This is a genomic window from Paractinoplanes deccanensis, assembly GCF_016862115.1.
Classification (GTDB): domain Bacteria; phylum Actinomycetota; class Actinomycetes; order Mycobacteriales; family Micromonosporaceae; genus Actinoplanes; species Actinoplanes deccanensis.
In genome coordinates this window covers 55,375-138,651 of sequence record NZ_BOMI01000084.1, presented here as the reverse complement: position 1 = coordinate 138,651, position 83,277 = coordinate 55,375, and the positions used below count along the sequence as shown (strand labels likewise).

79 protein-coding genes and 2 pseudogenes (1 of these 81 only partly in view) are annotated in these 83,277 nt (G+C 72.3%); 52 read left to right on the top strand and 29 right to left on the bottom strand.

The window, feature by feature from the left end; translation table 11 throughout:
• Nucleotides 1-516 precede the first annotated feature (516 nt).
• Nucleotides 517-1,758, bottom strand: a complete 1,242-nt coding sequence (locus tag Ade02nite_RS22550; protein WP_203766971.1) for a glycosyltransferase family 4 protein — start codon at nt 1,756-1,758, stop codon at nt 517-519.
• Complete coding sequence (locus tag Ade02nite_RS22545; protein WP_203766969.1) at nt 1,755-3,659, bottom strand: amylo-alpha-1,6-glucosidase; 1,905 nt, start codon at nt 3,657-3,659, stop codon at nt 1,755-1,757. The genes Ade02nite_RS22550 and Ade02nite_RS22545 overlap by 4 nt, the downstream gene beginning before the upstream one ends.
• 221 nt (nt 3,660-3,880) lie before the next feature.
• Between Ade02nite_RS22545 and glgX the strand changes: the two genes are divergently transcribed.
• From glgX to treZ, 3 genes are read left to right on the top strand one after another with little or no spacing between them, the layout of a single operon-like run.
• Complete coding sequence (gene glgX, locus Ade02nite_RS22540) at nt 3,881-5,992, top strand: glycogen debranching protein GlgX (RefSeq protein WP_203766967.1); 2,112 nt, start codon at nt 3,881-3,883, stop codon at nt 5,990-5,992.
• Nucleotide 5,993: 1 nt separating this feature from the next.
• The gene (gene treY, locus Ade02nite_RS22535; RefSeq protein ID WP_203766959.1) at nt 5,994-8,264 is read left to right on the top strand and encodes a malto-oligosyltrehalose synthase; all 2,271 of its coding nucleotides are present in this window, start codon (nt 5,994-5,996) and stop codon (nt 8,262-8,264) included.
• Complete coding sequence (treZ, locus tag Ade02nite_RS22530) at nt 8,261-9,994, top strand: malto-oligosyltrehalose trehalohydrolase (protein ID WP_203766951.1); 1,734 nt, start codon at nt 8,261-8,263, stop codon at nt 9,992-9,994. The genes treY and treZ overlap by 4 nt, the downstream gene beginning before the upstream one ends.
• 234 nt (nt 9,995-10,228) lie before the next feature.
• On the opposite strand, the gene Ade02nite_RS22525 is transcribed toward treZ, so the two are convergent.
• Nucleotides 10,229-10,876 (bottom strand): hypothetical protein, encoded by a 648-nt coding sequence (locus Ade02nite_RS22525; protein ID WP_203766944.1) that lies wholly within the window; start codon nt 10,874-10,876, stop codon nt 10,229-10,231.
• Nucleotides 10,877-10,981: 105 nt separating this feature from the next.
• On the opposite strand from Ade02nite_RS22525, the gene Ade02nite_RS22520 reads away from it, so the two are divergent.
• From Ade02nite_RS22520 to Ade02nite_RS22505, 4 genes are all read left to right on the top strand, one after another.
• Nucleotides 10,982-12,094 (top strand): transporter substrate-binding domain-containing protein, encoded by a 1,113-nt coding sequence (locus tag Ade02nite_RS22520; protein WP_203766936.1) that lies wholly within the window; start codon nt 10,982-10,984, stop codon nt 12,092-12,094.
• On the top strand, nt 12,091-13,095 hold the full coding sequence (locus Ade02nite_RS22515; RefSeq protein ID WP_203766929.1) for a hypothetical protein: 1,005 nt from the start codon (nt 12,091-12,093) through the stop codon (nt 13,093-13,095). The genes Ade02nite_RS22520 and Ade02nite_RS22515 overlap by 4 nt, the downstream gene beginning before the upstream one ends.
• Nucleotides 13,096-13,165: 70 nt before the next feature.
• The gene (locus Ade02nite_RS22510) at nt 13,166-13,888 is read left to right on the top strand and encodes a PP2C family protein-serine/threonine phosphatase (RefSeq protein ID WP_203766927.1); all 723 of its coding nucleotides are present in this window, start codon (nt 13,166-13,168) and stop codon (nt 13,886-13,888) included.
• Between the two features lie 69 nt (nt 13,889-13,957).
• A complete protein-coding gene (locus Ade02nite_RS22505) occupies nt 13,958-16,213 on the top strand; it encodes a putative bifunctional diguanylate cyclase/phosphodiesterase (protein WP_203766925.1) in 2,256 nt (751 codons plus the stop codon).
• A gap of 3 nt (nt 16,214-16,216) precedes the next feature.
• On the opposite strand, the gene Ade02nite_RS22500 is transcribed toward Ade02nite_RS22505, so the two are convergent.
• The gene (locus tag Ade02nite_RS22500) at nt 16,217-16,588 is read right to left on the bottom strand and encodes a hypothetical protein (RefSeq protein ID WP_203766918.1); all 372 of its coding nucleotides are present in this window, start codon (nt 16,586-16,588) and stop codon (nt 16,217-16,219) included.
• Between the two features lie 126 nt (nt 16,589-16,714).
• Complete coding sequence (locus Ade02nite_RS22495) at nt 16,715-19,855, bottom strand: ATP-dependent helicase C-terminal domain-containing protein (RefSeq protein WP_438870993.1); 3,141 nt, start codon at nt 19,853-19,855, stop codon at nt 16,715-16,717.
• Between the two features lie 156 nt (nt 19,856-20,011).
• On the opposite strand from Ade02nite_RS22495, the gene uraD reads away from it, so the two are divergent.
• The 11 genes and pseudogenes from uraD (at nt 20,012) to Ade02nite_RS22440 (ending at nt 30,940) form a co-directional block, all read left to right on the top strand.
• Complete coding sequence (gene uraD / locus Ade02nite_RS22490; RefSeq protein WP_203766916.1) at nt 20,012-20,512, top strand: 2-oxo-4-hydroxy-4-carboxy-5-ureidoimidazoline decarboxylase; 501 nt, start codon at nt 20,012-20,014, stop codon at nt 20,510-20,512.
• Nucleotides 20,499-20,861 (top strand): hydroxyisourate hydrolase, encoded by a 363-nt coding sequence (gene uraH / locus Ade02nite_RS22485; protein ID WP_203766907.1) that lies wholly within the window; start codon nt 20,499-20,501, stop codon nt 20,859-20,861. Before uraD ends, uraH begins: the two co-directional genes overlap by 14 nt.
• 5 nt (nt 20,862-20,866) lie before the next feature.
• Entirely contained in the window at nt 20,867-21,727 is an 861-nt protein-coding gene (pucL, locus tag Ade02nite_RS22480) for a factor-independent urate hydroxylase (RefSeq protein WP_203766900.1), read from the top strand.
• Nucleotides 21,724-23,079 (top strand): 8-oxoguanine deaminase, encoded by a 1,356-nt coding sequence (locus tag Ade02nite_RS22475; protein ID WP_203766897.1) that lies wholly within the window; start codon nt 21,724-21,726, stop codon nt 23,077-23,079. Before pucL ends, Ade02nite_RS22475 begins: the two co-directional genes overlap by 4 nt.
• A gap of 388 nt (nt 23,080-23,467) precedes the next feature.
• Nucleotides 23,468-24,952 carry a DUF1996 domain-containing protein gene (locus tag Ade02nite_RS22470; protein ID WP_203766895.1) on the top strand — a complete coding sequence of 495 codons (1,485 nt, stop codon included), beginning with the start codon at nt 23,468-23,470 and terminating at the stop codon, nt 24,950-24,952.
• Between the two features lie 95 nt (nt 24,953-25,047).
• A pseudogene (gene aceB / locus Ade02nite_RS22465) lies at nt 25,048-26,598 on the top strand (malate synthase A); the annotation flags it as partial.
• A complete protein-coding gene (locus Ade02nite_RS22460) occupies nt 26,598-27,716 on the top strand; it encodes a DUF6986 family protein (protein WP_203766892.1) in 1,119 nt (372 codons plus the stop codon). The pseudogene aceB and the gene Ade02nite_RS22460, both read left to right, overlap by 1 nt.
• Nucleotides 27,717-27,761: 45 nt before the next feature.
• The gene (locus Ade02nite_RS22455; protein ID WP_203766889.1) at nt 27,762-28,805 is read left to right on the top strand and encodes a DUF6454 family protein; all 1,044 of its coding nucleotides are present in this window, start codon (nt 27,762-27,764) and stop codon (nt 28,803-28,805) included.
• A 126-nt stretch (nt 28,806-28,931) separates the two neighbouring features.
• Complete coding sequence (locus Ade02nite_RS22450; RefSeq protein ID WP_203766887.1) at nt 28,932-29,669, top strand: hypothetical protein; 738 nt, start codon at nt 28,932-28,934, stop codon at nt 29,667-29,669.
• 60 nt (nt 29,670-29,729) lie between these two features.
• On the top strand, nt 29,730-30,593 hold the full coding sequence (locus Ade02nite_RS22445) for an alpha/beta fold hydrolase (protein WP_203766885.1): 864 nt from the start codon (nt 29,730-29,732) through the stop codon (nt 30,591-30,593).
• Nucleotides 30,572-30,940, top strand: a complete 369-nt coding sequence (locus Ade02nite_RS22440) for a hypothetical protein (protein ID WP_203766883.1) — start codon at nt 30,572-30,574, stop codon at nt 30,938-30,940. Before Ade02nite_RS22445 ends, Ade02nite_RS22440 begins: the two co-directional genes overlap by 22 nt.
• 9 nt (nt 30,941-30,949) lie before the next feature.
• On the opposite strand, the gene Ade02nite_RS22435 is transcribed toward Ade02nite_RS22440, so the two are convergent.
• The gene (locus tag Ade02nite_RS22435) at nt 30,950-32,017 is read right to left on the bottom strand and encodes a cation diffusion facilitator family transporter (RefSeq protein WP_203766881.1); all 1,068 of its coding nucleotides are present in this window, start codon (nt 32,015-32,017) and stop codon (nt 30,950-30,952) included.
• A 233-nt stretch (nt 32,018-32,250) separates the two neighbouring features.
• Between Ade02nite_RS22435 and Ade02nite_RS22430 the strand changes: the two genes are divergently transcribed.
• Nucleotides 32,251-33,063, top strand: coding sequence for a polysaccharide deacetylase family protein (locus Ade02nite_RS22430; protein ID WP_239168964.1), 813 nt, complete (start codon nt 32,251-32,253; stop codon nt 33,061-33,063).
• A gap of 45 nt (nt 33,064-33,108) precedes the next feature.
• On the opposite strand, the gene Ade02nite_RS22425 is transcribed toward Ade02nite_RS22430, so the two are convergent.
• On the bottom strand, nt 33,109-35,355 hold the full coding sequence (locus Ade02nite_RS22425; RefSeq protein ID WP_203766865.1) for a winged helix-turn-helix domain-containing protein: 2,247 nt from the start codon (nt 35,353-35,355) through the stop codon (nt 33,109-33,111).
• A gap of 455 nt (nt 35,356-35,810) precedes the next feature.
• Between Ade02nite_RS22425 and allB the strand changes: the two genes are divergently transcribed.
• A complete protein-coding gene (allB, locus tag Ade02nite_RS22420) occupies nt 35,811-37,124 on the top strand; it encodes an allantoinase AllB (RefSeq protein WP_203766863.1) in 1,314 nt (437 codons plus the stop codon).
• Entirely contained in the window at nt 37,124-38,107 is a 984-nt protein-coding gene (alc, locus tag Ade02nite_RS22415) for an allantoicase (RefSeq protein WP_203766861.1), read from the top strand. The genes allB and alc overlap by 1 nt, the downstream gene beginning before the upstream one ends.
• A gap of 4 nt (nt 38,108-38,111) precedes the next feature.
• Here alc and Ade02nite_RS22410 read toward each other — a convergent pair whose 3' ends face one another.
• Nucleotides 38,112-39,182 carry a hypothetical protein gene (locus Ade02nite_RS22410; RefSeq protein ID WP_203766859.1) on the bottom strand — a complete coding sequence of 357 codons (1,071 nt, stop codon included), beginning with the start codon at nt 39,180-39,182 and terminating at the stop codon, nt 38,112-38,114.
• A gap of 106 nt (nt 39,183-39,288) precedes the next feature.
• Between Ade02nite_RS22410 and Ade02nite_RS22405 the strand changes: the two genes are divergently transcribed.
• Nucleotides 39,289-40,488, top strand: a complete 1,200-nt coding sequence (locus Ade02nite_RS22405; protein ID WP_203766857.1) for an aminoglycoside phosphotransferase family protein — start codon at nt 39,289-39,291, stop codon at nt 40,486-40,488.
• On the top strand, nt 40,485-41,543 hold the full coding sequence (locus tag Ade02nite_RS22400; RefSeq protein WP_203766849.1) for a protein-L-isoaspartate O-methyltransferase family protein: 1,059 nt from the start codon (nt 40,485-40,487) through the stop codon (nt 41,541-41,543). Before Ade02nite_RS22405 ends, Ade02nite_RS22400 begins: the two co-directional genes overlap by 4 nt.
• Nucleotides 41,544-41,553: 10 nt before the next feature.
• Here Ade02nite_RS22400 and Ade02nite_RS22395 read toward each other — a convergent pair whose 3' ends face one another.
• Complete coding sequence (locus Ade02nite_RS22395; RefSeq protein WP_203766847.1) at nt 41,554-43,131, bottom strand: phospholipase D family protein; 1,578 nt, start codon at nt 43,129-43,131, stop codon at nt 41,554-41,556.
• A gap of 77 nt (nt 43,132-43,208) precedes the next feature.
• On the opposite strand from Ade02nite_RS22395, the gene Ade02nite_RS50345 reads away from it, so the two are divergent.
• Nucleotides 43,209-43,340, top strand: a complete 132-nt coding sequence (locus Ade02nite_RS50345) for a hypothetical protein (protein ID WP_275409937.1) — start codon at nt 43,209-43,211, stop codon at nt 43,338-43,340.
• Between the two features lies 1 nt (nt 43,341).
• Here Ade02nite_RS50345 and Ade02nite_RS22390 read toward each other — a convergent pair whose 3' ends face one another.
• The 4 genes from Ade02nite_RS22390 to Ade02nite_RS22375 all read right to left on the bottom strand — a co-directional run bounded on the left by Ade02nite_RS22390 (nt 43,342) and on the right by Ade02nite_RS22375 (nt 48,062).
• A complete protein-coding gene (locus Ade02nite_RS22390; RefSeq protein ID WP_203766846.1) occupies nt 43,342-44,538 on the bottom strand; it encodes an aminopeptidase in 1,197 nt (398 codons plus the stop codon).
• Nucleotides 44,535-45,152 (bottom strand): class I SAM-dependent methyltransferase, encoded by a 618-nt coding sequence (locus Ade02nite_RS22385; RefSeq protein ID WP_203766844.1) that lies wholly within the window; start codon nt 45,150-45,152, stop codon nt 44,535-44,537. The genes Ade02nite_RS22390 and Ade02nite_RS22385 overlap by 4 nt, the downstream gene beginning before the upstream one ends.
• Nucleotides 45,149-45,961: an ATP-grasp domain-containing protein gene (locus Ade02nite_RS22380; RefSeq protein WP_203766842.1), complete on the bottom strand. Its 813-nt coding sequence runs from the start codon at nt 45,959-45,961 to the stop codon at nt 45,149-45,151. Before Ade02nite_RS22380 ends, Ade02nite_RS22385 begins: the two co-directional genes overlap by 4 nt.
• Before the next feature lie 826 nt (nt 45,962-46,787).
• The gene (locus tag Ade02nite_RS22375) at nt 46,788-48,062 is read right to left on the bottom strand and encodes an MFS transporter (protein ID WP_239168963.1); all 1,275 of its coding nucleotides are present in this window, start codon (nt 48,060-48,062) and stop codon (nt 46,788-46,790) included.
• 123 nt (nt 48,063-48,185) lie between these two features.
• Between Ade02nite_RS22375 and Ade02nite_RS22370 the strand changes: the two genes are divergently transcribed.
• The 3 genes from Ade02nite_RS22370 to Ade02nite_RS22360 all read left to right on the top strand — a co-directional run bounded on the left by Ade02nite_RS22370 (nt 48,186) and on the right by Ade02nite_RS22360 (nt 49,690).
• Nucleotides 48,186-49,118 (top strand): LysR family transcriptional regulator, encoded by a 933-nt coding sequence (locus Ade02nite_RS22370; protein WP_203766840.1) that lies wholly within the window; start codon nt 48,186-48,188, stop codon nt 49,116-49,118.
• A gap of 179 nt (nt 49,119-49,297) precedes the next feature.
• Entirely contained in the window at nt 49,298-49,513 is a 216-nt protein-coding gene (locus Ade02nite_RS22365) for a hypothetical protein (RefSeq protein ID WP_203766838.1), read from the top strand.
• A gap of 24 nt (nt 49,514-49,537) precedes the next feature.
• The gene (locus tag Ade02nite_RS22360; RefSeq protein WP_203766836.1) at nt 49,538-49,690 is read left to right on the top strand and encodes a hypothetical protein; all 153 of its coding nucleotides are present in this window, start codon (nt 49,538-49,540) and stop codon (nt 49,688-49,690) included.
• A gap of 143 nt (nt 49,691-49,833) precedes the next feature.
• Here the strand turns inward: Ade02nite_RS22360 and Ade02nite_RS22355 are convergent, their stop codons facing one another.
• Both Ade02nite_RS22355 and Ade02nite_RS22350 read right to left on the bottom strand, forming a co-directional pair.
• Entirely contained in the window at nt 49,834-50,874 is a 1,041-nt protein-coding gene (locus Ade02nite_RS22355) for a mechanosensitive ion channel family protein (RefSeq protein WP_239168962.1), read from the bottom strand.
• Nucleotides 50,875-50,950: 76 nt separating this feature from the next.
• Nucleotides 50,951-53,299 carry a cellulose binding domain-containing protein gene (locus Ade02nite_RS22350; protein WP_203766834.1) on the bottom strand — a complete coding sequence of 783 codons (2,349 nt, stop codon included), beginning with the start codon at nt 53,297-53,299 and terminating at the stop codon, nt 50,951-50,953.
• On the opposite strand from Ade02nite_RS22350, the gene Ade02nite_RS22345 reads away from it, so the two are divergent.
• The 5 genes from Ade02nite_RS22345 (at nt 53,298) to Ade02nite_RS22325 (ending at nt 57,529) form a co-directional block, all read left to right on the top strand.
• Nucleotides 53,298-55,445 carry an ATP-binding SpoIIE family protein phosphatase gene (locus Ade02nite_RS22345; protein ID WP_203766832.1) on the top strand — a complete coding sequence of 716 codons (2,148 nt, stop codon included), beginning with the start codon at nt 53,298-53,300 and terminating at the stop codon, nt 55,443-55,445. The genes Ade02nite_RS22350 and Ade02nite_RS22345 overlap by 2 nt on opposite strands.
• 147 nt (nt 55,446-55,592) lie before the next feature.
• Entirely contained in the window at nt 55,593-56,363 is a 771-nt protein-coding gene (locus Ade02nite_RS22340; protein ID WP_203766830.1) for a VOC family protein, read from the top strand.
• Between the two features lie 29 nt (nt 56,364-56,392).
• Nucleotides 56,393-56,581, top strand: coding sequence for a DUF3072 domain-containing protein (locus Ade02nite_RS22335; RefSeq protein WP_203766828.1), 189 nt, complete (start codon nt 56,393-56,395; stop codon nt 56,579-56,581).
• A gap of 104 nt (nt 56,582-56,685) precedes the next feature.
• Nucleotides 56,686-56,922: a helix-turn-helix domain-containing protein gene (locus Ade02nite_RS22330; protein WP_203766826.1), complete on the top strand. Its 237-nt coding sequence runs from the start codon at nt 56,686-56,688 to the stop codon at nt 56,920-56,922.
• A gap of 1 nt (nt 56,923) precedes the next feature.
• Nucleotides 56,924-57,529, top strand: a complete 606-nt coding sequence (locus tag Ade02nite_RS22325; protein ID WP_203766824.1) for a Clp protease N-terminal domain-containing protein — start codon at nt 56,924-56,926, stop codon at nt 57,527-57,529.
• On the opposite strand, the gene Ade02nite_RS22320 is transcribed toward Ade02nite_RS22325, so the two are convergent.
• Together Ade02nite_RS22320 and Ade02nite_RS22315 are read right to left on the bottom strand one after the other, a co-directional pair.
• On the bottom strand, nt 57,526-57,933 hold the full coding sequence (locus Ade02nite_RS22320; protein ID WP_203766822.1) for a hypothetical protein: 408 nt from the start codon (nt 57,931-57,933) through the stop codon (nt 57,526-57,528). The two genes, Ade02nite_RS22325 and Ade02nite_RS22320, sit on opposite strands and share 4 nt — an antisense overlap.
• 33 nt (nt 57,934-57,966) lie before the next feature.
• Complete coding sequence (locus Ade02nite_RS22315) at nt 57,967-58,443, bottom strand: GNAT family N-acetyltransferase (protein WP_203766820.1); 477 nt, start codon at nt 58,441-58,443, stop codon at nt 57,967-57,969.
• Between the two features lie 111 nt (nt 58,444-58,554).
• Between Ade02nite_RS22315 and Ade02nite_RS22310 the strand changes: the two genes are divergently transcribed.
• Both Ade02nite_RS22310 and Ade02nite_RS22305 read left to right on the top strand, forming a co-directional pair.
• Nucleotides 58,555-58,995 (top strand): MarR family winged helix-turn-helix transcriptional regulator, encoded by a 441-nt coding sequence (locus Ade02nite_RS22310; protein WP_203766818.1) that lies wholly within the window; start codon nt 58,555-58,557, stop codon nt 58,993-58,995.
• A gap of 1 nt (nt 58,996) precedes the next feature.
• Nucleotides 58,997-59,941, top strand: coding sequence for a pirin family protein (locus Ade02nite_RS22305; RefSeq protein ID WP_203766816.1), 945 nt, complete (start codon nt 58,997-58,999; stop codon nt 59,939-59,941).
• Nucleotides 59,942-59,944: 3 nt separating this feature from the next.
• Here Ade02nite_RS22305 and Ade02nite_RS22300 read toward each other — a convergent pair whose 3' ends face one another.
• On the bottom strand, nt 59,945-60,331 hold the full coding sequence (locus Ade02nite_RS22300; RefSeq protein WP_203766814.1) for a VOC family protein: 387 nt from the start codon (nt 60,329-60,331) through the stop codon (nt 59,945-59,947).
• 92 nt (nt 60,332-60,423) lie between these two features.
• Between Ade02nite_RS22300 and Ade02nite_RS22295 the strand changes: the two genes are divergently transcribed.
• Nucleotides 60,424-61,353: a helix-turn-helix transcriptional regulator gene (locus Ade02nite_RS22295; protein ID WP_239168961.1), complete on the top strand. Its 930-nt coding sequence runs from the start codon at nt 60,424-60,426 to the stop codon at nt 61,351-61,353.
• A 33-nt stretch (nt 61,354-61,386) separates the two neighbouring features.
• Complete coding sequence (locus Ade02nite_RS22290) at nt 61,387-62,322, top strand: NAD(P)-dependent oxidoreductase (protein ID WP_203766810.1); 936 nt, start codon at nt 61,387-61,389, stop codon at nt 62,320-62,322.
• Between the two features lie 238 nt (nt 62,323-62,560).
• Here Ade02nite_RS22290 and Ade02nite_RS22285 read toward each other — a convergent pair whose 3' ends face one another.
• Nucleotides 62,561-62,917, bottom strand: a complete 357-nt coding sequence (locus tag Ade02nite_RS22285) for a DUF6401 family natural product biosynthesis protein (protein ID WP_203766808.1) — start codon at nt 62,915-62,917, stop codon at nt 62,561-62,563.
• An 84-nt stretch (nt 62,918-63,001) separates the two neighbouring features.
• Between Ade02nite_RS22285 and Ade02nite_RS22280 the strand changes: the two genes are divergently transcribed.
• A complete protein-coding gene (locus tag Ade02nite_RS22280; protein WP_203766807.1) occupies nt 63,002-63,370 on the top strand; it encodes a hypothetical protein in 369 nt (122 codons plus the stop codon).
• Between the two features lies 1 nt (nt 63,371).
• Here the strand turns inward: Ade02nite_RS22280 and Ade02nite_RS22275 are convergent, their stop codons facing one another.
• Nucleotides 63,372-63,581: a hypothetical protein gene (locus Ade02nite_RS22275; RefSeq protein WP_203766806.1), complete on the bottom strand. Its 210-nt coding sequence runs from the start codon at nt 63,579-63,581 to the stop codon at nt 63,372-63,374.
• A gap of 257 nt (nt 63,582-63,838) precedes the next feature.
• Between Ade02nite_RS22275 and Ade02nite_RS22270 the strand changes: the two genes are divergently transcribed.
• On the top strand, nt 63,839-64,387 hold the full coding sequence (locus Ade02nite_RS22270) for a hypothetical protein (RefSeq protein ID WP_239168960.1): 549 nt from the start codon (nt 63,839-63,841) through the stop codon (nt 64,385-64,387).
• 30 nt (nt 64,388-64,417) lie between these two features.
• Here Ade02nite_RS22270 and Ade02nite_RS22265 read toward each other — a convergent pair whose 3' ends face one another.
• The 3 genes from Ade02nite_RS22265 to Ade02nite_RS22255 all read right to left on the bottom strand — a co-directional run bounded on the left by Ade02nite_RS22265 (nt 64,418) and on the right by Ade02nite_RS22255 (nt 66,179).
• The gene (locus tag Ade02nite_RS22265; protein WP_203766804.1) at nt 64,418-64,597 is read right to left on the bottom strand and encodes a hypothetical protein; all 180 of its coding nucleotides are present in this window, start codon (nt 64,595-64,597) and stop codon (nt 64,418-64,420) included.
• A 76-nt stretch (nt 64,598-64,673) separates the two neighbouring features.
• A complete protein-coding gene (locus Ade02nite_RS22260; protein WP_203766802.1) occupies nt 64,674-65,138 on the bottom strand; it encodes an SRPBCC family protein in 465 nt (154 codons plus the stop codon).
• A 12-nt stretch (nt 65,139-65,150) separates the two neighbouring features.
• Nucleotides 65,151-66,179: a YihY/virulence factor BrkB family protein gene (locus tag Ade02nite_RS22255; RefSeq protein ID WP_203766800.1), complete on the bottom strand. Its 1,029-nt coding sequence runs from the start codon at nt 66,177-66,179 to the stop codon at nt 65,151-65,153.
• A gap of 62 nt (nt 66,180-66,241) precedes the next feature.
• Between Ade02nite_RS22255 and Ade02nite_RS22250 the strand changes: the two genes are divergently transcribed.
• A complete protein-coding gene (locus Ade02nite_RS22250) occupies nt 66,242-67,828 on the top strand; it encodes a phytoene desaturase family protein (RefSeq protein WP_203766798.1) in 1,587 nt (528 codons plus the stop codon).
• On the opposite strand, the gene Ade02nite_RS22245 is transcribed toward Ade02nite_RS22250, so the two are convergent.
• On the bottom strand, nt 67,825-68,277 hold the full coding sequence (locus Ade02nite_RS22245) for an SRPBCC family protein (RefSeq protein ID WP_203766796.1): 453 nt from the start codon (nt 68,275-68,277) through the stop codon (nt 67,825-67,827). The genes Ade02nite_RS22250 and Ade02nite_RS22245 overlap by 4 nt on opposite strands.
• 109 nt (nt 68,278-68,386) lie before the next feature.
• On the opposite strand from Ade02nite_RS22245, the gene Ade02nite_RS22240 reads away from it, so the two are divergent.
• The 7 genes from Ade02nite_RS22240 to Ade02nite_RS22210 all read left to right on the top strand — a co-directional run bounded on the left by Ade02nite_RS22240 (nt 68,387) and on the right by Ade02nite_RS22210 (nt 74,786).
• A complete protein-coding gene (locus Ade02nite_RS22240; RefSeq protein WP_203766794.1) occupies nt 68,387-69,586 on the top strand; it encodes a glycosyltransferase in 1,200 nt (399 codons plus the stop codon).
• Nucleotides 69,587-69,675: 89 nt separating this feature from the next.
• Complete coding sequence (locus Ade02nite_RS22235) at nt 69,676-70,575, top strand: ABC transporter ATP-binding protein (protein ID WP_203766792.1); 900 nt, start codon at nt 69,676-69,678, stop codon at nt 70,573-70,575.
• A 5-nt stretch (nt 70,576-70,580) separates the two neighbouring features.
• The gene (locus Ade02nite_RS22230) at nt 70,581-71,321 is read left to right on the top strand and encodes an ABC transporter permease (protein WP_203766790.1); all 741 of its coding nucleotides are present in this window, start codon (nt 70,581-70,583) and stop codon (nt 71,319-71,321) included.
• Nucleotides 71,322-71,327: 6 nt separating this feature from the next.
• Complete coding sequence (locus Ade02nite_RS22225) at nt 71,328-72,581, top strand: sensor histidine kinase (RefSeq protein ID WP_203766788.1); 1,254 nt, start codon at nt 71,328-71,330, stop codon at nt 72,579-72,581.
• On the top strand, nt 72,578-73,195 hold the full coding sequence (locus Ade02nite_RS22220; protein WP_203766786.1) for a response regulator: 618 nt from the start codon (nt 72,578-72,580) through the stop codon (nt 73,193-73,195). The genes Ade02nite_RS22225 and Ade02nite_RS22220 overlap by 4 nt, the downstream gene beginning before the upstream one ends.
• Nucleotides 73,196-73,297: 102 nt before the next feature.
• Nucleotides 73,298-74,251, top strand: a complete 954-nt coding sequence (locus Ade02nite_RS22215; protein ID WP_203766784.1) for a sulfite exporter TauE/SafE family protein — start codon at nt 73,298-73,300, stop codon at nt 74,249-74,251.
• A 364-nt stretch (nt 74,252-74,615) separates the two neighbouring features.
• Nucleotides 74,616-74,786 (top strand): hypothetical protein, encoded by a 171-nt coding sequence (locus tag Ade02nite_RS22210; protein ID WP_203766782.1) that lies wholly within the window; start codon nt 74,616-74,618, stop codon nt 74,784-74,786.
• A gap of 48 nt (nt 74,787-74,834) precedes the next feature.
• Here Ade02nite_RS22210 and Ade02nite_RS22205 read toward each other — a convergent pair whose 3' ends face one another.
• On the bottom strand, nt 74,835-75,227 hold the full coding sequence (locus Ade02nite_RS22205) for a VOC family protein (RefSeq protein WP_307871224.1): 393 nt from the start codon (nt 75,225-75,227) through the stop codon (nt 74,835-74,837).
• The gene (locus tag Ade02nite_RS22200) at nt 75,220-76,053 is read right to left on the bottom strand and encodes an AraC family transcriptional regulator (RefSeq protein WP_239168959.1); all 834 of its coding nucleotides are present in this window, start codon (nt 76,051-76,053) and stop codon (nt 75,220-75,222) included. The genes Ade02nite_RS22205 and Ade02nite_RS22200 overlap by 8 nt, the downstream gene beginning before the upstream one ends.
• Before the next feature lie 25 nt (nt 76,054-76,078).
• Here Ade02nite_RS22200 and Ade02nite_RS22195 point away from each other — a divergent pair, with 25 nt between their 5' ends.
• The 5 genes and pseudogenes from Ade02nite_RS22195 to Ade02nite_RS22175 all read left to right on the top strand — a co-directional run bounded on the left by Ade02nite_RS22195 (nt 76,079) and on the right by Ade02nite_RS22175 (nt 79,216).
• On the top strand, nt 76,079-77,191 hold the full coding sequence (locus tag Ade02nite_RS22195; protein WP_203766776.1) for an FAD-dependent monooxygenase: 1,113 nt from the start codon (nt 76,079-76,081) through the stop codon (nt 77,189-77,191).
• A gap of 36 nt (nt 77,192-77,227) precedes the next feature.
• Complete coding sequence (locus Ade02nite_RS22190; protein ID WP_203766774.1) at nt 77,228-77,560, top strand: ArsR/SmtB family transcription factor; 333 nt, start codon at nt 77,228-77,230, stop codon at nt 77,558-77,560.
• A pseudogene (locus tag Ade02nite_RS22185) lies at nt 77,557-78,015 on the top strand (SRPBCC family protein); the annotation flags it as partial. The gene Ade02nite_RS22190 and the pseudogene Ade02nite_RS22185, both read left to right, overlap by 4 nt.
• 15 nt (nt 78,016-78,030) lie before the next feature.
• Complete coding sequence (locus Ade02nite_RS22180; protein ID WP_203767007.1) at nt 78,031-78,438, top strand: VOC family protein; 408 nt, start codon at nt 78,031-78,033, stop codon at nt 78,436-78,438.
• Between the two features lie 91 nt (nt 78,439-78,529).
• A complete protein-coding gene (locus tag Ade02nite_RS22175; protein WP_203766772.1) occupies nt 78,530-79,216 on the top strand; it encodes a hypothetical protein in 687 nt (228 codons plus the stop codon).
• Between the two features lie 47 nt (nt 79,217-79,263).
• Here the strand turns inward: Ade02nite_RS22175 and Ade02nite_RS22170 are convergent, their stop codons facing one another.
• Both Ade02nite_RS22170 and Ade02nite_RS22165 read right to left on the bottom strand, forming a co-directional pair.
• On the bottom strand, nt 79,264-79,767 hold the full coding sequence (locus tag Ade02nite_RS22170; RefSeq protein ID WP_203766770.1) for a hypothetical protein: 504 nt from the start codon (nt 79,765-79,767) through the stop codon (nt 79,264-79,266).
• Nucleotides 79,768-79,849: 82 nt separating this feature from the next.
• Entirely contained in the window at nt 79,850-80,830 is a 981-nt protein-coding gene (locus Ade02nite_RS22165) for a hypothetical protein (protein ID WP_203766768.1), read from the bottom strand.
• A 165-nt stretch (nt 80,831-80,995) separates the two neighbouring features.
• Between Ade02nite_RS22165 and Ade02nite_RS22160 the strand changes: the two genes are divergently transcribed.
• Nucleotides 80,996-82,483: a carbon-nitrogen hydrolase family protein gene (locus Ade02nite_RS22160; protein WP_203766766.1), complete on the top strand. Its 1,488-nt coding sequence runs from the start codon at nt 80,996-80,998 to the stop codon at nt 82,481-82,483.
• Nucleotides 82,484-82,556: 73 nt separating this feature from the next.
• Here the strand turns inward: Ade02nite_RS22160 and Ade02nite_RS22155 are convergent, their stop codons facing one another.
• A protein-coding gene (locus Ade02nite_RS22155; RefSeq protein ID WP_203766764.1) for a glycoside hydrolase family 3 protein crosses the window boundary here: on the bottom strand, nt 82,557-83,277 show its 3' end. The gene runs 839 nt beyond the window's last position; only the last 721 of its 1,560 coding nucleotides appear in the window; its start codon lies off the right edge, out of view — the gene reads right to left on this strand; its stop codon occupies nt 82,557-82,559.

Below are 83,277 nucleotides of genomic sequence, written 5' to 3'. Positions count from 1 at the left end.
CCGGGCGGTGCGCTGCGGTGCCGGGCGGTGCGCTGCGGTGCCGGGCGGTGCGCTGCGGTGCCGGGCGGTGCGCTGCGGTGCCGGGCGGTCGGGAGCCGTCGCCGGGTCGGTAAGTCACGGGCAGATTGAGGCCGGATGCTGACCCGAGCCGGGTCGAACCGGCGGTGCGAAGATGGCGCCAGTTCGGGGTGAAAGACGGTGCCGGTTCGGGGTGAAAGACGGTGACGGTTCGGGGTGAAAGGCGGTGCCGGTTCGGGGTGAAAGGCGGTGAAAGTGAATCGGTGTGCAGACAATTGCCGCCGGAAAGCAAAAGGCAACGTGCATTTGTCGATACCGTAGGCCGGGCTGAGGCCACGACCACGGAATCGCCGGCCGAGGAAGGCGGTGAAACGTCCGAAATCGCGGAATGGTATTCGCGGTCACGAGGTCAAGCGCGCCGTCCGTGGGCGTGATGGTGTGTTTCCGGCAGGGGGCGCCGCTCACCGGACGGGGTCGGTGAGCGGCGGCTCGGCCGGCTCAGTCGGGGAGGGCTGACGGGGTCAGGCGGGCCAGGACGTTCTCGGCCTCTCGGGTCACGCGGCCGGCGTCGTGGGTGCGGGCCCGGTCGTAGGTGTCGACGGTTGCCGCGGCGATGCCGGGCCAGGCGAAGTCGTCGCGGACTCGGCGGCGGGCTCGGCGGGCCAGGCGCCTTGCCAGGTCGCGGTCGCGGAGGACCTTGTCGACCGCTTCGGTGAGGGCGTGGGGGTCGGCGGGGGTGAACTTCACGCCCGTCTCGCCGTCGTCGACGATTTCGGCGAGGCCTCCTGTGTCGGCTACCGCGATGGGGGTGCCGGCCGCCGCCGCCTCCAGGGCGACCATGCCGAAGGGCTCGTAGATGCTCGGGACCACGTAGCAGTCCGAGGCGCCCATCAGGGCCGTCAAGTGGTGGCCGGTCAGGAAGCCCGCGAACGTCACGCCCTCGGTGGCCAGCGCCTCCAGGTCGGCGCGGTAGGGGCCGTCGCCCGCTATGACCACCCGCAGGCCGGGGTGGCGTTCGCGCAGGGACGGGACCGCGGCCAGCAGGTGCTGCACACCTTTCTCGTACACCAGCCGGCCCGCGAAGCTCACCAGCGGGCCGGACGGGCCCGCGTAGCGGCGGCGGGCCGCGGCCACCGCCCGCGGGCGGGCGTACCAGCGCAGCTCGTCGACGCCGTTGTAGACGACGTCGATGCGGTCGGACGGCACGGCGAACAGGCGCGAGACCTCGGCCCGCATGTAGTCGGAGCAGACGATCGTGCGGACCGCCTCCTGGGACAGCCAGCGCTCGATGTCGTCGATCGTGCGGTTGTGCGCGTGCGGCAGCCAGCCCTGGTGACGGCCCGACTCGGTGGCGTGGATGGTCGCCACCAGCGGGATGTCCAGGTGGTCGCGGACGGTCACCGCGGCGTGCGCCACCAGCCAGTCGTGCGCGTGCACCACGTCGTAGGAACCGGTGCGCGCCGCCCGCAGCGCCGCCCGGGTCAGGGTGTGGTTGAACGCCATCGCCCAGGCCAGCATGTCGCCGTCGCGCACCTCGAAGCGGGGCGCGTCGTCGGGGGCGCGGATGATCCGTACGCCCTCCGCGTACTCCTCCCGGAGCGTGCCCGGCGTGTGCCGGGTGACCACCGTGACCTCGTGGCCGGCCGCCGCCAGGGTGGTGGCGAGCGCGTGCACGTGCCGTCCCAGGCCGCCCACCAGCAGCGGCGGGTATTCCCAGGAGAGCATCAGGATGCTGGTCATGGTTCGTACCTCTGTTCGGCGCGGAGGAGCTCGGCCACGGATCGGGCGGAGAACGGGCTGCCCGTGGCCCGGTGCGGTGGGTCGCCGTCGGCGGTCTCGCTCACCGAACCGGCGCCCCACTCGGTGAGGTGGGCGCGCAGGCCGGTGAGCAGGCCGTCGGTGGGCAGGCCCGCGGCGGCGCACGCGTCGGCGTACGGCCCGATCAGCCACGGCCAGACGGTGCCCTGGTGGTAGGCGATGTCGCGCTCGTCGCGGTCGCCGCGGTGGGTGCCCTGGTAGCCGTATTCGGTCGGCGCGAGCGTGCGCAGCCCCAGCGGCGTGAGCAGGGACGCGCCGATGTGCCGCAGCGCCTCCAGGGCGGGCAGCCCGCGCATCGGCGCGTGCGGCAGCGACCAGGCGAGCAGCTGGTTGGGCCGCAGGGTCGGGTCGTCGTGGTGGCTGCCGGCGCCTAGGGGGTACGCGGACGGCGGGCCCTCGATCACGTCGTACAGCCAGCCCTCCGGTGCCGGGAAGCGGGCCAGGAACGACTCCCGGGCACGGGCGTGCCGGTCCCGCAGCGAGGAGTCGTCGAGGCCCGCCTCGACGTGCAGGCCGGCCATGGCCGCGAGCGCGTTCACCCAGAGCGCGTTGATCTCCACGGGCTTGCCGATGCGCGGGGTGACCGGGCCGTCCTCGGTGAAGCCGTTCATCCAGCTGCCGGCGTGCCCGAGCCGCAGCAGCCCGTCGCCGGGGTCGAGGTCGAGCGGGCCGCCCCCGCCGAGGCGCTGGGCCAGCAGGCGGCCGAGGGGTTCGATCAGCTCGGCGGCGAGGTCGCTGTCGCCGGTGCGGCGCACGTGCCGGTCGACGGCGTGCACGAGCCAGAGCGGCGCGTCCGGCGAGTCCCGCGGCGCCCACGGCCCGTCCGGTTCGGCCCACACCCCCGAGGCCTTGGCCGTACGGGCGAGCAGCAACTCCCGGCCCTCGTCGGCGCGGCCGGTGTCGAGGAACAGCCCCTCGTACGCGGTCATCGTGTCGCCGAGGTAGCTGCCGAACCACGGATAGCCGGCCACCACGTCGGGCCCGTCGGGCGTCCGGACGACGAACTGGTCGGCGGCGAGCAGCAGCGTCTCGTCCGCCTTGGCCCTCGTCACCAGCTCCCGAGCGCGGGCCCGCGCGTCGAGCACCACCGCGGAGGCCGGCGGCGGCCGCAGGCCCAGGTCGCCGGCCCAGGCCGAGATCTCCATGCTCTCGCCGGGGTTCAGCCGCTGGAAGTACGTGCCCACGTGCCACAGGTCCTCGACGGCGGGCAGGCCGCGGGCGGCCTCCTCGCGCGCGTAAGCCCCGAGGTGCCATTCGCCGCCGGGTTGCCAGCCGGGACCGGCGATCCGGTACGCCCGCTCGACGATCACGCCGTCGGCGGTCTGCTCGGTGCGCAGCGCGGGCCCCGCGGCGTGCCGTTCGCCGTGCGCGTCGCGCCACGTGCACATCGCCGCGACCGCCAGCCCGACCGGCCCTGAGGCGGAGATCACACGATGGGTCACGCCCACCGAGGGGTGCCCGTGCCGCATCGCCAGCTCGCGCTCGATCACCACGTCGCCGATCCGCCACCGCCACCTCGGCACGCCATCCAGCAGGGCGAACGTCTCCAGGTAGAGGTCGCCGTGGGGCGCGACGGCGCCGGACGCCCATTCGTGGGTGTGCAGCGCGACCTTGGCGCCCGACGGCAGCGTGACGGTGAGGTCGAGAGAGGCCAGAGCGGTGTGCCGGGTGGCGGTGCCGGGGTCGGTCACGGTGAGAATCGAGTGGTAACGGCGGGTGCGCAGGCCCGGAACGGTGCCGGTGGCGAACCCACCCGTGCCGTCCGTGACGAGCCACTCCCGGGTGGAGGAACCGCAGCCGTGCGGTCCGAAAATGATCGGCACGCCGCATCTATGCTCAGTTTCGCCGACGGCAAACCCTCCGGCGCGTACCTATCCGGCGGGTAACCGGGCCGTCGCGCAGACGCCATGTCGGCCATCGGCGAGAATGGCGCTGACGTGACCTCAGATGATTACGTCTCCGGATATCGGGGCAAACAGGCCCCGCCGCCGGGGCCATCAGCTGTGGTCGCAGCGCACCGACGGTCGAGGGGTGGGAGCACGAAATGCAGGTTTGGCCTGGTCACCGGTACCCGCTGGGTGCCACGTACGACGGGACGGGCACGAACTTCGCGATCTTCGCCGAGGGGGCCGAGGCGGTCGAGCTGTGTCTGTTCGACCCGTCCGGGAACGAGCGCAAGGTCCAGCTGCACGAGCAGGACGCGTTCGTCTGGCACGCGTACCTTCCGGGCGTCGAGCCCGGTCAGCGGTACGGCTACCGCATGTACGGACCGTACGACCCGTCGCGCGGCCTGCGGTACAACCCGCACAAGCTGCTGCTCGACCCGTACGCGCGGGCCGTGGACGCGGACATCGAGTGGCACCCGTCGCTCTACGCGTACGACTTCGAGAACCCCGACCAGATGTCGGACCTCGACTCCGCGCCGTACATGTCCAAGGGCGTCGTGGTGAACCCGTACTTCGACTGGGGCAACGACCGCCGCCCGGACATCCCGTACCACCACTCGGTGATCTACGAGACCCACGTCAAGGGCCTCACCGAGCGGCATCCCGAGGTGCCCAAGGACATGCGCGGCAGCTACTCCGCGATCGGGCACCCGGCGATCATCGAGCACCTCAAGAGCCTGGGCGTGACGGCCGTCGAGCTCATGCCGGTGCACCAGTTCGTGCACGACAACCGGCTGGACGACCTGGGCCTGCGCAACTACTGGGGCTACAACACGCTCGGCTTCTTCGCGCCGTACCACGGCTATTCGTCGACCGGCACCCTCGGCCAGCAGACGCAGGAGTTCCGGGGGATGGTCAAGGCCCTGCACAAGGCGGGCATGGAGGTGATCCTCGACGTCGTCTACAACCACACTGCCGAGGGCAACCACCTGGGGCCGACGCTGTCGCTCAAGGGCATCGACAACCGTACCTATTACCGGCTGGTGGACGATCAGCCGCAGTTCTACATGGATTACACCGGCACGGGTAACAGCCTCAACGTGCGCAGTCCGCAGAGCCTCCAGCTGATCATGGATTCGCTGCGCTACTGGGTGACCGAGATGCACGTCGACGGCTTCCGCTTCGACCTCGCGTCGACGCTGGCCCGCGAGTTCTACGACGTCGACCGGCTCTCCACCTTCTTCGAGGTCGTGCAGCAGGACCCGGTGGTGGGCCAGGTGAAGCTGATCGCCGAGCCGTGGGACGTCGGCCCGGGCGGCTACCAGGTCGGCAACTTCCCGCCGAACTGGACGGAGTGGAACGGCAAGTACCGCGACACGGTCCGCGACTTCTGGCGCGGTGAGCCGGCCACGCTGGCCGAGTTCGCGTCCCGCATCACCGGCTCGGCCGACCTCTACCAGGACGACGGCCGCAAGCCCTTCCACTCGATCAACTTCGTCACCGCGCACGACGGCTTCACGCTCAACGACCTGGTCTCGTACAACGACAAGCACAACGAGGCGAACGGTGAGGAGAACCGCGACGGCGAGAGCCACAACCGGTCGTGGAACTGCGGCGTCGAGGGGCCGACCGACGACAAGGCAGTGCTGTCGCTGCGGGCCAAGCAGCGGCGCAACTTCCTGGCCACGCTGATGCTCAGCCAGGGCGTGCCGATGATCTCGCACGGCGACGAGCTGGGCCGGACCCAGCAGGGCAACAACAACGCGTACTGCCAGGACAACGAGCTCTCCTGGATCGACTGGGCGAACGCCGACGAGCAGCTGCTCGAGTTCACCCGCAAGCTCACCGCCTTCCGCCACCGGCACCAGGTGTTCCAGCGCCGCCGCTTCTTCACCGGCCTGCCGGTGACCGCGCGCGGCGGCGGCGATCCGCTGCCCGACCTGGAGTGGTTCACCCCGGACGGCCGGCAGATGGCCGGCGACGACTGGGGCAACGACTTCGGCCGGGCGGTGGCGCTGTTCGTCAACGGCGAGGGCATCCGCGAGCGTGGCCAGTACGGCCAGCGGCACGTGGACAGCTCGTTCCTGCTCTTCTTCAACGCGCACGACGCGCCCATCGAGTTCGCCACTCCGCCGGCTGAGTACGGCGAGAAGTGGGAAAAGGTCATCGAGACGGCCGAGCCGTCCCCGGATCGCCCGTCGGTCGTCGAGGCCGGCAGCAAGATCTGGGTGCCCGACAGGTCCCTCATCGTGCTGGACAGGACGGTCTAAATTGCCCCCTTCCGGAACCTACCGAGTCCAGGTCCGCCCAGAGTTCCCGCTGGCCGCGACCGCCGAGCTAGCCGACTATCTCGCCGATCTCGGCGTGTCACACCTCTACACCGCTCCGCTGCTGACCTCGACTCCCGGTTCCGAACACGGCTACGACGTGGTCGACCACTCCCAGGTGAATCCGGCGCTCGGCGGCTGGGACGGACTGCGAAACCTGTCCCAGGCTCTGAAGAACGCCGGCCTCGGCCTCGTGGTCGACATCGTGCCCAACCACGCCGGGGTGGCCGTGCCGCACGCCAACCCCACGTGGTGGGACGTCCTGCTGCGCGGGCGCGAGTCCGAGTTCGCCGACTTCTACGACATCGACTGGTCGCGCGGGCGGCTGCTGATCCCCGTGCTCGCGGACGACCCCCACGCGCTCGACGAGCTGCGGGTCGAGGACGGCGAGCTGCGCTACTACGACAAGCGCTTCCCGATCGCCGAGGGCACGGGCGAGGGCACCCCGCGCGAGGTGCACGACCGCCAGCACTACGAGCTGGTCAACTGGACCCGCGGCGACGCCGAGCTCAACTACCGCCGGTTCTTCGCCATCGTCGACCTGGCCGGCCTGCGGGTCGAGGACCCGCGCGTCTTCGAGGCCACCCACGCCGAGATCCTGCGCTGGCACCGCGAGGGCATCGTCGACGGCATCCGGGTCGACCACCCCGACGGCCTGCGCGACCCGGGGGAGTACCTCGAGCGCCTGCACGAGGCCGCCCCCGGCGCCTGGCTCGTGGTCGAGAAGATCCTCGAACCCGGCGAGGAGCTGCCCGAGTGGCCGGTCGACGGCACCACCGGGTACGACGCGCTCGCCGAGGTCGGCGGGGTCTTCGTCGACACCGGCACCGAGGCGTTCTTCGACACCCTCGACCACCACCTGACCGGCAGCGAGACGTCGTGGCAGGACATGGTGCACGAGACCAAGCACAAGGTCGCCACCACGCTGCTCGCCGCCGAGCTGGCCCGCATGGCCCGGCTCGTCCCCGAGATCGAGGCCGCGCCGCGGGCCCTCGCCGAGCTCGCCGCCTGCTTCCCCGTCTATCGTTCCTACCTGCCGTACGGGTCGCGGCACCTCGCCAAGGCGCGCGCCGAGGCGGGCCGGCGGCGCCCCCAGCTCATCCCGGTGCTCGACCAGCTCACCGCGCGGCTGCGCAACCCGTCCGACGAGCTCGCCGTCCGGTTCCAGCAGTTCACCGGCGCGGTCATGGCCAAGGGCGTCGAGGACACCGCGTTCTACCGCTGGACCCGGTTCACCGCGCGCAACGAGGTCGGCAACGACCCGGCGAAGTTCGGCGTCAGCCCCGACGAGTTCCACGAGGCGAGCGACGAGCGCCGCCGCGCCTGGCCGGCGTCGATGACCACGCTGTCCACCCATGACACCAAGCGCAGCGAGGACGTGCGGGCCCGCCTGGCCGTGCTCTCCGAGGTGCCGGGGGACTGGACCGAGGTGGTCCGCCGCTGGGTCCGGGTCGCCCCGCTCGCCGATCCCGCCCTGGCCCATCTCGTCTGGCAGGCCGCGGTGGGTGCGTGGCCGATCTCGCGGGAGCGCTTGCAGGCGTACGCCCTGAAGGCGGCCCGCGAGGCCGCGACGGGCACGACGTGGCAGCACCCCGACGAGGCCTTCGAGGCGCAGCTGCGCGAGATGGTCGACAAGATGTACGACGACCCGGCGCTGCACCGCGAGATCACCGACTTCGCCGCGTCGATCACGCCGCCCGGCTGGTCCAACGCGCTCGGCCAGAAGCTGGTGCAGCTCACCATGCCGGGCGTGCCCGACGTCTACCAGGGCACCGAGCTGTGGGACCACTCGCTGGTCGACCCGGACAACCGCCGCCCGGTCGACTTCGCCCGGCGGCGCGAGCTGCTCGCGCGCATCGACGACGGATGGCTGCCGCCGGTCGACGAGACGGGCGCGGCGAAGCTGCTGGTCACCAGCCGCACGCTGCGGTTGCGCCGGCAGCGGCCGGAGCTGTTCGCCGGCTACCGGCCGGCCTTCGCCGAGGGGCGGGTCGGCGAGCACGCCCTCGCCTTCGACCGCGGCGGCGTGGTGACCGTCGCCACCCGGCTGCCCGTGGGGTTGTCACGTCACGGCGGCTGGGGTGACACCACCTTGTCACTCGATGGTCACAGCTGGCTGGAAGTATTCACGAACACGAGCTACGGCGGGAACAAGCTGTCGGTTGCCGAGCTGCTGCGTACCTATCCCGTCGCTTTGCTGGTGAAAGAGTCATGACGCTGTTCGAGGTGTGGGCACCGGAGAAGACTGTCCGGCTGCGTATCGGTGAGGACGTTCTCGACATGGAGCGCGGCGACGACGGGTGGTGGCGCCTCGACGTGCCCTCCGCCGGGCCGGGCACCGACTACGCGTACGTGCTGCCCGGCGCGGACAATCCGCTGCCCGACCCGCGCTCGGCGTGGCAGCCCCACGGCGTGCACGCGGCCAGCCGGGTCTACGACCACGGGGCCTTCTCGTGGACCGACCAGGCGTGGACGGGTCGCCAGCTGCCCGGCTCGATCCTCTACGAGCTGCACGTCGGCACGTTCACGCCGCAGGGCACCTTCGACGCGGCGATCGAGCGGCTCGACCACCTCGTCGAGCTCGGCGTCGACATGGTCGAGCTGCTGCCGGTCAACTCGTTCAACGGCGAGTACAACTGGGGCTACGACGGCGTCTGCTGGTACGCGCCGCACGAGGTCTACGGCGGCCCCGACGGGCTCAAGCGCTTCGTCGACGCGGCGCACCACCGCGGGCTCGGCGTGGTCCTCGACGTGGTCTACAACCACTTCGGCCCCTCCGGGGCGTACGCGCCGATGTTCGCGCCCTACCTCAGCACCTCGGGCTCCAACCCGTGGGGCGCCTCGGTCAACCTCGACGGGCCGCACGCCGACGAGGTGCGCGAGTACATCGTCGACAGCGCCCTGATGTGGCTGCGCGACTACCACGTCGACGCGCTGCGGCTCGACGCCGTGCACGCGCTCGTCGACCACTCCGCGATCAACCTGCTGGAGCAGCTGGCGGTCGAGGTCGAGTCGCTCTCGACCCACCTCAACAGGCCGCTGTCGCTGATCGCCGAGTCCGACCTCAACGACGCCAAGCTGATCACGCCGCGCGAGGCCGGCGGCTTCGGCCTGCAGGGCCAGTGGGCCGACGACGTGCACCACGCGCTGCACACACTGCTCACCGGCGAGCGGCAGGGCTACTACGCCGACTTCGGCTCGCTCGACTGCCTCCAGACCGTGCTCGAAGGGGCGTTCTTCCACGCCAACACGTGGTCGAGCTTCCGGCAGCGCCACCATGGGCGCCCGGTCAACCGGGCCCTGATCCCGGGGCACCGCTTCGTCACGTACCTGCAAAATCACGACCAGATCGGCAACCGGGCGGTCGGCGACCGCATCTCGGCCTCGCTCTCGCCCGGCCTGCTCAAGATCGGCGCGACGCTGCTGCTCACCTCGCCGTTCACCCCGATGCTGTTCATGGGCGAGGAGTGGGCCGCCAGCAGCCCGTGGCAGTTCTTCACCAGCCACCCGGAGCCCGAGCTGGCGGCCGCGGTGCAGACCGGCCGGCGCCGGGAGTTCGCCGCGCACGGCTGGGCCGAGGCGGAGGTGCCCGACCCGCAGGACCCGGCGACGTTCCAGCGGTCCAAGCTCGACTGGGACGAGGTCGGCAAGCCCGGCCACGCCGAGATCCTCGACTACTACCGCAAGCTGATCGCGCTGCGGCGCGGCCGCACCGACCTGTCCGACCCGCGCCTCGACCAGGTGGAGGTCTGGCACGGCGACCACCACCTGGTGATGAAGCGCGGCACCTGCGCGGTCGCGGTGAACCTCGCCCCGGCGCCCCAGACGGTCAGCCTGCGCGACACGCCGCGCAAGGTGCTGCTGGCGTCGTCCGAGGGCGTGGTGCTCCAGCGCGACCGGGTCGAGCTGCCGGCCGAGAGCGCCGTCGTGGTCGCGTTCCGCTGACCTTTTCGGCATCCCGGACGGTCGTGCTCTACGGCTCGTCCGGGAGGCCGAGGCGCCGGAACCTCGGATCCCCGGGGCGGAGCTGACGACCGTCCGGGTGCGCGGAAGCACCGATCAACCGGTCGACGGGACAGCAGCATCCATGGGGGCACGGACGCGATCCGGTTGTCGTCCAGGGCTTCCTTGGCGGCCCGGATTCCCGTGCGGAAGATCGGTAAACAGCGGCACCGCGAATTATCGATGCGAAATCGCGCGCGCCGTCCCGGTGGCCGAGGGAGCCGTCCGGCGCACGCCGCGCCACCACTGGCTCAGCGGGTAGGCGAGGCCGCGGGCGCCGTGGATCGTGCCGGTCGGGTGCAGGTCCTCGGCGGTGTGCCGGATCGGGTCGAACACCACGGAATCGCCCACCTCCGTGCCCATGACGGCCTGTCCGACCGGGTGACCGTCGACGTCGAGCGTGATCGTGTCCCCGGACAGCGTCGCTCCGAGGTAGACCTTGCGGCCGTCGCCGGTGCGGTAGGCGAGGATCGAGCCGTAGAAGGTCTCGTATCCGCGGCGGGGCACCGGCAGATGACGCGTGAAGCGGCCTTTGCCGCAGGTCGAGAGCAACAGGTCGATCGGCTCGTCACCGTGCACCCGCAGGGCGACGCCGCGCACGTCGGGCCGGTCGCCCTCGACACCGAGACCCTTCGAGATCCGCACGGTGACCGGGTGGCGGCCCGGCCGGTCGAGCAGCGCGGCGCCGCAGTCCCCGCCCCAGACGTGGAGCTCGCCCTCGTACACCCGGCCCCGGGGATGCAGGAAGCGCTGGCGCCGCGACTTGACGACGCGGACCCCCAGAGCGGCGACGGCGGCGAGCACCAGCGAGCGGGGGATCCTCATGCCGCCTGCACTACCCCGCGTGGCCCGGGTGAATCACCCGCCAAGATTCCTGCCCGTAGCATTCGTGCGTCACGATGGGGCCGCCATGGATGGGGGAGGTGGCGGATGCCGGAGACGCCGAGCCGGTTCGCGTGGCCGCTGCGCCGGCGGATGCCGCCGGGGCCCGACGGGAGCGCCGAGGACATCGCGGTGCAGGACGTCGCGGAGCGCGAGGCCGCCGATCGGCAGCTGCCGCCGCCCGAGCCCGAACCGCTCGTCGACCCGCCGCCCCGGTTCAACCTGGCGATGTTCCGGCTCGCCGCGCTGGGTCTCGCGCTCGTGCTCGCCGTGGCCCTGGCCATGGTGCGCGTCTTCGTGGGCGGGCCGCCGTCGGTCGCCGAGCTGCGCGCCGAGTCCGGGGTGGACTCCTGGACCGTGCTGCCGATCGGCGTCAAGGACGACCAGCCGGGGGTGGCCCTCCGCGACAAGAACGGCGTCTGGAGCGGCTTCGACATCGACATCGCCTACATGATCGCGGAGGACCTGGGCTTCCGCCGCGACGACGTGCGCTTCTACGGCATGGAGAGCGAGGACCGGCTCCGCATGCAGGCCGTCGACCTGTCCGGCAAACGGGTGCCGGTCAAGATGGTCGTCGCCAGCTTCAGCATCACCGCCGAGCGCGAGGCGGCGCCCGGCGTGACGTTCTCGCAGCCCTATCTGTTCACCGAGCAGTCCGTGCTCACGCTGACCAAGGCAAAGCACCGCCCGGTCTCCACCGTGCGCGACCTCTGGGGCGACCGGGTCTGCTCGCTCTCCACCGCGACGAGCGTCAAGACGTTCGACCCCGCGAAGATCGACGTGATCAGCCGCAACCGCATGCGCGAGTGCATCGCCGACCTGCGCAACGGCGACGTCGACGCGGTCTCCACCGACGCGGCCATCCTCGCCGGCTTCAAGGCCCAGTCCCCCGGCGAGTTCGACCACTGGGACCTCGGCGTGGAGAAGACCGAGGCGTACGGGGTGAACGTCGGCGACAACCTGGCCCTGAAGAAGCTCGTCGACCTGACCCTCTACCGCTCCTACGCCGACCCGGCCGACGACCGGTGGGAGGCCGCCTACCAGCGCAACCTCCAGTCCGAGTCGGCCGCCAACAAGACCACCCCGATCGCCGTCGCCCAGCAGCCCCGGGTCACCCGCCCGCCCATCCGCGAGCTGCCGTGGGAGGACGTCTTCGGATGACCGCCACCTTCGTCCCACGCCGCCGCCGGGCCCAGCTCAACTGGCTGCTCACCGTCCTGCCCGCGTTCCCGCTGGTGCTGCTCGTCCTGCGGTTGTGGTACCTGAGCCGGCAGGACCTGCCGACCATGCTGCTGCTGGTGCAGTACATCAGCCCGCTCGGCATGATCAGCGCCCTGATCATCACGCTGATCTGGACGATCCCCGCGGTCATCCTGGTGCTGCGCCTGCTCGGCGGCATCCTGCTGGTGAGCCGGCCCGACGACACCGGCCGCTCGCTGCTCGCGGTCACCGCGCTGCGCATGCCCGACTGGGTCGTGCTGCTCGCCGCGATGCTGGCCGCCTTCACGTGGCAGCTGCGCCTGCTGCCCACGCTCTGCATGCTGCTCGTCGCGATCCTCGGCCTCACCGCGGCGCAACGCTTCCGCGGCGTGCGCCCGCTGATGCTGTGGATCACCCTGGGCGTGCCGATCCTCGTCGGCGCGATGGTGCTCGCCTTCGTCTGGCCGGGCATCGTCGTGGCGCTGCGCACCGGCGAGATGTCGACGGCGATCCTGCTCGGCGTGCCGCCGCTGCTCGGCCCGCTGCTCACCGGCCCGGTCCCCCCACCGGCGGCGCGGCTCGTCACCCACTGGCCGGCGGTCGGCGCCGCGCTCGTCGCGCCCCTGCTCATCGGCATCGTCTTCCTGCGTGCCCCGGTGCTGCCCAACAGCGCCGTCGAGGTCGGCCCGCCCGGCGGCGAGGCGCACATCGTGCGCGGCCAGCTCATCACCGTCGACGACACCTCCACCACCGTGCTCCGGCCCGGCGGCGAGGTCACGTTCATCCCCAACGACCAGGTGCGCTCCAAGACGCTCTGCCCCGAGCCGGTACGCCCGCCGGAGAGCAGCGTGGCAGTGCGGGGATGGCCCCTCTCCGCATCCGCGCTATCGTGGATCGCCCCCACACGCCGCGTCACGGAAGTAGACCCGAGATGTCTCGGCAGACCCTTGAATCCCAGCTAGGTGCGTTTTCGGGCGACATGCCGCCGACCACGTGCAGACACGGTTGCGATGATCTGGGAAGCTGCACGCCATGACCTTGCACCTGCGGTGGGCGGCCGTCACCGATCAAGGACATGTCCGGAGCAACAACGAGGACTGTTACTACGCCGGTGACCGGCTCCTCGTCGTGGCCGACGGCATGGGCGGCATGGCGGCCGGCGACCTCGCCAGCCGGATCGCCATCGAGGCGATGAGCCCGCTCGACGTCCCGATCGAGGACGACCACCAGATGGACGCGCTGCACCGCGCGCTCGAGGTCGCCAACGGCCGGATCGCCGAGGTGGTCGAGGCCGACAGCTCGTTGCAGGGCATGGGCACCACGCTGACCGCTGTCATCTTCTCGGGCACCCGGGCCGCCATGGCCCACGTCGGCGACTCCCGGGCCTACCTGCTGCGCGAGGGCCGGCTCAACCAGCTGACCAAGGACGACACATACGTCCAGATGCTGGTCGACCAGGGCCTCATCCGGCCCGAGGAGGCGGCCGGTCACCCGCGGCGCTCGGTGGTGACCCGGGTGCTGCAGGGCGAGCCGGTCAGCCCGTCCTACGTGATCGTCGAGCCCGAGCCGGGCGACCGCTGGCTGCTGTGCAGCGACGGCCTCACCGCGGTGGTCTCCAACGAGACGATCGAGCAGGAGATGCTGGCGGCCGAGGATCCGAAGTCGTGCTGCGAGCGGCTGCTCGACCTGGCGCTGCGCGGCGGAGGTCCCGACAACGTCACGGTGATTGTCGCCGATCTGACAGCCGGCGACTGACCGTCACGACTGCGGTACCTTACTCCGGTCGCGGATCAGGGGGCCCGCGGCTCGTATCGGGTGGTGATGATGACGGCGCGACTTCTCGTCACGCTGGCGCTCGTCCTCGGTGCCGTCGCGGTCGGAGAAATCGCCGGGCCGCCGGGGTGGCGGCTCTACGAGGACAGCGTGCAGGCGGTCGTGGGAGCGGCCGCGGCCGCGGTGTGCCTCGCTACGGCCCGTGGCCGTACGGGCATGCACCGACGGTGGCGGCTCTTCGCCGGGCTGGGCCTGGCCGGCTGGGCGGTGACCCGGCTGCTGTGGGCTGTCCAGGGCCCGGCGATCGACTTCTTCGTGCTGCCCATCTGCCTTCTCGTGGCCCTGCTGTACGCGCCGTACACCCGGCCGCGCCCGGTGCCCACCTCGGTGCGCCGCGACCAGATCGCGCTGCTGCTCGACAGCCTGCTGATCTCCGGGTCGGTGCTGGCGCTGCTCTGGTCGTTCATGCCGTTCGACTGGGACGGGCAGCGCACGGCGGAGATCGCGGCCGCGGCCGCGTACCCGGTCGCCGACCTGTTCCTGCTGACCATGGCCGTGCTGCTGCTGGTGACCCGGCCCGGTTCGCGGGCCGGCCGGCAGCCGCTGGCGTGGGGTGGGCTGGCGTTGCTGGCCTTCGGCGTCTCCGACACGCTCCGCCTGATCAACCTCGCGGACGGGCAGCTGTCGCCGCTCGAGTCGGCCGGCTACGTGGCGGGCCCGCTGCTGGTGGCGATGGCGGCGCTGAGCCCGATCGTGGTCGAGAGCGACCCGTCGGCGTCGGCGGGCGAGCACGACTGGCTTCACCTGCTGCTGCCGTACATCCCGGTGACGGCGACCGGGGTCATGATCGCGGTGAACACGGGCGCCGGCAAGCCGCTGTCGCCCTTCGAGGCGTACCTGGGCTGGCTGGGCCTGGGTCTGGTGGTGGCCCGGCAGATGTTCACCATCGTGGACAACACCGTGCTGCTCGACCGGCTCTCCGAGGGCCGGCGGCGACTGCACCACCAGGCCTACCACGACCCACTGACCGGGGTGGCCAACCGGGCGCTGTTCCACGACCGCCTCTCGCGGGCCGGTGACCGGCCGGTGGCGGTGCTCTTCGCCGACCTCGACGACTTCAAACTGATCAACGACAGCTTCGGCCACGCGATCGGCGACCGCGTCCTGCACGCGATCGCCGGCCGCCTGCAAAGCTGCGTCGGCCCGGACGAGCTGGTGGCCCGCCTGGGCGGCGACGAGTTCGCGGTGCTGTTCGACCACCGCCCGGCCGAGGCGGAGCCGGCCGGCCACCGCATCCTGGCGGCGCTGCGCGAGCCGTTCGTGATCGACGGCCACACCATCGGCGTCGGCGCCAGCATCGGCCTGGTGGCACCCGCGCCGGGCGAGCCGCTGACGGCGGACGCGCTGCTGCGCCGGGCCGACGCGGCGATGTATGCGAGCAAGCGCCGCGGCAAGGGCACGATGGCCCGCTACGCCGGCCCCGGCGACGGCGGCCCGCACGCCGACCTGCCGCACCTGCTGGCCCAGGCGCTGGCCGGCGAGCCCGGGGGAGCCGGCTTCGAGGTCTTCTACCAGCCGATCGTCAGCCTGACGGACGGCGCGACGGTGGCGGTGGAGGCCCTGGCCCGCTGGACGTCCCCGGTGGCGGGTCCCGTCCACCCCGACGTCTTCGTCTCGGTGGCCGAGCGCACCGGCCTGGTCGCGGCGATCGACGACTTCGTCCTCGACCAGGCGTGCGCCGACGCGGCCACGCTGGCGCTCATCTTCGGCCGCCCGGTCGACATGCACGTGAACGTCTCGGCGGCCCGCCTCGGCCCCGGCCTGGAAGAGGTGGTGCTGGCGGCCCTGACCCGCCACGGCGTCCCGCCGTCCCGCCTGGTCGTCGAGATCACCGAGACCCGCCGCATAGCCGACCTGAAAGCCGCCGCGGCGGTGGCGGCCCGCCTCCGAGCCCACGGCATCCGGATAGCCCTGGACGACTTCGGCAGCGGCTTCAACGCCCTGGCCCAGCTCCACAGCCTCCCGGTCGACATCGTGAAGCTCGACAGCACCCTGACGGACGTCGACATCGCCCCCGACCAGGCGGGTGCCCTGTGCCGCTCGGTGGTCACCATCTGCGAGGGCCTGGACATAGCGGTCGTCGCCGAGGGCATCGAAACCCCCTCCCGGGCCACCGCCCTGGCCGGCCTCGGCTGCCTGCTGGGTCAGGGCTACCTGTTCGGCCAGCCCGGACCGCTGCACCGCCTGGAGCGCCCCACGATCCCGGCCCAGCCCAGCACCCCGTCATCGGCCGCGCGCCTGTCCTGAGCGCTACGCGCGGCTGTACCGCGTCGTCACGCCGAAGGTCGTGTCGCGGATCTGGACGAAGGCCAGCTGCGCCAGCTCACCGGCCAGCTCGCCGTGGAGGTGCCGGGCGACAAGCTCGAACGTCGGCCGGAACGCGAACAGCTCCGTCCACGGCCGAGCCTCCAGCGCGGCACACCGGCGGCGCAGGGCGAGGGCAGCCGCGTCCGTGTCGAAGAACCAGCCACGCTCGGTCAGCTGCTCCTCCTCGAACGCCACGCCCGCCGTCACCACAAGCTCCACCCCCGCACCGGGCGACAGCCACCGTTGCGTGAGCACCCGCGTGCGCAGCCCCTGCACCGCCCGGAAACGGTGCTCCACCTCGACGAGAAAGCTCATCGCCCTCCTATCTGGTCCGCGGGGTGGTGCGGCTCTGGCTTGCGGGATGGTGCGGCTCTGGCTTGCGGGTTGGTGCGGCTCTGGCTTGCGGGGTGGTGCGGCTGTCTGGCCTGCGGGGTGGTGCGGCTATCTGGCCCGCGGGTTGGCGCGGCGCGTCGGTTCGGCAGTGGTCGGGTCCTCGGGCCACGGATGGCGCGGATAGCGGCCGCGCATCTCGGCGCGCACCTGCGGATAGCCCTGCACCCAGAACGACGCCAGATCACGCGTGACAGCGACGGGCCGGTTGGCGGGGGAGAGCAGATGCAGCAGGACCGGAACCCGCCCGTCGGCCAGCCGCGGCGCGTCCCGCCAGCCGAACGCCTCCTGCACCTTGACGGCCAGCACCGGCGACTCGGGATCGGAGTAGTCGACCCGCACCCGCGACCCGCTCGGCACCGGAAGCCGCTCGGGCGCCACCTCGTCCAGGCGGCCCGCCACCGACCAGGGCATCAGCCGCCGCAGACCCGCTGCCACATCCACCTTGGCGAGATCGGCCCGGCGCCGGGCAGTCCCCAGATCGAGCCAGTCGCCGGCGCGTGCGAGAAGCGCCTCGTCGGACACGTCGGGCCACGGCTCACCCAGCGCCGCACGGGCGAAGGCCAGCCTCTCCCGCAGCTCGACCGCCGCGCGGCTCCACGAGAGCAGGCTGAGCCCTTCGCGGCGCAGCCCCTCGACGAGCGCCGCCCGCACCAGCCGCGGATCGGGATCGGCCAGCCGCTTCTCGGCCAGCACGATCGCGCCGAGCCGCCGAACCTCGCGGGCCACCACATCGCCGTCCACCCAGCCGATCTCGACCGCCTCGGCGGCCAGCGTGCCCGCCACCTCGACCGCCGTGCCCTCATCGAGCGGCGCGGCCGACCGCACCCGCGCCGTCCGCGCCCCGGCCGCCCGATCGGCCGCCGCGACCGCCAGCCACGACACCCCGGCAAGCCCGCTGCCCTGCCCCAGCTCGGCGGCGGTCCCGCCGGCCATCAGGTAGGCCCGTCCACCCGCCTCCCGCACCCGCGCCACCCGCTCCGGATAGGCCAGCCCCACCACCAGCCCCGCAGCAAGATCGTCAGGTAGCCCCCTGGCACCCCCACCGCCCGCAACCACCCGCGCGCCCCGCGGCCTGTCAGCCGCCTCGCCGTGGCGGTGATGGCCGGTGTCGGGGCTTGCGTCGCCCATGACCGCCCGTGCGTTCGGCGGCTTGTCAGCGTCCTCGCCATGGCGAGGATGGCCGGCATCGCGACTTCCGGCGCCCCGTGGGCTCGGCGGCTTGTCAGCGGCCTCGGCGCGGCGATGATGGCCGACGTCGGGGCTTGCGTCGCCCGTAACCGCCCGTGCGCTTGGCGGTCCGTCGGTGGCCCCAGCGGGGCGATGATGGCCGGCATCGCGACTTCCGGCGCCCCGTGCGCTCGGGGGCCTGTCGGCGGCCTCGGCGCTTCCGCCGCCTGCCGCTCCCAGCCCGCCGGCCGCTGCCAGCCCGCCGGCCGCTGCCAGCCCGCCGGCCGCTGCCAGCCCGCCGGCCGCTCCCAGCCCGCCGGCCGCTCCCGGCCCGCCGGCCGCCTGCTCATGGCGGTGATCGCCGCCGGCCGTCGCCTGGTCTTCGGGGCGATCGTGAGCATGGGGCGCGGCTCCGTCGCCCGCCGGCTGCTCATCACGCCCATCGCTCACCTCCGACATGCCGCTTGTCTCGCGACTGTCCCAACCGTCGGGTGCGGGAAGGGACGCCGCCGCGTCGGTGATGTCGGGGATGGTGTCGTCGGAGGGGTTGCGGGTGAGGGCGGCCGTGAGCCGGCGGACCTCGTTGCGCCACGCCGGGTCGGCGGATCTGCGGGCGCGGCGCCACGCGGCGACCAGGTCGTCAGTGGCGGCGCGGTCGTCGTCGAGCAGGGCGACGATCTCGGCGGCTCGGCGCGGACCGACCAGGGCAGCGCCGTCGAGCAGGGCGCGGGCCAGGCGGGGATGCAGACCGGCGTCGGCCAGGGCGCGGCCGCGCGGCGTGATGCGGCCCTCGGCGTCCACGGCTCCCAGGTCGTGCAGGGTGGCGGTGGCCGATCGCAGCGCGCCCGCGGGCGGCATGTCGGGCAGGGACAGGCCCTCGCCGCCGGGATGGCCCCACAGCGCCAGGTCGAGCGCGAAGCCCGTCAGGTCGGCGGCGGCGATCTCGGGCTCGGGCTGCGCGGGCAGCCGGTCGTGCTGTGCCTCGCTCCAGCAGCGGTAGACCCGGCCGGGCGCCTCACGGCCGGCACGGCCGGCGCGCTGCGCCGCGGCGGCCCGCGAGACCGGGACCGTCGCCAGGGCGCCCAGCCCGCGGGCGTGATCCATGCGCGGCACCCGGCTCAGCCCGGCGTCGACCACGACCCGCACGCCGGGCACCGTCAGGCTGCTCTCGGCCACCGCGGTCGCCAGCACCACCCTGCGGCGCGGGCCGGCCCGCAGCGCCGCGTCCTGCACCGCGCCGGGCTGGCGCCCGTGCAGCGCGATCACGTCGGCCCCGGCCGAGGACAGCCGGCCGGCGACCGCGTCGATCTCGCGGGCGCCGGGCAGGAAGACGAGCACGTCTCCCGGGAACTCCGCCAGCGCCCGGTGGGTCGTCGCCGCCACGTGGTCGAGCAGGCGCGGATCGACTCGCAGGCCCAACGGCGGCGTGATCGGGCCGGCCGGCGGCGTCCAGCGCACCTCGACCGGGAACAGCGGCGACTCGGCGGCGACCACCGGGGCCTCGCCGAGCACCTCGGCGAGCCGCTCCGCGTCGGCGGTGGCCGAGGTGGCCAGCAACGCCAGGTCGGGGCGCAGGGCCGCGCGCACCTCGATCAGGAAGGCGAGCGCCAGATCGGTGTCGAGGTGGCGCTCGTGGCACTCGTCGAGGATCACCGCCGCCGTGCCGGCGAGCTCGGGGTCACGCTGGAGGCGGCGCACCAGCACACCCGTGGTGACCACCTCCACCTCCGTACGGCTGGAGACCTGTCTGTCGCCACGCACCGTGTAACCCACCCGGCCGCCGGGGCGCTCGCCCACGAGCGCGGCCATGCGGCGCGCCGCGGCCCGGGCCGCCAACCGGCGGGGCTCGGCGACCACGACACGTCCGCCACCCCCGGCCAGGGCGAGCGGCACCAGGGTCGTCTTGCCCGTGCCGGGCGGGGCCACCAGCACCGCCGCGCCGGCACCCGCCAGCGCCTCCCGCACCCGGGGCAGCACCGGGCGGATCGGAAGGTCGGGCAGGGCGTCGTCGGCGATCAGCACCCGACCATCCTCGCCCACGGGTACGACACTTTTCCGTGCCGCCTCGCGCTCGTCTCGAAACTGTCGCACCCCTCTGGCAAGGTGTCCTGAACCGGGTTCGGAGGGCGAAGCCGACCCGGGCCTGCTTGACTGATCGACTGGAGGAGGGGGTGCCCGATGGACGCGGTCGAGGTGTTCAACTCGCTGCCCGCCGTACGCCTCGGTGCAGACCTCAAAGCGTGTTGCGCCGCACCCACCTGGGGCGCGACGGTGCTCGCGCACCGCCCCTACCGCGACCGTGCCGCGATCCTGGCCGCCGCCGATCAGGCCTCCCGGGCCCTGAGCTGGGAGGGCGTGCTCACCAGCCTCGCCGCCCATCCGCGCATCGGCGAGCGCGCGGCCGGCGACTCGCGCGAGGCCGTCTGGTCGCGCAGCGAGCAGTCCGCCGCCGCCGAGACGTCCGGCAAGGCCGAGTTGATCGAGGTCAACAAGGCGTATGAGGAGAAGTTCGGTCACGTGTTCCTGATCTTCGCGAGCGGCCGCGGTCAGCAGGAGATCGTCGCCGCGGCCCGGGAACGGCTCGGCAACGATCCCGAGACCGAGCGCGCGATCGTCAGCGACGAGCTGCGCAAGATCGCGCGGCTGCGCCTGGAAAGGCTGCTCGATGCCCTCGCGTGACGGCACGGAGCCCGAGTTCCACGCCAAGATCTCGACGCACATCCTCGACACGGTGAGCGGCGAGCCGGCGCGCGACGTCTACGTGCGCCTCGAGCGGCGCGACTCCGACGGCTGGCAGCAGCTCGCCGACGGGCGCACCGACGACGACGGCCGGCTGCGTTTCCGCGTGCCGATGCACGAGTGGCAGGCCGGCGGCTACCGCCTCTTCTTCTACGTCGAGCCCTACCTGGGCGACGACTGCTTCTTCCCCGAGGTCACGGTCGCCTTCCACGTCCGTGACCCGGAGCGGCCCTACCACGTGCCGCTGCTGCTCAGCCGCTACGGCTACACCACCTATCGAGGGAGCTGACGGGCGTGTCGATCGTGCTCGGCGAGAACCGTTACGGCAAGGCGGAGACGCGGCTGGTCCGCGTGGTGCGCGACGGCGAGACCCATGCGCTGGTCGACTTCACGGTCGGCGTCTCGCTCTCCGGCGACCTGGCGGCGACGCACCTGACCGGCGACAACTCCGGCGTGCTGCCCACCGACACGATGAAGAACACGGTGTACGCGTTCGCGAAGGAGCACGGTGCCGGCGAGCCCGAGGAGTTCGCGCTGCTGCTGGCCCGCCACTTCGTCGAGTCGCAGCCCCAGGTGCGTGCGGCTCGGGTGAGCGTCGAGTCGTCCGGCTGGGCGAGGCTCGGCCCCCACTCGTTCCGCAAGAACGGCGACTACACGCGTACGGCCGTGGTGTGGGTGACCGTGGAGCAGACGCAGGTGGTCTCCGGCGTGACCGGGCTGACCCTGCTCAACACCACCGCCTCGGAGTTCCACGGCTTCCCGCGCGACAAATACACGACCCTGCCCGAGACCGGCGACCGCATCCTCGCCACCGCCGTCGACGCCCGCTGGCGCCACCTCGGCGACGACGCCACCTGGGCCGAGTCCTTCGAGGGCGTGCTCGGCGCGCTGGTCAAGGGCTTCGTCGACACCTACAGCCACTCGCTGCAGCAGACGCTGTTCGCGATGGGCAGCCACGCGCTGCGCGCGAGGGAGGAGGTCGCCGAGATCCGCCTCGCGCTGCCGAACAAGCACCACTACCTGGTCGACCTGTCGCCGTTCGGGCTCACCAACGACAACGAGGTCTTCGTGGCCGGCGACCGGCCGTACGGATTGATCGAGGGCACCGTGACCCGCGACGACGTGCCCGAGGCCCTGACGGGGTGGTATCAGTGATCCTGATCGAGAACGTCGCGGTCGCCACGGTCGACGACGCCGACACCTACTACGGCGACGGTCACGTGGTGGTCGGCGACGACGGCCGGATCGTCGCGGTCGGCCCCGGCCACGCCGGCCGACACCAGGGCACGCTGCGGCGCATCGACGGCACCGGCTGCCTGATCACCCCCGGGCTGGTCAACACCCATCACCACCTCTACCAGTGGGCGACCCGCGGGCTCGCGCTCGACGAGACGCTGTTCGGCTGGCTGACCACGCTCTACCCGATCTGGGGCCGGCTCGACGCCGAGATCGTCGGGGCGGCGGCCGGCGCCGGGCTCGGCTGGCTGGCGCTGTCCGGGTGCACCACCTCGATGGACCACCACTACGTCTTCCCGCGTGACGGCGGCGACGTGCTCGAGGCCGAGATCGAGGCGGCGCGCCGCCTGGGAGTGCGCTTCCACCCGACCCGCGGCTCGATGGACCTCAGCCGCAAGGACGGCGGCCTGCCGCCCGACAACGTCGTGGAGCGGACGGACGAGGCGCTCGCCGCCACCGAGAAGGCGATCGACCGCTGGCACGACCCGTCGCCCGACGCGATGCTCCAGATCGCCGTGGCGCCGTGCTCGCCGTTCTCGGTCACCGAGCGCCTGATGAGCGAGGCGGCCACGCTGGCCCGCCGCAAGGGCGTCCGGCTGCACACCCATCTGGCCGAGACCGACGACGAGGAGGACTTCTGCCGGGAGCGCTTCGGCTGCACCCCGGTGCAATACGCGGAACGCCTCGGCTGGCTCGGCGACGACGTCTGGCTGGCCCACGGCGTCCACCTCGACGACGACGCGATCGCGAAGCTCGGCGCCACCGGCACGGGCGTGGCCCACTGCCCGAGCTCCAACGCCCGCCTCGGCGCCGGCGCGGCCCGCGTCCGCGACATGCTCGACCGCGGCGTCCCGGTCGGCCTGGGCGTCGACGGCTCGGCCTCGCAGGAGGCGGCCCATCTGGGCGAGGAGCTGAGGCAGGCGCTCTACACGGCCCGCCTCCGCGGCGGCCCCGGCGCCCTCAAGGCCCGTGAGGCGCTGCGCCTGGGCACGATGGGCGGCGCCCGGTGCCTGGGCCGCCAGGACGATCTCGGCTCCGTCGAGCGGGGCAAGCTGGCCGACCTCGTCATGTGGCGCCTCGACGGCCTCGGCCACGAGGGCATCGACGACAAGCTGGCCGCGCTGGTCTTCGGCCCGCCGGCCCCGGTCGAGCTCTCCCTGGTCGGCGGCCGCCCCGTCGTCGAACGTGGCGAGCTCGTCCACGCCGACAGCGAGACCCTGACCCGCGAGGCCCGGCGAGCCCACCGCCGCCTCATGAAAGCGGCCCGCTGACGTCGCGAGGCCCCGGGCTCCCGAGGCCCCGGGCTCCCGAGGCCCCGGGCTCCCGAGGCCCCGCGCTCCCGAGGCCCCGCGCTTCCGAGGCCCCGCGCTCGCGAGGCCCCGCGCCCGTCCCCGCCGCGCGCCACCCGGCTCGCCGCCACCACCCCACCCCGCCCGCGCGGTCGCGCTGTGTGGTCGGCGCCGTGCCCAACGCATTTAAGGAAGACTTAAGGCAGTTCGCCGATAAAAGCGTTATCCAGAATGGATATCGCGGCCACCTGCGGCGCCGGAAAAGGCAATTCTCAAGTCTTTCTCCGTGGATTGAAATAAGCCTCTGGCCTCTGCATACTCCCTGGTGAAACGGCCCCCCACACGATCACCTGGAACGGCAGAACGAGAAATGCGGACTGACTCCCAGCACGTCGCACCGCCCCATCCGCGCACCCGGCGCCGCGTGACCCGCACCGTCCTCGGTGCGGCCGTCGTCGTGGCACTCGGGGGCAGCGGTGTCTACATCGCGACCGCCAACGCGGCCGAGACCGTCGTCCCCGGCCGCCTCCAGGCCGAGGCCTTCTCGGCGCAGTCCGGCGCCCAGACCGAGAACACCGGCGACAAGGACGGCGGCAAGAACGTCGGCTGGCTCAAGAACAGCGACTGGCTCCGCTACGACAACGTCACCATCGGCTCGACGATCACCGCGCGCATCGCGTCCGACAACGCCGCGGGTGGCTCGATCGACCTGCGCCTCGGCTCGAACACCGGCGCGCTGCTCGCCTCGATCCCGGTCGAGAAGACCGGCGGCTGGCAGAAGTGGGTCACCAAGACCGTCACCGTGAAGCCGCCCGCCGGCAAGCAGAACCTCGTCGCGGTCATGAAGAGCAAGCAGTCCGCCGACTTCGTGAACATCAACTGGTTCACCCTCGGCGCGGCGGCCCCAAGCCCGGCAAATCCGACATCAACCCCGGCGACGAGCGCCCCGGCCACCACGCCCACCTCGTCGCCGGCCGGCACCACGCCGCCGGCCACCGGCGCCGGCTGGGTGACCATGGACCAGGCCAAGTGGCAGGCCCAGCTCGCCGCCTTCAACGCGATGACCCCCAAACCGATCACCAACAATCCGGTACGGGTGTCCGAGTTCAACGCCTCCTGCACGGTCAGCCACGCGAAGGCCGACGATCCGATCGTGCTGCCCGGCCTGCCCGGCGGCTCGCACATGCACTCGTTCCTCGGCAACGACTCCACCGACGCGTACACCACCACGGAGACGCTGCTCAAGAACGCCGGCTCCAGCTGCAAGCCGCTCCAGGACCGGTCCGCGTACTGGATCCCGACCCTCTACGAGAACGGCAAGGCGATCGAGCCGCACGGCGTCACCGTCTACTACGGCTCGCGCCTGCCCGACCCGACCAAGACCGTCCCGTTCCCGCAGGGCTTCCGGATGATCGTCGGGGACGCGAAGCGCCAGGTCGACACCCCCAAGGGCGCCCCCGGCCAGTTCTGGTGCGCCGGTGCCGGCGGCGAGGTCGGCCGCAGCGCCGACGGCAACTGGCCGGTCTGCGCCAAGACCGCCGAGCTCACCTTCCAGCTGACCTTCCCCGACTGCTGGGACGGCGTGCACCTGGACAGCCCGGACCACAAGTCGCACGTCGGCCCGGCCGACGGCTCCGGCAAGTGCAGCGGCAGGTTCCCGGTGGCGATCCCGTCGCTGTCGTTCGTGATCGGCTACCCGACCTCGGGCACCAGCGCCGGCTTCAAGCTCTCCTCGGGCAACGCCAGCTCGATGCACGGCGACGCCTTCTTCGCCTGGGACGACGCCGCCCTCGGCCACCGCGTCAAGGACTGCATCGTGCAGAAGGCCAAGTGCAACACCGACGGCAATTTCTGACATAACCGGCGGACAAAAGGGGCTGTGGACAACCGGGCACAGCCCCTTTTTCTCCACTAACGTACGGAGGAAGCCAGCACCGAGAGGAGCCGTCGACGATGACCGAGATCCTGTCCGACGAGGCCGTGGCGTTCGTCGCCGATCTGAACAGACGTTTCCGTCCTCGCCGCAACGAGCTCCTCGAGGCGCGCCGGCAGCGCCATGCCGAGATCGCCGCCGGCAAGAGCCTAGGCTTCCTCGCCGAGACCGCCGACATCCGGGCCGCCGAGTGGAGCGCCCCGCCGGCGCCCCGAGATCTCCAGGACCGCCGCGTCGAGATCACCGGCCCCACCGAGCGCAAGATGACCATCAACGCGCTCAATTCCGGTGCCAAGGTCTGGCTCGCCGACCTCGAGGACGCGAACACGCCACACTGGCACAACGTCGTCGACGGCCAGCAGAACCTCTACGACGCGATCCGGCGCACCATCACGCTCGAGACGCCCGCCAAGACGTACGAGCTCGGCGGCGGCCCCTATCCCACGATCGTCATGCGCCCCCGCGGCTGGCATCTCGACGAGCGCCATCTGCCGGTCGACGGCGAGCCCGCGGTCGGCGCGCTGGTCGACTTCGGCCTCTACTTCTTCCACAACGCCAAGGAGCTGCTCGATCGCGGCAGCGGCCCCTACTTCTATCTGCCCAAGATGGAGTCGCACCGCGAGGCCGCCCTCTGGAACGACGTCTTCACCTACGCGCAGGAGGCGCTGGGCATCCCCGTCGGCACCATCCGCGCCACCGTCCTGATCGAGACCATCCCGGCCGCGTTCGAGATGGAGGAGATCCTCCACGCGTTGCGCCCGCACATCTCCGGGCTCAACGCCGGCCGCTGGGACTACCTGTTCAGCATCATCAAATACTTCCGCGACAACCCGTCGATGATTCTGCCCGACCGCGCCTCGGTGACGATGACCGCGCCGTTCATGCGCGCCTACACCGAGCTGCTGGTGAGCACCTGCCATCGCCGTGGTGCCTTCGCCATGGGCGGCATGGCCGCCTTCATCCCGAGCCGCCGCGACCCCGAGGTCAACGAGGTGGCGCTGGCCAAGGTGCGCGAGGACAAGGAGCGCGAGGCCGGCGACGGCTTCGACGGCTCGTGGGTCGCCCACCCCGACCTGGTTCCCGTCTGCCAGGAGATCTTCGACGGCGTCCTGCGCGACCAGCCCAACCAGCTCGCCCGGCAGCGTCCCGAGGTGCGGGTCACCGCCGAGCAGTTGCTCGACGTGGCGAGCACCCCCGGCGAGGTCACCGAGGCCGGCCTGCGCTCCAACGTCTCGGTCGCTCTGCAATACCTGGAGGCCTGGCTGCGCGGCAACGGCGCGGTCGCCATCAACAACCTCATGGAGGACGCGGCCACCGCCGAGATCTCGCGATCCCAGGTGTGGCAGTGGATCCACAACGGCGTGCGCCTGCCGGACGGCACCGAGATCACCGCCGACCTCGTGGGCCGGATCGAGGACGAGGAGCTGGCGCAGATCCGCGAGACGATCGGCGACGAGGCGTGGACCGGCAGCCGCTTCGACGACGCCCGCAAGCTCTTCGAGCGGGTGGCGCTCGCCGACGACTTCGCCGACTTCCTGACCACCGCCGCCTACGACTCGATCGACTGATGGCTCTCACCAGCGACGACTACGCCGACCTCGACGCACGCCTCACCGAGCACGACGCCTACCTCAAGAGCCGCTATCCGGGGGAGCGGCCGGGCCGCCAGCCGGTGCACACCGTCTACGTGCCCGCCGACCGGCTCGACGGCTTCCGCGACTGGGGCGCGGCCGCCCTCCGCGCCATGGACGAGTTCGCCTTTCCCTGGGAGGAGGAGCAGATCCGCCGCAAGCTGGCGGAGGAGCCCATCGAGGACCTGCGCGTCGATTTCGAGGACGGTTACGGCGTCCGCGACGACGAGCAGGAGGACGCTGCCGTCCGCCGTGCCGCCCGGATCCTGCGCGACGGCCCGCTGCCGCCCTTCCTGGGCCTCCGCATCAAGTCGCTGGAGGCGCCGACCCGGCATCGCGCGATCAGGACGCTCGACCTCTTCCTCGACTCCTATCAGGACACGGGCTTCGTGGTCACTCTGCCCAAGGTCAGCGGCCCCGCCCAGGTCACCGCCATGGTCGCCCTGCTGGACAAGCTCGGCGCCCCGATCGGCTTCGAGATCCAGGTGGAACTGCCCAGCGCCATCCTCTCCGCCGACGGCGTCGCCACGGTCGCCCAGCTGATCACCGCGGCCGAGGGGCGCTGCACCGGTCTGCACTACGGCACCTACGACTACAGCGCCGCCGCCGGGGTGGCCGCCGCCTACCAGGCGATGGACCATCCCGCGGCCGACTACGCCAAGGCCGTCATGCAGGTGGCCGCCGCGCAGACCGGCGTCCGCCTCTCCGACGGCTCGACCAACATCCTCCCGGTCGGTTCGCGCGACGACGTCCACGGCGCGTGGCAGCTGCATCACCGGCTCGTGCGCCGCTCGCTCGAACGAGGCTTCTACCAGGGCTGGGACCTGCATCCCGCCCAGCTGCCCACCCGCTACGCCGCCACCTACTCCTTCTTCCGCGACGGCCGCGACGCCGCGGAGACCCGCCTGCGCCGCTACGTCGACCGCCAGGAGAGCGGCATCGCCGACGAGCCGGCCACGGCACGCGCCCTGGCCGCCTATCTCCTGCGCGGCCTCGACTGCGGCGCCCTCACCGGCGCCGGATTCTCCCGACGGGAGTTGATGACCTTCCTCTAACGTGATCGACGAGCCTCGTTCAGGAGGACGATCCATGCTGGCCGGATGAAGAAACTCGCTCTGATCCTCGGCGCGACGCTGGCCCTGGTCACCGCCGGCGCCGGCGCGGCCGCCCAGGCCGCACCCGCCCGCGGCGACGCGCAGACCGCGCCGACCCGCGGCGACGCGCAGACCGCGCCGGCCGGCAGCGACGCGCAGACCGCGCCGACCCGGGACGCGCACGCCCGGACCGACAGCGCGCTCGCCAAGGACCTGGCGGCCGTGACCCGGTCCACCGCGTGGGCGCAGCTGTCCGCGTTGAAGCTGGACTTCCCGACCTTCCACCCCGAGGGCCTGGTCGTCACGAAGGACCGCTTCTACCTCAGCTCCGTCGAGATCATCGAACCCACGGTCAAGTACCCCGAGCCGGTCGACGGCTACGACCGCACCCCCGGCAAGGGCGTCGGCCACCTCTTCGTCATCGACCGCGCCGGCAGGCTCATCAAGGATGTGATCCTCGGCCACGACATCGTCTACCACCCCGGCGGCATCGACATCGCCGGCAACGACATCCTGGTGCCCGTCGCGCAGTACCGTCCCACCAGCTCCGCCGACATCTACAAGGTCGACGCGCGCACGCTGAAGGTCACCCGGCTCTTCACCGTCCGCGACCACATCGGCGGCATCGTCTACGACCCCACCACCGGCCGCTACGTCGGCAACAACTGGGGCTCGCGCAAGTTCTACGAGTGGACGCGCGCCGGCCGGCAGCTCACCACCTGGCTCAACCCGACCAACCTGATCGACTTCCAGGACTGCCAATACGTCCCCGCCGGCAAGATGGCCTGCGCCGGCGTCACCGGGCTCCCGCAGGCGCCGGGCGCCACCGGCAGCTACGAGCTCGGCGGCATCACGCTGATCGACCTGCACCGCCGCACGATCATCAACGAGTTCCCGTTCCAGCAGTGGTCCGCCGCCGGGCACGTGCTCACCCGCAACCCCGTCAAGCTCGCCGCGACCGGCTCGACGATCACCATGTGGGCCGCGCCCGACAACGGCGAAGAGGCCGCCGGCACGCAGATCTACACCCTCCAAGCCACGATCTCTTAGAGGTACGCGCGCGGGGGGCGGGCCACGCGCACAGCCGCGAACCCGCCTCTCGGCGCGATCCGGCTGCCACTTGGGGCCGCAGCGCGCCTTTCGCGCCACTGCCACGTCCCGCTAAGGTGCCCATCGATGATCGACATGGTCGCGGTTCCCGCGGAGAAAACCACCCGCCGCCGGGCCGCGCTCGGCGTGTGGCTCGCCCTCACCGTCGCCGCCCTGTTCGCCGCCGCCGGCGCCCGGCTCGGCTGGACCGCCGCCGCCGACCTGCCGAGCGGCCAGCAGATGGGCGCGATCGCCGACACCGTGCTGCCCGGCGCCGCGTGGTCCGAGACCCGCCGGCACGAGGACGTCGCGGGCTCGCCGGACAGCTCGCCCGACGGGCTCGTCTGGGGCTACGGCGACTACGGCGCCGGCTCGGTCACCGCCGAGCTCACCGGCGGCCCCGGCGATCTCGCCGTCGTGGCGACGCGTCTCGAGGCCGCCGGCTGGCGTGTCGGCGAGCCGGACGACCTGGAGCTCACCGCGGCCCGCGACCACTGGCGCCTCTCCGTCGACCGGGACGGCGTCATCGACGTCGAACGCTCCGAGCCCTGGCTCGCCACGGTCCTGTCGGTGCTCTTCGCCGTCGCCGGTGTGCTCCTCGGCTGGCGGATCCGGCGCTGGATCGGCGCGCTCGGACTCGTCTTCGTCACCCCGTACACGCTGATCGTGGCCTGGTATTTGATCTTCAACGCCGCCGCCCGGTTCGGCACCGCGCAGTTCGCCCTGCTCTGGGAACCGCTCATGACGACCGAGTTCCGCCTGCTCACGCTGGTCGGCCTCGGCCTGCTCGCCGTCTCGCCGCTGTGGCGCGGCGCGCGTCGCTGATCTGGGCGGTAAGGGCAGGCTTCCCGGCGCGGCGCCGGGTCGATCCGCTACCTTGCTCACATGCGTACGCCGATCAATGTCTCCACATGGGACGGACCGGCGCACCGTGACCCCGCGATCCTGATCCACGGCACCTTCACGTGGGCGGCGCACGCCTTCGAGCGGCAACGCCCCCTGGCACGCACCCGCCGCATCCTGCTACCCGACCGCCGCGGCTTCGGCGACAGCCCCGACCTCGGCAGCGCCCCCACCGACGGCGACCCCGCCGGCCGCGGACACCATCGCGGCGGTGGCGGTGTCACCAGCGACTACGAGGTCGACGCCGAGGACATCGTCGCGCTGATGGGCTCCGGCGCTCACCTGGTCGGCCACTCGTACGGCGGAACGGTCGCGATGCTCGCGGCCGCCGCCCGCCCCGGCCTGGTCCGCTCGCTGACCTTGATCGAGCCGTGCGCGCACCAACTGGCCGCCGGCGAGCCCGTCGTGGCCGCCGCCATCGAGGACGGCCGCCGGTTCATGGCCGGAGCCCGCCGAGGAACCCCCGAGGAGTACGTTGCAACCGCGTATCGTGACGCGCCCACGCCCGAGCCGGCAGACCGTCTGCTCCGCGCGGCGCGGACGGCGCTGGGCGAGCGTCCTTGCTGGCTTGCCGAGCTGGCCGTCACTCCGCTTGCGCAGGCCGCCTTCCCGAAACTGGTGATCGTCGGCGGGTGGGAGCGGGTCCCGCCCGGCTTCCGCCCCGGCATGGCCGCCGTGATGCGGGCCGTGGCCTCGACCGTCGCCGACAAGATCGGCGCCCGCCTCGTGCGTGTCACCGGCGCCGCCCACGACCCCCACCGCGACCAGCCCGCCACCGTCAACGCCCTCCTCGAAGCGCTGTGGTCCACCGAGCAGGAGACCCCATGCCCGTCACCGGCCGCCTGATCGGCGACAGCCTGCGCCCCGGCGCCGAGTTCGCCCCGCCCGGCACCCGCATCGTCCGCGTCTTCCGCCAGGACCAGGAGAACACGCAGGCCGCCGCCCAGCCCGCCGCCTGGACCGTCATCGACTTCGAGTCCGACGACGCCGGCGCCCTGGCCGACGCGCTCTCGGCCTGCCTGAATCCCGAGGGCGGCTGGTACGCCGACTTCAGCGACGGCGAGGATCACGTGGTCGTCTTCGCCGGCAAGATCTTCCGCTACGGCCCCGGCGACACCGAGACCCACGAGGCCGCCAAGTCCTACGGCCGCTCCGTCGGCGTCCCCGAACACCAGCTCGACTGGGACGGTTGACCCTCGGCCTCAGTGGACGTGCGCGCGCCGATGGTGCGACAGCGCCAGGTGGTGCTCGTCGCCGGGATGCGTCGCCGGGTCCACGTGCACCGTGGCCGTCGTCAGGTGCGGGATCCGGTGGGTCAGCTGGTGTTCCGCGTCGGCCGCGATCTCATGGGCGGCGATCAGCGACAGGTGCGCCGGGACGACCACCGTCGCCTCGGCGTGCAGCCTGTGGCCGATCCAGCGCAGCCGCAGCGCCGGCACGCCGTCGATGCCCGGGATCTCGCGCAGGGCCCCTTCCGCTTCGTCGACGATCGCCGGGTCGACCCGGTCCATCAGCCGGCGGTAGATCTCCTTCGCCGCGTCCACCAGCACCAGCGTGATCGCCACCGCGATGGCGAGCCCCACCACCGGATCGGCCCACGGCAGCCCCAGCCACGACCCGGCCGCCGCCGCGACCACCGCCAGCGACGCGAAGCCGTCCGTCCGCGCGTGCAGCCCGTCGGCGACCAGCGCGGCCGAGCCGATCCGCCGTCCGACCGTGATCCGGTAGCGCGCCACCACCTCGTTGCCCGCGAACCCGATCAGCCCCGCCGCCAGCACCCACCCCGCGTGCGCCATCGGCCGCGGATCGAGCAGCCGGTCGATCGCCGTCCACCCCGCCGCCACCGCCGACGCCGCGATGACCAGCACGATCACCACGCCGGCCAGATCCTCGGCCCGGCCGAACCCGTACGTGTACGCCCGGGTCGCCGCCCGCCGGCCGAGCAGGAACGCGATCCCCAGCGGTACGGCAGTGAGCGCGTCCGCCACGTTGTGCAGCGTGTCTCCGAGCAAGGCCACCGAACCGGACACCGCGAAAACGGCGGCCTGGAGCCCCGCCGTCGCCCCCAGGATTACCAGCGAGATCCACAGCGCTCGAAGCCCTTCCCGCGACGCTTCGAGTGCCGAGTCGACCCGCGCCGCGCTGTCGTGCGAATGCGGCGTCACGGCATGCCGGATGCGCCCCCACAGGCGCGACCCACCGTGATCGTGACTGTGCGTGTGGTGAGTGCCGTCGGCGTGCTCGTGATGCGCCGTTCCCGGGTTCCCCATGCCCCGACCATAGCGGCCAGACTAGGCATGCGACAACGCGGCAGATGCCAACGAGCTGCAAGAACACCGCCGTTGCACGCCGCCGGCCGTGCCGGGTTGCGCCCGTCGACGATCATGACTCCGGGCACAGTTCGGCGCCCCGGTGGGCATCCGGCCCACGACAGCCGTCGTACTTACTGATAGTCAACTTCGACGGGGGCGTAGACATGCGGTTCAGCAGGGCAGTCCGAACGGTGGCCACGAGCGCGTTGCTGGCGGTCGCCGCCGGGTGCAGCGCGGCCGGCGGTTCCTCGTCGGCCCCCGCGAGCCCGAGCCCGTCGTACGAGGCACCGCCCGTCACCACCCCGTCCACCGCCGCGCCGGCCACCGACACGCGCCAGGCCGCTCTGGCCGCCCTCCCGCCGGCCCTCCGCAACCGCATCCCGCAGTTCCCGCCGGCCCCCGCACCCACCAAGGTCACGCTCCCCGCGGGCAACGCCGCCGGGTGGTTCAGCCGCGTCCCCACCGACCAGAAGATCGCCTTCATCACCATCGACGACGGCTGGGTCAAGCACCCCCAGGCCCTGCGGCTGCTCCAGGCCGCCAACGTGCCGACCACCCTCTTCCTCGAGGTCAACGCCATCAAGGACAACCCCGCCTACTTCAAGGCCCTGGAGTCCGCCGGCGCCACGATCGAGGACCACACGATCAGCCACCCCAACCTCAAGGGCAAGTCGTACGCCTTCCAGAAGAGCGAGATCTGCGGCGGCGCCGACCGCCTCGCCGCCTACTACGGCCGCCGCCCCGTCCTGTTCCGCCCGCCCGGCGGCACCCACGACGCCACCACGCTGCGCGTGGTAAAGGACTGTGGCATGAAGGCCGCCTTCTACTGGAAGGAGACCACCGACCACGGCGTCGTCTTCTACCAGGAGGGCAAGACCGTCAAGCCCGGCGACATCATCCTGATGCACTTCCGCCCCCGCTTCCCCGACGACTTCCTGGCCGTCCTCAACGCCATCCACAAGGCGGGACTGACCCCCGCCCGCTTGGAGGACTACATCCCCTGACGGCCGCGCGGAGCCGACGTCGGCGCAGGCCGTCAGAGCAGGCCGTCAGAGCAGGCCGCGTTGCTGGGCCCGCACCACGGCCTCCCGCCGCCGGGCCGCGCCGAGCTTGCGATAGATGGATCGCATGTGGGTCTTGACCGTGTTGACCGAGATGAACAGGTCGCCGGCGATCTCCGAGGTGGTCAGCACGGTCGGCAGGTAGCGCAGCACGTCGCGCTCCCGGTCGCTGAGGGTCTCCTCCTGGGCGGCGGCCTCCGCGGCGCCGGACGTCACCGCCGGCGCATCCGCCTGCTGCGGCGGGCGCCCGGCGGGCAGATGATCGAGGACGGTGCCGGTGTTCGACTCGATCGTCCGCAACCACCGCTCCAGGACCGGCGCGTCCAGCGACACCGGCGCCCGCTCCCGGGCCTGGCGCAGCGTGGCTCGCGCCGCGTCCGGTTCCCCGGCGGCCAGCAGCAACTTCGCCCGGACGAGCACCGCGAGCCGGGCCGGAACGGCGGCGAGCTCCTCGCCGCCGGCGTGCAGGCCGAGACGCAGGGACTCCCGCGCGTCGACGGGCCGGCCCTCGTCGAGCTGCACCAGCGCCCGGGTGAGCAACGACATCGAAGCCTGTGACGAGGTGGCGAAGCCGTGCTCGTGGGCGAGATCGATCGCGGCCTGGACGAAGCCGCGGGCTTCGGCCGGCGATCCCCGCAGGTAGGACAGCAGTGCCAGATGCGACAGGGCGTTGACCTCGATGACCGGGGCGTCGACTCGGCGGGCGGCCGCGGCCGCCGCCCACAGGTACCGGTCGGCGTCGTCCGAGTGACCGGTCCAGAGCAGACCCGCGCCCTTCTCGTTCAGCGCGACCGCCCGGTAGTGCGGCAGCGAGGGAAGCTGGTCGGCCCGGAACTCCCTCAGCTCCTCCAGCAGGTGCGAACACGCCTCGACCAGCTCGGGCATCCGGCCGTTGCGCCAGAGGAAGATGCCGGCCTCCATCAGCCGCAACGTGACGCCGGTGGCGTCCGCGACCCCGGCGAGCTCATCGGCGAGCGAACGGGTCAGGCGCAGCATGACGGCGGCCCCGGGCCGGTCGCCATCGTCGTACCGGACCACCGCGCCGCACAGGGCGAGCTCGGGGGATTCCGCGTGCCGGCCGGCCGGGATCAGCCGGAGCAGGTCGACGAACTCGCCCCGCTCGCCGGACAGGATGCGGACCATGGCGTGGTCCACGGCGAGCCGGCCGAGATACCGCCACTCCTCGGCCGCCACCGCGTGGCGCATCGCCTCCGTCACGAGCCGCTCGCGCTCGTACCACCGGGCGGCCATCAGGTGCAGGTGCGCCTCCGCGCCGGGCTGCTCGACGGCGAGCTGATGGCGCAGCGCAGCGCGCAGCAGGGGGTGGTAGCGGTACCAGCCGGGCCGCTCCTCGATCCGGGTCACGAACGCGTCGGCGTCGTTCAGCCGCTCCAGGGTCGCCAGGCCGTTCCGCTCGCCCGTGAGGGCGTCGGCCAGCGGACCGCAGACCGTCTCCGCGATGCTCGTCCGCACGAGGAACCGTTGCGTCTCCGGAGGCAGGGCGCCGACCGTCTCGCGCAACAGGTAGTCGCGGACTTCCCGGCCGTCTCCGGCCGCCGTGGCGCGGGCCAGCAGGCGCAGGCCGACCGCCCAGCCCTCGGTGCGGGTGATCAGCCTCGCCAGCTCGCCCCGCGGGAGCCGCCGCAGCTCGGGCAACTCGGCCGCCTCGCCGGCGCAAAACGCCAGATGCCGGGCGCGAATCTCGCTCAGCTCGCCGGCGGCCCGCAGCCGGTGCAGGGGCAGGAGCGGCTCGCCCCGGCCGACCAGCACCAGGCGCAGCGCCGGTGGCGGATCGTGCAGCAGCCGGGCCAGGCCGTCGAGCACCGCGGCGCTGACCAACTCGTGGTGGTTGTCCAGGACCAGCACCAGAGGCTTGGGCAGCAGATCCAGCGCCGACGCCAGCCGCCGGCCGAGATCCTCACCCGTGCCGTCGCCGCGGATGACCGCGCCGCCGGCGCGCACGGCGGTCAGGAGATCCGCCCAGAAAACGCGGGGATCGTTGTGCCCGGCGCCGAGCGTCACCCAGCCCACCGGTTGCGACGCCTCCCGCTGCCTCACCCACGAGGCGACCAGCGTGCTCTTGCCCCACCCGGCGCCGGCGCGGATCACCGTCACCGGACCCCGCACGCCCGCGTCCATCAGGTCGGCAAGCCTGGTCCGCTCGACGGGTGAGCGCCGCGCCGGCGGGCGGGCGAATCGTTCCGGGAGGGCCCTGCCGTCCTGCCGTCCGGCCATTGTCGACGATGGCGAAATACCGCTGCTGTTCTCCACGAGAAACGCCTTCCCGTCGGCGCCGGTAAACGGCCGGGGCCCGTTCGGCATGCGTGCGGGCGGTGACGAAACGTCATCGCCATTCGCACTTCCCCGGCCCCCGCCGTTGACAGCCCAACACAGCACGCGGGCAGGCGCAACACGGCACAAGCGGTGATCTCCATTAATAAGCGAGAGTGGCCCGCGCGGGGCCAGGGAAACGACCGGGAATGAAACAATTGACCGATACGCCGATCGGACACAAGTGGACGAAATTGTTGCGCCGAGGTAAAGCAATGCGATGCCCGCGCGCCACCGCATGGGGCGCCGTGGAATCACCACATCACGTTTCGGCCCGCGCTACCTCACCCGGGCGTGATGATGCGCAACGTGAGGAATTACCCACCGTTGGTCCCGGGGAAGGCCACTAGTCTCACCCCATGGTGGATCTGGTGCTGCGATCTCGGCGGGTTGTCACGGCGCACGGCGAGCGCCCGGCGGCGGTGGCCGTCGAGGGCGGCCGGATCGTCGGGGTCGACGATTACGACCACCTTCACGACGCTCGCATCGACACCGATCTGGGTGAGACGGCATTGTTGCCGGGGCTGGTCGACACCCATGTGCATGTCAACGAGCCCGGCCGCACCGACTGGGAGGGCTTCGCCTCGGCCACGCGGGCGGCCGCCGCCGGCGGGGTCACCGTCATCGTCGACATGCCGTTGAACAGCCTCCCCCCGACGGTCGACGCGGAGGCGCTGGCGGTCAAGCAGGAGGCGGCCCGCGGTCAGACCCACATCGACGTCGGATTCTGGGGCGGCAAGATTCCCGGAAACACCGCCGATCTGTCCGGCCTGCACGCGCGCGGGGTCTTCGGTTTCAAGGCATTTCTCGCCGATTCCGGCGTTCCCGAGTTTCCGCCGGTCACCGGCGCAGAACTCACGGCGGCGATGAAGAGTGTCGATGCTCTATTCGTCGTGCACGCCGAGGATCCCGAGCATTTGCAGCCGTTCGGAGGATCGGCCCGATACGGCGATTTCCTGGCGTCGCGGCCCGCGGAGGCGGAGCACGCCGCGGTGGCCACCGCCATCGCGGCGGCGCGCGAGAGCGGCGGGCGCGTGCACATTTTGCACCTTTCGGCGGCCGGCGCCCTTCCGCTGATCGCGGCGGCAAAAGCAGAGGGCGTACGCGTCACGGCCGAAACCTGCCCGCATTACCTGACCCTGGACGCGGGGGAGATCGCCGACGGGGCCACCGAATTCAAATGCTGCCCGCCGATCCGGGACGCCGCGAACGCCGGCCGGCTGTGGCAGGCCCTCGCGGACGGGCTGATCACCTGCGTGGTGAGCGATCACTCCCCGTGCACGCCGGAGCTGAAGCGGCGTGACACCGGCGACTTCGCGGCTGCCTGGGGCGGCATCGCGTCGGTGCAGCTCGGGCTCCCGGTGATCTGGACGGCGGCGCGGGCCCGGGGCTATACGCTCGGTGATGTCACGGAGTGGATGGCGCGGCGGCCGGCCGACCTGGTGGGGCTGCCCGGCAAGGGGCGGATCATGGTGGGTGCGGACGCGGACCTGGTGGCCTTCGACGCCGACGAGACCTTCGTCGTCGAGCCGCGCAGGCTGCACCACAAAAACCCCGTGACGCCGTACGCGGGAAAGAAGTTGCAGGGTGTGGTCCGCACGACGTGGCTGCGCGGGCACGCGGTCACCGGATCGGCCCCGGCCGGCATGTTCCTCACCCGGGAGGGCGCCTGATGGACGCGTTCGCCGCGCTTCCCGATCTGGCCTCGCGGGCGTTCGGCGGTGGCGTCGTCCACGCGAACGACGAGTTCTTCGCGGCCGCCGACCATCTGGTGACTGCCGAACCGCCGGTCCACTCGCCGCGGACCTTCGGCCACAAGGGGCAGGTGTACGACGGGTGGGAGACCCGCAGGCGCCGGGAGCCCGGGTCCGACGTGGCGATCGTCCGGCTGGGGGCACCGGGGGTGATTCGCGGTGTCGACGTCGACACCGCCTTCTTCACGGGCAACTTTCCCCCGTACGCGTCCATCGATGGTCTGTCCGTGCGGGGATATCCGAGCGCCGCGGACCTGGTGGCGGCGGAATGGGTTCCGCTGGTGCCGAAGTCGCCGCTCAACGGGGACAGCCGCAACCTTTTCGCGGTGGCGGACGAGCGCCGCTTCACCCACGTACGGCTGACGATTCACCCCGACGGCGGGGTGGCCCGGCTGCGCGTGCACGGCGTCGTGGTGCCCGATCCGGCGCTGCTGCCCGACGTTTTCGACGTGGCGGCCGCCGCGCACGGGGCGGCGGTCACCGAATGCAGCGACATGTTCTACGGGCACCCGGAAAAGATGCTGATGCCGGGCCTCGCGCAGCACATGGGCGACGGGTGGGAGACGTCGCGGCGCCGCGACGACGGCAACGACTGGGTGGTCGTACGGCTCGCCGCACCGGCCCTGATCTCGCTCGCCGACCTCGACACGACGCACTTCAAGGGCAACGCGCCGGGCTGGGCCGCGCTGTCCGGCCGGTCGGGCGACTCGGACTGGTTCGAGATCCTGCCGCGGGTGGCGCTGACGCCGGACACCCCGCACCGCTTCCGGGTCGATCCGGGGCGCGAGGCCACCCACGTGCGCCTCGACATCTTCCCGGACGGCGGCATGGCCCGGCTGCGCCTGCACGGACGAGCCAGGCCCGGCTTCCTCGACGAGCAGTTCCGCCGGCGATCGTCCTGACGGCCTACGCGCTGTCGCCGCCGAAGCGGGCGCTGGGGGCGACCCGGGCCAGCCAGCCGGCGGCCTCCTCGGCGGGCAGGGTGCGGACGAGCGTCATCTCCGGGGTCATCAGCGGATAGGCGCGGCCCGCGTTCCACCCCCGGGCGTACGGGGGAGGGTCGAGCACGACCACGCGATGGTCGCCGAGCAGCGGGATGCCGGCGGGCCGGCCCTCGTTCCAGATCCACGCGCCGCGGGCGTCGACCAGGTTGAACTGTCCCTGGATGCCGCCCTCGGGCATCATCTCGCCGGTCGTCGCGGCCGCCACCCACGCGGGAGCCGGCGGCGTGCCCGGCAGGCGGCCCTCGCCGATCAGCGCGGCGGCCAGCAGGGTGTGCAGCTGGAAGTTGTCGCCGATGCCGCTGATCTTCAGGTCGTACGCCCGGCCGGTCTCGCGGTGCAGGACGAGCAGCGGCTCGTCGTCGAGGACCAGCAGCAGGCCGTGCAGCCAGGGAGCGTCGTCGACCTGGTCGCCGACGGCGGCGGTGGCCGCGGTCAGCCGGTCGCGGTGGGGCAGCGCGAGCCGGGCGCGCTTGTGCTGCAACGGGAGCAGCAGGCTGGGGATCCAGTCGTTCACGGTGAACCACGCCTGGGTGATCTCGCCGGCCTCCTCGACGGCCAGCCCCGCGGCGGGCGCGGCCCGGACGACGCGGTCGCGCAGCTCGCGGTACTCGGCGGCGTTCGTGGGGGCGGCGACGTCGCCGAGCTCGCCGGCGATCAGCCCGAACTGCGCGGCCAGCTCGAGGCCGCCGGCCACCCGTTCGACCAGCACATCGAGCACCGGCAGCGGGTCGGCCCCGATCTCGACGAGCGCCGCGGCGAGCCCGGCGAGCTGCCCGCCGTTGCCGAGCGCGACCTGCTCCAGGGCGGGGCTCAGCCGTACGAGGCCGGCGCTCAGCTCCTCGGCGTCACACTGCTGTGCGCGCTGCACGACGGCGCGAAAGCTCTTGGCGGAGCCCCGCTCGTCGAGCCGGATCACGGCGTCGGCGAGATCGGTGCAGAGATCGGGAAGGGCGCGCCCACGACGACCGAACATCGATGCATCCTAGGCGCTCCCGATGATCACGCGCCGTCCGCCGACACGTCGTCACCTCCCGAAATTTCGGTGGAGCGGTGCGGCCCGTCGCGTCTACGGTGCGACCGTGACGCGAACGGTGACATTGGTGCTGGTCGACGCGGACGGCGTGCTGCTGGGCGAGCGCGGGCCGTTCGAGGCCGAGGTGCCCTGGTGGCAGGAGGTCGCCGGCTTCGGCGACGACCTCCAGGTCCTGCGCCTGCTGCACGCCGACCGCCCCGCCCCTCCCGGCGGCCACGTCACCTATCTCGCCCAAGCAGCCGAGAAAGCACCAAATATCCGAAAAATCGACCAGGGCCATGAGGAGCGGTTGGGCGAGGCGGCGCCGCGCGATGAGGGGCGCCCGGGCGTGGTGTCGCCGCGCGGCGAAGGCGGCCTCTCCCTGGCGCCGCACCCCAAGCGGGCGCCCTACGCCGAGATCAACGGGCCCGCCGCCTCCCTCGCGTGGGCCCGGGAACACCTTCCGGACGTCACCTTTCACCAGCGCCGCACCTGGAACCTCTCCGCGATCTGGCGGCTCGACGGCCCCGGCGGCGTGACGCGTGCCTGGCTCAAGCAGGTGCCCCGGTTCTTCGCCCACGAGCCGCACGTCATCCGCCTGCTCGCCGGCGTCGCGCCCGGTCTCGCCCCCGAGCTGCTGGCCGCCGGCGACGAGGGCCGCATGCTTCTCGCCCACGCGCCGGGGGAGGACCGCTACGGCGCCGGCCCCGGCCTCTGCGCCGACATCGCGGCGGCTTTTCACCCCGTACAGCTGCATTTCTCGAAAAATCCGGACGAGATCCGGCAAAGAGTGCCCGACGCCCGGCTCGCCCCGGAACCCTTCGAGCGCGTGGCCGAACCGTACCTCGGCACCATCCCCGGCCTCGGCGCCCTGATCGACGACCTGCCGCGCCGCCTCCAGCGGATCGCCGACTGCGGGCTGCCCGACACCCTCGTGCACGGCGACCTGCACCCCGGCAACGTGCGCACCGACGGCGCCGGCCGGATGACCATCATGGACTGGGGCGACTGCACGTTCGGCAATCCCGGCTTCGACATCCTGCGCCTCACCGACGACCCCGGCGTGATCGACGCCTGGGCCCGGCGCTGGCAGGCGACCGGCGCCGACCCCGTTCGCGCGCTCGAGCTGCTGCGCCCGCTGGCACTGCTGCGCAGCGCCGTCATCTACGCCGGCTTCCTCGACAACATCGAGCCATCCGAATTTCCTTATCACGCTGACGACGTTCCGGCCTGTCTGCGCGCGGCCGCCTCTATCGTGGGGGAGTGAGCCGGGAGGCGTACGTCGAGGAGATCCGGCAGGGCGGCGTGACCCTGTCGCCGGAGCTCGCCGCCGCGTTCGCCACCGTCCCGCGTGAGGCTTTCGTCCCCGACGGCTTCCAGCGCCGCGACGGCACCTGGGCCAAGCCCACCGACCCCGACTTCCTCGACCTCGTCTACCGCGACGACGTGCTGGTCACCAAGCTCGACCACCGCACCCCGGTCAGCTCCTCCAGCCAGCCCTCGCTGATGGCGCTCATGATCCAGGCCTTGGCGGTGCGCCCCGGCCACCGCGTCCTCGAGATCGGCGCCGGCACCGGCTACAACGCCGCGCTTCTCGCTTCGCTCGGCGCCGAGGTCACCAGCGTCGACGTGCAGCCCGACGTCGCCGCCAAGGCCCGTGACGCGTTGCGACGAGCGGAGATCGCTTCGGTACGGGTGGAGCACGGCGACGGATACCGCGTCCCGGCCGGCCCGTTCGACCGGGTCATCGTCACGGTCGGCGTGGCCGGGCTGGCCCCCGGCTGGCGGGACGCCGAGATCGTGGTCGCCCCCGTCGAGCACGCCGGCACCCACCCGGTGCTGGCCGTCACCGACGACATCGGCGCCGTCGTCAGCCCGGCCGGCTTCATGACCGCCGCCGGCCCGCTCACCGCCGCGCGGCCCTTTCCCGCGCCCGCCGCCCCCGGCACGCTGGCCGAGTTCACCGAGCACGCCGGCCCTCGCTTCGACCCGCCGCTGGAGCCGCTCGCCTACCGCGATCTCTGGTATGCGGCCGGCGTCTGGAACCGCCGCGCCACCCTGGCCGCCGTCCCGCGCCGCGAACAGAACTGCCTGATCCTGCTCGACGGCACGCGCACCGGCGGCGCGATCATCCTGCCCGACGGCAGCGTGCCGGCCGGGGGAGCGGAGGCGGCCCGCTACGCCGCCGAGGCTACCGCCATCGTCGACCGCTGGCTCGACGCCGGCCGCCCGCCGATGGGCGCGTGGCGCGTCCGCTTCGCGCCGGGCGGCGACCCGGAGGCCCCGATCTACGTCCCGTCGGCCTGGAAGCTGTCGCGGTGACCCGGCCGGCTCACCACCTGCCCTGCCGGCGGTCGCTCCACGGCCGGCCGTCCGGGTCGTACATGAGCCGATAGGCGGGCACCGCCCACATGCGCTGATACCAGGGCAGGCGTTGCGTCGAGTGCGGCATGAGCTGCCCCGGCGGCCGGGGGCCCTGCCGCCCGTCGTCGTGCCACTTCTTCAGGCGGTCGGCGGCGGCCGTCATCTCCCGTACCACCGAGACCGGATCGAGAAGTCCCTCGTCGGAGTCCCGGCCGAGATGTTCGCGCGTCAGCGCGAGCCGGAGATCGCGCGGGAAGCGGCGCGCCCCGTCGCCCAGCCCGGCCGGGTCGCGCGGCTCGCGCTCGTCGGGCGTGTCGTCGAGGATGCCGTTGGAGAGCTCGCTGTCGTGGGTCCAGGAGCGCCGGTTGAAGTTGTCGCTGCCCACGCTGCACCAGACGTCGTCGATCACGCACACCTTGGCGTGCACGTAGATCGGCGTGCCCTCGGCGTTCTCCAGGTCGAAGACGTGCACGCGGTCGGGCGCGGCCATCCGGCAGAGCTCGATCGCCTGCTCGCGGCCGACCTGGTTGGGCGGCAGCTGGAGCCGGCCGTCCACGTCGGGATGCCGCGGGACGACGGCGATGAGGTGCAGGTCCGGGTGGGCCTTCAGCGCGTCGGCGAACAGCTGGGCCACCTCGGCCGACCACAGGTACTGGTCCTCCAGGTAGATCAGCCGCCGGGCCCGCTTGATCGCCTTGGTGTAGCCGCGGGCCACCGTCTGCTCGCCGCGCGGCGCGAAGTCGTACGGCGGGCGCATCGCCGGATAGGTCCGCAGCACCTGGATGTTGAGCGGCCCGCACGCGGGCGGGTCGGGCGGCTGCGGCGGCAGGCGGTCGGCGCGCAGGTCGGCGTGCTTGAGCTTGTCGGTGACCGTCGAGATCGGACCGTGCTGGTCGAGCGGCGTCGGATCGTTCCACCGTTCGCGGAACGTCAGGTCCAGGGCGCCGACGACCGGCCCGCGCAGCGCGAGCTGCACGTCGTGCCAGGGCGGGTGCGGCCCGTACGCCTTGGCCATCGTCACCGGCTGCGGATCGCCCCGGTGCGTCTCGTCGTCGCGCCGGCTGTGGCAGAGATCGATGCCGCCCGCGAAGGCGATGTCCTTCTCCGGCTCGCCGGGATGCCGCAGGATCACCAGCTTCTGGTGGTGCGAGCCGCCGCGGCGCACCCGCTGGTCGAGCAGCACCTCGCCGCCCGCGGCTTCGATCTCCTCGCCGAGGTTGCGGTTCTCCTCCTCGCTGTACGCGAGCTTGTCCAGGTGGGAGCGCCACAGCAACCCCTTGACCACCACACCGCGCTTGGCCGCCGCGCTGAAGAGCTCGGCGATCGTCGGGCCGTCGTCACGCATCCGCTCGTCCGGGTCACCACGCCAGTCCGTGAAGAACAGGTAGTCACCCTCGCGGAGGCTTTCGACCTCCGTTACCAGACGGTCAAAATAGGCTTTACCGTGAATTAGCGGTTCAGCCGCGTTTCCGGCGCACCAGGTGGGTATGGAGGAGTCCGGGTTACCACGCTCCTGCGTACTGAGGAACCAGTCAGGCAGAGGCACGCCCTTCAACCTAAGCCCCCTCACGGGCAGGCGCACGTCGACCGGCCCGGCCCCCTACTTCCCGGAGGGACCACCCCATGAGCAGTGAGCCGCTGACCACCGCCGCCGCCACCACCGACACGACCGCCGCCGCGGCGGAGAAGGGCCTGCTCATCGCGGTCCTGCTGATCGTACTGCTCGGCGTCGGCGCCATGCTGTTCATGGGCTGACCTACAAGACCCACTCGTCCTGACGGATGATCTCCACCACACCCTTCGGCCCGCGTCCCGTGACGGTGATGCCGTCGCCGCCGATCACCACGTCGGTGTGCACGCCGGACATGTTCAGCCCCAGGTCGGCCCGCTGCTGCTCGGTCAGCGCCGGGCCGCCCTCGACGGCGAACGGGAAGCTCTGCCCCCACGCGACATGGCAGCCGGCGTTCTCGTCGAAGAGCGTGTTGTGGAAGACGATGCCGGCCCGGGCGATCCGGCTCTCCCGGTCGACCAGCGACACCTCGCCCAGGGACCGCGCGCCCGGGTCGGAGTCGAGCTGCGCCCGCACCACGTCGGCGCCGGAGTCGGCGGTGACCTCGGTGACCCGTCCGCCGGCGAAGGTCACCCGCAGCCCGGTGACCAGCTGACCGGCGAGCACCAGCGGCTTCGTCAGCCGGATCACCCCGTCCGCGCGCCTGTTGTCCGGGCTGGTGAAGACCTCCTCGGTGGGAATGTTCGGCATGTACGGCACGCCGGCCGCGTCCACCATCCCGCCGCCCGTCCACCGGGTGCCCGGCAGCAGCCCCACGGTCAGATCGGTGCCCTCGCCCTCGTACCGGATCTCGGTCAGCTCCAGCTCGTCGAGTCGCCGCGCCCGCTCGCTCAGCGTGGCCGACCGTTCCCGCCACGCCGCCACCGGATCGTCCGAGTCGAGCCGCATCGCCGTGCCGACGGCCTCCCACAGCCGGTCGAGGTCGGGCTCGCCGAAGATCTGCCGCGCCCATCCCGGGTTCGGCGCGCCGACGGCCGTCCAGCGCATGCCGTCGAAGAGCGCCCGCCGCATCGCCTGCATCTCCCCCAGCGGATGCGCGGCGGCCTTCGCCGGGTCGGCCCCGTCGAGCAGATGCGGGTCCGCGTCGCCGAGCAGCCGGATCGACGCGACGCCCTGCTCGCGCCACCAGCCGATGCGCTCCAGCGCCCACGGCCGGCTCGCCGTGAGCCGCTCCAGCGTCTGATGGTCGACCGCCGCGCGCCGCATCGGCCCGTCGTCCCAGTCGGTCTCGACCCAGCCCGCGCCCACGCGGTACGCCGCCTCGGTCACCGCCCGAGCGATCTCCAGGTGCGCCGTGTCGCTCTTGATCACCACTCCCTGGCCCGGCTGCACGTTGACACCCACCCGGACCACCAGATCCGCGAACCGCTCGATCAAGCTCATGGGCCAGAGCCTAGAACAGCTTTTCTCGCCGCGACGCGCTCCACGGTTCCCGCCTTGAGCCGTTCGGCCTCCTCCAGATCAAACCCCGCTTGCCGTACGAGGGGAAGCTGCCGCCGCGTGAAATGCTCCCCGGCCATCGGGACGGTCAGGCGCTCCAGCAGCCACTGGCACGCGCGGACCGGCGGCCACGTGCTGACCACGTGATCCAGCAGCAGCAGCCGGCCACCCGGCACGAGCACCCGCCGCATCTCACCGATCGCCGCGACCGGGTCGGGGATCGTGCACAGCCCGAGCGCGCACACCACCGTGTCGAACTCCTCGTCGCCGAAGGGCAGCCTTTCGGCATCACCCTCCCGCAACGTGACCCCTTCCCCCGCCCGGCCGCGAGCGACGGCGAGCATCTCCGGGCTCAGGTCCACACCGGTCACCGTGACGTCGTCCCGGTAGTAGGGCAGCTGAAGCCCCGTGCCCACGGCAACCTCCAGCACACGCCCCCGCGCCCGCGACCCGAGCCATTCCCGCCCACCGGCGAACCAGGTCCGCTCCAGCAACGCGATCTGCCGGTCGTACCGCGGCGCGGACCGATCCCACACCCGGCGCTGCCGCTCCGTCATGGCGTGATCGCCTCGATGAACTCCGCGGCCGGCGCCGACACCGGCCGGTCACTGACCTGACCGTCGCCGAGCTCCACCACCCGCCACCGCCCGTCGGCACGCTTCGCCAGGTCCACGGTCACGAACGGCAGCCCCAGCCCCGCCACGGCCGCGCTGAGAAACGTCACGTCAATCTCCGGCGGCAGCGCTCCCGCCGTGTCCGGGTGCGCCGTGACCAGCCGGCACACCCCGTCCACCCACCACGTCCGCGCCTCGGCCCCCGTGAACTCCTCGAACCGCCGCACCACGAACCCACCGGCGAAGTCGTCCGCCCGCAACTCCCGAAACCGCCGAGCCACCGCCATCGCCGCCTCGGCATCGCCCAGCTCCGGGATGTACGCGGCCTCGTGCCAGTAGTGCTTCATCGACTTCGTGTAGTCCCGCACCACCGCGGCCCCGCTCCCCAGCGCGGCCCGAGCCTCGTCGAAGTCCCCCAGATCGTCGCCGACGGTCCACACCGACTCGGGCGTGAAGCCGGCAAGCCCTCCGTACCACCCCGGCAGCTCATGCCCACGCCGATAATCAGCGGCGCTGGTCCGCAGCCCGGCCGCCCGCGCCAGCCCCACGTAGGCGCCGCTGCTGAGCATCCACCCCCGGTAGACAGCCGGCCCGTCCCCCGGGCTGAGCTGCACTTCCCGCCCACCCGCGAGCGCATCATGGTCGACAAGCACCACCTCATGCCCAGCGGCCCGAGCGGCAGCAGCCTCCTCGGCGAAGTGCTCATCCACCCGCCGCGGCCGGAGCACGTCGCGGGGCACCACCAGCATCATGGGGCCTTAGTACCACGGCCGCGCCCGCCGGCCTCACCTCACGTCACCGTCGGTTTCAATTCAACCCTCGGCGTCACCTGGGCTCTCGGCGTCACTTTTCCTCGGCGTCACCTTGGCTCTAGACATCAGCTTGGCTCCACTCCACCTTGGCCCTCGACTTCGCCCTGGGTCTCGACTCCACCGTCGGCCTCGACTTCGCCCTGGGTCTCGACTCCGCCGTCCGCCTCGACTTCGCCCTGGGTCTCGACTTTGCCGTCCGCCTCGACTTCGCCCTGGGCCTCGACTCCACCGTCCGCCTCGACTCCACCCTCCGCCCCGACTCCACCCCGGCCCTCGCACCACCCCGCCCTCGACATCGCCGTGACCCTCGACATCACCGGGACCTTGGCATCACCCGACCCTCGGCCTTACCGCGCCTCCTCGCCGGGAGGCAACCGTTGGACCACGGTCGCCGTCAGCGCCATCCGCCGCTGTCTTGCACGCAGCCAAGCCATGACCGCGACCCTCATCCCTCCACTGTCGACCACTTGGAAGTCCACCTCACTTAGCCACTGCCACCCCACCAGCAGCAGGCATCTTCCATCGAGACTAAGCGGGCGCGCGGAAGATCGGTGGGCACCCGAGCACTCCTGTGGACAACGACGGCAGCACCGGCCCGAGGCTGTGGAAAACTCGGCCGCGCCGCTTGACAGGCCCTAACTTGGTGGTGGCCCCCGGGTGGGTGGGCCGTGGGTGCGTGGGCCGCGGGTGGGCCGCGGGCGGGCCGCGGCACCCGTGGGCGGAGACGGCGTGTCGGTGCCGCGAATGAGTGCCGGGGCGCTCGCCGTCACTCGACCGCCGGACGCTGTCCTTCACCCCGACCTCCCGCGCCCCGCGACAAGGCCGTCGCGAGCGCCGCACCACCAGCCCCAACCGCCGTCCCTCCCCCCAACCCTCCTCGCGGCAGCAGGAGCGGCGTAGCCAACAGAAGCACCCCCGCCACCGTGATCGCTGCCAATGGGCTGGTGACAGTGGCCAGCACGCCCCACACCACCATGAGCACCGCCTGCGCAAGCTTGCTGCTGATGCTCCACGCGCTGAGAACCCGGGCGGCGTGGTCGCGTGGTGTGCGCTGGAGGCGTTCCGTTGCGGTGATCGGGTTGAAGACGCCCATGCAGGTGATCAGCAGGCCCTCGACGGCGATCACCGTCAGGAGGCCGCTGACGCCGGGATGGGTGAGGGCGAGGCCGAGCGGGAAGACGGATCGCAGCCAGCCGAAGACCACCATGGTGCGGTGGCGGCCGTAGCGGCGGACGAGCCTGGGGGAGAAGCGGGCGCCGGCGAAGCCGCCGAGGGCCGGGAGGCCGAACGCGAGCCCGTACTGCCAGGCCGGGAAGTGGTAGTCGTCCAGCAGGAGGACCGTCAGCACCGGCGCCGACGCCATGATCAGGCCGTTGACCAGCATCGCGTTGAGGAACAGGCCGCGCAGGAAGCGGTCGTGCAGGATCCACCGCCAGCCCGCGACGAGGTCGGCGCCGCGCATGCCGGTGGCCGGTGTCGTGACGTCGTCGCCGCGGATGCGGGAGATGCCCAGCGCGGACAGCAGGTAGCTGAGGGCGTCGGCCAGCACGGTGACGACCGGGCCGAGCAGCCCGATCAGCGCGCCGCCGAGGGGTGGGCCGGCGGCGGTCGCCAGCCAGCTCGTTCCCTCGAAGCGCCCGTTCACGGCCAGCAGTTGCTCGCGCGGGACGAGGTGTTTGAGATAGGCGCCCGAGGCCGCCGTGAAGGCGATGCTCCCCGTACCGCAGATGATCGACACGACCAGCAGCTGCGCGTAGGAGAGCAGACCGAGGACGTACGCGACCGGAATGCTCACCGTCGCGGCGAACCGCGCCACGTCCGTCGCGATCATCACCGGCCGTTTGGCGCGGCGCTCGACCCAGGGTCCGAGCGGCAGGGCCAGGACGGCCGCGACGGCGAGCGCGGCCGCGTCGAGCAGCGACACCGCGAAGGGCGGCGCGTCCAGCTCGCGGACGGCGAGGAGCGGGAACGCCCCGAACGCGATCCACGTGCCGTACGTGCTGACGGCGTACGACGACCACAACCAGCCGATTCTGGACACGCGTCTTCCCCCGCGACAACCGATGTTTGGAGCTCAGCACCTCATCGCGCACGGTGCCTGCGCGTCAAACAACCGGCTTCCGGCGAGCCACAACGATCAGTTGTACGCCCGTAAGCTGCGCCCATGGACACGGAAGCCGTGCGGTCGTTCGTGCGGGCCGCCGAGCTCGGGCAGTTGCAGCATGCCGCCGAGGAGCTCGGTGTGACCCAGCAGGCGGTCTCGAAGCGCATCGCCTCCCTGGAGCGTGAGCTCGAGGTGCGCCTGTTCACCCGTACCGCCCGAGGGGTTGATCTGACCCTCGACGGCCAGGCGTTTTTGCCGCACGCCCGGAGCATCGTCGCCGGCGCCGACCGTGCCGTCACAGCGGTCCGGCCGGGTTCACGCGCGCTGCGCATCGACGTGCTCGGCCTGCGCAGCGCCCAGGCCGTCCTGCTGCACGAGTATTGGCGCTCCCACCCCGGCGTCGACCTCGACGTGGTCACCCTGCGCGTCGACGACCCCCACGCCGCGGCCGCCGCCGTGCAGGCCGGCGACGTCGACGCCTCGTTCCGCACGGTCACCGATCCGGCCGCGCTGCCCCAGGACGTACGGATGGTGCACGCCTTCGACTCCCCGTGCGAGCTGCTGGTCGGCCCCCGGCATCCGCTGGCCTCCGCCCGGACGCTGACCCCCGCCCGGCTGCGCGGGCACCGCATCTGGGTGCCCGGCATCGTCGCGCGCAGCGAGTGGGCGGAGTTCTACGACGAGCTGGCCACCACCTTCGACCTGCGCGTGGACGCGACCGGCCCGAATTTCGGCAACGAGGTCCTCCTCGACACCCTCGCCGACTCCGCCGACGTGGCCACCCTCGTCGGCGCCCGCGACCGCTACCTCTGGCCGGCCGGCCACGACCTGCGCCGCATCCCGATCGCCGGCCCGGCCCTGGTCTACCCGCTCAACCTGCTGCATCGCGCGAACCCGCACCCCGGCCTGCGCGCGGTGCTGGCCTACTTCGCCACCATCACCCCGGTCAGCGAGCCGGCGTGGCGTCCCTCCGGCTTCCGGCCATCACCATGACCGCCCGTCCGCTCGGCTCCCCCGGATCCCCGCGCACCGCCGTACTTCCCATGAGCGGCCGATCGGCGTACGCGTCGACCACTCCAACCCGCACCGGCTGAGCCACGAACCGGCCTCTCTCCAGCACAATCAGCATCGTGGCCTCACGGGTCAGGGCGCGGCCAGGCGGAAGGATCGCGATGACGAAGCTGGGCGAGCGGCTGCGGCTGTTCTTGAACAAGTGGGGCCAGGCGCCTCGGCTCGCCGGGATCGCGCTTTCGCTGAGCCGGTCGACCGGCACGGATCGATACGTTGTCTCGGGCCTGGCGGGTCTGGGCGCTCTCCTCAGCGGTTTCCTCGCCAATACCTTCGCGAAATCGGTGCGGCAGGCCGGCCAACAGCTCAATCTGTACTAACGCGAGCCGCACAGGGTAGGGCGCATGTTGGTGGCCGAGCGCCTCGCCCGGGAGATGTGCGGAGAAGACCAACCGGAGCAGGCCAAGGCGATGATCGCCCAGATGCTGACATGGCCTCTCCCCGGTGAGGCGAGCACCACTGACGAGAGCCGGGGCGCGACCGGCTCGCCGTCTTGACGCCCGACGGCGCCGACCATCGTCCGCATTGGCCTGCGGCCCGGCGTCGTGGTCAGAGGGTCACGTGCTCGCTGACGGCGGGATGAGAACTCGGCCCGGGCGCAGCGCTCGTGCGGGGGTCGGGTGAGCCCGCCGGGAGGGCGTCAACGGGCAGGTGGGTTCTCGGGGTCGGTGGGGATGGGCCCGGTCTGGTCGGGGTCGCTTCGCGGGATCACCTGAGTCTCGTCGGCGCCGCCGATGACGATGGTGTCGTTCGGGCCGCGCGTGACCACAGTGGTGTCGGCCGTGGTCGGCGTCGCGTCGGTGACGGCAGTGCCGGAGTCGGAAGCCGGGGCGGGCGCGGAGCCAGGGTCGCCGGAGGCGATGGGCGAGGCGGGCGCGGAGCCGACAGCGCCGGAGGCGGCAGTGGGGGCCGGCGAGGAGACCGGGACGGCCACGGTCTCCTCGGTGGAACGCGGCGGCGGGATCACCTGAGTCTCGTCGGCCGCGGGATCCGGGGCGGACGCCTCGCGCTGAGCGGCGTAGGCGCGAGCCTGGTCGCGGATGACCGCCGACTCGGCGCCCGCGCGGTCGAGCCACTGGTCCCAGCGGGACTGCATCGGGCGGATCAGGCCACCGCCCACACCGACGATCACGACGCCGGCGACGGTGGCCAGCACGAAGATCAGCAAAGGCTGGGTGATCGACGTGGCGATGCGTACCTGGTCGAGGGCGGCGATGACGCCCAGCGCGACGATCACGACGGAGACGGCACGGGACAGCAAGCGGGCGTACGGAAGCGCGCCCAAGGCACTGACGATCAGGTCGGCGGCGGCGCGGGCGATCGCGGCCGCCACGACGATGATGACGATCGCCACGAAGGCGCGGGGCAGCCACGCGATCACCGCCGTCAGCAGGTCGCTCACGGGGTTGGGGCCCCACAGGCCGAAGGCCAGTTGCAGGGCGAAGAGCAGCACCGCGTAGAAGACGATCTTGGCGCAGAGGCCGCTGGGCGTGACGTTCTCACCGAGCAGCGGGCGCAGGGCGGGCGTCCTGTCCAAGCCGGCGCGGGCCAAGATCTTGGCGGTGGCCGTACGGAGCACGCGCGCCACCACATATCCGGCCAGGACGATGGCGGCGAACGCCAGCGCCGTGGGGACGAACAGCAGGACCGAACGCCACATGTCTTCGAGACCCCGGCTCATCGCGCCCCCTTGCCCTCGTGGCGGGCCGGCCAAACCCGGCCCCGGGAGCGCAACGAACGAGGAGCGCGGAGGACGCTCAGGAGCAGGGATTTCCGTTGATCGTGCAGCCGCTCGGGAGGTCGTCGCCGTCGCTGCGCATGCTGAAGGTGAACGTCACCGAGTCGCGCGCGGCGATCGCGGCGCCGCCGAAGGTGACCCGCGATCCGCTCGTCGACGCGGTGACGCCGCCACTGAGGACGGTGATCTCGGCGTCGCTGGGCACCGAGAGGCGAACCTGCCAGCCGGTGACGGCCGTCGAGCCGGGGTTGTTGACGGTGACCGTGCCCACGTACCCACTGTCACCACTCGTGTCGAAACCGTAGACAGCGGTCAGCGGGGCGGCGGCCGGGGTGGTGGCAGCAGGCGCGGTGGTCCTGGTCGGGGCGGCGGTCGTGGGCGCTGTCGTGGACGGCCGGGTGGTGGCCGGGACGGTCGGGGCCTTGAGGGTCGGAGCCGCCGCCGCCTCCGTGGTGGGCGCGGTGGTGGTCGGCGCGGCGGTCGTCGGCGACGGGCTGCTGCTGACCGGCGAGGCGGAGGCGGACGGCGCCGTCGTGGTGGGCTCGGCGGCGGGCGCGTCCAGGGCCGGGTCGGTGGTCGCCGCGGGCGCGCTGGTGACCACGCCACCGGCGGTCGGCTGCGACGACGACGAGTCCGGCCGCAGCGCGATGTATCCGGCGGCCCCGGCCAGGAAGGCCCCGGCCGCCGCGAGCGCGACGATCCCGGCGCGGCGCCGCCGCCCGTCCCGATGACTGCGCGGCTCGGCCCGCGGAGCCGACAGGTCGATCATGTTGGTCTCGGTGGCCGACGGATCACTCCACGGCCCCGCGAACAGCGCCGTCTCGGCGTCGGAGAGCCGCCCGGTCCCGGCCGCGTCCGCCCGCCCGACCCAGGGGTCGCCGTCCCCGATCCCGGCCCCGTCCCGCCGATAGGCGCCCGTCTCCGGCTCCAGATCAAGCCCCTCGTGCCGGTACGCGTCCGCGCCGTCACCGGCCGAGTCCCGCTCGAACCCGCCCGCGCCGTCACCGGCCGAGTCCCGCTCGAACGCGCCCGCGCCGCGACCGGCCCAGTCCCGCTCATACGCGCCCGCGCCGTGACCGGCCGAGTCCCGCTTATACGCGCCGCCGGCGCCGGCCGGGTCCTGCTCATACGTGCCTGCGCCGTCGCTGGCCCAGTCCCGCTCAAACACGCCCGCGTTATCCGAAGGCCCGGCGTCCGCCCCGAAGCCATCACCACCAGCCAAGGAGGCGTCATTTCCGGCATATCCGTTATTGCCGATGAGGTGCGCATCGCCGCCGGCATAGCGGCCGACATCGGCCGCGGAGCCGTCATCTTCGGTATATCCGTCATGGCCGGCCGAGGAGGCATCGTCTCCGGCATAGCTGTCGTGACCGGCCGGGGAGGCATCGTCTCCGGCATAGCTGTCGTGACCGGCCGGGTAAGCGTTGCCCCCGGCATAGCTGTCGTGACCGGCCGGGTAAGCGTCGCTCCCGGCATAGCTGTCGGGACCACCTGGATAGGCTTCGCGCCCTGCATAGATGTCAGGACCGCCCGGGTAGGCATCGCTCCCGGCATAGCCGCCATGGCCGGCCGAAGAAGCATCGCCGCCGGCATAGCTGTCGGGACCGGCCGGGAAGGCGTCGCTCCCGGCATAGCCGTCGGCGCCCGTCGAGTAGGCGTGGCCGGCGACGCTCTCCAGGCCGTAGCCGTCCCGCCCGGCGGCGTAGCCGTCCTGCCCATGGAGATACGTGTCCTCCCGGGCCGCGGCATAAGGCCGCCGATCGGCGCCTCGCCCGCCCTGGCCCGAGGAAACGTCCTCCTCGGCGAGACGCTGCGAGCGCCCGTCACCGAACCAGGACTCCTCCGCCTGCCCCGCCGCGGGATCAGTGGACGACGCAGCCGGCGCCGCCGGTTCCTCGGGCCAGAACGCCGCACGCTCCGCCGGCGCCGCCCACGAGGTGTCGCGCCGGGGTGGCCACGACGGATCGAACGAGGGCCGCGGCGCCTCGAAGCGCGTCGTCTCCGCGTCCGCGGGCAGAAGGGCGGGGTCCACCAGATCGCCCGAGCCGTATCCGGGACCGTGGTCCGCGCCGTCCGGGTCGTAGGCCGGCTGGTCGGGGTGGCGCTGTCCCGGGATCTGCCGCATGTCGGCGCGGTAGTCCGGTGCGCCATGGCGGGGGCGGCGGTCCTCGGTCACGGCGGCGACTATAAGTGAGCAATCTAAGGACAGCGAAGCTCGCGTAAGCAACAACCGGCTACCGACAGTGATATCGCACGGGATGACGTGGGACGGTCCCGGATAGTGCGGACTGGTCGTACCGTCAAGAATCGGACGGTTGGCCGGTGCGGGATCGTCCGAATGGCGGAGTCGGGATACGCTTTTGGGCATGGTCGGCGGTGCGGGTGGGGTGAGTGCTTCGGTGACGCCCGCGGTCCCCGCGGCGGCCGCTCTGGTGCACGATGCCGACTGGGCGGGCACGTCGCTGGGGGGCCGTGCGGGCTGGGATCCGGCCGTCGCCGCGACCGTCGAGCTCGTGCTCGGCTCGCCCATGCCGATGGCCTACAGCCACGGCGAGACGTTCCTGCTGATCTACAACGACGCGTACGCGGATCTGATCGGCTCCCTGCATCCCGCCGCGCTGGGCCGTCCCGCCGCCGAGGTCTTCGGTGAGCTGTGGCGCGCGCCCGGCCTGGGCGGTGTGATCGAAGAGGTCTACCGCACCGGCCGGCCCTATCTCGAGGCCGAGACCCAGCTGACCGTCGTGCGCGGCGCCGGCGGCCGCCCCGAGCAGGCCTTCTTCACCCGCGGCCACTCGGTGGTCCGCGACACGCGCGGCGCGATCGCCGGCGTGCTCACCGTCGCCGCCGAGACCACCCAGGTGACCCGGCGGCTGCAGAGCCTCGGCGAGCTGACCGCCCAGCTGGCGGGCGCGCTCACCGTCGACGACGTGGCGCGCGTGGTGCTGGGCTACGCGACCACCTCGTTCGACGTCGACCACTGTGTCTTCGCCGTCGACGACGGCGGCGCGTTCCGCTATGTGCGCCGCATCCGTGGCGAGATGCTCGACGAGGCCGACGAGCGGCTGCCCCCGGTGTGGAAGAGGGCGCCCAACGACCCCCGTGCCCCGCTGGTGGCCGCGGCGACCAGCGGCCGGCCGTCCTTCGTGTCCGACGGCGAGCCGCTGCGGGCCGTCGCCACCGACCGGCACGAGCAGCGGGTGCGCGCGCTGGCCTCGCTGCCGCTGCGCACCCCGTCGCTGACCGGCGCGCTGACCATCGGCTACCGCCACGCCCACCGGTGGCTGCCCGCCGAGCGGGCGCTGCTCAACGCCGCCGCTCAGCTGGTCGGTCAGGCCGCCGAGCGGGCCCGCCGGTTCGAGGCCCAGCACGGCACGGCTCAGTTGCTTCAGCGCAGCATGCTGCCGGAGCACCTGCCCGAGCTCGACACGTTCCGCATAGCGGCCCGCTACGACGTCGGCGTGGACGGCAACGCGGCGGGCGGCGACTTCTACGACGCGTTCCACCTGAGCGACGGCCGCCTCGCCATGGTGCTCGGCGACGTCGCGGGCCACGACGTGCGCGCCGCCGCCGTGATGGGCCAGGTGCGGGCCGCGCTGCGGGCGATGGCGCTGACCGATCCCGCGCCGCCGAGTGTCCTCGCCGGACTCGACCGCCTGGTCGGGTCGCTGGGCGCCGAGTCGCGCAACGAGGAGATCTTCGTGACTGTCGTGTACGGCGTGCTCGACCCCGCCGACGGCACGATCACGATGGCCAGCGCGGGCCACCCGCCGCCGGTGCTGCGCCGCGCCGGGGTGGCGGGCGGGGCGCCCACGGCCGAGCTGGTCAAGGTGCCGCCGGGCGCGCCGCTCGGGCTGGGCGGCCGCTGGCAGACCGGCCAGGTGCGGCTCGAGCCCGGCGACACGATCCTGATGTTCAGCGACGGCGTGGTGGAGCGCCGCGGCCGTGCCCTGAACGACGGTCTCGACGCGCTGGTCACGGTCGCCGCCTCCGCCGCGAGCGGCGATCCCCGAAACTTGTGTGCCTTGGCGACGACAGCGGTGCCGGGCGCGACCGACGACGACGTGGCGGTGCTGGCGGTCGAGCACGCGCTCGCGATGAGCCGTTCCGCGACGATGCTGGTGCCCGCGGAGCCGACCGGCCCTTCCCGCGTACGGCAATGGATGTCGACCCGCCTGCGCGAGTGGCACCTGCCCGAGCCGGTGATCGGCGCGGCGATCCTGTGCACGAGCGAGCTGACCACCAATGCCCTGCTGCACGCGGGCACGCCGGCGCAGGTGCACATCGACCTGAACGCGGAGCGGCTGCTCGTCTCGGTGGCCGACACCGGCACCCGCGGCACGGTGATCCGGGCGCACACCGACACGATGAGCAGTCGCGGGCGCGGGCTCGGTTTGATTGAAGAGTTGAGCGATTCGTGGGGCACCGACCCGTCGGTGCGCGGTTCGACGGTGTGGTTCGAGATGCTCGTGCCGGGCAGGAGCGCTCCCACGGCCGCCGACTCGCCAGCAGATTAACGATCACGTTACATGTGACGTACGTACGGTCACATGGAGTAGCGGAAAGCCATTCCAAAGCGGACATTGAACCCCGGGGTAGTGACGGCGCGTATTCGTTGCCGTAGAGTCATTCGCAAATCGGGGACGTCCACGTTGGAGCGGTATATGCGGATCAGAGGCTTTGCGCCGTCGACCCCCTGCTGGGTGGAGCTGACCACGTCGAACCCGGACGAGGCCGCCGGCTTCTACTCCGGGCTCTTCGGCTGGCAGCTCGACGGCGATCGATTCACCCTCGACGGCCGCGCGGTCGCCGGCCTGAGCCGGAACCGGTCGGACCGGCCCGAGGGCTGGCTGACCTATCTGGCCGCCCCCGATCTCGAGGGCACCACCGAGCGGGTGACGCAGGCGTACGGCCGGGCGCTCACCTGGCCCGAGGAGCGCGACGGCGCCCGCAGCGCGATCGTCGCGGACGGCGCGGGCGCCGTCTTCGGCCTGTGGCAGGCGGCCGGCTTCGCGGGCATGCAGGTGCGCGGCGAGCCGGGCACGATGGCCTGGTCCGACCTGCTCACCGACGACGTGGCCACCGCGACCTCGTTCTACTCGCAGGTTTTCGGCTGGACGCTGACCCACGAGTTCGGCAGCGGCGAATGGCTCACCGAGGCGCACGACTCGGTCGCGGGCCTGATCACCGGGCGGTACGGCGCCCGCTGGCAGCCGTCGTTCCAGGTCGCCGACACCTCGGACGCGATCGACCGGGTCGCCGGGCTGGGCGGCCGCGTGGTGAGCGGCCCGGCCGAGATGGGCCTCGGCTGCTCCGCCGAGATCGTCGACCCGTTCGGCGCCGCGTTCGCGGTCACCTCCCCGGTGCAGCGCGAGGTCAAGCTCGACATCGCCTACAACGACATCATCGGCATGGAGCTGACGTACGGCGGGTAAGAGAACAGGCGTTCGAAGGAGGAGACGTCATGACGACGAACGCCGAGAAAGACCCGTCGGACTGGACCACCGGCGACGAGCCGGCCACCGGCGCCCAGGAGTCGTACCTGCACACCCTCGCCACCGAGGCGCGGGAGGACGTCCCCGAGGGCCTCACCAAGGCCGAGGCGTCCCAAAAGATCGACGAGCTGCAGGAGAAGACCGGCCGCGGCCGCTGATATCGCGCGAAAGGCCGGCCCCGCACCCGCGGGGCCGGCCTTCTTTTGTGCCTTTCGCGTCAACCCCGGTTGACAGGTGCCGAATGTCAACGTAAGTTGACAGCATGACCGAAGCAACCGATCTCGCCGCGGCGGCGAGCAGCGCCGATCCCCGGGTCGGGCTCCGCGCGGTCGTGGCCTTGCGCCGCCTGCTCGAGGGCCTCGAGCACCTCCAGGTGGCCAACGCGCGCCGCAACGGCTGGTCCTGGCAGGAGATCGCCGACGCGCTCGAGGTGACCCGCCAGGGCGTACACAAAAAACACGCGCGTCTGATGCCGGCGCAGGACTCACGGGAGGGCTGACATGTTCGAGCGATTCACCACCGAGGCACGCGCCGTCGTCATCCGCGCGCAAGAGGAGGCCCGCGCCCTCGGGCACGGCCACATCGGCACCGAGCACGTGTTGATCGCGCTGGTCGCCGACCCGGACGGCCCCGTCGCGGCGGCGCTGCGAGACAAGGGCATCACCGCCGATTTCGTACGGGGTGAAGCGCGCCGCCGGGTCGAGCGCACCCCGCCGCTGTCGCCCGTCGACCGCGACGCCGAGGACGCGGCGGCCCTCAAGGCGATCGGCATCGACCTCGACGCCGTCCGCGCCGCCATCGAGCGCAACTTCGGCGCCGGCGCGCTCAGGCTGCCGCATCCCGAGCCGAAGAAGCGCGGCCTGTTCGGCCGGTTCTACGCCGGCACCGGCCACGTCCCCTTCACCAAGCGCAACAAAAAGGTGCTGGAGCTGTCGCTGCGCGAGGCGCTGCGGCTCAACCAGAAGTTCATCGCCCCCGAGCACATCGCGCTCGGCCTGGTCCGCGAGGGCGAGGGGCTGGCCATGCTGATCCTGGCCGACAGGGGCGTCGACTTCGACCGTTTCCGCGACGACCTGGTCCGCTCCCTGCGGAGCCACGCCGCCTAGCGGTAATAGATGCGCAGCTGGTGGCCGTCGGCGGTGCGGTGCCAGCCGACGTCACCCAGGGCCTGGATGTCGGGGCGCCGCTCGAGCCACTCGGCGGCCATCGCGAAGGCCTCGGCCGGGGTGCGCCCGATGAAGACCGCCCGGCGCTCCCACTCCTCGTAGACGGTGGGCGCGCCGGCGGAGAACCGGGCGCCCCGCGGACCGGTGACCACGGCCGTGGGCCCGATGCGCCGGCCGTTGCGGACGCCCTGGACGAACCAGTCGTTGACCGCCTCGTCGTGCTCCACGGCCCAGCCGTCGAGCCGGCCGATGTCGTCCGCGATCACCTTGCGGGCGCGGTCGAGGGCGGCGTCGAGCGTGGCGAAGTCGACGTCCTCGCCGTTGTACTCCACCCGGTACGCCATGCACGAGGATGATAAGCGCAGTCGGGCCGGTGGTCACTGGTCGCGAGCGAACCTCAGGCGCATCGCGGGGTCGGGGGTGCGGCGGAAGCCCAGCGACTCGTAGAGGTGCTCGCCGTCGGAGGAGGCGCGCAGGTCGACGCGCTGGATGCCGCGGCCGCGGAACCAGTCGAGCAGGGCGGTCACGCAGGCCCGCGAGTGACCCCGGCGGCGGTGGTCGGGGTCGGTGACGACGCTGAACACGTATCCCACCCGGCCGCTCGGGTCGCCGGGGCCGCCGAGCCGCTGCTCGATCGTGCCGACGGCGCAGGCGGCGAGACCGCCCTCGGGCCGGTCGACGACGAAGGCGACGAGGTACGGGTCGTCCTCGGCCAGCTGCTTGACCAGCAGCTGGCGGGCCGGCTCGCGCCAGTCGTCGTCCCAGGGAACCGCGGGCGGAAAGGCTTGCAACATCACGGCCCGGAGCCGGACCAGCTCGGCGGCGTCCTCGGGGGTGGCTCGGCGTGCACTCACGGGACGCTACGTTAACCGTCCCGCGCGACCGCCTCATCCGGGTTTCCCCTGGGGCGTGACCGACAGGACAGAGACTGGTATTTAAGATTTGAAGGAGCTACAGTCCTTGCCATGGTGCAACCGCTGACCGACGCCGAGCAACTCGCCTGGCGCACCTTCATCGAGAGCTCGTGGGCCCTTCACACCCATCTCGAGGACCAGCTGCGCGCGGACACCGGTCTCAGCATGAACGATTACCACGTGCTCGTGGTGCTGTCCGAGGCACCCGAGCGGCGGCTGCGGATGGGCGAGCTGGCCGGGCGGCTCGTCTTCTCGCCGAGCCGCATCACGTACCAGATCAGCTCGATGGTCAAACGCGGCCTGGTCCGCAAGCAGCCCTGTCCCGAGGACGGCCGCGGCCAGGAGGCCGTGCTCACCGACGAGGGACTGGCGGCCCTGGAGGCCGCCGCCCCGCTGCACCTCATCACCGTCCGCGACAGCTTCATCGACCGTCTCGACCCGGCCGAGCTCGCCGCGATCACCCGCGTGTTCAGCAAAGTGAGGAAGTCCTGAGATGCCCGCCATCACCGTCGACGACGTTCTCGTCCTGCCACGGCTTCCCCAGCTCGACCAGACCGCCGCCGTCCGCCCCGTCCGCCGGCTCACCACCGCCCCGCAGGGCTACGAGGGCGAGGGCTTCCCCGTCCGGCGCGCCTTCGCCGGCGTACCGCTCGAGGAGCTGGACCCGTTCATCCACCTCGACCAGATGGGCGAGGTCGACTACGCGCCCGGCGAGCCGAAGGGCACGCCGTGGCACCCGCACCGGGGCTTCGAGACCGTCACCTACATGATCGACGGCATCATGGACCACCAGGACTCGCTCGGTGGCGGCGGCACGATCACCAACGGCGACACCCAGTGGATGACCGCCGCCCGGGGCATCCTGCACATCGAGGCGCCGCCGGAGCACCTGGTGGTGAGCGGCGGGCTGTTCCACGGGCTCCAGCTGTGGGTCAACCTTCCCCGTGCCGCCAAGATGATCGCCCCCAAGTATCAGGACATCCGCGGCAAGGAGTCGGCGCTGCTCACCACGCCCGACGGCGGCGGCCTGATCCGGGTGATCGCGGGCGAGGTGGCCGGGCACGCCGGTCCCGGCTCCACCCACACCCCGATCACGCTGGCGCACGTCACGCTCCAGCCCGGCGCCCGGCTCGACCTGCCCTGGAAGCGCGACCACAACGCGCTGGTCTACGCGCTCTCCGGCCGCGGCACCGTGGGCGCCGACAAGCGCCCCCTCCAGATGGGCCAGCTCGCCACCCACGGCACCGGCGACGCGGTCCGGGTCGACGCGCACGACGTGCTCGACCTGTTCATCATGGGCGGCCGCCCGATCGGCGAGCCGGTCGCCATGTACGGACCCTTCGTGATGAACACCCGCGAGGAGCTGAAGCAGGCCTTCGACGACTTCCAGAAGGGCCGCCTCGGCGTCGTCCCCGCGGGCCGCGTCCCGCACACCTGACGGTCAGCCCGCCGTCACGTCGAGCACCCAGGTCACCCCGAAGCGGTCGGTGAGCATGCCGTAGAGGGGTGACCACCCGGACGGGGCCAGCTCCTGGAGGACCGTCGCGCCCTCGGACAGGCCCTTCCAGTAGCCGGTGATCTCGTCGGGCGCGGTGCCGCGCACGGACAGGAAGAAGGATTTGTCGCCCTGGTCGTACGACGTTCCGGCCGGGACGTCGTACGCCATGACGTGGAACCCGCCGGCGGACAGCACCTGCCCCCACATGACGCCGGCGCCGTCCGGATGCGGGACGACGGCGACGTCCCCGCCGAAGACGGACTGGTAGAACTCCAGCGCCGCCCGCGCGTCGCCGCGGAAGTTCAGGTGCGTGGTGGTCGTGATGCTCATGGCTCTCTCCTTGATCGCTGCGCTTTCGCTGGGAGAACCCTCGCAGGAGTAGAGGACAGGGTGTGGCCTCTACTTCCGGCACGATGAGATTCATGCCGAAGACGTCCGCGCGCCTGCTGTCCCTGCTGTCGCTCCTCCAGGCCCGCCGCGACTGGCCCGGCGCCCTGCTGGCCGAACGACTGCGGGTCAGCCCGCGCACGGTGCGCCGCGACGTCGACCGCCTGCGCGAGCTCGGCTACCCCATCGCCACCGCCAAGGGCCCCGACGGCGGCTACCGCCTCGGCGCCGGAGCGGACCTGCCGCCCCTGCTCTTCGACGACGAGCAGGCCGTGGCGCTGGCCGTGGCCCTGCGCACCGCCTCCGCCTTCTCGGAGGCCGCCGCCCGCGCCCTCACCACCGTCCGCCAGGTCATGCCGGCCCGCCTGCGCCACCGCGTCGACACGATCCAGGTCGACGACGTCTCACCGCACACGGCCCCCGTCGACCCCGACGTCATCCTGGCCCTGAGCGCCGCCGTCCACGCCCGCGAGACCCTGCGCTTCGACTACGGCCCCGGCGCCACCTACCGCCGAGCCGAGCCCCACCACCTGATCACCTGGCGCGGACGCTGGTACCTGATCGCCTGGGACCTGGACCGCGCGGACTGGCGCACCTTCCGCGCGGACCGCATCACGCCCCGGACGCCGGCCGGGCCGCGCTTCGCCCCCCGCGACCTGCCCGGCGGCGACCCGGCCACCTTCGTCCGGTCCCGCTTCCGCGGCGGCGACGCGGATTGGCCCTGCCGAGGCGAAGTGATCGTGCATCGTCCGGCGCACTCGGTGGCGGCCTTCGTCGGCGACGGCCTGGTCGAGGAACTGGCCGGGGATCGCTGCCGCCTCGTGCTGGGCTCGTGGTCGTGGCCCGGTCTGGCCGCGGCCGTCGCCCGCTTCGACGCGGACTTCGAGGTCGTCGGGCCCGGAGAGTTGAGGGCGGCCCTCGCCGAACTGGGACGCCGCTGCACCGCCGCGGCGGGGAAGTCTTGACTTCGAGTTCGGTTGAGGTCTCACCATGACGTCATGTCCGAAGTCACGACACCGACGGCGAGGATCGCGGTCATCGGCACGGGGGCCATCGGGACAGCGGTGGCCCGGCGCCTGCTGGAAGAAGGGCACGCTCCGACAGTGTGGAACCGCACGAGGGACCGGACGGCCGGCCTGGCCGCCGCCGGTGCCCGGCCGGCCGGTTCCGTGCGGGAGGCCGTGTCGTCCAGCAGCCTCATCCTGGTGACCCTGACCGACTACGCGGCTGTGCGGGAATGCTTGACCCTGCCGGACATGGACCTGTCCGGCCGCACCGTCGTCGGCCTGTACACCGGAACCCCGGCCGAGGCGCGCTCGATCGCCTCGCGCGTCACGGCATCCGGGGGACGATATCTCGACGCCGGCGTCCAGACGTCGCCCGACATGATCGGCACCGACACCGCGACGATCCTGTACAGCGGCTCGCGGGAGGCGTTCGAGGAGCACCGGAGCCTGCTCGGGTTGCTGAGCCGGCCGCGCTTCGTCGGGGAGGCGCCGGAGGCGGCGGCCCTGTGGGATCTGGCGCTGTTCGGGATCTGGTACGACGCCCACCTGGGTCTCCTGCGCGCCCTCGACACCGTCCGGGCGGCCGGCATCGACGTCGACGATTTCGCCGACACGGCCGGCACCCAGATCGGGCACGTGATCGCCGGCGTTCCGGGCACCGTCGCGGAGATGAAGGAGGGCAGCTACCCGCCGGGACCCGCCGACCTCACCGAGCACCTGACAGTCGTGCGGCACCTCATCGACCTGCGGAAAGGCCACAGCCTCGGCGACGGCGGGCTGCCCGACGTGGCGGCGCGCATCGAAGCGCTGATCGCGGAGGGCCGGGGCGGCGAGGGCCTGACCGCCACCGTCGGGCCGGCCGGCCGGGCGAGTGACGCGCCCATCCGGGTCGCACCGCGGGCGGCCCGGCGCGACGGCGAGACTTGACGACCGGCACCGAGATCTCCCTCGCTGTCCGGGACGCGTGTGCGGAACGCGGGCGGCGACCAGCTCGACGCGGGGGCGGCGCGCTGGCCGATGTGAGCGCGGGCCTGGTGCGCGGCACGGCGAGGCACCCTCCTGAGGTGGTGGCCCACCGCGGAGATGAGGAGGGCCGGCACCGGGAGATCCCGGTGCCGGCCCTCGAAAATGAAAGGTCGATCTACGGCGTTGCTCTAGCTCAGGGTCAGTTGGCGGCGGGCAGGGTCTGGGCGAGGGCGCACACCGCCAGCAGGCGGCAGAGGACCCAGTCGCTCTCGGACCAGTCGATGTGGCCGACCGGCGGGCGCCAGCCGTGGGTGAAGGCGGCGTCGCGGACGCCCTCGGCGTAGGCGGCCAGGAGGACCGCGGTGAGAGGGCGGACGTCCGCGGACAGGCTGTCGCGGATGCCGGCGGTGTGCTGGTCGACGACGGCCATCAGGCCGGGGTTGGCGTCGGCGGCCGGGAGGCCGGAGACGCCGACGGTGTCGTGCAGCTCGGTGAGGGCGGCGTGGGCGGAACGGAGGGCAGCACGGGCGGCAGCGCCGGAGAACAGGCCATTCATGAGAAGAAACGTTAAGGACGCCAAGGTAGCCGACGGTTCTCCTGACGGGTGCAGCTTGGTTGAACGGCGAGACCCGGGGAAAGGATGCTGGCCATGGACGACAAGACCGTCGAGGCGCTGGGCAAGCTGAGCGCGGCCCTGGAGACCACCGAGCACGCGCGCGGGCACCTGTACGCGATGCACCAGCTGACCGGTGAGGCGGACTTCAAGCTCGACGAGGCCGTGTCCCTGCTGCGCGAGGCGGGGCACGACAAGCTGGCCGACCGGGTCGAGACCGAGCTGATCGGGCGCGACGTCATCCCGGGGCGCTGGACGTTCCAGATCGTCGAGGAGTACGACGACGGCTACTACGACGCTTTTCGCGCGGTGGAGAAGGCGGCGCGGGACGAGCTGGCGGGCGGGCGGCGCCACGTCTATGAGGCGCGGCTCAAGCAGGAGCGGCAGGGCCGCTGAATCACTCTGCCGGCTCGGCCGTGACGGGGCGGCGGCGCTGGGCGTCGTCGGCGAGGATCACGGTGGCCACGACCATGGCCACGACGACGGCGAAGAGCCAGGACGCGTCGTCGATCAGCTTGGCGGCCAGCGGGGCCTGGAAGGCGGCCAGGAGGAAGCCCAGCCAGGCGAGCTGGCGCTGACGGTCGGTGAGGAATCCGGCGGAACGCATTCGGACAGTCTGGCTCGGATCGGGCGGATCGCCGTCACCCGTTCGGCCGATTTTGCGTTGGTCCGATCGTGCCCCGCGTCTTGCGTCACCGTCGCTCAACAACGGTATTTCTGCTGGTCGCAGCGTTGCTCGCCGGCGGTTGTCAAAAGCCCACGATCGCCTCGCAGGCGCCCGGCCGGGTGGCGGTGGGAGCGCTCCAGGGGCGTACCCAGGCGACGTTGACCGTGGTGGACGCGGCCTCGCGCGTACAAGTGATCATGGCGAGTCTGCCGGGGATGCTCTATCGGATCAGCACGCCGCCGGGGGCGGGGCTGGAGCCGCACGTCGCCGTCGCGGGCCCGTCGATCCGGGCGGAGCTGCGGCCCACCGGGACGGACGGGCCGCACGAGGTGCGCATCGTGCTCAACCGGGACGTGCGGTGGGGGATCCGGCTGCCCGAGGGGGCGGGGGAGCAGCAGCTTGACCTGGTCCGGGGCCGGATCACCCGGGTCGAGCTGGGCGCGTCGGGGCTGGTGGAGCTGCGCCTGCCGCGGCCGGTGGGCACCGTGCCGGTGACCCTGCGCGGCGCGGTCGGGACGCTGTCGGTGACGGCGCCGCAGGACACGCCGCTGCGGGTCGGGCTCGACCGGGGCGCGGGCTCGGCGACCACGCCGTGGACGGTGGCGGAGGCGCTGCCCGCCGGCACGTATCTCGGCCCCGCGATCTGGACGACGGCCCGGCATCGTTACGCGCTGCGAGCCCGCGAGGGCATCGGCTTTCTGACGGTACGGCGAAACGGCACCGAATCCGGGAGGCCGGCGGGCTGAACGAGCCCGCCGGCGTGGTGGCCGGAGGCTCTAGTTGGGGCCGGTGTGCGGCGTGGTGCTCGGGTGGTCGTCGGTGGCCTCGTTGCCCGTGTCGTTGTCGGACGGGTCGTTCTGGCCGTCGGTGTCCCACGAGGCCATCGCCTTGTCGAGCTCCTCGAGGGGCAGCTTGTCCTCGTCGCGCCACACGCCGTCGTCGTTCGGATGCGTCATGGCCGCAACGTACCCCCAACCCGGACACGCGGAAACGGCCGCGCGAGGCGGCCGTTTCCCATGTCACATGCGGCGATCAGGCGCCGGGGCGGTCGATCTGCCCCCGCCAGGCGCCGGTCTCGACGCCGCCGCGGTTCTCGATGTACTCCTTGAACCGCTTGAGGTCGCCCTTCACGCGGCGGTCGACGATGCCGAGCTTGTCGCCGGCGTTCTCGACCAGGCCCTGCGGGTCGAAGTCCATCTGGACCGTGACCCGGGTGTGCGTGTCGTCGAGCCGGTGGAAGGTGACCACGCCGGCCTGCTTCTCACCCTCGATCGACTTCCAGGCCACCCGCTCGTCCGGCAGCTGCTCGGTGATCTCGGCGTCGAACTCGCGCTTCACGCCGGCGATCTCGGTCTTCCAGTGCGTGTGAGTCGCGTCGAGCTGACGGATCTCGTTCACGCCCTCCATGAACCGGGGGAACTCCTCGAACTGGGTCCACTGGTTGTAAGCGGCTCGCACGGGCACGTTGACGTCAACGGACTCGGTAACCGTACTCACGGTGTCTCCTCCTCATGATGTTTCCCCGCCTTGCTCTGCTGAAGACGTGCCCGGCTCGGAGTGGGCTAAACGCGGTGCGAGGGGAGTTTGCGGATCTTCGTCGCCGGCCTGGCGCAGGCGCTGGCGCAGCACCTCCGCGTTGACCTGCACGCCGAGCAGCAGCGCGGTGTTCGACAGGTAGATCCAGACCAGGAACGCGACGATCGCGCCGAGACTGCCGTACGTCCGGTTGTAGGAGCCGAAGTTGGCCACGTACAGACCGAATCCGAACGACGCGAGGGACCACGACGCCAGCGCGACCGCGCCGCCCACCGTCAGCCAGCGGAAGCGCGGCTGCCGGACGTTCGGCGCGATCCAGAACAGCAGCGACAGCACCACCATCGCGATCACCACGAGCACCGGCCAGCGGCCCGCGGACCAGACCAGCCGGGTGGTCTCGCCGGCGTTCAGGGCGTTGCCGACGGCGTCCACCAGCGGGCCGCTGATCACCAGGCCGGCGCCGATCGCGGCGAGCAGCACCAGGGCGACCGCGGCGAGGGCCAGTTGCAGCAGCTCCAGCTGCCACCAGACCCGGCCCTCCTGGACGCCGTAGATGCGGTTGGAGGCGCGGGTGAACGTGCCCACGTAACCGGACGCCGACCAGACCGCGAGGACCAGGCCGAAGCCGAACAGCACCTTGGCCGACGACTGCTGCACGAGCAGCGCCTGCACCACCGAGATCAGGCTGTCGTTGTCGACGACCGAGCCGACGCCGAGGTCGCGCAGGATGCTCACGGTCGCCTGGAGCACCGTCGAGCCGTCGGTCACCAGGTTGATCAGCGCGACGATGACCACCAGCGACGGGATCAGCGCCATGAAGGTCTGGTAGGTCATCGCGGCGGCGAAGTCGGAGCAGTCGTCCTCGACGTAGCCGACGATGCTGCGCCAGGCGATGGAGCGCCAGCTTCGCAGGCTGAGCTGGCGCAACTTGCGGGGAAGCGGGCGGGGCGTAACGTCCGCGGCGTGCGCCTCGGATTCCCGATCGAGCGTCGGCTCAGCCACGTTCCCGGTGCTACCCGAGCGCGTTGTGTGACAAACGCCGCGGGAAGGGTACGACGAAGTCGATGGAGACCTCAGACGCGATCGTCGTCGGCGCGGGCCACAACGGCCTGGTCGCCGCCAACCTGCTCGCCGACGCCGGGTGGTCGGTGGTGGTGCTCGAGGCCACCCCGCAGCCGGGCGGCGCGGTGCGGTCCGGGTTCGTGACCGCGCCCGGCTACCTCAGCGACCTGTTCAGCTCGTTCTATCCGCTCGGCTACGCGTCGCCGGTCCTCGCGGGGCTCGACCTCGACCTGGAGTGGACGCGATCGCCGGACGTGCTCACCCACCTGCTGCCCGACGGGCGCGCCGCCACGCTCAACACCGATGTCGCCCGGACGATGGAGTCGGTCGAGCGGTTCGCGCCCGGCGACGGCGAGCGCTGGAAGAACGCGTACGACGACTGGAAGGGTGTCTCGGGCCCGATGCTCGACACCATCCTCACCCCGTTCCCGCCGGTGCGCGGCGGCGCGAAGCTGCTGCGCCGGCTGGGCAGTGTGGAGGCCCTGCGGCTGGCGCGCCGGCTGGTGCTGTCGGTGCGCGAGCTGGGCTCGGAGCTGTTCCGGGGCGAGGGCGCGACCCTGCTGCTGGCCGGCTGCGCGCTGCACACCGACCTGTCGCCGGAGGAGGCGGGCGGCGGCGTGTACGGGTGGCTGCTCGCGATGCTCGGCCAGGAGCACGGCTGGCCGGTGCCGGCCGGAGGCGCTCAACGGATCACCGACGCCCTCGTCGCGCGCCTCCGGGCACGCGGCGGAACGATCATCTACGAGGCTCCCGTCGAACGAGTGCTGATCGCGCGCGGCCGCGCGATGGGGGTGCGAACCGCGGACGGGCGCACCTTCCGCGCGCAACGGGCGGTTGTCGCCGACGTTCCCGCGCCGGCGCTCTACCTCGACCTGGTGGGTAAGCGCTGGCTGCCCGCCCGGCTCGTGGAGGATCTCGCGCACTTCCGCTGGGACGGCGCCACGGTCAAGGTCGACTGGGCCGTGCGCACGAAGATGCCCTGGAAGAACCCGGCCGCGGCCGGCTCCGGCACGGTGCACCTCGGCGCCGACCTCAACGGCCTGACCCGCTACTCCGCGCGGCTCGCCACGAACGAGGTGCCGTCCGAGCCGTTCCTGCTGCTGGGCCAGATGACCACGGCCGACCCGGGCCACTCGCCGGAGGGCACCGAGTCGCTCTGGTCGTACACGCACCTGCCGCACCGTGACCACTGGGAGCCCGACGAGATCGCCGCGCACGTCGACCGGATGGAGGCGGTCGTCGAGGCGCACGCGCCGGGCTTCCGCAGCCAGGTCGTGGGGCGCAACGTCTACTCGCCCGCGGACATGCAGCGGGAGAACCCGTCGCTGGTCGGCGGGGCGCTCGGCGGCGGCACGGCGGCCGCGTTCCAGCAGCTCTTCCTGCGCCCGATCCCGTCGCTGGGCCGGGCCGACACCCCGGTGGACCGGCTCTTCATGGCGAGCTCGTCGGCCCACCCGGGCGGCGGCGTGCACGGCGCGCCCGGGGCCAACGCGGCGCGCGCCGCGCTGGCCCGCGACCGGGCCGTGCTGGGTGACCTCTACCGCTCGGTGATCAACACGGGGCACCGGGCGGTCTACGGGCGGGCCTAGGGCCGGGAGCGGCTCGAGTCGCGCTCGGCGATGTCGGCCAGCCGGCGCAGGGTCTCGATGTTGCGGCGGTGCAGCAGCAGGTCGTTGAGCTTGTTGCGCACCGCGCGCAACGGGCCCCGTTCGAAGTCCTCCTCGATCGTCACCTTCGTCGCGCCGCCCGGTGCCGGCTCGAGCTTGATGTCGACGACGGCCTCGCCGAGGGGCCAGAGGCCGGCGTTGAGCCGGAGCCGCCGGTCCTGCTCGACGACGAGGACCTCGGAGGAGTCGTGGAGCGACAGGGGCCAGGGGCCCGCCTTGTGGTGGAGGTGGGAGCCGACCCGGGGCCAGCTCTCGTCGACGTCTCGGATGTGCACGGTGCCGACCACCCAGTCGCTGTAGGTCCAGCCGTCGGCGAGGACGGCGAAGACGCGATCGGGCGGGGCCTGGACGGTACGCTGCACGATAGCCACGGCAAGGACATACCCTGCGGGAACAGCTCGTAACGGATAGGTCAGGTTTACGGATGTTGCCGTAGGGCAAGGTCTCCTCGCGAACGACCTGCCCGACCGGAGGGACCACGTGCGCATCGCCATGATTTCCGAGCACGCCAGCCCCCTGGGGGACGGCGGCCAGCACACCCATGTCGCCGATCTCTCCGCGGCCCTGGCCGAGCTGGGTCACGAGGTCCGCGTCTACACCCGTCGCGACGACCCGGCCACCGACGACGTCGTGCTGCTGCCCAGCGGCATCCGGGTCGTGCACGTCGCCGCGGGGCCGGCGACCTTCGTACCGCCCGACCTGCTGCTGCCGCACATGGGCGAGTTCGCCCGGCTGCTCGAGCACGAGTGGCGCACCGGCGACTGGCAGCCCGACGTCGCCCACGCCCACTTCTGGACCAGCGGCCTGGCGGCCGTCACCGCGGCCCGGGGCTTCGGCATCCCGGTGGTGCAGTCCTTCCACGAGCTGGGCCTGCCGTCGGTCGACAAGTCGGGCAAGCCGTCGCGCTCCGGCTACGAGCGTGCCCTCGGCCGCGCCGTGGACCGGGTCGTCGCGCAGTCGCAGGACGAGGTGAGCGGCCTGGTGCGCATCGGCGTGCCCCGGTCGCGGCTGACCGTCGTGCCGGCCGGCGTCGACAGCGTCCGGTTCAGCCCCGACGGCCCGGCGGTCGAACGCGACCCCGAACGGCCCCGCATCCTCTCGGTCGGCAAGCTCGTCGAGCGCAAGGGCTTCGGCGACGTCGTCCAGGCGATGCGCTACGTGCCCGGCGCCGAGGTGGTCGTCGTCGGCGGCCCGCCGGCCGACCAGCTCAAGGCCGACGAGGGCGCGGTCAAGCTGCGCGCGCTCGCCGAGAGGCTCCAGGTCGCCGACCGGTTCAAGCTGGTCGGCCGGGTGCCGGCGCGCGACATGCCGCGCTGGTACCGCTCCGCCGACCTGCTGGTGGCGGCCCCCTGGCAGGAGCAGTTCGAGCCGTCCGCGCTGGAGGCCATGGCCTGCGGCGTCCCGGTCATCGGCACCACCGTGGGCGGGCTGACCGAGACCGTGGTCGACGGGCTCACCGGCGACCTGGTGCCGCCGCGCGACCCGCGTGCGCTCGGCGGCGCGCTGCGCCGGCTGGTCAACGACAAGGTGCGGCGATTCGCGTACGGGACGGCCGCGCTCGACCGTGCCCGCCAGGCGTACTCGTGGCGGCGGGTGGCCGCCCAGATCGGCTCCGTCTACTCCGCGGTGACCGGGCTGCGCCGCGGCACCACCAGCACCACCGAGGCGACCGTGGCTTAGGGATTAGGGTCCCATCCACCGGTTGGTGGATGGGACGTCTCGCTCGCTGGTCGATTCGGGACCCCCGGTGCGGCTGTGACGCTCGATGCATGACAGTCATCGAGGTCCACAACCTGCGAAAGGCGTACGGGGACACCGTCGCGGTGCGGGACGTCTCGTTCTCGGTCGAGCGTGGCGAGATCTTCGGCATCCTCGGTCCGAACGGCGCCGGCAAGACCACCACGGTCGAGTGCATCGCCGGTCTGCGCACGCCCGACGGCGGCACGATCGGCGTGCTCGGCCGCCCGCCGCACGACACCGCGCTGCGCAGCCTGGTCGGCGTCCAGCTCCAGGAGAGCCGGCTGCCCGACAAGCTGAGCGGCCGCGAGGCGCTCGAGCTCTTCAGCTCCTTCTATCCGGAGCCGGCCGACTGGCAGGCGCTCGCCCGCGACCTGGACGTGCCGCTCGCCACCCGCTACGCCAAGATGTCCGGCGGCCAGAAGCAGCGGCTGTCCATCGCGCTGGCGCTCGTCGGCAATCCGGAGATCGCCGTCCTGGACGAGCTCACCACCGGGCTCGATCCGCAGGCTCGTCGCGACACGTGGGGTCTCATCGAGGCCGTACGTGATCGGGGGGTGACGATCCTGCTGGTCACGCACTTCATGGAGGAGGCCGAGCGGCTCTGCGACCGGCTCGCGGTGATCGACCACGGGGCGGTCGTCGCGCTGGACACGCCGGCCGGGCTGATCGCCGAGACCTCCACCGAGCAGAAGATCCGCTTCCGCCCGTCCGCGGAGGTGGACCTGGCCCTGCTCGAGGCGCGGCCGGAGGTGCACCACGCCCGCCGGCACGGCTCCCAGATCGAGGTGACCGGCTCCGGCAACCTGCTGCACGCCGTCACGTCGGTGCTCGCCGTCAACCAGATCATCGCCAACGACCTGCGCATCGAGCAGGCCAGCCTGGACGACGCGTTCGTGCGGCTGACCGGCCGGTCCCACTCGGGGGAGTGACCACCATGAGCGTCTTCGCCAAGCTGACCCTGACCGAGCTGCGGCTCTTCCTGCGCGAGCCGATGTCCGCCTTCTTCGTCCTGATCTTCCCGACGCTGCTGGTGGTGATCCTCGGCTGCGTCCCGGCGTTCCGCGAGCCGCAGGAGAGCCTGGACGGCCGCCGGGTCATCGACCTCTACGTCGGCATCGCGGTGGTGCTGACCCTCGCCATGGTGGCCATCCAGATCGCCCCGGCGGTGCTGGCCACCTACCGGGAGCGCGGGGTGCTGCGCCGCTTCGCCACCACCCCGGTCTCGCCGCTCAAGCTGCTCGGCGCGCAGCTGGTGATGAACCTGCTCGCCGCCGCCGCGGCGACGGCGCTGGTGCTCGCGGTCGGCCGGATCGTCTTCGACGTGCCGCTGGCCGCGCAGTTCGCCGGCTTCGTGGTGGCCTTCCTGCTCGGCGCCGCCGGGGTGCTGGCGATCGGCCTGGTCGTCGCCGCGCTGGTGCCGACCGGCAAGGCCGGCAACTCGGTGGGCACGCTGCTCTTCTTCCCGCTGATGTTCTTCGCCGGCCTCTGGACGCCGCGCGAGGTGATGCCGGAGGCGCTGCGCAACGTCGCCGACTTCACGCCGCTGGGCGCCGCCGAGCGGGCGCTGAACGACGCGATGACGGGACATTGGCCGAACGCCGTCTCCGCTACGGTTCTGGTGGGATACGTGGCGGTGTTCGGGTTCCTCGCGGTCCGCTGGTTCCGCTGGTCCTGAGGAGGCATGGTGACGGTCATGGCGGCGGGCCGGAAGAGCGACCGGCTGATCACGGTGGTGCCGTACATCGCCCTGGTCTGCTCGGTCGGCCTGATCGCGCTGGGCGACCTGGCCGGCGTGCCGCACCAGGCCTGGCCGCTCATCGGCGCCGTGCTGGCCGTGGCCGCCGGCTGGCTGTTCTGGTGGATCACCCTGCACCCGGAGTGGGAGCAGGACCGCGGCAAGATGGCCGTCTTCTTCGGCGGGCTGGTCGTCCTGATCTTCGTGTTGGTCTGGTGCAGCCCGCTGTTCGGGTTCTTCGCCTGGACCGGCTACCTCTTCACGGCGTACGCGTTGCGCGGCCCGTGGCAGATCGTGGGCGGCGTGCTGGTCGCGATCCCCACCGGTCTCTCCCAGGCGGGCGGGTTCTACGTCCTCGACGAGCCGGGCGTGTGGCCGGTCATCATCGTGCTGCTCGCCATCAACATCGGCGTCTCCGGCCTGATGATCAAGGTGACCGCCCGGGCGGACGAGCGCTACGCGCGGCAGCGGCAGGTCATCGACGAGCTGGCCGAGGCCAACGCCAAGCTCGCCGCGGCGCTCAAGGAGAACGAGGGCCTGCACGCCCAGCTCATGGTGCAGGCCCGCGAGGCCGGCAAGCTCGACGAGCGGCAGCGCATGGCGGGCGAGATCCACGACGTGCTGGCGCAGGGCCTCACCGGCATCGTCACCCAGCTCGAGGCGGCCAGCTCGCCCGGCGGCGACCTGCACCGCCATCTCGAGGCCGCCAAGAAGCTCGCTCGCGACAGCCTCACCGAGGCCCGCCGGTCGGTGCACGCGTTGCGCCCGCACAGCCTCGACGCGGCGGGCCTGCCCGAGGCGATCGGCGAGGCGGTGACCGAGTGGTCCCGCCTGCACGGGGTCGGCGCCGAGCTGGTCACCACGGGGCCGGCCCGGCCGCTGCTGCCCGAGATCGAGACGGTGCTGCTGCGCACCGCTCAGGAGGCGCTGGCCAACGTCGGCCGGCACGCCGGCGCGCGGCGGGTGACGCTCACGCTGTCCTACATGGAGGACGTGGTCACCCTGGACGTGCACGACGACGGCGCCGGCTTCGACCCGTCCGCCCCGCGCACCAGCGGCGAGAAGGGCGGATACGGCCTGGTCGCGATGCGCGAGCGGCTGCGCCGGATCGCCGGCACCCTCGAGGTCGAGTCCGAGCCGGGCGCCGGTACGGCGCTGTCCGCCTGTGTCCCCGCTCTCTTCTCCGGAGCCGCCGCGTGATCCGCCTGCTCATCGTCGACGATCACCCCGTCGTCCGGGACGGCCTGCGTGGCATGTTCGCCGGCGACGACCGCTTCGCCGTGCTCGGCGAGGCCGGCAACGGCAAGGAGGCGCTCGCGGTCGCCGGCGCCGTCGACCCGGACGTGGTCCTGCTCGACCTGCGCATGCCGGTGATGGACGGGGTGAGCACGATCCGCGCGCTGGCCGGCCAGGGGTCGCGGGCCCGGGTGCTGGTCCTCACGACGTACGACACCGACAGTGACGTCCTCCCGGCGATCAAGGCGGGCGCCACGGGCTACCTGCTGAAGGACACGCCGCGCGAGGAGCTGTTCCGCGCGGTCGAGGCGGCGCACCGTGGCGAGTCGGTGCTGTCCCCGGCGGTGGCGGGCCGGCTCATGGGCACGCTGCGCTCGCCGGCGAAGGAGCCGCTGAGCCAGCGCGAGCTCGAGGTGCTCAAGCTGATCTCGCAGGGCCATTCCAACCGCGAGGCCGCCGGCCGCCTGTTCATCAGCGAGGCGACGGTCAAGACCCACCTGCTGCACGCGTACGCGAAATTGGGTGTACGGGACAGGGCGGCCGCTGTGGCGGCGGCCTTCGAGCGCGGCCTCCTCTGACGCGTCCCGGCCACTGGGAGGACTTGCCCCGGGCACGCTGCGTTCCCTATTCTCACAAAACCAACTTAGAATGTGGGATATCTGGGAGAACGGCGGTAGGGCATGCGCAAACTCCTGCTCCTGGCCCTGGTAGGCCTGGGCGCCCAGCTGGTCGACGGCAGCCTGGGCATGGCCTACGGCGTCACGTCCACCACGCTGCTCCTCGCGATCGGCACCAACCCGGCCGCCGCGTCGGCCACCGTTCACCTCGCCGAGATCGGCACCACGCTCGTGTCGGGCGTCTCCCACTGGAAGTTCGGCAACGTCGACTGGAAGGTCGTCCTCAAGATCGGCGTGCCCGGCGCGGTCGGCGCCTTCGCGGGCGCGACGTTCCTGTCGAGCCTGTCGACCGAGACCGCGGCGCCGCTGATGTCGATCATCCTGCTGGCGCTCGGCCTGTACGTCTTCATCCGCTTCACCACGCAGGGCCTGCCCAAGGGCCGCCTCGGCAAGCCGCTGCGCAAGCGGTTCCTCGCCCCGCTCGGCATCGTCGCCGGCTTCGTCGACTCCACCGGCGGCGGCGGCTGGGGCCCGGTCGGCACGCCCGCGATCCTGGCCAGCGGCCGGCTCGAGCCGCGCAAGACCATCGGCTCGATCGACACCAGCGAGTTCCTCGTCGCGGTGGCCGCCAGCATCGGCTTCATCGTCGGCATCGGCAACGAGAACATCAACTACACCTGGGTCCTCGCGCTCCTGCTCGGCGGCGTGATCGCGGCGCCGATCGCCGCCTGGCTGGTGCGCCACATCCCGCCGCGCGTCCTCGGCTCCCTGGTCGGCGGCGTGATCATCCTGACCAACACGCGCACCCTGCTGCGCAGCGACTGGATCGACGCCTCCGACGGCGTCCGCTACGCGTTCTACGCCGTCATCTACGTCGTCTGGGCCGCCGCGATCGCCTACTCGTTCGCCCAGTACCGCAAGCACCGCCACGAGGACGAGGCCATCATCGCCGAGGCCGAGGCGATCGTCGCCACCGACGACCGCCCCGACGAGAAGAGCCCGACCGCCGCCGTCTAGACACCCTCCGGGTCGGCGGGCTGGCGCTGATCCACCGTGACGCTTGCGGCTGATCGTCTTGGCAGGGGTGTGCCGGCTCTGCTGATCGGTGTGCGTGCAATACCGCACCCGTCTGATCGCCGGCCACCTCACCGGAACAGGTCTATCTCCACCAGTACCAACCAGACCTTGATCGAGAAAGGTCTCTGGATGGGCCATGAAGACCTCCGGTCCGGGTGGACTGTTGCCACGTCCGCCTCGCCGGAGGTCTTCTCACTGCCGGCCCGCGACTCCTGGCGACCGCGTGACCATTCTTCGTCGATGGGGAAGAATCGTTTCCGTTACGGAGCCGACTGGGCGGACGGCCAACAGCACCGAAGTCCACGTGCTGAGCGCGGCGATCGACTACAAGGAGTTCGTCCTGCAGACCGGCACCGCCCTCCACGAGACGGACGACACCTTCGAGTTCGAGGTCGCGGCGAACCGCGATGTGTTCGCGGTGAAGAAGTCGAACACCGCCTCGACGACGACGGAGGTGCACGTGCTCCGGCACTGAACCGGGGCCGGGCCAAGGCGGGTGGCGGCCCGCCTTCGGCCCCGTGGCCTAGACCGGCGCCCCGCGGTAGGTGCCGAACGACCAGAGGTTGCCCTCCGGGTCGCGCGCGGCGAAGTCGTACGAGCCGTAGTCGGTCCGGAAGGGCGGCTTGACGATCTCGGCGCCGGCCTTGACCGCCCGCTCGTGCAGGGCGTCGATGTCGTCGGCGACCACGTAGCAGCCGAACGAGCCGGGCCGCAGCCGCCAGACGCCGTCCTGCTTGACGGAGCCGAGCATGATGCCGCCGCCCAGCGGCCAGGCCAGCTCGGCGTGGGCCACGAAGTCGCCCTCGCCCATGACGGCGGTCTCGGTGAAGCCGAACGCGTCGACGAGGAAGCTGATCAGGGCGCGCGCGTCGGTGGCCGCCAGCGTCGGCCACACCTGAGGTCGAGGTTCAGTCATACGGCTCATCGTGCGCGGCCCACTGCGCCATGGCTTGGACAAAACCGAAGTCGTCCGCGAGCAACCGCGAGGGCGTGCAGCCGGCGAGCGCGCGGAACTCCCGTACGAGATGGGATTGATCGGCGTAACCGCAGGCGGCGGCGAGATCGGCGAGCCGGGCGGTGGGGCGCAGGGCCTGGCGCGCCCGGTCGAAGCGCGCCACCCGGGCCGCCTCCTTGGGGCGCAGGCCGAACTCGGCGCGGAACCGGTCGGTCAGATGACGCCCGCTCCACCCGACCTCCGCGGCGACCGCCGCCACGCTCACGTCTGCGCGGGTCAGGCGTGCCCAGGCGTACGCGAGCGCGGGCGCGACGCCGGGCCCGGTCACGCTCCGCCGCAGCACCCGGTCGACCGCCGCGAACCGCTCCGGCCAGGACCGCGCCGTGCCGATCCGCTCCCTGATCTCGGCGGACGAGGGGAGCACCGCGTCGGCGGGCAGGTCCAGGCACGACAACTCGCCCGCCGGCAGGCCGAGCAGCGCCCGGCACCCCAGCGGCGACAGCGCCACCTGCACGCCCGACTGCCGCCCCGGATGACTGATCAGCGCGGGCCCGAGATGCAGCCCGCCGATCAGCGCGTCGTAGCTGCCCGGCCGCTGCCGCGGATCGGGGTGCGCCTCGACGACCAGCGGATCGTCGATCGTGAAGATCAGGGTCAGGTGCGGCGAGGGCAGCCCCCGGTGCAGCGCCGGGGCGAGCCCGCGCTGACGATAGCCCGTGTAGAACGCGACGTAGGGCCGCAGCCGGGCGGAGGGCCGGCAGCGCGCGTACTCGTCGACGGCGGACACCTCCCGAGCATGACACGATGCGGCCATGCCGAATGCCATTGTGATCGGAGCCGGAGTGGGCGGCCTGTCCGCCGCCGTGGCCCTTCAGAGACGGGGCTGGACGGTCACGGTCGCCGAGCGTGCCCCCGCGCTCGAGAACGTCGGCGCCGGGCTCGCCATCGCCCCGAACGGCCTGCGCGCGCTCGACGTCCTCGGCCTCGGCGACCGGGTGCGCTCGCTCGCCGCGCTGCAGGGCACGGCCGGCATCCAGCGTCCCGACGGCCGGTGGATCTCGCGCACCGACGCGGCCGCCGCCGAGGCCCGCTACGGCCTGCCGACGATCGTCGTGCACCGGGCCGAGCTGATCACCCTGCTCGCGGGCGCGCTCGGCGACGCGGACCTGCGCCTCGGCCTCGCGGTGTCGGACGTCGACCCGGCGACGGGCACGGTGGTCACGCCCGGCGGTCCCCTCACGGGTGATCTCGTGGTCGCGGCCGACGGGCTTCAATCGGCCGTACGCCGGAAGCTGTTCCCCGAGACGCCGGGTCCCGTCTACACGGGCGTGACGAGCTGGCGTTTCGTGGTGCCGCGGCCGCCCGGCGCCCTGGAGATGTCTGAGACGTGGGGCGACGGTGCCGTGGTCGGCGTGGTCAACCTCGGCGACGACCGGGTCTACTGCTACGCGACCGCGCCGTCCCCGCCGGGGGAGCGGGCCGAGGACGAGCGTGCGGAGCTGCTGCGCTGGTTCGGCGGCTGGCACGAGCCGATCCCGTCGCTGATCGCGGCGGCCGGCGAGATCATCCGTACGGACATCCGCTGCCTCGATCGGCGGCCGCCCCGCTTCCACGCGGGCCGCGTGGCCCTGCTCGGCGACGCGGCCCACGCCATGACCCCCAACCTCGGACAGGGCGCCTGCCAGGCCGTCGAGGACGCGGTGGTGCTGGCGGCGCACGCGGGCGACCTGCCCGCGTACACCCGGGAAAGGTCACCCCGGACCGCGACCATCGCGGCGGCCTCGCGCCGCATCGGCCGGATGGCGGCGCTGCGGGGCCCGGCCGCCGCGCTGCGCAACGCGGGGATGGCGCTGGCCGGACGGCTCGGCCCCAACCTGGTGCTGCGCCAGATGGACCCGGTCTTCAGCTGGCGGCCGCCCGCTTGACGTTGCGCACCGGCCGATTTACATTACCAATCGGTTATGAACACGATGAGCCTGGACGCCACCTTCGCCGCGCTGGCCGACCCCACGCGGCGCGCCATCCTGGCCAGGCTGGCCCAGGGCGAGGCGACGGTCACGCAGCTGGCCGAGCCGTTCGCCATGACCCAGCCGGCCATCACCAAACACCTCAAAGTGCTCGAACGGGCCGGCCTGGTCACCCGCGACCCGGGCAGCCGCCGGGCGCCGTGCCGGCTGGCCGCGCAGCCCCTCAAGACGGCGGTCGACTGGCTGGCCGACTACCGCGACTACTGGGAGGAGTCGTACCAGCGCCTCGACGAGGTCCTCGCCTCCTTCGACGAGGACCACCCGTGACCGGCCTGCACGTCGCGACGCCCGGCGACCGCGACATCGTGCTGACCCGCCGGTTCGCGGCCCCGCCCGGCCGGGTCTTCGCCGCCTGGACCCGCCCCGAGCTGCTGGTCCGCTGGTACGGCGCGCGCGGCTGGCACCTGATCGAATGCGAGGTCGACCTGCGCCCCGGCGGCGCGTGGAAGTTCGTCAGCGAGGGACCGGACGGCGCCCGGATGACCCAGCGCGGCGTCTACCGCGTCGTCGACCCGCCGCACCGCCTGCTCTGCACCGAGCGCTTCGACGACCAGTCCTACCCCGGCGACACCCTGATCAGCCACGACTTCCGCGCCCACGGCGCCGGCACCGAACTGGTGACCACCATCCGCTACGCCACACCGGAAGCCCGCGACCGCGTGCTCAGCTATCCCATGGCCCGCGGCGCCGGCGAAGGATACGAACGCCTCGACCGCCTGCTCCTGCGGAGGACAACAATGAACTGGACCCTCGAAGTCGTCGTCGTGCCCGTCACCGACCTGGACCGCGCCAAGGAGTTCTACGCCGACCGGCTCGGCTTCCACGTCGACCACGACACCAGCCTCGGCGACGACGTCCGCATCATCCAGCTGACCCCGCCCGGCTCCGGCTGCTCGGTGGTCATCGGCAAGGGCGCCGTGCCCGCCATGCCGCCCGGCTCGCTGAAAGGCCTCCAGCTGGTCGTCCCCGACATCCACAAGGCACACGCCGAACTCACCGAACGCGGCGTCGAGTGCAGCGAGGTCCAGATCCTGGGCGAGAACCCGCGCCCCGTACCCCACCCCCTCGACAACGTGGGTTTCGTCTTCTTCACCGACCCGGACGGCAACGCCTGGTCGGTCCAGCAGATCTCCAGCCGCGCCTAGCCAGCGGCTCCTTGGCGAGCTCGAGCTCCCGGTGGCTGTCGGGCACGTCGTTCAGTCTACGGACGTCGATGGCTCGTTCTAGGATCGCCGGGTGGGCAAGCGGCTTCGGTGGGGACTGCTGGGCGGGGTTGCCGTCGTGCTGCTCGCCGTCGGTGTCCTGGTCCTGGCGTATCCGTCGGTGGCGGCCGCGGCCTGTCCCGGCTGCTACGGGATGACGCGCGTGGGCGAGGGCGTCTACGGCGAGCGGGGGCTCACCGGCGCGCAGCGGGAGCGGCTTGCCGGGCTCGCGGGGGACGCGCGCCGGCGGATCGAGGCGTTCTACGGCGGGCGGCAGTCGGCGCCGCGGGTCATCGCCTGCTTCACCGACGAGTGCTACCGGCGGATCGGGGGCGGCGGCGAGAAGGGCGTCGCCGTGCTGAACCGGGCCGTCCTGCTGTCGCCGCGCGGGGCCGACGCGGTGATCGCCTCGCATGAGATGGCGCATGTGGAGCTGCATCGGCGGCTCGACGGGGACGTGCCGCAGTGGTTCGACGAAGGGCTCGCCGTGGTGGTCTCCGCGGACCCGCGCTACCTCGGCGAGCACTGCCGTGTCCCGTTCGAGGGGGCGTTGCCCGAGACGTTGCCGGCATGGCTCAGCGCCGCGAGCGCCGACGAGCAGGTCTACTCCAGGGCCGCGTGCCGGGTGCAGCGGTGGCTGGACGCCAACGGCGGGCGGCAGGCCGTGCTGACGCTGATCGACCAGCTCAACGACGGGGCGGCCTTCCCAGCCACGATCTGAGCCCGCCGGCCGGCCCGGGGTGGGCGAGCCGGCCGCGGGCGGGGGAGTCAGTCGGCGAGGGCCTTGGCGAGGTCGTCGCGGAAGGCGCGCTCGTTGTCGGTGACGGTCTCGCCGCCGATGCCGAGGACGCCGCCGGTGGAGGCGGCGCCGACCACGCTCTCGGCGATCTCGACGAGCCAGTGCTTGTAGGTCTCGGCGTCGGCCTGGTCGGCCTTGGCGGTGAGCAGGGCGTTCGCCTCGGCGGCGCGGCCCAGCACGTCCTCGGCGTAGGCGATGGGGTCGCCGGGCTCGATGACCGGGGGCTCCTCGCCGAGGTCCGGGTCGCCGACCCGCGAGACGATCGCGCCGGCCACCGCGGCCACGAGCGGGCTGGCCGAGGCGCGCGCGTCCGAGATGACGTCGAGCCCGGCGGCGCTCTCCTGCCGCGTCTTGCGCGTGCTGTCCGGCGACGCGGCGCTCGCCGCGGTGAGCACCGACTGCGGCAGGCCGACCAGCAGCCCCCATTCGGGGTCGGTGAAGCCCAGCATCGAGTACAGCGGCTCGTCACTCACAGGTGCATTCCTCACGTGCGGCGGTCAGTGGCAGATGCTCTTATACCCCACTTGCGGGGGCGCGACGCGAGGAGACCCGGCCTCAGGTGATGTTCGAGTGGGCGGTGCAGACGTAGACGCGTTCCCCGACGGTGAAGTGGGGCGGCACCTGGGCGTCCGGGTAGTGGTCACCGTCGGTCAGGTCCTTGATGACCGAGTGCAACGGGAGTGCCTCCGGCTGGTCGGCGTCCGCCTGGCCGGTGTCGCGGTAGCGCACTATGTCGCGGGAGCGCACGAAGGAGATCATCGGCGGCGTCTCCTCGCGGACCAGCTTGATCACGGCGTTGTCCGAGACGTGCCGGGTGGTGACGAGCATGTCGTTGCGGCGGGGGCCGGGCGGCTCGGCCGGCTGTCTCAAGTGGTCGAGCAGGTCCTCGCCACGCGGGGTCAGCCGCCAGGACAGACCTCGGGCGCCTCGTTCGGCGAACACGTAGCCTTCGGCCCGCAGGGCCGCTCCGATCTTGCTGAGCTGTCCTTCGTCCATCGGTTTCGAGGACGGGCGGGACGCCGACGTGACCGGGCCGGTGTTGTTGATCAGGGCGCAGATGGTGCGGCTGTTGATGCCCGGCTGGGCCGCCACGATGTGGAGGAACTGCTCCCGCGCCGTGCCGCGGGCCTGCACGGCCGCGGCGGCCGGCGACACCCGGTCGAGCGCCGACCGGACGTAGTTGGCGGTGAGGCGGCTCCAGTCCTCGCAGGACTGCAGCCGGGCCGTCTCGGGGCCGGGACCGGACCGCCGCTTGTGCACGACGGCCGCGTGCACCTCGCGGACGACGCCGTCGAGCGCGGTGAGCGCGGACTTGTCGCGAGCGATGACCGCGTCGACGAGGATCAGCGCGGCCTCGGCGAACCAGTCGCGGTCGAGATCGCTGAGCGAATCGGTGCCGTCGTGGGCGTCCAGCACGTCTCTGAGCTGGGCGACCTCTTGCTCGAGGGGGGATCGGCGCGTCGTCGCGCGGGGGACGGTGGTCATCTCACGGAGCAGCTGCGCCGTCGGCCCGGGGCCCCAGATCTCTGCACTCATCTCGCACCTCCTGCCTTCAATGTCGAGCCTTATCAAGTCGATGTCAAGTAACCGAACGGACTGTCCGGAAGCTGACCGCGCGTACGGTTCCTTCTGTTCGATACGGCTTGCAGCATAACGAGTATTGGCAAAAGCGTTTTGCGATCTTAAGCCGGGTGAATTGTCATGTCGGATTTGTCGATCACGGCTGTCTCCGAAGATCTCGATCCCGCGGAGATCTTCGCGAAATTGTTCCGCCACTATTCGCGCAACCTCGGCCGGATGGGGCGCCTGGACATGTCCGAGTGGCGGGGGAGCGACGAGGTCGAGGGCGCCACGCAGCGGCTCGCCGCCTCGATACGCGACTCCGGCGTCGTGACCGTGCCGCAGTTCGCCGATGCCATGAGCCATCCGCGGAAGGCTTTCATCCTGCTCAGGGCGATCGACTGGGCCTTGCACAGCATCGACCCGCACGGCGGCGCGCACGGGCACGGCCGGCTCGGCCGCTACCGCCGGGCCTTCCGCCGCTCGGGGTTCTATTACGGCGACGAATCATGGGGATACGTGCTGCCGCGCCGTACGTATCCGACCAGGCCGCAGCCCGTGCCGGACGATCTTTCCGGATATCTGGAAGCGCTGATGTGGGTCGAGCGAATGCCCGATCACATTCATTTCCGGGTCGCCGGCCCGGAGCTCGACTTCGCCCAGGAGATCCGCGACGCGGCGATCGGCGGAGAAGAGATCACGGTGGGCTGCGTTCCCTTCATCGATCATCTCGACGAGCTTCGACTTAAGCGCATCGACCGGGCCGACCGGTGGTATTCGATACAGCTGCGCGACGGCTCGCCCCGCCGTGGCCAGAACTGGGATCGGCACTGGAAGGAGCGGTGCCGGCTGGTCCTCGCCAACCTGGACCGGTCCGGCGCGCACATCGGCCTTCTCCCCGAGCTGGCGCTCACCGACGATCTGCTCGCCGGGTGGCGGGAACTGCTGCACGCGCACCGGCGGCCGCCGGAGAGCCGGCTGCAGTGGCTCCTGGTCGGCACCGGCCCGCTCACCGGCGGCTCCGCCCAGGACCCGCCGCCGAACCGCGCGGTGCTGCTGCATCGCGACAGCGGCGAGGAGGTCTGGTATCAGGACAAATGCGAGCCGTTCACGCTGACGCAGCGGCAGATCGAGGACTGGCAGCTGGCCGGGCTCGAGCCGGGGCCGCGGGCCGAATGGAAGCGGGACACGCGCGACCGGCACGTGGTGGACGCGTGGGCCGGGCGGTTCGCCGTTCTGATCTGCGAGGACCTGGGCCGGGTCGTCTCGATCGGCGCCGATCTGTCGACGGTCGGGCCGACCCACCTGTTCGTCCCCGTCTTCGCGCCGCCCGTGGCCCGCCACCGCTGGCAGGAGCAGGCGGCCGTGCAGTTCGCTCACGCCGTGGGCTCGGTCAGCATCGTGGCGAACAGCCAAGCGGTGAAGTGGCTGAACGGGGGAGCGCCGTCCGGGCCGGAAGAGGTGGGCACCGCACTGGTGATGAAGCCGTTGAGCCGGGGGCCCGGCGAGACGTGGGCGGTCACCACGGAAATCAAGCACACGTCGGGTGACGCCGCCGGGGTCGCCTCGTTCGCCGTCCCCCGCGGGTGTGGCGGCCCCGCGGGTGAGGAGGAGGCCCGGCGCTGGTGAGACGCGTGGGGCTCGCGGGCCCGGACGCCGGTGGCCGGCTCCCCCGATCCGGGTGCCGGCGTCCGGGCCGGTCTCAGGCGGCCACGGGCTGCGGCTCGGGGGCGGGGACCACGGTGCCGGCGATCAGCTCGGCGGCGGCCTGGCCGCAGGCTCGGGTGGCGCCGTAGGTGGCGATGTGGACGGCGCCGAGCACCGTCACGGGCAGGCCCATCTCGACGACGATCGTGTCGGGGCGGGTGGCGAGGACCTCGGTCAGCGCCTCGGCCTGCCAGGGGTGGCGGTGCAGGTCGCGGACCACCAGCACGAGCGGGCGGTCGCCGGCGGCCTCCAGGACGGCGGCGGGGGTGGCCTCGCCCTCGGTGAGGCGGACGGTCTCGGTGCCGGGCAGCAGCTCGCCGAGGGGCGTGCTCAGGCCCCACGGCGTCTCCGGGCCGATGGCGATGTTGCGCGGCGGGGCGAACTCCACCACGTACGCCGGGCCGGTGATCGGCAGGGCGGTGGCGCCCTCGGCGACGGTGACCCGGGCGGCGCGGCGTGCCGCCTCGAAGCCGACCTGGGAGCCGGCGGCGAGCACGGCCACCTCGGGCTCGGCGGACGCGTCGGCGATGGCCCGCGCGCCGGTCAGGGTCTGGGTGTGGGTGGTCCACGCGCCGAGCCGGCGGACCCGGGCCGCGGCGTCGCGCAGCCGCTCCTCGGGCAGCTGGCCGGAACGTACGGCGTCGACGATGGCATCCCGCAGCTCGGTGGCGGTCCGCTCGTCGGCGTGCTCGCCGCCGACGCAGATCGCGTCCACG

Coding starts and splice junctions, on each gene's coding strand:
- Ade02nite_RS22180 (WP_203767007.1), top strand. CDS start 78,031: ATGAACTGGACCCTCGAAGTCGTCGTCGTGCCCGTCACCGACCTGGAC.
- treZ (WP_203766951.1), top strand. CDS start 8,261: ATGACGCTGTTCGAGGTGTGGGCACCGGAGAAGACTGTCCGGCTGCGT.
- Ade02nite_RS22265 (WP_203766804.1), bottom strand. CDS start 64,597: ATGACGCATCCGAACGACGACGGCGTGTGGCGCGACGAGGACAAGCTG.
- Ade02nite_RS22365 (WP_203766838.1), top strand. CDS start 49,298: ATGACGAAGCTGGGCGAGCGGCTGCGGCTGTTCTTGAACAAGTGGGGC.
- Ade02nite_RS22350 (WP_203766834.1), bottom strand. CDS start 53,299: ATGCCCAAAAGCGTATCCCGACTCCGCCATTCGGACGATCCCGCACCG.
- Ade02nite_RS22290 (WP_203766810.1), top strand. CDS start 61,387: ATGTCCGAAGTCACGACACCGACGGCGAGGATCGCGGTCATCGGCACG.
- Ade02nite_RS22215 (WP_203766784.1), top strand. CDS start 73,298: ATGCGCAAACTCCTGCTCCTGGCCCTGGTAGGCCTGGGCGCCCAGCTG.
- Ade02nite_RS22230 (WP_203766790.1), top strand. CDS start 70,581: ATGAGCGTCTTCGCCAAGCTGACCCTGACCGAGCTGCGGCTCTTCCTG.
- Ade02nite_RS22165 (WP_203766768.1), bottom strand. CDS start 80,830: ATGAGTGCAGAGATCTGGGGCCCCGGGCCGACGGCGCAGCTGCTCCGT.
- Ade02nite_RS22320 (WP_203766822.1), bottom strand. CDS start 57,933: ATGGCGTACCGGGTGGAGTACAACGGCGAGGACGTCGACTTCGCCACG.
- Ade02nite_RS22270 (WP_239168960.1), top strand. CDS start 63,839: ATGGCGAGTCTGCCGGGGATGCTCTATCGGATCAGCACGCCGCCGGGG.
- Ade02nite_RS22520 (WP_203766936.1), top strand. CDS start 10,982: ATGCCGGAGACGCCGAGCCGGTTCGCGTGGCCGCTGCGCCGGCGGATG.
- Ade02nite_RS22460 (WP_203766892.1), top strand. CDS start 26,598: ATGGCTCTCACCAGCGACGACTACGCCGACCTCGACGCACGCCTCACC.
- Ade02nite_RS22225 (WP_203766788.1), top strand. CDS start 71,328: ATGGTGACGGTCATGGCGGCGGGCCGGAAGAGCGACCGGCTGATCACG.
- glgX (WP_203766967.1), top strand. CDS start 3,881: ATGCAGGTTTGGCCTGGTCACCGGTACCCGCTGGGTGCCACGTACGAC.
- Ade02nite_RS22510 (WP_203766927.1), top strand. CDS start 13,166: ATGACCTTGCACCTGCGGTGGGCGGCCGTCACCGATCAAGGACATGTC.
- Ade02nite_RS22305 (WP_203766816.1), top strand. CDS start 58,997: ATGCCCGCCATCACCGTCGACGACGTTCTCGTCCTGCCACGGCTTCCC.
- Ade02nite_RS22345 (WP_203766832.1), top strand. CDS start 53,298: ATGGTCGGCGGTGCGGGTGGGGTGAGTGCTTCGGTGACGCCCGCGGTC.
- Ade02nite_RS22455 (WP_203766889.1), top strand. CDS start 27,762: ATGAAGAAACTCGCTCTGATCCTCGGCGCGACGCTGGCCCTGGTCACC.
- alc (WP_203766861.1), top strand. CDS start 37,124: ATGGACGCGTTCGCCGCGCTTCCCGATCTGGCCTCGCGGGCGTTCGGC.
- Ade02nite_RS22295 (WP_239168961.1), top strand. CDS start 60,424: ATGCCGAAGACGTCCGCGCGCCTGCTGTCCCTGCTGTCGCTCCTCCAG.
- Ade02nite_RS22380 (WP_203766842.1), bottom strand. CDS start 45,961: ATGATGCTGGTGGTGCCCCGCGACGTGCTCCGGCCGCGGCGGGTGGAT.
- Ade02nite_RS22340 (WP_203766830.1), top strand. CDS start 55,593: ATGCGGATCAGAGGCTTTGCGCCGTCGACCCCCTGCTGGGTGGAGCTG.
- Ade02nite_RS22470 (WP_203766895.1), top strand. CDS start 23,468: ATGCGGACTGACTCCCAGCACGTCGCACCGCCCCATCCGCGCACCCGG.
- Ade02nite_RS22160 (WP_203766766.1), top strand. CDS start 80,996: ATGTCGGATTTGTCGATCACGGCTGTCTCCGAAGATCTCGATCCCGCG.
- Ade02nite_RS22330 (WP_203766826.1), top strand. CDS start 56,686: ATGACCGAAGCAACCGATCTCGCCGCGGCGGCGAGCAGCGCCGATCCC.
- Ade02nite_RS22300 (WP_203766814.1), bottom strand. CDS start 60,331: ATGAGCATCACGACCACCACGCACCTGAACTTCCGCGGCGACGCGCGG.
- Ade02nite_RS22235 (WP_203766792.1), top strand. CDS start 69,676: ATGACAGTCATCGAGGTCCACAACCTGCGAAAGGCGTACGGGGACACC.
- Ade02nite_RS22190 (WP_203766774.1), top strand. CDS start 77,228: ATGAACACGATGAGCCTGGACGCCACCTTCGCCGCGCTGGCCGACCCC.
- Ade02nite_RS22335 (WP_203766828.1), top strand. CDS start 56,393: ATGACGACGAACGCCGAGAAAGACCCGTCGGACTGGACCACCGGCGAC.
- allB (WP_203766863.1), top strand. CDS start 35,811: ATGGTGGATCTGGTGCTGCGATCTCGGCGGGTTGTCACGGCGCACGGC.
- Ade02nite_RS22445 (WP_203766885.1), top strand. CDS start 29,730: ATGCGTACGCCGATCAATGTCTCCACATGGGACGGACCGGCGCACCGT.
- Ade02nite_RS50345 (WP_275409937.1), top strand. CDS start 43,209: ATGAGCAGTGAGCCGCTGACCACCGCCGCCGCCACCACCGACACGACC.
- Ade02nite_RS22435 (WP_203766881.1), bottom strand. CDS start 32,017: ATGGGGAACCCGGGAACGGCGCATCACGAGCACGCCGACGGCACTCAC.
- Ade02nite_RS22250 (WP_203766798.1), top strand. CDS start 66,242: ATGGAGACCTCAGACGCGATCGTCGTCGGCGCGGGCCACAACGGCCTG.
- Ade02nite_RS22550 (WP_203766971.1), bottom strand. CDS start 1,758: ATGACCAGCATCCTGATGCTCTCCTGGGAATACCCGCCGCTGCTGGTG.
- Ade02nite_RS22275 (WP_203766806.1), bottom strand. CDS start 63,581: ATGCGTTCCGCCGGATTCCTCACCGACCGTCAGCGCCAGCTCGCCTGG.
- Ade02nite_RS22360 (WP_203766836.1), top strand. CDS start 49,538: ATGTTGGTGGCCGAGCGCCTCGCCCGGGAGATGTGCGGAGAAGACCAA.
- uraH (WP_203766907.1), top strand. CDS start 20,499: ATGCCCTCGCGTGACGGCACGGAGCCCGAGTTCCACGCCAAGATCTCG.
- Ade02nite_RS22310 (WP_203766818.1), top strand. CDS start 58,555: ATGGTGCAACCGCTGACCGACGCCGAGCAACTCGCCTGGCGCACCTTC.
- Ade02nite_RS22500 (WP_203766918.1), bottom strand. CDS start 16,588: ATGAGCTTTCTCGTCGAGGTGGAGCACCGTTTCCGGGCGGTGCAGGGG.
- Ade02nite_RS22410 (WP_203766859.1), bottom strand. CDS start 39,182: ATGTTCGGTCGTCGTGGGCGCGCCCTTCCCGATCTCTGCACCGATCTC.
- Ade02nite_RS22370 (WP_203766840.1), top strand. CDS start 48,186: ATGGACACGGAAGCCGTGCGGTCGTTCGTGCGGGCCGCCGAGCTCGGG.
- uraD (WP_203766916.1), top strand. CDS start 20,012: ATGGACGCGGTCGAGGTGTTCAACTCGCTGCCCGCCGTACGCCTCGGT.
- Ade02nite_RS22390 (WP_203766846.1), bottom strand. CDS start 44,538: ATGAGCTTGATCGAGCGGTTCGCGGATCTGGTGGTCCGGGTGGGTGTC.
- Ade02nite_RS22450 (WP_203766887.1), top strand. CDS start 28,932: ATGATCGACATGGTCGCGGTTCCCGCGGAGAAAACCACCCGCCGCCGG.
- Ade02nite_RS22425 (WP_203766865.1), bottom strand. CDS start 35,355: ATGGCCGGACGGCAGGACGGCAGGGCCCTCCCGGAACGATTCGCCCGC.
- Ade02nite_RS22195 (WP_203766776.1), top strand. CDS start 76,079: ATGCCGAATGCCATTGTGATCGGAGCCGGAGTGGGCGGCCTGTCCGCC.
- Ade02nite_RS22505 (WP_203766925.1), top strand. CDS start 13,958: ATGACGGCGCGACTTCTCGTCACGCTGGCGCTCGTCCTCGGTGCCGTC.
- Ade02nite_RS22355 (WP_239168962.1), bottom strand. CDS start 50,874: ATGAGCCGGGGTCTCGAAGACATGTGGCGTTCGGTCCTGCTGTTCGTC.
- Ade02nite_RS22525 (WP_203766944.1), bottom strand. CDS start 10,876: ATGAGGATCCCCCGCTCGCTGGTGCTCGCCGCCGTCGCCGCTCTGGGG.
- Ade02nite_RS22440 (WP_203766883.1), top strand. CDS start 30,572: ATGCCCGTCACCGGCCGCCTGATCGGCGACAGCCTGCGCCCCGGCGCC.
- Ade02nite_RS22385 (WP_203766844.1), bottom strand. CDS start 45,152: ATGACGGAGCGGCAGCGCCGGGTGTGGGATCGGTCCGCGCCGCGGTAC.
- Ade02nite_RS22205 (WP_307871224.1), bottom strand. CDS start 75,227: ATGACTGAACCTCGACCTCAGGTGTGGCCGACGCTGGCGGCCACCGAC.
- Ade02nite_RS22515 (WP_203766929.1), top strand. CDS start 12,091: ATGACCGCCACCTTCGTCCCACGCCGCCGCCGGGCCCAGCTCAACTGG.
- Ade02nite_RS22285 (WP_203766808.1), bottom strand. CDS start 62,917: ATGAATGGCCTGTTCTCCGGCGCTGCCGCCCGTGCTGCCCTCCGTTCC.
- Ade02nite_RS22280 (WP_203766807.1), top strand. CDS start 63,002: ATGCTGGCCATGGACGACAAGACCGTCGAGGCGCTGGGCAAGCTGAGC.
- Ade02nite_RS22325 (WP_203766824.1), top strand. CDS start 56,924: ATGTTCGAGCGATTCACCACCGAGGCACGCGCCGTCGTCATCCGCGCG.